Raw genomic sequence first — 115,343 nt, 5'->3', positions numbered from 1 at the left:
AACCTGTGGTCGTACTATGCTGGACCGGAGATCACGTATGGCTTCAAAACAGGTACAACAAAATGGACCGATGAGAAGATGGTTACGGCCATCGCGAAACATCAGGAATGGGTACAAAAGGGTTACTACAAGAAAGGCGAGCTGGGTTTCGAATACGCAGATATGAGAAACCAAGTCATTACGGGCGAAGCGATCATGATGATGGACGGCTCCTGGGCCAACTCCGTGTTCCGTGATCCGGCTCAAGCCGGCGATATGGTCGGAAAAATCGGGTTCTTCAATATGCCGCCGGTGAACGCAGGCGATCCGGTAGTTGTCATGCAGGACGCCAATAACGGTTATGGCTTCTCCAGCGCCGTTGCAGAGGATCCGCGGAAGCTTGCGGCTGTCAAGGAATTCATCAAAAACATGTGGACGGACGAAATGCAGCTGCGCGGCTTGAAAGAAGACGGTGTACTGCCGGCGATGAAAATGGATCTGGAACAAATGAAAACGGCGTCCGACGACCCGTTGATGCAGGATATATTCAAAGCGGTCAGCGAAATCGGCACCTCGTTCCCGGCATTTGACGCCCTCGTGCAAGCGGAAGTCAACACGGCGCTTAGCATGGGCATCCAACAAATCATCGGCGGTGAAATCGAACCGGCGAAGATGCTGGAAAATGTACAGGCGGCGCAAGAAGCGGCCAATGCCGCAGCAGAGTAATCATCTAATATGATCATCGAGCAAGGGCGTCAACCGCCGGCAGCGGTCCGGGGGGACGCCCTTGCTTCCAACTACGGAGGGATTGGCATGAACAAAGCGCTCAGAAGTCCTCTGATCTATGGTTTGTTTGTTCTCCCGGCATTGATCTTGTTCTTTGCCTTTTTCATTTATCCGATCTTCACGGCCATCAACAACAGCTTTACTAGTTGGAACGGCATTTCCAAACACATGACTTACATTGGATTGGATAATTACACGATGGCGTTCGAGGATCAAGCGTTCTGGAAATCGGTGCGGAACAATGTGTACTTTATTTTGTTCTCCTGCTTGGTCCAGGTGCCGCTGATCGTGTTCTTCTCCTTGCTGATTGCAAATGTAAAGAAGCTGAAGGGATTGTACAAGACGGCTGTTTTTATGCCATCGATCATGTCGACGGCCGTCATCGGGATATTGTGGGGGTTCATTTATAATCCCGATTTTGGATTGATGAATCAATTGCTAGGCGTGTTTGGGATTTCCCCGGTGTATTGGTTATCCGACAAGAATTGGGCGATGATTTCTATCCTCATTACGAATGCCTGGCAGTGGACGGGGTTCTATATCGTCATGGTGTTGGCGGCGATCCTGGCGATTCCTCGCGAGCTAGACGAAGCGGCGGCGATCGACGGGGCGAACGGCATTCAACGAGCCGTCAAAATTACGATTCCGTTAATTATGCCGATTATTAGCGTCGTCATCATGCTGTCGGTAGCCGGAGCCATGAAAGCGGCCGATATCGTCTTGGTCATGACCAAAGGCGGCCCGGCCGGTTCGACGGACGTCATGGCAACCTATATGATCCGCTACGCGATCACCAGCTTCCGCCATGGATTTGGCAATGCCATCGCGGTGCTCATTTTTGCGTTTACGATCATCATTACCGCCGTGTACCAAATCCTCGTGGTCAGACGCACAGAAAGGATTGAATACTGATGAGAATGCTAAAAAAGTCGATCCCGCATCTGTTTCTCATGGCGTATCTACTCATCATTTTGTATCCGTTTCTGTTCGTGTTGTTCTCCTCGGTCAAAACCGATAACCAGGCGATTGCGTCGAATCCGTTTGGTTTGCCGTCGTCGATCATATTCGATAATTACGTGAATGCATGGGTTAACGCCAAGATCAGCACGTTTTTCTTTAACAGCTTATACATCGGCGTATTGTCAGCTTGCTTGTCCATCTTCTTTGCAGCGATGCTGGCGTTTGCAGTGACGCGCATGCGGTACAACCGAATCAGCGCGATCGTGTTCCAGCTCATCCTGCTGGGGATGCTGATCCCGAACAATTCGCTGCTGCTGCCGATCTATGGCATGATGCGGAACTTGAATGTGCTCGACACGCATATGGCGTTGATATTGCCTTATGTGGCCAACGCGATTCCTTTTTCGGTCATCATTTTGGCAGCATTCATGCGCTCCATCCCCGGAGAAATTGAAGAGGCTGCCGTCATGGACGGCCTATCTTCGTTAGGGATGTTCTTCAAAGTCATGCTCCCTCTGACGGTGCCGGCGATCGTGACCGTGTTCATCATCAATTTTCTCGGCAATTGGAACGAGTTTTTGCTGGCCAATTATTTTCTGTCCAGTGAAGAACTGCGTACGCTCCCGGTTGGTATGGTGGGTTTCCGAGACGCATACAACACGAATTATGCACAAATGTCGGCAGGGATCGTGTTCAGCGTGCTGCCGGTCATGATCATCTATGCGGTGCTCCAGGAAAAAATAATTGAAGGCGTTACGGCCGGCAGCGTTAAAGGATAGACGGGGGCATGTTAAAATAAGGGGAGTCTTACCAATTGGGAGCTGCCGCCGATGAATTTACGGATCAAACTATTTACCGCCTTTTTAGGATTAGTGATCATTCCCTTATTTGTGCTTGGCATTATCACGTTCTTCGTCACGTTCAACTCGATCGAGAAGAAATACAGCCAGCAGGCGGAATATTCGCTGAAGGCAATCGGCTACAGCATCAAGAACGTCTTCCAGGAGATGGACAATGTCACCGATAACGGCATTGCCAAAGGGGTGTTTCAGGCGGCATTGTCAGCCAAAGACCCGGATACCCAGGATTTGACGGCCACGACGCAGCTGGAGCTGAACGCCAATCAGCGAAATTTCCGATCCTTGCTGTATAGCCATCCGGCCATCGATTACGCGTTTCTGTATAACATTCACGGGGGCCGGGAATCCAATGTTATCGCTATTTTCAATAAGGAAAATTTTGAGACGCTGCCCTACGAGAAATTCAAGGAGCATCCTTTATATACGGAAGTGATGGCTCTAAACGGCCAACCCAAATGGATCGCTCCGCACGAATATCCGGAACTCACCGGGTCGGACAACGTGTTTACGCAAATTCGCCTGATTAAGGAGCTTAGCAATCTGGAGCGGGTTGGCGTGTTGGTGGTGCAGATCAAGAACTGGGAGTTCGAGAAGATTTTTCAGAACCTGAAGCTCGGCAGCCAGATGCGGGATACCCGGTTTATGTTGGTCAATGATAAGGGCCTGATTCTGTACGATTATCAATCAGAGCTGGACGGTCAGCAAATCGGAGCTTATCTGCTGAAGGACTGGGAGTTGGGCGAGGGGTATCGGAGTTTTAAAGGGAAATTTAACGGGAAAGAGAGCGTCGTCTCGATTTACAAATTGCAGGATTACCCGTGGAGCCTCGTCTCGGTGACTTCATGGAGTTATTTGTCGCAGGAGGTGACGACCTTTGCAAAATGGTTTGTCGCCATTATCTGTGTATGCGTATTGACGGCGATGTTGTTTAACTTCATCTTTATCAATCGGATTACCGGAACGATCGGCGTGATCGTACGGTTCATGCGCAAGGTCGAGAGCGGCGATCTGAACGCCCGCGTGGATGAGAAAGGCGATGACGAGCTGCTTCTGCTGCAAAAAGGCTTTAACAATCAAATGGATAAAATCAATGAGCTGTTTGATCAGGTCAAACGGGAACAACTGCAGAAGGCGAACGCCGAGCTGCGCGTCCTCCAGGCCCAGATTAAGCCGCATTTCCTCTTTAATACGCTGGAATCGATCAACGTGCTCGCGGTTCAGAATGAAGGGCGTAAGGTCAGCGAGATGGTGCTCCGTCTTGCCAGCATTTTGCGAATCAGCATTCAGGATAAGGAAGAGATCAAGCTGAGCTTGGAAGTCGAGCATTTACGCAGCTATCTAGAAATACAAAAATTCCGGTTTGATGAACTGTTTGAGTATGTTATCGATATACCGGACGAGATGAAGAACTGCCTGCTGTTAAAATTGACCCTGCAGCCCCTCGTGGAGAACAGCATTCAGCACGGGTTTGAGGGGATCGACTATAAAGGCAGGATCACGGTCACGGGGAGAATGGAACAGGACCGCATCCTGCTGAGAATCGAAGACAACGGAATTGGGATGACGAACGAGCAGCTGGCGAACATTCAATACGCGGATATGGACGATCCGGCATACCGTTCCTTGGCGCCTTATCCAAGTCATGAACGCCGGGGGCTGGGACTCCGCAGCGTGTATGACCGGCTGAGGTATCAGTATGGGAGCAGGTATGGATTATTTATTTGTTCGCTGCCCGGATATGGAACAACGATTCAATGTGTGATACCAAGATATGGGGCGGGTGATTTCGATGAGATTAAAAGCGTTGCTGGTTGACGATGAAATTCATATTCTCACGAACTTGTCGAAGGTATTGCCTTGGGAAGATATGGGGTTCGATAGCGTCTTACTGGCCAAGAACGGAAAGGAAGCGTTGGAGCTGGCCTCCATTCATCGTCCCGACTTGATCTTAAGTGATATCCGCATGCCGGTCATGGATGGGATTCAATTGCTGCAAGAGCTCCGGGAGCGCGAAATTCCTTGCGAAATCTTGCTGTTGACCGGGTATCAGGAATTTGAGTATGCTCGAACTGCGATCCGTTATGGCGTCAAGGATTACATTTGCAAGCCGATCAATTACTTTGAGCTGGAGGAAACGGTTCGGGGAGTTGCCAAGCAGATTCGTGAGAAACGCAAAACCCAAAATAAGGAACAGCGGCTGAATCAGGTGGTTGATCTGGCCAACGAGAACTTCCTGCTGCATTCCCTGCTTGGGCAGGAGACGGATGGGGAGGGGCTGCTGTGGGACGACGAAGACGTTGGAGTAGAACAACGCCGTTACGCCATGCTTCTCTTGGATCTGGAGGGATATTCGCATCGTTCGATCGTTTGGACACTCCATGAGCGCAAAGCTTGGAATTTGCATATCAAGCATGCGCTAAAGGACATCTTTGGCGTGGTGCTATCCGACTTGGTCGTGCTCCAGATCCGTGAAGGAGAATGGTGTCTGGTATTCCCGGCCACCGAATCGGATCGGTCGTATGGGGAGGACACGCTGATGCCAGGATTTGAACGTATACGGCAGCTGATCCATAGCAAGGAGGAACTGCCGGTTCGAATCTGTATGACCGCACAGCCGCATCGGTTGCAGGAACTATCGGTGTTGTACCATCAATTGCAGCATCGGTTGATTTTGGGATCGGCGCAGGAAGGGTTCGTGAGAGCCGACACAGCGCCTGCGGACGAGGACCGTTCAAGGAAAGACGCGATGGAATTGCAATGGGGCTGGATCGAACAGCTGGGGACCGGATTGCGTAATGGAAGCCAAGAGGTCTTGGACCGCATCGCCGGAGAACTAAAATCGTATTTCGGCCGTCTGGATGAACAGAGGGCGGGTGCGGCCGAGAAGTTGATGCACTACCTGCTTATTCATTTGCTGCGCGAAATGCGTGAGCTGCAGATGCTGCCGCGAGAACAGGAAGAAGCGTTATGGCAGCGGCTACGGGAACCGATGAGCTTGAAGGAGCTGCTATCGCTGATCGTCTCGCTCCTTGAGCAGTCACGCAGCTGTTTGTCGGCGAAGAAGTCCACGGAGCTGCTAATGATGTCCGCGCAGAATTATATTCAGAATCATCTTGGCCGCGACTTCGGGATCGAGGATATCGCCGATTATCTCGGCATCAGCAGCAGTTATTTCTGCTTGCTCTTCAAGAACCATTTCGGCGAAACGTTTGTGGAGTACCTAACGAAACAGCGGATGGAGATGGCGAAATGCCTGCTGCGCAGCAGCGAGCGTTCGATCGCGCAGATCGGGACCTCCATCGGTTACCAGGAACGGCGTTATTTCACCAAGGTTTTTCAGAAGTATACCGGCATGACGCCGTCGGACTTTCGGCAGAAGGAATCGAACGTATCTTAAGGGGGATAACTCGTGGATGGGAAGGCATGGACGTTAGAGGAGAAGATCGGGCAGCTGTTTATTTGCGGATTTCATAGCCTGGTGCCGGACGAACACATTCAAACGCTGGTGCAGCGTTACCATGTAGGCGGCGTGGTCTATTTCCGGCGGAATATCGCCTCGGTGGAGCAGCTCGCTGAGCTTTCGCGAAGCTTACAAGCGCTGCCCCGCAGCAGGCCGGAGCTTCCGCTGTTCGTTTCGATTGATCAGGAGGGCGGCATGGTATCCCGGTTGGATCATGAGGGGATGAGCCGCATTCCCGGTAATATGGCGCTAGGGGCAGCCGATGATCCGTCGTTGACGGAGGATGTGGCGCGGCTGGCGGCGAAGGAGATGCTGCAGCTCGGCATCAACTTCAACTTTGCGCCTTGCGTCGACGTCAACAACAACCCGGCGAATCCGGTGATCGGCGTACGTTCGTTCGGAGAGCGTCCGGATCGAGTGGCCGTTCAGGGAGCTGCGGCGGTACGCGGCTATCAGACCCAAGGCGTGATCGCGACGGCCAAGCATTTTCCGGGCCACGGGGATACGGCAGTGGACTCCCACCGCGGCTTGGCCAGCGTCCCGCACGGGAAGGAGCGGCTGCACCAAGTCGAGCTGGCGCCGTTCCGCGAAGCGATTGCGGCAGGCGTCGATGCGATTATGACGGCGCATGTGATCTTCCCGGCGTTCGAGCCGGACGGGATCCCAGCGACGTTATCACGTCGCGTGCTGACTGGCTTGCTACGCGAAGAGTTGGGCTTTGGCGGGCTGATCGTCACCGACTGCCTGGAGATGAAGGCTATTGCGGAGCATTACGGCATCGCCGAAGGGGCGGTGCAGGCGATCGAAGCCGGCGCGGACCTCGTGCTCGTGAGCCATACGCTGGCGGACCAGCGCGCGGCGATTGAACGGGTGGCCGAAGCGGTGCGGAGCGGCCGGATCAGCGAAGCGCGGATCGACCGCTCGTTAGAGCGCATTCTGGCGCTCAAGGCGAAGCGGATCGGCAGCGCGGAACAGGCGTTAACTGCCGCGACCGCGGGGGAAGGGCCGCTGACGCCGGAGGCGGAGAGCGGTGCGCTATTGCGGAGAGCGGCAGAGCGCAGCATGACCCTTGTGAAGGGTGCGGGCAGCCTGCCGCTTGAGAGCGATCGGCCGGTGCTGGTCGTCTGGCCGGAGCTGCGGCACCGCACCGAAGTCGATGAGCCGGCGGTGCATCCCTATACGCTAGCGGATGCTCTACGGCCGCTTCATGGCCAGGTATCTGCGACGGTGATCGGCACACAGCCCAGCGACGAGGAGATAACCACGGTGATGGAACGAAGCAAAGAGTTCGACCAGATCGTTGTGGCAACCTATACGGCGGAAGGGGGGATCCCCGAAGGCCAGCAATCCTTGGTGCGGCGGCTTCTGCAGCTTCCAGATAAACGCCTGATCATCGTGTCTACGCGGAATCCTTACGATTTGCTCGCGTTTCCGGAGATCGAGACGTATCTCTGTTTATACGAGAACCGCCCTTATTCACTGGATGCAGCCGCTAAGGTCTTGGTTGGCCAAGCGCAGCCACAAGGAGTATTACCGGTCAGCTTGATCCAAGGTTAATGAAAGGTTTTGCGGCAACGCCCGGGAGTGTTTTCCGGGCGTTTTTTGTGGTGATTTGTCAAAAAATAAAGGAAAATGCGGCAACGAACGACTTCTTTTGCCAATTTATTGTCGTTCGTGTCAGCAACTTTTCGTTTTTACTTGCGTTTAATACATTGTGAGATAAAGGGTGCTTTATAAAATGGGAGAGTAAGGGAGTTTAGGCATGAATTTAAAGAGATTGTTGATCACCACGATGTTGGTAGCATCGCAAATTTCCATGGTGCTTCCGGCTAGCGCGGAGGAAATGGGGCAAGGGAACGGCGTGGATCCGTCGACTGTGACGCAGCAGCCTGCGAATAACGGGACATCGACCCAACCAACCGATGTTGTCCAACCCGGCGATACGCCTTTGGATCAAGGAACGAATGATGGAACGACGGGGGAAACGATTCCCGGAGATAGCCAGGACGGGACGGAGAACGGTGACGAATCTTTGCCTCCAACCAGCCCGGTAACCCCGCCAGCAGATCAAGGCACGCAAAACCAGAGTAACTCGGGCCAATTGATTTTGATGGTGAACAGCAACAAGATGTACCAGAACGGGAAGGAGTACCTTGCCGGCTATCCAATGGAAGTAAAGGACGGCGTATCCTACATTTCGATCCGGGCGATCGTGGAACGGGCGGGATTCCAGCTGTCTTTTGACAATAAAACCAAGGAAACGATCATCAAGCGAGGCAGCGACGAGCTTCGGTTCAAATTGAATACGACCTCTTACAAGGTCAATGGCGTAACGCAGACGATGCGTGGGAAATCTTATTCAGCCAAGAATAACTTCATGGTGCCGTTGACGGCGATTACGAAGGCCTTAAATATCACGTATTCTTACGATTCGGTAGGCAAACGAGTGATCGTTAATTTGAATACTCTGCCGTATGCATCGTTTACGATTGGCAACAATGAAGTGGTCGCCGGTGAAACGCAGGTTCAGTATGTAACGAATGCTTCCTCGCCGATTGGACTTCCGATCGTAAACGAGGAGTGGATCGGGCGCCAGGATATGTTCATGACGCCGGGGGATTACACCGTTACATACCGGGTTCAGGATTCCAGCGGTCAATGGAGTAATCCGTATACGCTGACGATTCATGTCAGCAAGCCGCATACGCCGCCGGTAGCGAATTTTACGACGGATAAAGACACCTATAAAATGGGTGAAATGATCACTTACACTGACCTCAGTACGGATGAAGTGGCCATCACCGAACGCGTGTGGGAAAATAAACAACTGGCGTTCTTTACGCCAGGGCAGATGACGATCCGCCTGAAGGTCGTCAACAAATTTGGTTTGTATTCGACCGTAGAGAAGACGATTACGATTACGAACGAAACGCTCTATACGCGGGACGAATTCAACAAGCTGTTTATGCCTGTAGGGGAAAAATATACGTTTGACGGTACACAGGTGCCAAGCTGGGAACGGCTCAAATACGCGTTCACTTCCGAAGCGGTAACGTTGATCCGCAGCAATAGCCCGGAAACGGTCTATTCCAAAGGGATTCTGTATAAGGAAGCCGCCATCGGAAATACGCGCTTCATGATCCACCACGCCAATGCGACCGGGAAATCGGTCAAAATGTACGTCATCGCGACGAACAATAATGGTGAAACGACGCGACTAACGCAGAGCAACCTGGGTTTTGGCGGTCCGAGCAATTACGCTACAGCGGCGGGGAAAGCTTCGGTACAGCGTTATTATGAGTCGATGCAAACCGGCAACAAATACAAGGATACCTGGTTTGCTCCAGGGGAAAGCAAGATCATCCTGAACGAGCTGAGCGCTACCTCAATGAAGCAGGGAGATGTCATCTCGCTGTTTGCGGACTTGTACAGCGATCACACCTTGAATTACACGGTCATTATGGTGGATCAGGATCAAGACCCGTTCAAGACTTTGCCTTATCTGAGTGCATTAGCACCTGATATTCATAATCGCGGTACCTATATGGAGGCCAACCGCAATATCGAAGTGACCGATCTGATCGGCAATACGCCATCCCGGTTGTTGATTGGCGATAACTCCAGTGACCCATTCCTGATCGGATACGACGGTCCAACCGGGGAATATCGCATGAACGCCGGTAACTTCGGCGTCTTGTACCGGATCAAGCTGTACCGCGTCGCCCCAAACACACTGATCTCGTTTAATCCACGTGGGGGTGCTTATATGGGAGCGGTTATGGTCAACGGGGACATCGTGGGATTGGCGAACGTTGGCGGACTCAGCGCCCCTAACGATAACGGCGTGCTGTTCCGCACCGGGGAACGCGAGCAAACCGTGGATCTGATTTTCACGGCGGCTCCGGGCAGCAATTTGTCCGTCAACCTGCTGTTCCAGCAGATGCCGGAGAAGAAGAGCGAGTAAGAACGAATGAGCCTAAAGGCACGGCGCCCCAGCGTCGTGCTTTTTTGGTTAAGGTTAGAAGCGGATAAGCTGCACGCAATGCATATCCGATCTCATTGACGGAGCATTTGATTTGGGGCATTATTAGAGAAGACGCATGGATTAAGGGGTAGACGGGAGGAATGTCACATGCTGTCGACCGAAGAAATTATTAAAGTGATGTCCAGCCGGGGGCTGCGGATTACCGACCAACGCAAAAGCTTGGCCAAGCTGTTCGCCGAGCGGGACGGTTATTTGACCCCAAAGGATGTCTATGAATATATGGGCAAGGAGTACAGCGGTCTCAGCTTCGATACCGTATACCGCAATCTCCGGGTTATGGAGGAGCTAGGCGTGCTGGAGCAGGTCGTATTTGAAGACGGCCTCAAGTTCAGAGCCAGCTGCAGCAGCGAGGGGCATCATCACCATCATATGATCTGCCTCCAGTGCGAGAAGACGTATCCGATCCATTTCTGCCCGATGCCGCTGACGGACGCGCCGGAGCAGTTCCAGGTCGTGAAGCATAAATTCGAGGTTTTCGGGTATTGCAAAAACTGTCGTCCGGACGGCAAACCGCAGGATGCCGCGCCGGAGCCCAACGAGGTATCCTGAGATGGGCGTGGTCCGCAAAACGTTTCAGGCCCCGATCCATGTCTACCGCAAGTTTATTTCGCCGCTGAAACCGCCAACCTGTCGTTTTTATCCGACCTGCTCGGCGTATGCTTTGGAGGCGATCGAGGTGCATGGCCCGCTGAAAGGCTCCTGGCTGGCGGCGAAACGGATCGTCAAATGTCAGCCGTTCCATCCGGGCGGATATGACCCGGTTCCCCCTAAGGCGGAGAAGAAGCCCGGGGGCGAGCAAGGCACGCCGCCGCTGAATGGCGGACAAGCCTGATCGCTTCGGGGAAGAGGCCGGCTCCGAGGCGGCTTGACACGGTTTGGAAATTTTTTTAATATAAAACGTAAGTTCAAATTAAAATGTAAGTTCAAAAAAATCAAGATTCGACGCCGAGTTTTCTTCTTGAACTGCTTCGTGATCGAAAGCTGACTTTTTGAACAACTTCTATTGTGTCCAGTGAACGGATGAGTACAGGGATAAGATCCAGCTACAGAGAGCCGGGGAAGCTGCAAACCGGTCTGGAACATCTTTGGAATATGGTCCGGGAGGAACCGTTTTCGAGCCGAGTGGGATGCGTTCTGCGCAGCGCACGGGTAAGGGAATGGCGTACGGTCCGGCGTTAACGGACGGTCGGTTTCGACCAATGGAGCCCGTTGCCTGCGAAGGTACGGGGAATTTGGGTGGTAACGCGTGAGAACTCTCTCGCCCCATGATGGGGCGGGAGTTTTTTGTTTTAATTGGAATGAAATGAAAGTTCAAAAAGTCAGGTTTCCAGCACCGAGAAGGTTGGATGAAGCTAGGGACTGAGTAGCGGAGCGTAGCTGGAAGCTACGAGAGCAACGGAAGGCCCGGTTGAATTCAAGATTCGACGTCGATTTCGCTTCATGAATGGCTTCGTGATGGAAAGCTGACTTTTAGAACAACCTCTAAAGGAGATGACGGTACAATGTCCACCAACAAACCAACATTCTACATTACAACACCGATCTATTATCCCAGCGATAAGTTGCACATCGGCCATGCCTACACGACGGTAGCCGGGGACGCCATGGCGCGGTATAAACGGTTGCGCGGCTTTGATGTCCGCTATTTGACGGGGACGGATGAGCACGGGCAGAAGATTGAGCAGAAAGCGAAGGAAAAAGGCCAAACCCCGCAGCAGTTTGTGGATGGGATCGTGGCGGGGATTAAACAGCTTTGGGATAAACTGGACATTTCTTATGACGACTTTATCCGCACGACGGAACCCCGGCATAAGGTGGTCGTGGAGGAGATTTTTGACCGACTGCTGAAGCAGGGGGATATTTACAAAGGGGAATACGAGGGCTGGTACAGCATTCCTGATGAGACCTATTATACGGAATCGCAGCTGGTTGACGTCGTTCGTAACGACAAAGGCAAAGTGATCGGCGGGAAAAGCCCGGAAAGCGGCCACGCCGTGGAGTTGTTGAAGGAAGAGTGTTACTTCTTACGGATGAGCAATTATGTCGACCGATTGCTGAAGTATTATGAGGAAAATCCGGATTTCATTCAGCCGGAGTCACGAAAGAACGAGATGATCAACAACTTCATCAAGCCGGGATTGGAAGATTTGGCCGTGTCGCGGACAACATTCGACTGGGGCGTGAAGGTCAAAGGCGATCCGAAACATGTTGTGTACGTGTGGATCGATGCTTTGTCCAACTACATCACAGCACTGGGTTACGGCTCGGACCATCCGGAGCTGTATGAGCGGTTTTGGCCGGCAGATGTACACCTCGTTGGCAAGGAGATCGTCCGATTCCATACGATTTATTGGCCGATCATGCTGATGGCGTTGGGACTGCCATTGCCGAAGAAGGTGTTTGGTCATGGCTGGCTGCTGATGAAGGGCGGTAAAATGTCCAAATCGAAGGGCAACGTCATGGACCCGAATGCACTGATCGACCGCTATGGGCTTGACGCGACCCGTTACTATTTGCTGCGTGAGGTGCCATTCGGCTCGGACGGTTCGTTTACGCCAGAAAGCTTTGTGCAGCGGGTCAATTCCGATCTCGCCAATGACCTTGGTAACCTGTTGAACCGGACGGTGGCGATGGTTGAGAAGTATTTTGGCGGTGAAGTACCGGCTTATCAGCCTAATGCAACGGCGTTTGACGCCGAGTTGGAACAAGTGGCGGTGGATACGGTTCGCAAGGTGGAAGAGGTGATGGAGAAAATGGAATTCTCCGTGGCGCTGACCTATATCGGGGCGTTTATCAGCCGCACGAACAAATACATCGACGAGACGCAGCCATGGGTGCTGGCTAAAGACGAAGCGAAGCAAGGCGAACTTGCTTCGGTGATGGCGCATCTGGCCGAGTCGCTGCGGATCGCTTCGATTCTGCTGCAGCCGTTCCTGACGCAAGCGCCGAAGAAGATCTGGGCGCAGCTCGGGATCGCTCCCGGGGAGCTCACGACCTGGGAGAGCGCCAAGACGTTTGGCCGACTCCCGGCTGGAACGAAGCTTGTCAAAGGTGAGCCGATCTTCCCGCGGCTTGACGCGGAGCAGGAAATCGAGTTCATTTCGAGCTCGATGAGCGGAGGCACGCCGGCGGCAGAGGCCGCAGCTCCGGCAGACGCTGCGGCGTCGACTCCAGCTCCGGCGGTGGAACAGCCAGAGCCGAAGGAGGAAATCGGCATCGACGATTTCGCCAAGGTGGAGCTGCGCGTAGCGCAGGTACTGGCTTGCGAGCCGGTACCGAAGGCCGACAAGCTGCTGAAGCTGCAGTTGGACTTGGGCTACGAACAACGTCAGGTCGTGTCCGGCATTGCTAAGTTTTACAAGCCGGAAGAACTCGTTGGACGCAAAGTGATTTGCGTGACCAACCTGAAGCCGGTGAAGCTGCGCGGCGAGTTGTCGCAGGGGATGATTCTGGCCGCTTCGCAAGGCGACCAACTGACGTTGGCGACGGTGCCGGATTCGATGCCGAACGGCGCTATTGTCAAGTAAGCAAGGTTTGCAGACGTGATCAACGCGTCAAAATATCGGTGTCATGCGACCGCCAGGGGAACTCCCTCTGGCGGTTTTGTTTGTGGCGTCTTCATTAAAGGAAGAATAATAGAGGTTGACAATCGTAGGAGAATGGCCCTATAATCCTTGTTGGTAATCATTACGATTAAGAGAGGGAGTTATTTATGCTTATACATAGATCCAAGCGGGCGCTGATCCTCGCGGTGGCGCTGCTTACCATCACGCTGACTTTGTCGGGCTGCGGAAAGAGTTCGGACAGCGGAACCATCGTGGAGGGGAAGGTTAACGTCATCACTAGCTTTTATCCCATTTACGAATTTGCCAAAGCGATCGGGGGAGAGGAAGCCAACGTTATCAACCTGCTGCCCACGGGGGTCGAGCCGCATGATTGGACGCCGCGCAGCCAGGATATTTTGAATGCGTCCAAAGCGCAATTGTTCTTGTATAACGGAGCAGGGCTGGAGGGCTGGGTCCCGAACTTCCTGAAAGGCTTGGGCGGTGACAAAGAGGTGCAAACCGTGGAGGTCAGCCAAGGCATTGATTTGATCGAAGCGGATGGGGACGATGGTCATGGACATGGCGAGGAATCGGAGTCGAACTCGGGGCATGAGGGAGAGGAAGCCGACCATCACGTCGATCCGCATACTTGGGTTAGCCCCAAATCCGCAATCGTGATGGCGGAGAATATCAAGAACAACTACATTGAGGTAGATCCGGCTCATGAGGCAACCTATGAAGCCCGCTATCAGGAGTTGATTGGACAATTGCAGGCGCTGGATGCCAAGTTTACCGAGCAATTATCCGCGCTGCCAAACAAGGAGATTGTCGTTTCCCACCAGGCCTTCGGCTATTTGTGCCGGGATTACGGCTTAACCCAACATGCGATCATGGGGCTCTCGCCCGAAGCCGAGCCGCGGGCTCAGGACCTGGTAGCCCTGTCGAAGATGGTGAAGGAAGAGGGCATCCGCTATATTTTCTTCGAGGAGCTTGTATCGGATAAGTTAGCCAAAACGCTGGCTTCCGAAGCTGGCGTGGAGACCTTGGTCTTGAATCCGGTGGAAGGGTTGACGAAAAACCAAGCACAAGCGGGGGACAATTATTTTACGTTGATGGAGAAAAATTTGCAAAATCTGATCCAAGCTCTACAATAAGAAGAAAACTACATGTACCGGAAGGACGCTATATAAATGATATCCGACGCAAATACGGCACAGGAAGCCGTTTGTCATGATAGTGTAATCGAGCTCGACCACGTCTCCTTTGCTTACCAAGAGCAAAAGGTCATCAACGATTTCAGCTTTCGAGTTCGTGAGCGGGATTTTGTTGGCGTGATCGGTTCCAACGGCGCGGGGAAAACGACGCTGCTGCGAATGATGGTAGGCTTGCTGCAGCCGACGGAAGGGCAAATCCGCTTGTTTGGCGAACCAATTCGGCGCTTCCGCGATTGGGAGCGAATCGGTTATGTGCCGCAGAAGAACGCCTTTAACCCGCTATTTCCGGCGACGGTCCGCGAAGTCGTGATGTCCGGCCTATACAACAATAAGAAGCTGTTTCGCCGCATCGGCCGCGAGGAGCAACGTAAATGCGATGATGCGCTGGAAGTAATGCGAATCGGCGAGATCCAGGATAAACGGATCGGTCAGCTTTCGGGCGGCCAACAGCAACGTGTATTTTTGGCGCGGGCGCTCGTCAACAAACCGGATCTGCTCGTTTTAGACGAACCTACAGTCGGTATCGACGCACAGACGCAAGCCGACTTTTTTGAATTAATCTTTCATATGCACGCCCATCATCATATGACGTTTTTGATGGTCTCCCATGATATCAGCATGATCGAAGGTCAGCTGGGCCATGAACCCCGTGAGCATTGCGGGGCGATTAAATTTTACGTGCGTCATTCGCACGAGCAGGACTGCGCGATCCCGGACCTACAGCATTCGTTGGTTTAGCCTACGCTTTCGAGGCCGTTTTGCTTCGAAAAACTTTTAGGAGTTGTTGATTTTGGAAATATTATCCGCTGATTTTTTTCAAAGAGCGCTGGCTGGAGGTCTGCTTATTGGGCTGACGGCACCGCTGATCGGGATCTTTCTGGTATTGCGCCGCCTATCGATGATCGGGGATACATTGGCCCATGTGACGATTGCCGGGGTGGCCTTAGGTTTCTTAGTTGGTGTATACCCCGTAGGGGTTGGTTTAGCTTTTGCGGTGATCGCCTCGTTTGCGATCGAGAAGCTGCGCAAAGCTTATAAAGGCTACGCCGAGCTGTCGATAGCCATCATCATGTCCGGGGGCGTTGCGCTAGCTTCCCTGTTCTTCACACTAGGGATGGGTTACAATACAGATGTGGTCAGTTATCTGTTCGGCAGTATCTATACGCTGGATACGACGGACTTGTACGTGGCATTTGGCGTCACCTTGGTAGTGGTCATCGTCGTCGCGGCGTTTTTTAAGGAGTTCTTCTTGCTCACCTTTGAGGAGGATGCCGCTTCGGTGAGCGGCCTTCCGGTAAAGCTGCTGAATTTGCTGCTGACGGTCATGACGGCGTTGGTAATCAGCACCGCGATTAAGATCGTTGGCGCTTTATTAGTCTCGGCCTTGTTGACGATTCCAGCCGCCTGCAGTCTGTTGATCGCCCGAAGCTTTAAGACGTCCGTTCTATTCTCCGTCATCATAGCCGAAATTGCGGTCGTGGCGGGATTGATTGTGGCGGGCATCTGGAATCTGGCACCGGGTGCCACGATCGTGCTGCTGCTGATCTGTATGTTGATACTTACTTTGCTGGGCAAACGGGGATTTTCCGCCTAGCCCGCAAGGGTACATAGGGGGTTCATATGGCCGACATCCATCTCGGGCTTGCTTTTGGCGCGGGAGTAGCTTCCTTTATTTCGCCTTGCTGCTTGCCCTTATATCCGTCTTATTTGTCCTATATCACCGGGATGTCCGTGCAGCAGTTGAAGACGGAGCAAAGCAAACGAGACGTCCGGTTCCGGACGATGACGCATACGCTGGCGTTTATCCTCGGTTTCTCCGTCGTCTTTTACACATTAGGGTTCGGCGCCGGTTTGTTTGGAGAATTCTTTAATCAATACCGCGGGTTGATCCGGCAATTATCCGCTATTCTGATCATTTGCATGGGTTTGTTTCTTATGGGGATCTTCCAACCGCGGTTTTTGCTGAAGGAACGAAAAATGGACCTGAAGTTCAAACCTGCCGGTTATGTTGGATCATTTATTTTCGGGATCGGTTTTTCGGCGGGTTGGTCGCCTTGCGTTGGACCGATCCTGGCGGCGATTATCGCGCTGGCTGTGACGGAGCCGGGAACCTGGATAGGACTCATTACCGCGTATACGCTAGGATTTGCCTTACCATTTTTTGCGCTGGCCTTCTTTATCGGTTCGACGAAATGGATCCTCCGTTATTCCGCGATCATGATGAAAATCGGGGGCGCTTTGATGCTGCTGATGGGGGTGCTGCTCTTCACGAACCGCATGGCCCAAATCACCATTTGGCTGCAGCTAATCACGCCCGAATGGTTGAAGTTCTAGGGTTGGATATAGGAAAGTGTACCGATGCGCACTTGCCAACGGACAATCAGAACATGTATCATTAACAGAGTAATGTTAACCTGCGTGTACATGTTTGTCCGCGTCAACTCATGGAAAAGAGGGAATCGATAGATGCCAACGCCCAGTATGGAGGACTATTTGGAGCGTATTTACAAACTGATCGACGAGAAGGGATACGCGCGCGTGTCCGATATCGCGGAAGGTTTGGAGGTTCATCCTTCCTCCGTCACGAAGATGATTCAAAAATTGGACAAGGATGAATATTTGATTTACGAGAAGTACCGGGGCCTTGTCTTGACCAACAAAGGAAAAAAAATCGGCAAACGGCTCGTGGACCGACATCAACTGCTCGAGGAGTTCCTTGGCATGATTGGCGTTGAACACGAGAACATTTATAAAGACGTCGAAGGCATTGAGCATCATTTAAGCTGGGATTCCATCACACGTATTGCAACGCTAGTGGAGTATTTCAAGCGCGACACCTCTCGCATCCGCGACCTGGAGACGGTCCATCAGGAACTGATTAGCGAATCATAGAAGAAGCATCTGTCTTTGAAGATAAGGCAGATGCTTTTTTCTTTTTTGCCCCCAGGAGCGCAACTCTTGACCTCTGCCAGACGTTAAAGAGAGTAACGCGGTTTGTCCGTACATAAAGAATGATGTGGAGGATTCTGATGAAATTTCGTAAATGGTTTATTCCTTTTCTTGTGTTGCTCTTCTTATGGCCTTATTCCGGAAATACGCCGGCAGCTGCCTCATCCGACATTCGGATTATTCTCGATGGTGTCGAGTTGTCCTCCGATACTTCGCCATACATTAAGCCCGGAGCGAACGTCACCATGGTCCCCCTTCGGGTGATTAGCGAAAACCTGGGAGCCCAGGTGGCCTGGTCCCAAACCGATAAAAAAGCGACGATTCAAAAAGACGGCAGCACGATTGTGCTTACAGTGGGGGATTCCACGGTTCAAGTGGACAGTAGCGCTATTCGCCTTGAAGCGTCCGTAGAGATCAGTTCGGGACGAACGATGGTCCCGCTTCGCTTTGTCAGTGAGCAGCTTGGAATTGCCGTTGATTGGAATGGACAAACTCGCACGATTTCGCTGACGAGTGGATCTGCGGAAGAGCCATCGGTTCCCGGCACAGGCGGGGGAGTTCCGCAAGGCGAGGTTCCTCAGCCTCCGGCTTCGGGCGATACCGCTAATGGGCTGCGAGGCGTTTGGGTATCCACCGTTTCAAACCTGGACTGGCCAAGCAAAAGCTCATACGGTAAGGTGGAAGCTCAGAAAGCCGAATACGTTCAACTGCTGGACGAAGTGCAGGCGATGGGCATGAACGCGGTATTCGTTCAAGTGCGCCCGTCGGCGGACGCGATCTACCCGTCCTCGTTGGTGCCATGGACCTCCTATTTGACAGGAACAGCTGGAAAGGATCCGGGATATGATCCGTTGCAGTTCCTGATTGAGGAGACGCACCGTCGCGGCATGGAATTCCATGCTTGGTTTAATCCGTTCCGTGCCAGCACAGGCGGCGACGCCAGCAAGCTTCCGGCCAATCATGTGGCGAACCTGCATCCGGAATGGATCGTAAAGTTCGACGGCAAGCTTTACATCAATCCGGGGATTCCGGAAGCCCGGGATCAAGTCATTCACGCGATCATGGAAGTCGTGAACGGATACGATATCGACGGAGTTCATTTGGACGATTATTTCTATCCAACCGGGGAAACGACCTCAAAGATATTTGCGGATGATGCGGCGTTTAAAGCCTATAACGTCAAGAAAATCGCAAATAAGGGCGACTGGCGCCGGGACAACATCAATCAGTTCGTACAGAAGCTGGGACAAAGCGTTGCCCAAGCCAAACCAAGCGCGTCTTACGGTATCAGTCCGTACGGGGTTTGGCGAAACAAGTCGAACGATTTAACGGGTTCTGATACGAAAGCCAGCGTTACGGCCTACGACAGCACATATGCCGATGTTCGTACCTGGATCAAACACGAGTGGATCGATTATGTGGCTCCGCAGATCTATTGGAGTATGACGCGCAAAGAGGTTCGGTATGACCTGCTGGCGGACTGGTGGGCCAGCGAGGTTAGAGGTACAAACGTGAAGCTCTATATCGGCCACGCGCCATATAAGCTGGGGACACCGGAGATTGGATGGTCCAGCGCGCAGGAAATCATCGACCAATTGAATTACAACCGCCAAGTTCCCGAAATCAGCGGCAGCATCTTCTTTAGCGCCAAGGATCTGCGGAAGAACCCGCTGGGCTTGATCCCGCTGCTGCAGTCTTATTATGGGATGTAGGCAGCTATAGGCATACGTACAGCCCCTCCCAACATACATAAGCAATAGACTGATGTAGGTTGGGGGGAAGGCACCTGATGCTAATGAACGGAGTGTTTGAAGGCGGCGGGGTCAAAGGGATTTCGTTGGCCGGTGCGGTCAGGGCGGCGGAGAAATACGGCGCGCGGTTTCATCGTGTGGCCGGAACTTCGTCCGGCTCGATTATCGCTTCCATGATTGCTGCAGGCTATACGGCTGATGAAATGAAAGAACTTATCTTGACCACGTCGTTTTCAAAATTTCTGAAGCGTGCGCCGATCTTTAATCTGGCGTTGATCGGTCCGGCCCTCCGTGTGCTCCTCAAGAAAGGATTATATGCCGGAGAGGCACTGGAGGATTGGGTGCGCCAGATCCTGCTGGCCAAAGGCATTCGCACATTTGGTGATCTCCCCCCGGGGAAGCTGACGATTATCGCCTCGGATATCACAAGCGGGAAAATCATGGTACTGCCGGACGACCTGCATAACATCGGTCTCAATCCGGCGACATTCGAAGTGGCCCGAGCGGTTCGCATGAGCTGCAGCATTCCCTATTTCTTTGATCCGGTGCTGTTGCGGCTGCCGCCGAAGCTTGCGAAAGGCAAACCGTTCGCCGAGCAGTTTCTACACATCGTTGACGGCGGACTGCTCAGCAATTTTCCATTATGGTTGTTTGATCGCGATGAGCCACGGCACGGGGAGAGGCGTATTCCGACCGTCGGCTTTCAAATGGTCGGCAAAAATACGAATAAGCCGCATGGCATTACCGGTCCGTTTACGATGCTGCAGGCGATCGTAGAGACGATGCTGTCCGCTCATGACGAGCGGTACATCGAGCAGCCCAATCGTTATCGGACGATTAAGATTCCAACGCTTGGCATAGGCACGACACAATTCGATATCAGCGACGAGGAAAGCTTGCTGTTATTCGAATCGGGATTTCTGGCCGGAGACCGATTCTTCGGCAGTTGGAACATGCAGTTGTACGAGGATCAGTTCAAGAAGTATCAGCAAGCGTTCGCCGCGCTAAAATAAACCAAAAGGACGGTACCGCAATTTTAGCGGCACCGTCCTTTTACATTTTAATGATATTTAGGCAAATCGTCATCGCTCTTGCCTTTTTGCCCTTCAATAACTTGAAACGGATACGCTTTGCGTTTATCGCTTCGGGCAGGCTTGCGTTCCGCGGCCACTTTGGCCATTGTACGCGCCGAAGGTTTGATTTTCGGCTGTGCTTTCCGGTATTTCCGCGGCGGGAATTTGTACAGTAGAAAGACGATGCCGATGACGGCGACCGGAACGATAATGCTACTCCAAGGGATCCGATGGCTCACAAAGAGACTGTCGATAATGCCGACGCCGACCAAGAGGACGATGATCCAAAACATGATGCCTTGTTTTTTCATGTTACCTCATCCTTTCAAGGGATCCAAAGCCGAACCAACTGGCGTCTCGAGGACGCCGACTTGTTCCAATTGAGCATCTAACTCACGCATCCGATTAAACGAAGCGATGGATACTTCGACTTGATCGTCGGACGGTTCCTTTGTCGTTAAGAGTTGCAACCATAGACCCGGATACCCGAGGAAACGCAGAATCGGAATGTCCCGAACCGCATTGGTGAATCGCAGCATTTCGAACGAAAGACCAATGACGAGCGGGAGCAACAGCACGCGGATATATACGCGTTCCCAAAGCGAGTCCCAACTGAATATAGGCAAGGAATAAATGATAACGCCAACAATGACTGTCAAAATAATAAAGCTGCTGCCGCAGCGGTAATGCAGACGGCTGTATTTTTGCACATTGGCCGGGGTTAAATCTTCCCCTGCTTCATACGCGGAGATGACTTTATGTTCTGCCCCGTGGTATTGGAATAACCGTTTAATGACGGGCGTCTGCGACATCAGCCACAGATAACCAAGCAACAGGACGATTTTGATCGCGCCTTCGATGAGGGAGTGCAGTGTTTGACTCGCAAAAGCGTGCTGGAACAAGTATTGTTCCAAGAGTGCCGGTACCAAAGTGAAAATCAGCTTGCCCACGATAAAGGACAAGACGCCGACCACGGCAACCCCAAGCAGCATCGTGAGGGAGAAGCCGGACTCCTCTTTTTCCTTCTGTTTGGCGCGTTCTTCCGGGTCCATTTCGTCATCGGCCATCGCCTCTGCCGAATAGTTGAGGTGCTTAGAACCTTTGGCACTGGAGTCGACAATGCTGACGATTCCGCGAATCAGCGGGATTTTGCGCAGCCGTTTGACCCAATCCTTGTCTTCTTTAGGGACCTCCAAAAAGCTGATTTCCCCGGTCTTCCGGCGAACGGCGGTTACGTTGACATATTTTCCACCGAACATGACGCCTTCTATAACGGCTTGGCCGCCGTAAATCGTCGGTGCAGATTGTTCAGGCAAAACTTTCACCTTCCTACAATATATGAGTTTTGTGTGGCGTAAGCGGCGTGACATCAAGATTTGTAATGATTCCATTGTAACGGACTTTGCGGGCAAATTCTAGTTTGTTTAGTCTTTTTGGAAATGCACATACTAACCTTCAAAAAAACGAATGTAAATATTTCTATGGAAAGGAAGGATGCGAATGAAAGCGAACAAGGAAAAATCACATGCGAGGGTTCAGCCATGGCGGCAGCAGCGGCGTAAAAACACCAACATTTGGATGTTTGCGTTGGAGATCGGATTGTTTGCCGGATTGATCTGGGGGGGTGCCAAAGGCTTATTTTTCTATATGAGCTTTACTTCGGTATTGCCCGGCTATCTGGTGGAGCCATTCTTCAAAAATTCGTTCCTGAACAGTCAGGCTGGATATTACATTGGATGGCTGTCGTTTATCGTGTTGTCCATTCTGGCGACGATCCTCTATGTGGTAGCGTTCCGTAAACTGAAAGGCCCGGGCCCGGGGATCTTATACGGCATCGCTTGGTGGGGAATTTTGTTCGGGGTGCTCGGCCCGTTGCTGGATCTGATTCCTCCGCTGCGCGATCTGTCACGGACCACAATCATCAGCGAGTTTTGCCTGTATTTACTGTGGGGGTTGTTTATCGGCTATACCACGGCGGAGGAATATACGGACGAACGGTCGCGTGAACCGAACAAAGCCCGCGAGCAGCATGCGCTTCAATAAGAGAGCGTCCGAAAAGTTATAGCTTCTCAAGCGACTCCCTCCTATGTTAAAATTATTTTTGGTTATTTTTCGGAAAGGGGGAGCCGCCTTGTATCGCATCTTCGTCATGAACGGACCGAACTTAAACATGCTTGGCGTACGCGAGCCCGGCGTTTACGGATCCGAGACACTCGGTGATATCGAAGATAAGCTGAAGGAACTGGCTGTGCCAAACGGGCTGGAGCTTTCCTTCTTTCAGTCCAACCATGAGGGCGAGCTGATTGATCGAATTCACGCCGCCTACGGAAACTCGGACGGAATTCTGCTGAATCCAGGTGCGTTGACGCATTACAGCTATGCGCTTCGGGACGCCCTGACTTCGGTGAAAATTCCTGTGGTCGAAGTTCATTTGTCTAATATCCATGCCCGCGAGGCGTTCCGTCATACCTCGGTCATTGCGCCGATCGCTGTCGGTCAAATCTCCGGATTTGGATCCTATGGCTATGAAATGGGACTGCTGGCGTTGAAACGGCATTTGGAACGGGGATAGCCGGAGGTTTCTAAACCAAGTGACCTTGAATTGACCTTGGATTCGACCGGTTGGCTTGAGACGAATAACTGCAAAAGTGCAGGAATTTCGGGCGATATTGGAGCTTAAGTCGAAAAAAGATGCAAAAATGCAGGGATTTTGGGTTGAATGAGCGTTATAGTCACTTTTTGCGAAATAAAACTGTATTTTTGCAGGTATTCACGTGATGTCTATAAAGCCCCCTAATCACTTTGGACACTTTCAGGCTAAACAATATACAATAAATATTAGCCGGAGGTAGTCCGTATGAGAGTTCAGCATAGCAAGTTCGACGAGTTAAGAATACAGGTCGTCGAGGAGGCACTGGACAGGGGGAATGTGGCTTTAACAGCTCGCAAACATGGAATCTCCCCCTATTCCTTGTACAAGTGGGTGAAACAATATAGGGATGAGGTGGAGATAAACATGGGTAAGAAAAAGGACATAAAGCATCTTAATGATCCACAGACGGCTCAAGAGTGGGAGCAGAAATATGAACAGGCAGCGAAACTCCTTGGCGAGAAAGAACTGGAGATCGCGATACTTCGAGATCTTGTAAAAAAAAAGTATCCCCACATCCAATTCAAGTGGCCCGAAAATGGATCCTAAAGGGCTACAAGGTAGCTCCTGTGCTTAAAATCTGTGGTGTTCCGCGTTCATCGTACTACTATTCGCTCAAGCATACGAATCCTAAACAAGCCCCTCAAGGTGGGCGTCCCGTACCCGGATACTCCTATACCTTTGAAGGGAGGAAGGTGGCCGATCCGCGGATTAAACACCTGATTATGAAGCTGCTGGAAAGTGAGGAATCCGCCTATGGATACCGGAAACTCACGATTGCCTTACGCCGGCAGCATCATCTTAAGATTAACAAGAAGAAGGTGTACAGGCTCTGCAAGGAGCTCGATATCCTAGGCAAGCCGGTAAAACCTAAACAGTCTTATCCGCGCCGTCTCGCAAACAATATGGAGGTTACAGGACCCAACCAGCTGTGGCAGATGGATATTAAATATGGTTATATCGCCGGTCTGGAACGTTACTTTTATACCGCAAGTATTATCGATGTCTACGACCGTAATGTGGTTGGACAATACCGCGGCAAGGAGTCCAAGACGAAGGATCTGCTTACCACACTACACAAATCCCTCTTAAAAAGAGGCGTGTACACCCAAGAAACGCCGCTAGTTGTTCGTACCGACAATGGCCCGCAGTTCAAGAGCCACAAGTTTAGAGAGTTTTTCGAGAACAACAAAGAGTTACTGATCCATGAAAGAACACCGAACCGAACTCCAAACAAAAATGCGTACATTGAGTCATTTCACAGTATCTTGGAGCGTGAGTGTTTCAAGCGGCACATCTTTATGAGTTTTGAAGAAGCATTCGATGTTCTTGACCAATTCATGGACTTTTACAATAACCGCCGAATTCACATGAGTTTATATGGCTACTCTCCCGCTGAATTTGCAGTGAAACTGGAGAGAAACGAAGTAAACGCGTTTAAAGTCGCCGTATAGTTGAGCTGAACTAAGGTTTGATCCTAAAGTGTCCAATATTCAGGGGCCTGGCCGATGTTGCCCTTTTTCAAGAGAATAACTGTATTTTTGCAGGAATTCCTTGGATTCATGTGGCAGATTCGATGCCGACCTCGCAACGCAGCCAATGCTTCGTGATCCAAAGATGGCATTTTGAACTACCGATTCAAATGAAGGTTCAAAAGGGCAGGTTTGGAGCACCGAGAAGGTTGGATGAAGTTAGGGAGTGAGTAGCGGAGCGTAGCTGCAAGCTACGTGAGCAACTGAAATGTTTCCGAAGGAAACATGCTTCGGAAGCATCGGCTTGGACCGGCTGAATTCAAGATTCGACGCCGACCTCGCATCCCAGCCAATGCTTCGTGATCCAAAGATGGCATTTTGAACTACCTTATAATAAGGGAGAGTTAGTTATGGCGAGTACACGTGTAACCCGGCTCCGCGAAGCGATGACATCGCAGCAGATCGAAGCCGTACTGATTACCGGAGAAGTGAACCGCCGCTATTTGACGGGATTTACGGGAAGTTCCGGCTATGTGCTGATTACGCATCAACAAGCCTGGCTGTTAACGGACTTCCGTTATTTGACACAGGCGGCCGAACAAGCGCCCGGGTTTGAAATTGTGGACCATGGTGCATCGGTCACTGGAACCATCCAAAGCCTGCTGCAACAAGAGAACATCGATCGGCTTGGATTTGAAGAAGAGCAAATGGTGTTTGCCACCTTCCGTTCTTACGAGCGCGAACTGCAGCCGGTGACGCTTGTTCCGCTGAGCGGTATGGTAGAAGAGCTGCGCATCTTCAAGGACGCTGAGGAATTGGCGATCATGAAAGAAGCAGCCGAACTGGCTGACCGGACTTTCCTGCATATGTTGGACGTCCTGAAGCCGGGAATGAGCGAATGGGATGCCGCGCTGGAGCTGGAAACGTTCATGAAGAAGAACGGGGCGACGGGTCCTTCCTTCGATACGATTATGGCCTCCGGGGAACGTTCCGCTCTGCCCCATGGCAGAGCAAGCGAACGCATCATGCAAACGAACGAGCTGGTAACCATGGATTTCGGCGCCTTGTATAAGGGGTATTGCTCTGATATTACACGGACGGTTGCTTTGGGAACACCAACCGCCAAGCTGCGCGAAATATACGATATCGTCTTGGAAGCCCAACTGCATACGTTGGAATTCCTGCGTCCGGGGATGACTGGGCGGGAAGCCGATGCCTTGGCGCGTGACGTCATTACCCGTTACGGCTACGGCGATCAGTTCGGCCATAGCACCGGGCATGGCCTCGGGATGGAAGTGCATGAGGCCCCTCGCGTATCCAAAGCGAGCGACACGGTCTTGAAGCCGGGGATGGTCGTCACCGTGGAACCGGGGATCTACTTGCCGGGGATCGGCGGCGTTCGCATCGAGGACGATGTCGTGATCACGGAGACCGGAATCCGCCGGTTGACAGAGTCGACGAAGGATTTCATCGCGCTCGGCTAAAATAAGGGTGACGACGGTTTGATGTAGCCGGCACCCGGCTGTACGTGGTTTCGCAGGGACTCCAAGGTTGGGGGAAACAGCAGCTTACGTTGGCCGCTTGAATTTTGGGTATTTTTCAATTTTAATAGAGATGTTAACCCACTTGAGGAGGTACTTTTGTGATTTCAGTAAACGATTTTAAAACAGGCTTGACCGTCGAGGTGGACGGCGACATTTATACGGTGTTGGAGTTCCAACACGTAAAACCGGGGAAAGGCGCGGCGTTCGTCCGCTCCAAGCTGAAAAACCTGCGTAACGGCAACACGGTGGAAAAAACATTCCGCGCCGGTGAAACGATTGGCCGGGCGATGATTGAAAACCGCGACGTGCAATACTTGTATGCCAGCGGCCAAGAGCATACGTTCATGGATAACGAAACTTATGATCAGTTCTCGTTGACTTCGGATCAACTGGAGTGGGAGCTGAACTTCCTGAGAGAAAACATGAACGTCAAGATCGTCAGCTACCAAGGCGAAATTCTCGGGATCAACCTGCCGAACAGCGTCGAGCTGAAGGTAATTGAAACCGAACCGGGGATCAAAGGGAACACGGCTACCGGCGCAACCAAAAACGCGAAAGTCGAAACCGGCTTGAATGTTCAAGTTCCGCTCTTCATTAACGAAGATGATGTGCTCCTCATCGATACACGCGAAGGCAAATACATCTCGCGGGCATAGAATTCCCTGCGGTTGTTTGGTACAAGGCTCCGCTTCAGGCGGGGTCTTGTCCATCAAGCGGTATCCTCCACCTGACCTGGGTGGGGGAATTTTTGTTAATATCCGCAAAACCATTGACGAACTTCGGGGCTTTCGTATTATACTGGTTTAAAGCGTTACTGGATTTAATGGGCTGAACGCTCCAATTCGGAGCACCATTAGGGAGGGTCTGACTTGGCTTTATACGTGATGAAATTTGGAGGTAGCTCTGTAGGCGATACGGAGCGTATGCAGCGCGTCGCCCGGCGCGTTGTGGAAAAACAGCAAGAAGGGCATCAGGTCATGGTAGTGGTCTCTGCGATGGGCGATACAACGGACGATTTGATTGATCAGGCGAAGCTGTTGAATCCGAATCCGCCTCTGCGGGAAATGGATATGCTGATGACAACCGGCGAGCAAATCTCCATCGCGCTGCTGGCGATGGCCATCGACGCGCTTGGTGCTAAAGCCGTTTCTTATACGGGCTGGCAGGCCGGTTTCCGCACGGAAGCAGAGCATGGTAGAGCCCGAATCAACGATATTAAGCCGGATCGAGTGCTGAAATCGCTGGAAGAAGGGAATATCGTCATCGTCGCCGGCTTTCAAGGGATGACCGAGGGCGGGGAGATCACCACGTTTGGTCGCGGCGGTTCCGATACGACGGCGGTAGCTTTGGCGGCAGCGACAGGTGCAGATTATTGCGAGATCTATACGGACGTGGACGGCATTTATTCCACCGACCCGCGGATTGTGAAGAATGCCCGTAAACTGAATGAAATTTCTTACGACGAAATGCTTGAGCTCGCGAACTTAGGCGCTGCGGTCCTGCACCCCCGTGCGGTGGAATATGCGAAGCACAACAAGGTCCGGCTCGTGGTCCGCTCCAGCTTTAACTATCATGAAGGTACGGTTGTAAAGGAGGAAGTCAATATGGAACAAGGTGTGGTAGTCAGCGGAATCGCTTATGATAAGAATGTGGCCCGCATCAGCATTCTGGGCGTGTCGCATGTCCCTGGCGTGCTGGCGAAGGTATTCGGCTCTCTGGCCAATGCGAAAATCGATGTGGACATCATCGTTCAAAGCGGTGTAACGGACGGTAAAGCAGACTTCTCCTTTACGGTGGCCTTGTCCGATTGCGACAAAGCGGTGAAAGTACTGGAAAGCATCCGTGGCGACCTGCCGTATGAGAATGTCACGTCTGAGGAAGGACTCGTGAAGGTGTCGATCGTTGGCGCCGGCATGGTTAGCCATCCGGGCGTCGCAGCGCAAATGTTCGACGTAATCTCGAAGCAAGGCGTAAATATCGTCATGGTCAGTACCTCGGAAATCAAGGTGTCCTGCGTCATCGACGGAAGCAAGCTGAACGAAGTCGTGACCGCGCTGCATACGGCCTACGGTTTAGATGCGGAGAGCACTGCTTTCGTTGGCGGGCCGCAAGATCGCCGGTAACTTACGGTACCCTGGAAAATATCAAAACGAAATCCCCTGGAGCTATGGCTTCGGGGGATTTTTTTTAATAAATAGAAATTGTCGGGCATATCGTTAAGAGAACGGATGGGACAAGAAGGAGGTACATATGCTTGATAAATTCGTGACAAGTATGGCGGCCTTACGCATCTTCTCGGGAACAGTCGAGATCCTGGCTGCGCTGCTGATGCTTAAGTTGGGAAGGGTAGACAAAGCGCTCGCCGTCAATTCGGCGCTAGCATTCGTTGGGCCAACCATTCTGCTCATCACTACGTCCATCGGCCTTGCCGGCATCGCCGACAAACTTTCCTGGGGCAAGATGGTATGGATTGGCTGCGGCGTGGCGTGTCTCTTAATCGGTATTTTAAAGAAATGATAGAGTTCCCTAGCATAATGGCAAAGTACAAGCATACACATGTCATATAGCAAAAAACAAACCAATTAAGAGATGCATGAAAGTAAGAGTTTTGGGGGTACGTCTATGAACCCAAGTTGGTTAACCGTATTTCCCGACAATCTCCGGGCTTTGCTGCTCAAGCTTCCGCCTTCTATCTTTCCGGGTTTGGAAGAGATCCGCATTCGCGAGGGACGACCGCTAGAGATTAACGCAGGCGGCCGCTACTACTTTCTAACGCCCGACGGAGAGATGACGAGGAATCCGGACGCTGCGTACAAGCCGGGCAAGCAAGACGGCAATCGTCTGCTCGATCTGATCACAAACCATTCGCTCTACACGATGGAAGAAGAGCTTCGCAAAGGGTTTATTACGATCGCGGGCGGACATCGGATTGGACTGGCTGGCAGAACCCTGCTGAGCGGAGGAAGGGTCGAGCATCTGCGCGACATCAGTGGGTTTAACGTGCGGATTGCCCGGGAGATTCGAGGCATCGCCGATCCCATCCTGCCGAAGCTGCTGGATTTCAGGCACAAAACGGTGAATCACACTTTGATCCTGTCGCCGCCGCAGCAAGGGAAAACGACGCTGATCCGAGATTTGGCCCGCCAGATCAGCAGCGGAACCTGGGGGCATCCCGAAGCGTCCTGGCCTGGATTGAAGGTCGGGGTGATCGACGAACGCTCGGAGATCGCCGGCAGCAAGCGGGGGGTGCCCGGCTTTGACGTCGGTCCGCGTACCGATGTGATGGACGGTTGCCCGAAGGCCGAGGGGATTATGATGATGATCCGCTCCATGTCGCCAGATGTCCTTATCGTTGATGAGATCGGCCGACCGGAGGATGCCGAGGCTTTAGCTGAGGCGCTTCACGCCGGTGTGCGGGTGATCGCCACGGCGCATGGATCGAGCGTGGACGATTTGGCGGCCCGCCCTGCGTTGTCCAAGCTCACGGAAAGCTCCTTCTTCCAAATGTACGCGGTACTGGCGCGGACGGACAAGGGTCTGGCATTCAAGCTGTGGGACGGCAAACGCCGCGGCATTCCGGCGGCCGCACCCGGTTGGAAAGGCAGGGAAGAGTATGTTTAAAATGTTTGGCGCCGTACTCGTTCTGCTGACCGCCACCTTGGCAGGTTTCATGCAGGCCAGACAATTTGCCGCCCGGCCCAGCCAAATCCGGCGGCTCATCCTTGCTTTAAAACGGCTTGAAACGGAAATCATGTACGGCTTCACCCCGCTGCCGGACGCCCTTCGGAGAATCGGGGAGCAAAGCGGGGAGCCGATCCGGGCGATCTTCGTTAATGCGGCGGACAACATGAGTTCGGCCCACCCTTGGACCGCCCAAGAAAGTCTGGAGCAAGCCGTTATGAAGCTGTGGAAATATACCGCCATGAAGGCGCCTGAGCAAGAGGTCATCCGGCAGCTCAGCTTGACACTCGGGACAAGCGACCGGAAAGACCAGCTGGGCCACTTGGCCACGGCGGTGCGGCAGCTGGAAAGCGAGGAATCGACGGCACGGGAAGAACAAGCCCGCTATGAGAAAATGTATCGAAGCTTGGGTCTATTGTGCGGAGCGTTCATCGTCATTTTGTTCTACTGAATACCATTTCCCTCCACGGCTGATTGTCGCCTGTGAAATTGTTAGTGAGGTGCCAAATCAATGAACATAGAAGTGAACGCCATTTTTCAGATTGCGGGCATCGGCATCATTATCGCCATGATCCATACGGTGCTGAAGCAGATGGGAAAAGAGGACATGGCGCATTGGGTGACGCTGATCGGGTTCGTTGTCGTCCTGTTTATGGTCATCCGGCTGCTTGACAGTCTGTTTCAGGAAATCAAATCGATCTTCTTATTCCAGTAGGTGAGCGCACCGTGGAAATCATCCAAATTGTAGGGCTTGGGCTCATCGCAACCGTGCTGGTCCTGGTCGTCAAGGAACAAAAGCCGATGTTCGCATTCCTGATCGCCGCAAGCACGGGCGTTCTGATCTTTCTGTATCTGATCGGTAAAATCGGCGGGATCATTGAGGTATTGGAGGATCTGGCCGATAAGTCCGGAGTCCAGATGATCTATCTGAAGACGATTCTGAAAATTATCGGAATCGCTTATATCGCCGAATTCGGTGCGCAAATCGTACGAGATGCCGGACAAGAGAGCATCGCCAGCAAAATCGAGATGGCGGGAAAAGTGCTCATCATGGTGCTCGCCATTCCGATCATCAGCATTATTATCGAGACGGTCATCAAGCTGCTGCCGGCATAGAAGGTTGCATCAGATTGGGGAGAAGGACTTATGCTCGCTACGAATGAACGATGGCGCGGCACGACGCTGCTCTTGATTTTGCTAGGAGTGCTGCTGTTTTGGTACATGCCCGTCATCGCCTCTGCCGAAGGGGAAGGAGATAACTGGATCCAGCGCCAGGCCGAGGAGCTTCCAACCGATCAGGTCGAAAGGTATTGGCAGCAGCTGATGAAGGATTACGGGGGATTTTTCCCGGATCAGAAGGTTCCGTCTTTTATGGATATGCTCCTGCAACAGGATCAAAGCTTCAGTCTAAAATCGGGACTAGGCGGTCTGATGCGATATATGTGGCATGAAGTCCTTTACAACGGGCACATTTTGGTCACTATCGTGCTACTTTCCATCTTCAGCATGATCCTTGAAACTTTGCAAACCGCGTTCGAACGCAAGCAGGTGAGCAAAGTGGCCTACTCCATCTGCTACATGGTGATTCTAGTTCTGGCGATCAACAGTTTTCATGTGGCGATCACGTATGCCACGAATGCGATCAGCGGGATGATCGACTTCATGATGGCGATGGTACCGCTGCTATTCACGCTTCTGGCCTCCCTTGGAAATGCGGTGACAGTGACGGTGACCCATCCATTGGTCGTGTTTATGGTCCACGCAGTAGGAACGACCGTGCATACGATCGTCTTCCCGCTGTTGTTCTTCTCGGCGGTGCTGCACATCGTCAGCTCGTTGTCCGACAAATATAAGCTCACCCAGCTCGCCAATTTACTGCGAACGGTCAGCATGGCTTTATTAGGGGTACTGCTCACCATTTTTCTCGGCGTGATTTCCGTCAAAGGCATCGCCGGGTCAGTGGCGGACGGGGTCACGCTGCGGACGGCCAAATACTTAACAGGCAATTTCGTACCGGTCGTCGGCAAGGTATTTGCCGATGCTACGGACACGGTCATCTCGGCTTCCCTGCTTGTCAAAAATTCGATCGGCTTGGTCGGGGTCATCATCCTGCTGTTCCTCTGCGCTTTTCCGGCGATCAAAATTATCACGCTGGCGTTGATCTTCAACCTGGCTGCGGCGGTCATGCAACCGCTTGGAGATTCGCCGGTCATCACTTGCCTGGAAACGATCGGAAAGAGCATGCTGTACGTTTTTGCGGCGCTGGCCGCGGTGGGCATGATGTTCTTCCTGGCGATCACGATCATGCTGACCGCCGGGAACATCACCGTCATGATGAGGTGAGACGCCTTACGGACAAGAACGACTTTACAAGGGGTGGTGATCATGCATGGATTGGCTGGCGGAGTGGCTGAGAGAAATTATCTTCATCGTACTGATTGCGGTGTTTATCGATTTGCTGCTGCCCAACCGCGCGATGGAGCGCTACGTCAAATTCGTGGTCAGCCTGCTGATCCTGCTGACGCTGCTATCCCCGGTGATGCGCTTCTTCTCGGCGGATGCCAAAGACCAGCTGGAGGCCGCGTTTGCGACCAGTTGGGACGGACTGGGGGGCGATTCACCGGGCCCAAGCACGGAGGTGATCCTGCAGCAGGGGGAGAGGTTAAGACAAAAGCAGGAATCCGAAGCGCTCGCATGGGCAGGGGAGGAGGCGGCGAGACAAATGAAGCAACAAATTGAACGTTCGACCGGGCAGCAAGTCGACCGGGTCACGGTGAAGCTAAAAACAGAGCCCGCAAAAGTTCAAGCCGGCACTACCGGAACAACTCCGCCTGCTGCGGAGCCGGTGATCTCTGAGGTCGAGGTCGTCATGGCGCAGGTCAAGCCGGAAGAGGAGGGCGCTGATCCCGGGGCAGCCGGACGGGGGCCGGAGGTATCGATCGCACCGGTAGATAAGATCCAGATCAGCGTGAATACGAAAGAGAATTCCGGTGAACCCAGGGGCGCGCTAGGCCAGGCCGAATCACAGACAAGTACGGCGATGGCCGGATCCGGTGAAGACGAAATAGCAGGGGAACTTGCCGAATCCAGAGACAACTCCAAAGACGATGGCGGGTCGGCTGCAACCCCGTTGGTCTCGCAAATCGAAGAATTGCTCCGGCAGAACTGGGGCGTAGATAAAGAGGCAGTCACGGTCCTTGGGGCCGCAAATCTAACCGAAGATAACGCCGGGAGGTGATGAAAGTGCCGGGATGGCTGAAGAAACTGGAGCAATGGCTTGGCCGGGGAGCGGAAGGCAAAAAAACCGCAAGTACGTTTCGTTGGCTGCTGATCCTCGGGCTGGTCGGGATCGCCATTATGCTGTTCAATTCCTTCGTAAACGTCAAACAGCTGGAACCCAACGGCGAAGGGAGCCGTGAACCGCCTATGATGCAGGAAATCGCCGGATCGTCAGGAACCACGGGCGGAACGGGGGAGGATGATTTCAGCAGCATCGAAATGACGCTCGAAGGCAAGACCAAGGAAATCCTGGAAAAAATCGTGGGAGTCGGTGCGGTGGATGTGCTTGTCACCATTGATTCGACAGAGGAGATCGTAGTTCAGCGAAACATCAAGGATTCGCAGGAGTTAACGGAAGAAAGCGATGCGGATGGAGGCAAACGGCACATCACCCAATATACCCGGGACGGTCAGATCGTCACCTATGAGGCTTCAGGCAGCGAGCAGCCGATCGTGACCAAGAAGATCAAACCCAAGGTTCGCGGCGTCCTGATTGTAGCACGGGGAGCGGAGAACAAAACGGTGAAAAGCCTGATCGTCGATGCCGTCGAAAAGGGGCTGAACGTGCCGGCTTATCGGATCTCCGTCGTACCGCGCAAGCAATCTCAATAATTAATAATCAGGAAGCAAACGTTTATTTTTAATAATTTTGAGGAGGAATTCCATTATGAAATCCAAAAGACAAACGATTTGGCTGGTATCCATGCTGAGCTTGATGGTCATTTTATCTGCCTACTACCTGTTTACGGAGGATAGTCCGAAGACTTCGACGCCAACCGACGGACAGCAAGTTAGTACGACAAATAACGGGATGAACGGAAATGCGGCGGGGGATGACGTGATCTTGTCGGAAGTGACGACGGACGGAAGTGAGAACGGCAGCATCGTTACGGACGACACCGCGGCTGCAGATCAAACCGAAGCAACTGCCGGCAACGATGGAACGGAACAGGCGGACGTAGCGAAAACCGATGACGTTGCGACTTCCGATAATACGCAAACGACGGATGCCGGTAAAGCGGCGGAAGGCACCCCGGCTACTACGAATGACGAGCAGAAGCCAGCGGCAACGGATGAAGATGTGCTGAGTCAGTTGGAAGCCCAAGGCGTATCCTCCACGGACACGCTGAACGCGTACCAATTCGCCCGGACCCAAGACAACATGAAGAAGCAGGAAGAGCTGATGCAAGCGATTGGCGACGAGAACAAAACGTTGGACGAAGCCGCAATGGCTCAACAAGAATTAAGCGCTTTGGAAGAGAAGGAAGCAAAAATCTATGATATCGAGGAAAGACTCAAACAGCAGTACGCCAATGCCGTCGTAACGGAAGCGGACGACAAGTACAAAGTGGTCGTTGTCAGCGAGAAGATGGAAGCGAAAGAAGCCGTAAGCATCATGGACCTGGTGATCAAGGAACTAGGCGTATCCCAGGATAAAGTCAGCGTACAATACGTGACGCAATAAGGATAACAGCTCTTAAAACTAGGGACCGATAGGTTCCGATCTCTGGAAGGGTCCGAGGTAACTTGGACTCTTTCCATTTTGATCGATTATGATATAATACATAAAGTTATGAGCCGAGAAGGCTTATGGTTTAAGGCCAAGGCTTTTCCTACAAAGCTGAAGGAGAGAGTGAGAATATGTTTAAGCTGAGTGAAATCAAAGAATTGATCGAACTGCTGGACCAGACGTCCGTGCATGAATTAGAAATTGAAAATGAAGGCGCTCGCTTGTGCATTCGCAAGAACGCAGTGAGCGAAGTCGTTCACGTGCAGCCACAGATGGTTACCGCAGTTCCGCAAAATATTCAGGCTGCCGTATCGGTACCGGCCCCACAAGAGAACGTATTGGCACCCCAAGCGACGGAAGCAGCCCATTCCGCTGCACATGCAGCTAACTTACATACCATAGCTTCGCCGATGGTCGGAACATTTTATCGTTCCTCGTCGCCGGAAGCCCAGCCTTACGTGAACATCGGCGACAAGGTCGGCGAGAAGACGACGGTCTGCATTATCGAAGCGATGAAGCTGATGAATGAACTGGAGGCGGAAGTCAAAGGTGAGATCATCGACATCCTTGTGGAGAATGGACAGATGGTCGAATACGGGCAGCCTCTCTTTTTGGTGAAGCCGGAGTAAAAGAAGGAGCTTTCCAAAGGAGGATACGAGAATCTCATGAAATTCCATAAAATATTGATTGCTAACCGCGGCGAGATCGCCGTGCGGATCATTCGGGCTTGCCGCGAGCTGGGGATTTCCACCGTGGCGGTTTATTCCGAAGCGGACAAGGATTCGCTGCATGTGCGCTTGGCCGACGAAGCTTATTGCATTGGACCCACGCTGTCCAAGGACAGTTATTTGAACCTGACGAACCTGATGAGCGTAGCGACTTTGACAGAGTGTGATGCGATTCATCCCGGTTATGGGTTCCTGGCTGAAAATGCCGACTTCGCAGAAATCTGCGGTTCCTGCAACATTACATTCATTGGGCCTTCTCCGGAAGCGATCACCCGCATGGGGGATAAAGCGATGGCGAAGCAAACGATGAAAGAAGCGAACGTGCCCGTCATTCCCGGCTCGGACGGTTTGATTGAGGATCTGGATGAAGCCGTCATGGTGGCGCGCGACATCGGATATCCGGTTATCATCAAAGCGACGGCCGGCGGCGGGGGCAAAGGGATCCGTATCGCCGAAGACGAGGAATCGTTGATCAAGCAAATTACGACGGCCCAACAGGAAGCGCAGAAAGCTTTCGGTAACGCCGGCGTGTATCTTGAGAAGTATTTGACCGGCATGAAACACGTGGAAATTCAGATCATTGGCGACAAGCATGGCAACGCCGTATACTTAGGCGAACGCGACTGTTCCGTACAGCGCCGTCGGCAGAAGCTGGTCGAAGAGGCACCTTGCCCGGTGCTTTCGCCGGAGAAACGGCGGGAAATGGGCGAGGCTGCGGTTCGAGCCGCGCAAGCCGTCAACTATTCCGGTGCGGGAACGCTGGAATTCTTGCTTGGGCTGGACGGACAATTTTATTTCATGGAAATGAATACGCGGATTCAGGTGGAGCATCCGGTCACCGAAATGGTTACCGGCGTCGATTTGATCCAAGAGATGATTTCCGTGGCCGAGGGGAATCCGCTTTCCTTCACTCAGGAGGACATTCAGCTGAATGGTTGGTCGATCGAGTGCCGGATCAACGCCGAGGATCCTACCCGCAACTTTATGCCATCTCCGGGCAAAATCGGCTTTTACTTGCCGCCGGGTGGTCCGGGCGTTCGCGTCGATAGCGGGGCTTATCCAGGGTATACGATTTCGCCGCATTACGATTCGATGATCGCCAAACTGATCGTTTGGGGACCTACACGGGAGGTAGCGATCGCCAAAATGAAGCGGGCGCTGTCCGAATTCGCCATCGAAGGCATTCATACGACGATCCCCTTTCACCAGAAGCTGTTGGAGCATCCGACATTTATTAAGGGTGACTTCGATATCAAATTTCTGGAAGAAAACGAGATATAGAAAGCCGCTGCGAGTTTGTCATAATGAACCCAAAATGATATAGTATGTATAATAAGTGCGCGGTATCTATCGTTAGAGCAGCGTCATACTTATTGAGAGGTGGATGAATAGAATGAGCACTTTGCCAACGGAATTCGAACGTACGGATATTGGTGAAATTCAGATTGCTCCGGAAGTGATTGAAGTGATCGCCGGACTGGCTACCGTCGAAGTGAAGGGCGTTGCCGGAATGAGCGGCGGATTCGCCGGCGGCATTGCCGAATTGCTGGGAAGAAAGAATCTATCCAAAGGCGTCAAAGTGGAAGTTGGCCAACGTGAAGCTGCGGTGGACGTATCCGTGATCGTTGAATACGGCAATCGTCTCCCGGAAGTCGCCTCGGAAATTCAGCGCAACGTCAAGCGTTCCATTGAAACCATGACGGGGCTGAACGTCGTCGAAGTGAATGTACATATTCACGACGTGATTTTCAAGGCTGCTGAACGTGTGGAAGAAATCGAAGCGACCCATCGCGTGAAATAACGATTGTAACGAACCCCCGACTGCTTCTCAGGTCAGGGGTTTACTGTAATTTTCAGCTGGACAAGCTGAAGCAAACCTCTATTAAGGAGGCAATACCTGTCGTGGCCAAAATTTTAGACCGAATTCTGATGTTTATTTACAGCTTGTGCATCGCGATCCTATCTGTTTTCACCATTCTATTACTTACGGGCACTGTTCCCCTGAATCTGGAGATTCTGGAGCGGCAACCGTTCTATGTCGGTACCTGGGTAGTAGCCATCGTATTGCTGCTCATCAGCATCCGTGTTTTTTACATATCGGTCAGCAGGGACCGCAGCTCGGCGACCTCGATTGACCAGCGTAACGAATACGGGGATATCCAGATCTCGGTGGACACGATCGAGAACCTGTCCTACAAAGCCGCTTCTCGTGTGCGTGGCATCAAGGAAGTCAAGACGCGGATTCGAATCACGGAATCCGGACTTGAAATCGTGGTTCGCGCACTCGTTGATGGAGAAACATCGATCCCGGTGCTGACGGAAGAAGTGCAGAAACAAGTTCATGACCATGTTGAGGAAATTACGGGAATTCCCGTATCCTACGTGTCGGTTTATATTGCGAATCTGGTCCATTCCCCGGTCCTCAAAAGCCGGGTTGAATAGGGGTGAGCAGCGGGGTGTTCTGGAAACAATTATGGGAGAGTCACAAAGGACGCCTGCTTGGGATAGCGGCGGCCGTGTTTTTATGCCCGATCTATCTGTTTTTCGGATTCTGGAATATGTTGTTCTGCGCCTTGCTGCTGTTTATCGGGTATACGATCGGCAAGCAGAAGGACTTGGAGGGAGGCCCGCTGTTCCCTTGGGGCATGATTTGGGAATGGCTGTCTACGCGTTGGCGTCCCTTTAAATGAGATTTCAAATTCCTCATTACCGTTTCCTGTGATATGCTTACTCCGGAAAAGAGCTAGGAACGTTCTCTTGCCCCTTTTGTGGAGTAAGCCAATTACGGGTCTTTTTTTGTGCAAAGAGAAGTGCAAGTTGGCGAAGCCGGTGATGATTGAGGCGGTTTTGGTCCATGCTGAAGGATATGTAAGGTTAATGCATGAAGCGTTAGAAACTATTAGGAGGAAGCAGATGAAACGGCGTTTGGCGAGAGAAATTGCAGTGCAAAGTATGTACCAGATGGAAATGAACGAAGTTGATGCGAATGAAGCAGTGACGATGCTGCTTACGGAAGCCATGGAAGAGAACGAAAGCGAGGTGGAGTTGTCCGATATAGACGCAACCCGGGCCTTCGTATTGGAGCTGATCAACGGCACATGGAGCCGTAAGGATGCGATCGACGCCTTGTTGGAGGATTACTTGAAAGGCTGGCAAATCAGCCGCTTGTCCAAGGTGGACCGTCAGGTCCTGCGACTGGCGACGTACGAAATGATCTTTCGCGACGACGTACCGGGCAGAGTTGCGGTCAATGAAGCGATCGAGTTAGCCAAACATTTCGGAACCGCGGAATCCGGGAAGTTCGTGAACGGGGTCCTTGGGAAGATGATTCAAGACGTTGACCAGTTGAAAAGCAATCGATAATTCAATTTAGGGTAGAGGAGAGGACGAGCATGACGGCACCAATCATTAACGGAAAACAAATTTCGGAAGAGATCCGCAAGGATTTGCGCGAAGAGGTAGAACAGCTGGCGAAGCAGGGCTTTAAGCCGGGACTGGCGGTCGTGCTCGTCGGGGAGGATCCGGCTTCGCAAGTGTATGTGCGGAACAAGGAGAAAGCATGTCATGAACTAGGCTACTATTCGGAGGTTCACCGCCTGTCGGCGGAGACGTCTCAGGAGGAACTGCTAGCCTTGGTGGACAAGCTGAATCGTCAGAGCAATATTCATGGGATATTGGTACAGCTGCCGCTGCCGAAGCATATCGACGAGAAAGCGGTTATCGATGCCATCTCCGCGGAGAAGGACGTTGACGGATTCCATCCGGTCAATGTCGGGAATCTGATGATCGGCGACGATAGCTTGCTGCCCTGTACGCCGGCGGGAGTCATCGAACTCATCAAACGCGCGGGCGTGGACATCGCCGGCAAGCACGCGGTCGTTATCGGGCGGAGCAATATCGTTGGCAAACCGGTCTCCTTGCTTCTGCAGCGGGAGAACGCAACCGTAACGATGTGTCATTCGCGGACGGCCAACATGAAGGAATTAACCCAGCTTGCAGACATTCTGGTCGTAGCGATCGGGCGTGCCAACTTCGTTGACGCGTCTTACGTGAAGCCCGGTGCGGTGGTCATTGACGTCGGCATGAACCGACTTGAGAACGGCAAGCTGGCCGGGGATGTCGATTTTGAGAGCGTGAAGGAGGTTTCCGGCCCCATCACACCGGTACCCGGCGGCGTAGGACCGATGACGATCACGATGTTGATGCAGAATACGTTGATCGCGGCCAAGCGGTTGCAAGGGCTGTCGTAATCCGAGCATTCGAACAATAGCTGCAAGTTCAGTGAGATTTGAATAAAAGGAGGCGGCCCCCTTGGATCAGCAGCGGATTTTGACGGTCAAGGATTTGAACCGCTACATCCGGATGAAGCTGGAATCAGATCAGGTGCTCACCGATGTCTGGATTCGCGGCGAAATTTCGAATTTCACTCATCATTCCAGCGGACATATGTATTTTACGCTAAAGGACGCGGACAGCCGAATTAAATGTATTATGTTCGCCTCCCATAACCAGCGGCTGCCGTTCCGTCCCAAAGAAGGAACGCGCGTCATTGCTCGTGGCAACGTCTCCGTTTACGAACGGGATGGCCAATATCAATTCTACGCGACGCATATGCAGCCTGACGGTGTGGGTAGCCTGTATCTGGCATTCGAGCAGTTGAAGCAGAAGCTCGATGCGGAAGGCTTGTTCGCGTCGGGACGGAAGCGGCCATTGCCGCAGTTCCCCAAGACGATTGGCGTTGTAACATCGCCGACCGGAGCGGCAGTTCGCGATATCTTGACGACGCTCGGGCGGAGGTATCCGCAAGCGAAAGTAATCCTGTACCCCGTGCTCGTCCAGGGCAAAGGGGCGGCGCCGTCGATCGTGAAGGCGATCCAGACGCTAAGCGCCATGGGCGAGGCCGACGTGCTCATCGTCGGGCGCGGCGGCGGCTCGCTCGAGGAGCTGTGGGCGTTCAACGAGGAGCAGGTCGCGCGTGCGATCTACGAATCGGCGATCCCCGTCATCTCGGCCGTTGGCCACGAGACGGATTTCACCATCGCCGATTTCGTCGCCGACCTGCGTGCCGCCACGCCCACTGCGGCCGCCGAGCTGGCCGTGCCGCACATGGCCGAGCTGCGCGCGCTTCTGCGCCAGCGAGAACAGGTGCTGCAGCAAGGCTTGCAGCACCGCCTCAAGCAGGCGCGCGAACGGCTGCGCCGGCTGACGAGCTCGCCGGCGTTAACGCAGCCGCGGCGCAGCCTGCTCCAGCACGCGGAGCGGCTGGACCGGCTGTCTTCGCGGCTGACCGGCCGCATGGAGACGCGCCTGCAGCTCGCCGGCGCGGCGCAGGACCGCCTGCACCAGCGGCTGCTGCGCTTCCATCCGAAGGAAGCGCTGGTGTTCGCGGGACGCCGGCGGCGGGAAGCGGATCGCTTGCTGCGGCAGGCCATGCAAGGCATCCTGCGAGAGAAATCCGGACAGCTGGCCTCAGGCATCCGCCATTTGGATGCTTTGAGCCCGCTTAAGGTTATGGCGCGGGGGTACAGTCTTGTATACGATGAACGAGGGGAACGGCTCATTAAGTCGTTGTCGGAGGTTGACCCCGGCGACCGAATCACCGTGAAAGTCACGGATGGAGAACTGGATTGTCAAGTTTGGGGCATGAGACCGGAAGGAGCTGGAGAAGAAGATGAAGGAAAAGGAAGCCAAGCTTAACGCGGAAGCGCAGCAACCGGAACTGAATTTGAATTTCGAAGAAGCGATGAACCAGCTGGAAGACATCGTGTCTCAACTGGAGCACGGGGATGTACCTCTGGAGAAAGCAATCGACCTGTTTCAGCAGGGCATGCGGCTCTCGCAAATATGCGGCCAGAAGCTAGCCCAAGTGGAACAGAAGATCGAAATGATCGTTGAAGAAGACGGGGCGGTAGCGAAGCAGCCGTTTCAGCCGCCGCTGAGCGATAATGCGGATTTCTGAGGAGAGCGGTGATCTTGTTGCGGCAGCATCTAACGATTGAGGAGTACATGAAGGAAATTGGCGAAGCCGTTTCTGCCCGATTGTCTGCAAGCCTTCCGGCCTCATGGGAAGTGCCGGATACGCTGCGCCAGGCGATGGATTACTCGCTGATGGCGGGAGGGAAACGGCTGCGGCCATTGCTCGTCGTGGCTGCGGCGGAGGCGCTCGGCGGTAACCGAGAAGCGGCATTGTCCGTCGCCTGCGCCGTGGAAATGATACATACCTATTCGCTGATCCATGACGATTTGCCCGCCCTGGATAACGATGACTTTCGGCGCGGCAAACCCACGAATCATAAAGTGTTTGGGGAAGCGATGGCCATATTGGCGGGAGACGGTCTGTTGACGCATGCCTTTTATCGCGTAGTTCAAGCGAGCCGTGAGCATGGAATACCTGCGGCGGCGGCCCTCTCGATTGTGGAAGAGCTGTCGCGGTATGCCGGACCCGGCGGTATGGTTGGCGGCCAAGTGGCCGACATGCAAGGCGAGCAGGGAGTGACCGACCTGAAGCAGCTGCGCTATATCCATGAGCACAAAACCGGTGATCTGATCGTTTTCTCGGCAAAAGCAGGTGGACATATCGCTGCCGGTTCGACAGAGCAACTCGAAGCTTTGGAGCGTTACGGACGCGCGTTGGGCCATGCTTTTCAAATCCAAGACGATATCCTGGATCTAATCGGGGACGAAAGCAAACTAGGCAAAAAAACGCAAAGCGACGTGAAGCAGCAGAAGGTGACCTACCCTTACTTTATCGGCATTGACGCTTCCCGCTCCGAAGTCGACCGGCTGACGCGCGAAGCGAAGGAAGCCGTGCAGGACGGGAAGGTTCCGCACCCGCAGCGGTTGTTGGAAATCGCCGATATGCTGCTTCGCCGCGATCATTAAAATACAGAATCAAATCATCGAAATCAGGGAAAAGTGACTCATTCATCCCTTGCAAGTGATTTCGACATCATCGTGACATATGGTATAATGAAGGCTATTATCATCTAGTGCAAAAGAAGCCGGTATTTGAAGGCCGACTTTTTGAACTATACATTAAGGAAAGCGGGGAATGGCTGTGCTGCTTTCGCAAATACATGAGCCTGCAGATCTGAAAAACTTGTCCCTGGAGCAATTGACGCCGCTCGCCGAGGAAATTCGCCAGTTCTTGATCGAGAAGCTGTCGGTTACCGGCGGGCATTTGGCATCGAATTTGGGCGTGGTGGAATTGACGATCGCCCTGCACTATTGCTATAACAGTCCGCAGGATAAATTCATCTTCGACGTAGGCCACCAGGCTTATGTACATAAAATTTTAACCGGGCGGATGGACCAGTTCGACACGCTTCGTAAACATCAAGGGTTATGCGGGTTTGTCAAACGAAGCGAGAGCGAGCATGACGTGTGGGAGGCAGGGCACAGCAGTACCTCGCTTTCGGCGGCCATGGGGATGGCGCTGGCCCGGGATTTGAAAGGCGAATCGAACCGGGTGATCGCGATCATCGGGGACGGCGCGTTAACCGGGGGAATGGCGTTTGAAGCGTTGAATCATATCGGACATGAGAAGAAGGACCTCATGGTTATCCTGAACGACAATGAAATGTCGATCGCGCCAAACGTCGGAGCCATGCACAACTACTTGACCAAAATCCGTTCCGACCGCAATTACCTGCGGGCCAAGGATGAAGTCGAGCAGCTGCTTAAAAAGATCCCGGCTATTGGCGGGAAAGTAGCTAAAACCGTAGAACGGGTCAAGGACAGCCTCAAGTATTTGATGGTCTCCGGCGTCCTTTTCGAGGAGCTCGGTTTCAAATACCTGGGACCGGTTGATGGCCATGATTTACCGGGGTTGATCGATTCCTTCAAACAGGCGAATAACGTGAGCGGCCCTGTGTTGGTGCATGTTCTAACCACCAAAGGCAAGGGATATACGCCGGCGGAGCAGGATTCTCATAAATGGCACGGCATCACGCCGTACAAAATCGAATCCGGCCAACTGCTGAAGGCGGTAGGCAATCCGATGTATACGGAGGTGTTCGGACAGACGCTGATCGAGCTGGCCGAACAGGACGAACGTATCGTGGCCGTAACTCCGGCGATGCCGGGAGGCTCCGGCTTGGTCAAATTTGGGGAACGTTTCCCCGGCCGAATGATTGACGTGGGCATCGCTGAACAGCATGCCGCCACGATGTGCGCCGCGATGGCGATGGAAGGCTTAAAGCCGGTTTACGCCGTGTATTCCACGTTCATGCAGCGGGCTTATGACCAGATCGTGCATGATATTTGCCGCCATAATGCCAACGTGATGTTCGCCATCGACCGGGCTGGATTTGTTGGCGCCGACGGGGAGACTCACCAAGGAGTATACGATATCGCCTTTATGCGGCATATTCCGAATATCGTATTAATGATGCCGAAGGATGAGAACGAATTGCGCCACATGATGAAGACGGCGCTTGAATATAATGACGGGCCGATCGCTTATCGCTATCCGCGGATCAACGTGCCCGGGGTCCCGCTGGACAATGAGCTGGTACCGATCCCGATCGGTACGTGGGAACAACTGCGCGAAGGCGACAGCCTAACGCTTGTCGCGGTTGGACCGATGGTGCAGGTTGCGGAGGAAGCCGCGGAGCAACTGAAGCGTGAGGGGGTTTCGGCTGCCGTGGTGAATGCGAGATTTTTGAAGCCTCTTGATGGGGAGATGTTGGGTCGCCTTGCGCAGGGCAGCGGAAAGATTGTCGTGCTCGAAGAGGCATCGCAGGCCGGAAGCCTGGGCAGCGCTATCCTGGAGTTCTACGCGGAGCAGGGGATTATTGGTCTGGACATTCATCTGATGGGCGTCCCGGATCGGTTTATCGAGCATGGTAGCATTAAGGAGCAATTGGAAGAAGTGGGCTTGACGGCCGATCATGTTGTACGCGAGGTGCAGAAATTGCGAGGCGGTCAGCATTTGACATTAGGCAAAAAAGTAAATTATTGACGGGAGATTGGCATGTCGGTTTCCAAGGAACGCATAGACGTCCTGCTCGTGGAGCAGGGATATTTCGATAGCAGGGAAAAGGCGAAAGCCGCGATCATGGCCGGGCTGGTGTTCGGCGGACAGGAACGGATCGAGAAGGCCGGAATGAAGATACCGCGCGATACCGCGTTGTCTGTCAAGGGGGCGATCCATCCCTATGTCAGCCGGGGCGGGCTGAAGCTGGAGAAAGCGATCAAGCGGTTCAACCTTGATCTGACGGGACGAACGATGTTGGATATCGGCTCTTCCACAGGAGGGTTTACCGACTGCGCTCTGCAGCATGGCGCCGATTATGTCTATGCCATTGACGTCGGTTATAATCAACTGGATTGGTCGCTGCGCAATGATCCGCGCGTGAACGTCAAGGAGCGCACCAACTTTAGATATATGACACCGGAGGATTTGGAGGGGCCCAAGCCCGACTTTGCCAGTATCGACGTTTCATTTATATCGCTCAAAATCATTTTGCCGCCGCTTCTTGCGCTGTTGGAACGGCCGGCGGATATCGCCGCTTTAATTAAGCCGCAATTCGAGGCTGGCCGTGAGAAGGTTGGAAAATCAGGGGTCGTTCGGGATCCCAAGGTTCATCAGGAAGTGCTGGAGACTGTGCTGAGCTTTGCATTGGACCAGGGCTACGGGGTAGCCGGATTGACGTTCTCCCCGATTACCGGCGGAGAGGGCAATATCGAATTCCTAGCTCATCTAAGGCTGGAGGAAACCGCAAGCCAGGCAGGGGAACTAGGGGACGATCGTTTCGCTCCGATCCGCGAATTGGCGACGAGCGTTGTCCAAGAAGCATCAAACACTTTTTCGGGTGGCCCATCCAAGTGATGGGTCTTTTTTTTGCGTGTGTACGCTTGCAAATCGAACGCCTGTTCCCTATAATGAAATCAAAACTGTGCTTTTGTCCTCATTCCTCTCAACTTTTTGTTATGTACCTGACAGGAGCTGATCGCGGTTGCGTCGAAATAAGGGTTGAGGTGATAATCGGTGGGAGCTTACTCGGACGGTATTCTGATGGTCGTGATCGCGGGAATCGGCGCTTATTTGCTTTACCGAGGTTTTCATTCCTGGGTCCGCAAACCGTTTTCATTAAGATCGGGAATCGGATTTGAAATGAATGAGGAGATTCTAGAGCATCCTGCCGTGGACATGCTGGAGCAAGCGGGTTACGAGGTCATCAGTGATAAATTGAAGGTGCCGCTCACCTTTCGCGTAGACGGCGAACTCCTGCACAGCCGTCTGTTTATCGACTATATTGCGGTCAAGAACGGGGAATTCTATCTGGTAAGAACCGCGAGGGAACGTCTCCCGATGGAATGGACGGGCAGCGGCTTACGCAGAGATCTGCTCCCGTTCCTGCTGCTTTATCCGGAATGCGCCGGCGTGTTGTACGTAGATCCAGATCAAGGGGAGCTCAAGGAAATCTCCTTAACGACGGAAGAAGACGAAGAAGATGAATCCGCCTGAATCGAAATTTTCGATCATCAGGCGAATGGAGGGCAGAATGAAAGGGCATAGACATATCAAAATTCGGGAAATCATTACGGCAAGAGAAATCGAAACCCAAGATGAGTTGGTGGAAGCGCTGCGTGAGGCAGGATACCAGGTCACCCAAGCCACGGTCTCCCGTGATATCAAGGAACTGATGTTGATTAAAGTACCGACCGACGACGGCAAGTATAAGTACTCCATGCCGACTGCTCAGCGTTATAACCCGGTGCAGAAGCTGCAGCGGGCGCTGGTCGACAGTTTCGTTCATATTGATCACACCGGCAATCTAGTCGTCATGAAATGCCTTCCGGGTACGGCAAATTCGGTAGCCGTACTGCTGGATAATATGGAATGGCCGGATTTGCTTGGCACGATCTGCGGAGATGACACGATTTTGCTGATCTGCCGGAATGAGGACTACAGCCGATTTCTGATCGAACAGATCATGGGATACATATCTTAATTGAGCTTGGAGTAGGGGGAGGAGGGCCTCGCATGTTGGTTCATTTATCCATACGTAATTTGGCGGTTGTTGAAGCGGTGGATGTATCGTTTGGTTCCGGCTTTCATGTCCTGACGGGGGAGACCGGTGCAGGTAAATCGATTATTATCGATGCGCTGGGCTTGATTGCCGGCGGCCGGGGTTCGGCGGACTTGATTCGTTATGGCTGTGACAAGGCTGAAATGGAGGCCTCCTTCGATCTGCCGACGGAACATCCGGTTTGGACCACCTTGGACGGACTTGGGATTGCCGGGGATCCCGGCGAGCTTCTAATTATACGTCGGGAAATCAGCGTCCAAGGCAAGAGCTCGGCCCGCATCAACGGTCAACTGGTCAATTTGTCGATGCTGCGCGAGGTTGGGGACGAGTTGATCAACCTGCATGGACAACATGAGCACCAAACCCTGCTTCGGCCGGAACGCCATTTGGAGCTGCTGGACGCTTACGGGGCCGAATCGATTGATCCGGTGAAGGCGGCTTACCAGGCGACTTACGCCGAATTCGTTCGCATTGATAAAGAATATAACGAACTGCGCAATACGAGCCAACAGGCCTTGCAAATGCTTGATTTATACCGTTTTCAGCTTGGCGAAATTTCGGCAGCCGAGTTAAAACCGGGTGAAGATGAATTACTCGCGGAGGAAAAGGTCAAGCTATCCCATAGCGAGAAAATGATGGAGTCCATCTCGAAAGCGTATGACTCGTTGTATGGTCCCCAAGGACTTGATGCGATCGCCAAAGCGGTATCCAAACTAAGTGAAGTGGCCGCTTATGACAGCAAAGGGATTTCTCCTCTCCTGGAGCAACTGCAGTCGGCTTATTATCAACTGGAGGATGCGTCTTTCAGTTTGCGGGATTACCGTGAACGGATTGAGTTTAATCCGGAGCGGCTGGAGGAGGTAGATGAACGCCTAGACCTGATCTCTTCCCTGCGTCGTAAATACGGGGACGACATCCAAGGGATCCTCACTTATTATGAGAAGATCCGTTTGGAAGCCGACGCTTTGGAGAACAAGGACGAGCGATTGGAGCAGCTTCAGGCACAGCGGGAGAAACTAACCACAAGCTTGATGACTCAAGCCTTAGAGCTGAGTGCTGTGCGGCATCGGATGGCTGAAGAACTCGCGGGTCAGATCGAGATCGAGCTTAAAGACCTGCAGATGGGGAGAACCTCCCTGCAAGTGAAATTGTCCGTGATGGAGGACGCCCATGGGTTGGAATGGGAAGGCAAGAAAATCCGTCCCGGTAAGCAGGGCATCGATAATGCCGAGTTCCTGATCTCGCCGAACCCGGGGGAGCCGCTCCGGCCGCTGAGCAAAATTGCATCCGGTGGCGAGCTGTCGCGGATGATGCTGGCGCTCAAGAGTATTTTTGCCCGGCATGAGCAAGTTCCGGTATTGATCTTCGACGAAGTCGATACCGGCGTCAGCGGACGGGCAGCCCAGTCGATCGCCGATAAATTATCACGTTTGTCCGCGATGTGCCAAGTATTCGCCATTACCCATCTTCCGCAGGTGGCTTGCATGGCCGATCGTCAGTATCTTATTGAGAAGGTTGTAGAGGACGGCCGCACGATGACCCGCGTTGAATCTTTAGATGAAGCGGGACGGGTCAATGAATTAGCTCGCATGCTCGGCGGGGTGGAAATCACGGAGAAGACGCAGCATCATGCCCAGGAAATGTTGAAGCTGGCACAGGCACAAAAGGATGGTTTATTAAGTGCGGCACAATGATTGACAGTAATAAAACACCTGACCCGGGGTATCTTATAGGTACGCAATTGGCGACCACCTTTTCGTCAAGCGAAAGAAGCTAAGGGAGCGTGACAGCCATTGAACCCGAACCTCAGGAATAGAATGCTCGGTCTTTTTCTTGCCTTCTTCTTTTGTTTTCTCGGCACGTCCGCCGCTGAAGGGCGGCTTCCTGTTTTGCCGGACGAGTTACGCCTGTTTCAAGGTCAGGGAACGCAAATTTCATTAGCTTTGCCCGTACAGGCCGAAGTCAGTGTAGATCGGCCCGATGTTGTGATGTTGAACGGGCAGGCGAATCCATCCATGAAAGTATCATTGGGAAATCCGCTCAAGCTCTCGTCGCTTCGCAGTGGAGAAGCAACCCTCCGCATGAAATTATTCGGTCAAATTCCTCTGAAGACCGTCAAGGTCAATGTGATTCCGGACCTCAAAGTCATTCCCGGCGGACAAACCATCGGAGTAAAGGTCAAATCCGCCGGGATCTTAGTGGTCGGCCATCACCAGGTCGTCACTGATACCGGCAAGGTATCTCCCGGCGAAGCTGCGGGAATTCAGGCCGGGGATCTGATCACCCACATTAACGGTACGAAACTGCAGGATGTCCGCGAGGTGGCCGATATAGCGGCTGATGCTGGCAAACACCAAAGACCGCTCAAGATTACCTATCAGCGGAACGACAAGGAATTTAACACCTCTCTGAGCCCGGCTTACGATCAACAGGATCGAGCCTGGAGGCTGGGACTTTATATCCGGGATTCCGCCGCAGGGGTGGGTACGTTAACCTTCTATTCCCCGAATCATGGAGTATATGGGGCGTTAGGCCACATTATCACTGACATGAATACGCAGACACCGATCGTGGTGGGTAGCGGACAGATCCTGCAGTCCAGCGTAACGTCCATCTCTAAAAGTGAAAGCGGAGAACCGGGGGAGAAGCGGGCACATTTTCTGAAGGAAGGTAAAACTCTGGGCAATATCGAACGGAATACGCACTTCGGGATCTTCGGGAAAATGTCACAAAACCCGGAACATAGCGTATATGAGAAACCGATTCCTGTTGCATTTGCGGAGGAAGTTAAGGAAGGACCGGCGGAAATTTTGACCGTGGTGGAAGGTCAACACGTGGAGCGATTTAAGGTTGAAATCGTCCATGTTTCCAAGCAGAGCGCTCCGGAAACCAAAGGTCTGGTGATTCGAATTACGGATCCTCGCCTTGTGGAGAAAACGGGTGGCATCGTACAAGGCATGAGCGGCAGCCCGATTATTCAGAACGGGAAGCTGATTGGAGCAGTCACCCATGTTTTCGTTAACGACCCGAAATCGGGATACGGTTGCTTTATCGAATGGATGCTACAGGACGCCGGTATTCTTCAAAGAGGCAAAGAAACACAGCAAAATCTTAAGGCGAGCTAACGCTGCCTTAAGATTTTTTTATCCTGAGGGTTACGCCGCTCGACAAACCCCCTACTGATTCCTGTATGCATTTGTCGAATGAATCCGAACGAAATCGCTTTGTGTAAATAAATATTTTATTATATCTCAAGCCTGCAAAAAAATAAATAAAAATAATTTTCGACAGAAGGAATTTACTTTTGCGTGTCGAATCCTTATTCTGGGAAGAGGAGAAAAATATTAGAACCCATCCATTTACCTGAAGGAGGACGTAGGCAGTGCAGAAAATCGAAGTGTTGTTGGCGGATGATAATCGAGAATTTACGAATTTGCTCGCGGAATACATTTCGGAGCAAGACGATATGGTCGTCTCGGGAATCGCCTATAATGGGGAAGAAGTGCTGGAGATGATCGATAATGCAGCAAGAGTTCCGGACGTGTTGATCCTGGACATCATTATGCCTCATCTAGACGGACTCGGCGTACTTGAGCGCATTCGCGATCTCAACTTGACACCGCAACCTAAAATCATCATGCTGACCGCTTTTGGTCAAGAGAACATCACGCAACGTGCTGTTCAGCTTGGCGCTTCTTACTACATCTTGAAACCTTTTGACATGGAAGTCCTAGCGAATCGTATCCGTCAGCTTGTCGGCGTTCAAACCTTAACGACGAATACACCATCGACTTCTTACACCAAATCGAATGTGGTACCTTTAGGCAAGGGCAAAAACCTCGATGCGAACATCACTTCGATCATACATGAAATCGGAGTTCCTGCGCATATTAAAGGGTACCAATATCTACGTGAAGCCATTACGATGGTATACAATAACATCGAGATCTTAGGCGCAATCACAAAGACGCTGTATCCGGCAATCGCAGAAAAATTCAAAACGACGCCTTCTCGTGTGGAGCGCGCAATTCGCCATGCGATCGAGGTTGCCTGGACGCGCGGCAACATCGATTCGATCAGCCATCTATTTGGGTATACGATCAATATCTCCAAATCCAAGCCGACTAACAGCGAATTTATTGCCATGGTGGCGGATAAGCTTCGGATCGAGCATAAAGTGTCGTGAAAGTCTAAGAAAACGAATGAACGTGATAACGACTGGTGAATTTATAACGTTGGTCGTTCACTTGCGTAGTTATACAGATACGAATGAAAGGCGGTCCCTCTCGGTGTATACCGGGATGCGGCCGTTTTTTATTTTGGGAGGATAATTTGTTATTTGCCAATTGACAAAACCTACCTTGAGGATTATTCTGTATATGAACATATGCTCATGTACTTGATTCTGAGGAGGAACTACCGATGGAGAGAGATGTCCACACCTATCTAAACCCGGATACGCTGGAGAAGGTGTCTACAATTTTCAAGGCATTATCCGACCCCACTCGGATCAAAATTCTTTATTTGCTGTCGGAAGAAGAATGTTCCGTGACCCATATCTCGGACGTGCTAAATTTGTCACAATCGGCGGTATCCCATCAGCTGAGTTTACTGCGTAATTTGCGGCTCGTGAAGTTCCGGCGGGAGGCGAATACGATGTATTACAGCTGCGACGACGACCATGTTATCTCGCTCTTGACCCAGGCAATCCAACATGCGAAATGCGATTAGGGAGGGAGTTTCAATGGAACATCATCATGATTCTCACGCGCATCACCATCACGACCATGCCGGACACCATCACGATCACCATGCCGTGCGGTCAGGGAATAAAAAAGGACTGCTCATCGCTTTGTTGATTACGGCTTCGATTGCTGTTCTCGAATTTTGCGGCGGGTTGTTTACGGGAAGCTTAGCTTTGTTATCCGACTCGGGACATATGCTTAGCGACGCTAGTTCGTTGGTGCTCAGCTTATTCGCGATTTGGTTTGCCGCCCGCCCCGCTTCGAAGCGGAACACGTACGGGTTCCACCGGCTGGAAATATTGGCGGCGCTGCTTAACGGGGTTACCCTGTTCGTGATTGCCGGAATTATCATATGGGAGGCCTACGGGCGCCTGCTTGATCCGCCGACCGTTTCCAGCAATACCATGATCGTCATCGCGGTCATCGGCTTGCTTGCCAACTTAGCCAGCGCTGCCGCCTTGCTCAAGAAAGGCGATGTGAAGGGGAATGTGAATCTGAAAAGTGCCTACCTACACGTTTTGGGAGATGCTTTGGGTTCCGTCGGAGCGATCTTGGCAGGAATCGTGATGTCGTTATTTGGTTGGTACATTTTTGACCCCATCATCAGTGTTGTCGTAGCGTTGTTAATTCTTCGCGGTGCTTGGGGCGTGTTAGTCCAATCGGTGCATATTCTCATGGAGGGTTCGCCCGCATCGATCGATCAAAGCGAGGTTAAACAGTGTCTGGAAGGCATACCTGGCGTTGTTGAGGTACATGATTTGCATATTTGGACGATCACATCGGGTATGGATGCGCTAAGCTGCCATCTGACGATTGAGGACGAAAGCCAGAGTCAAACCGTGCTTCAAGAAGCTATTTCCGTGTTAGAGACAACGTTCCAGATCGGTCATTCCACCATTCAGGTCGAAACGACGCACATCCGACATCGGGAGCTTATGGTATAATGCGATCTGAGAAAGGATGAGCAAACATGTCCCAGAAATTTGATTCGGCGGCTTATCGGAGTTTGCTGGAGGAGGTCCATCTGGAGGAGGAGAAGCGGCAGGTTTTGTTGGAGCTTATCGATCAAATCGAACAAGTAACCGCTGAAAATGCCAGATTACGCAAAGCATTGCTTCGGACTTCTTCCCACAACGCTTCGCGGATGTCGACCAAGCTGAAAGAAGCCTTATACGAATAAGTTGAAAACCTCTCCCGCCCATCTGTTAATAAGGCGAAAGAGGTTTATTTTTTGCCATCTAAGGTTAATCGTGCGGGATCCCGGCCGGCTTCGGTTCTTTGACGGCAGAGGCCTCTTTTTTGCGAAATCTAGGTCCGACGTAGTTCCGTTTGCGGTCCCTGAAGAAGATCCAGCCGCCCAGAAATCCGGCGCCGGCTGCGAATAGAACAACACCCAGCCCAAAGTTTAGCCAGTCGAATGTTATGCGGGATAACGCATCGTCACCGTGAGCGGACATATAATCAAATAGGGAGTCTTTGATTTTCAGGAAGCCGATCATCGCCGTAATGCCGGGAATAACCAGCAATATAATGGCGACAAACCGGGATAACATCAACTTCATGAGGGAGATCGTCCTTTCATCTCATAATGGCTATGTATTGTTAAAAATATCATACCTTTTTCCTGATGTGATGTCTATTTGCAGCTCTGGTTTGTATTCACGGAAAAACAAGGTAAAATAGGGGAAAGCGACTGAATTGATAGAATGGGTGGAGATCTGATATGGCAATAACTTGTGATGTAGCGGTACTGGGCGGAGGTACGGGAGGATATATCGCGGCCATTCGCGCGGCCCAATTGGGGAAAGATGTCGTCATCATCGAACGGGACAAGCTAGGTGGAACTTGTCTGCATCGGGGCTGCATCCCAAGCAAAGCGCTGCTTCGAAGCGCCGAGCTCTTCGCGCAAATGAAGGATAGCACAAGCTACGGCATCGAAACAAACGGGGTCACCCTGGTGTTTCCGAAAGTACAAGAAAGAAAGCAAAGCATCGTGGATCAGCTGCATAAAGGGGTCCAATATTTGATGCGTAAACATAAAATCCGCGTGATTGAAGGAAATGGACGAGTGATTGGGCCATCGATTTTCTCGCCGAAAAGTGGAGCGGTTGCCGTAGAGCTCCCGGATGGGGAGATGGAGACCATCGTGCCGACAAATCTGATCATCGCAACAGGCTCACGGCCGCGCACGCTGCCGGGTCTTGAACCGGACGGCAATCATATTCTCAGCAGTGATGAAGCATTGCAGCTAGCGGATCTCCCTGGCTCGATGCTGATCGTAGGGGGCGGTGTCATTGGCGTGGAGTGGGCATCGCTGCTGAATGACTTTGGCGTGCAGGTAACTGTGGTGGAAGCGGCGAATCAACTGCTGCCGGCCGAGGACGAGGATGTGGCCCGAGAATTGCAGAAACAGCTGCAGCGCCGAGGGATTGAAGTCATTACGGGGGGTTCCGTAGATCCAAGTTCCTTCGAAATGGGTGATAACCGGGTACATATTTCGGCGAAGCGAGGGGACGAATCGATTCGGCTAGAGGCGGACAAGCTGTTAGTCTCGATTGGTCGGCAGGCTAATGTGGAGAATATTGGGCTGGAAAATACCGACATCGGGTTAGACCGCGGCTTCATCCGGGTAAATGAACATATGCAGACAACCGAGCCTCACATTTATGCCATCGGTGATTGCATCGGCGGACTTCAGCTGGCGCATGCTGCTAGTCATGAGGGGTTAACGGCCGTTCATCATTTGTCCGGGGAAGCTTCGCATGGTTATCAGGACAGCCAAGTGCCGCGTTGCGTGTATACACGTCCGGAGGTGGCTTCGGTCGGAATCACTGCCAAAGAGGCGAAAGCGAAAGGGCTGGACGTCAAAATCGGGAAGGTTCCGTTTTCGGCGATCGGCAAGGCGATGGTACACGGCGAAACGGAAGGCTTCGTCAAAATGGTAGCCGATGCCCGCACGAATGACATTCTCGGCGTTCAGATGATCGGGCCTCATGTGACGGAGCTGATCAGCCAAGCGGCACTGGCACAGGTGCTGGACGCGACGCCTTGGGAAGTCGGACAGGCGATTTTCGCGCACCCGACGCTGGCGGAAATTATCGGAGAAGCGGCGTTAGCCGTGGACGGGAACTCCTTAAACGCCTGAAGAAACGGACGGGAAGACGGCTATTTTCTTTTTCGCTGCAAAAAGATTATAATAAACTTATTCCAAGTCTTAGTACCTGGTGTTAAGATTAAGCTATGTAATGCCCCAATCGAAGGAGGTAACTCCCATGAATGCGAAAAGTATTGTTCAAACTGAATCCAAACATAAGCAGCTCGGATTAACGGATGCTGAAGTCGTTGAGATGTACAGATATATGGTGATTGCGCGCAAATTCGACGAGCGAAACCTGCTGCTGCAGCGGGCAGGAAAAATCAATTTCCACGTGTCCGGGGTCGGTCAGGAGACAGCGCAGGTTGCCGCGGCTTTCGCGTTAGACCGTCAGCGCGATTACTTCCTGCCGTACTACCGCGACTACGGATTTGTGCTGGCGGCCGGTATGTCGCTGACGGAACTGATGCTCTCTGCGTTCGCTAAAGCGGACGACCCCAACAGCGGCGGCCGGCAAATGCCGGGGCATTTCGGCAGCAAACGGCTGCGTATTGTGACCGGCTCTAGTCCGGTAACCACCCAGGTACCCCATGCGGTGGGCGTGGCTTTGGCCGCGAAAATGCAAAAGAAGGACATCGTTTCCTTCGTTACATTTGGCGAAGGCTCCAGCAACCAGGGCGATTTTCATGAAGGCTTGAACTTCGCCGGGGTTCAGAAACTGCCGGTGATTTTCATGTGCGAAAATAACCAATACGCCATTTCCGTTCCTGTGAAGAAGCAATTGGGCGGGCGCGTTTGCGACCGGGCTCAAGGCTACGGTTTTCCGGGGATTCGCGTAGATGGCAACGATGCGCTCGAAGTGTATCGGGTCGTGAAGGAAGCGCGGGAACGTGCCGTCCGCGGCGAAGGTCCTACGCTGGTCGAAGCGATGATGTACCGGTTGTCTCCACACTCTACTTCGGACAATGACTTGGCGTATCGGACAAAGGAAGAAGTCGATGAGAATTGGAAAAAAGACGGAATTCCGAAAATGAAATCTTATCTGATCGAAACCGGTCTGTGGAGCGAAGAGCAGGATGAAAGGCTGTCGAAGGAGATCCATGGGCAACTGAAAGAAGCCGTGGAAGCGGCAGATAACGCGCCTTTCCCGAAACCGGAGGACACACTGCTGCACGTGTATGCCAGCGAAGGGGAGGGTCAATAATTATGCCGGTGATGGAATATATCGACGCGATTCGTCTTGCGATGAAGGAAGAAATGGAGCGGGACGAGAGCGTATTTGTGCTGGGGGAAGACGTCGGTGTCAAAGGCGGCGTCTTCACGACGACAAAAGGTCTGCAGGAGCAATTTGGGGAAATGCGCGTCATCGACACCCCGCTCGCCGAATCGGCAATCGCCGGGGTTGCGATTGGGGCAGCGATGTATGGGCTGAAACCGATCGCGGAAATGCAGTATTCGGACTTTATGTTACCTGCTACCAACCAGATCATTAGCGAAGCGGCCAAAATCCGCTACCGCTCCAACAACGATTGGAATTGCCCTGTCGTCGTTCGCGCCCCAATTGGCGGCGGGATCTTTGGCGGATTGTACCATTCCCAGTGTCCGGAATCGATCTTCTTCGGCACGCCAGGGCTTAAGATCGTTGCCCCCTATTCGGCTTATGATGCCAAAGGCTTGTTGAAGGCGGCGATCCGCGACCCTGATCCGGTGTTATTCTTTGAGAACAAAAAATGCTACAAGCTGATCAAAGAGGATGTGCCGGAGGACGATTACGTGGTACCGATCGGCAAGGCAAACCTGCTTCGCGAAGGCAGCGATATTACGGTTATCAGTTACAGCTTGCCGCTGCATTTTGCGATGCAAGCCGCGGAAGAACTAGCTGCGGAGCAGGGGATCAGCTCTCATATTCTCGATTTGCGTACGCTGCAGCCCCTGGACCGCGAAGCGATCGTGGAAGCAGCCCGGAAGACGGGGAAGGTGTTGATCGTTCATGAAGATAATAAGACCGGTGGGATTGGCGCTGAGGTCTCGGCGATTATCTCCGAGGAGTGCCTGTTTGAAATGGATGCGCCGATCGCGCGGTTATGCGGCCCGGACGTTCCGGCAATGCCGATCAGTCCGCCGATGGAGAAATTTTTTATGCTTAGCAAAGATAAGGTCAAAGAAGCGATGCTTCAATTGGCGCTTTATTAATTGGGAGTGAGTATACCGATGCCATCCAATAAAACATTGATTGACGTACATTTGCCCCAGCTCGCCGAATCGCTCGTGTCGGCAACCATCGGGAAGTGGTTAAAGAAGCCGGGTGATCCGGTTGAGCAATACGAACCTATTCTCGAAGTCATCACAGATAAAGTGAATGCGGAAATTCCTTCGACCTTGGACGGCGTGATGGGCGAGCTGCTGGCCGAGGAAGGGGAGGAGGTTCAGGTCGGTGCCGTAATCTGCCGGATCGAGACGGCGAACGCGGATGAGATAACGGCTAACGGTCAAGACGCACCCGCGGCTGTCAGCCCTGAGGCGGGGATGATAGGCACGGCTGAGCAGCTTGACGAGTCGCAGCGCAGCCGGTACTCGCCGGCGGTACAGACGCTTGCCGCCCAGCATGGCCTGGATCTGCGGCAAATCGTCGGCACCGGGCTTGGCGGGCGGATCACGCGCAAGGACGTCTTGGCCTATATCGAGCAGGGCGGTCGTGGTGCTGTTGCTGCGCCAGCTGCTCCAGCAGCCACGTCAACAGCCGCCGCGAAGCCCGTACAGCCACAGGCAGCGCCTATCGCTACAGCGGCGCCGCAGAACGCCATCTCAGGCGGGCTGAACGCAGCTGCCGGGCCGGTACGCCATTCTGGCTTGCACCTGACGGAAAACCCTCCGATCCCGACCATTGAAGTGGAGGGGGGCGACCGTTCTGAGTATTTTATCGACGTGACCCCGATTCGTAACACGATTGCGACCCGGATGCGCCAAAGCGTGTCGGAGATTCCACACGGTTGGATGATGATCGAAGTCGATGTCACCAACCTGGTGCAACTGCGCAACAAGATCAAGCAGGAATTTATGCAGAAGGAAGGCGTCAATCTGACGTATCTGGCTTTCCTGTTGAAGGCGGTTGTGGGAGCCATCAAGGATTATCCGATCATGAACTCGGTGTGGGCGGTAGACAAAATCATCGTCAAGCGCGATATCAACATTTCCCTGGCTGTCGGGACCGAGGACTCGGTGCTGACGCCGGTCATCAAAAAGGCCGACCAGAAAAATATCGCCGGCTTGGCGCGGGAAATCGAGGAGCTGGCATCGAAGGTTCGTTCCGGCAAGCTGAAGCTGGATGACATGCAAGGCGGGACGTTTACGGTTAACAATACCGGTTCCTTTGGCTCGATCTTGACGCAACCGATTATCAATTATCCGCAAGCCGCCATCTTAACGTTTGAATCTATCGTCAAAAGACCGGTTGTCATTAACGACATGATTGCCGTCCGTTCGATGGCCAATCTCTGCTTGTCATTAGATCACCGGATCCTGGACGGGGTCATTTGCGGTCGCTTTATGCAGCGGGTGAAGGAAAAAATGGAAAGCTACAATTCGGAAACGCAGGTTTATTGAGCGTAAAGAGAGGATCGAGGCGAGATTGCGATGAACGAGGGCTTGACAGTACGCTATTATCCGATGATGGAATATGGGGAAGCCTGGGATTTGCAGAAACGGCTCATCAAAGAAATGGATGCGCAGCAGCAGGGAGAACACCTGCTGCTGTTGCAGCATCCGCCGACCTATACCATCGGCTCCCAGCGTCATCCCGAGCATCTGTTACTCAGCGCAGAGCAACTGAAGGATCGGGGCATTGCGGTGTTTGAAATCGACCGCGGCGGAGATATTACATACCATGGCCCCGGCCAGCTTGTCGGTTATCCCCTGCTTCGGCTGGGGGCCGGACGTGAACTGGATTTGCACGGTTACCTGCGCCAACTGGAGCAGGTCATTATCGATTATATTGCCGGTTTCGGTATAGAAGGGTCGCGTAAACCAGAGTATACCGGGGTATGGGTCAATGATGTGAAAATTTGTGCCATCGGTGTGAAATTTAACAAAAGCAGGCACCAAAAAGGCTTCATTACGAGCCATGGGTTTGCATTTAACGTCAAGTCCGGTATTCAAGAGGAAGGCTTCGGCGGAATCATTCCTTGCGGAATTCAAGAATACGGGGTCACCTCACTGGAGGATGTAACGGGTCGCTCGTTTACGGTAGAACAAGTCGCGAGGGACATCGTTCCGAAATTTAACGCAGTATTTGAGCGTTCGGGGGCTTGGACTACGGCGTAAAGAGGTAGTTCAAAAGTCATCTATTCATGACGAAGCAGCCATGCCCCCATGGCAGGGCTAGCGAATGAAGAAAGGCTCCAGAAAAGCGATCAGCGTCGAAGCTAGCATGGCAAACAACATCAATAAAACGACGATTCTCATTCGATTTTTACGCATAACGGTAACTCCTTTTGCTTAAACGTAGATTATGATCATCTCTATTATCGTATCGAAGAAAGTGAGGAAAGTCCAATGATTCACGAGGAACGCATCATCGGACAATTTTTGGAACTGGTGCAGATCGACAGCGAAACGAAACATGAGCGCCAGATTGCCGATGTACTAAAACGCAAATTCAGCGAGTTGGGATTGGATGTCGTTGAGGACGATTCGCAGGCGGAGACGGGGCATGGCGCCGGGAACCTGATTGCCACTTTGAAAGCCAGTGAGGGGGTATCCGCTGAACCTTTCTTGTTCACCTGTCATATGGATACGGTCACCCCGGGCAAGGGGATCAGACCGGTGGTCGGCGAGGACGGATGGATTCGCAGCGACGGCACGACCATCCTAGGGGCTGATGACAAAGCGGGGGTTGCGGTGTTGTTGGAACTTATTCAGGTTCTTCAGGAGAAACAAATCCCGCACGGCCAGATCCAGTTCGTGATTTCAGTCGGTGAGGAATCAAGCTTGCGCGGTGCGCGGGCATTGGAATCGCGCTACCTGGACGCCAAGTTCGGGTTTGCAATCGATACGAACGGTGAAGTAGGAACGATCTGTATTGGCGCGCCTACGCAGGCTCGTGTGGAAATCGAAATTTATGGCAAAGCTGCCCATGCTGGGGTGAATCCCGAGGATGGCATCAGCGCGATCCAGGTGGCGGGCAAAGCGTTGGCTCGGATGAAATTGGGACGGATCGACCAAGAAACGACCGCCAATATTGGAAAATTCGAAGGCGGCGGCGCTACCAACATCGTACCTGACCATGTCACTTTATACGGTGAAGCGCGCAGCATGTCCCAGGAGAAAGTCGACAAGCAACTGGAAGAAATGAAGGAAGCGGTGGAATCGGCATGCCGCGACTTCGGGGCCAAAGGAGAATTCCGCAGCGAGGTGCTATATCATGCGTTCCGAATTCCCGAGGAGGCTCCCGTGCTGCGAATCGCTAAGCAAGCGGCCTCTGCGCTTGGACTGTCGGGCACGACGTTTACGACTGGCGGCGGCAGCGACGCGAATGTATTTAATCGCCTAGGGGTTCCAACCTTGAATTTGGCTATTGGCTATGAGGACATCCACACGACGAACGAAAGAATCAAGAAGGACGATATCGTCAAGACGGCGCAGTTTGCGCTGGAAATCGTCCGTCAATCCGTATCCTCCTAAGCGGTATCGAGGATAGATAAAATGCCCGGTGCGGGAGGTGCACCGGGCATTTTATTTTGTTAATGCAATAAGCTGGCCGATCTCGCCGGGTATTGACGAATCTGCCCCTGGTTCCATTCAGTATGCCAGCCTGAGGTCTGTATGAGACGCAAGGCCTGGTGAAAGTCATCTAGATATTTACAGATTTTCTCCTGCTCCAATTTGGTCGGATGATACAGCTGGATTCTTCGCTCTAAATTGACGATGGCCTGCTGTATGTAACAGGAGGCCGCACCAAAACGGGCCGCAGCGAAATCGGGATGCCGCTCGGCAATCGCTTCAAAGATAGGGGCTGCTTCGTCATACCGCCTCTCATCGTAGCAGATTTCCGCCCAAATCAAGCTAAGCTCTAAAAATGGGGGGGAGGGTTCGCGAAGGATGCGAGGTTCTATCTTTAACAGCCTTTCTTTGGCTAAAGTGACATACCCCTCTTTATATAAAGATTGTACCAGTTCGCTAAGTAAATAAAGATCGGTTTGCCCTGCCAGCTGTTCGGCGACATCAAGGCGTCCGGTCGTTACGGCGTTTTGAATCATTTCTACGAGTTTACCCATATTTTGAGGTTGTCCGGTAGGACTACGCATAATTCACCCCCTCCTTATATTAACCGGAATAACCGTGACTGAATAACTAGTTTTATAGGATTGGATGAGATCTGAGATTTTGGCGTCGGGACCTGCTTCTTTCATCCATTGGGACAACAGGATGCGGATTTGCCAGCCTTTTCCTTGGGCGCGTATGCGATCCATCGCAAAATAGCTTTTCATAAGGGGGCTCCTTTCCGAACAGGTTTGGTATAATAACACCATATGTCCGGCATGGACAAGTTATGAATGGATGAGGAGATCTTTTGCATAATGAAGGAGGAATCAGGATGGCAGCAAACGATAAGTTAATCGAAACTACGGTTTCTACGGAGCCGGTGTTTAGCGGAAAAGTGATTTCCCTGCAGATCGATACGGTAAAGCTTCCGGATGGAGTGATGGCGCAACGCGAAATCGTTAGGCATCCGGGCGCGGTTGCCGTGCTGGCGGTACGTGAGGGGCGCCTGCTGCTGGTCGACCAATTCCGTCAGGCGATGGGCCGCTGTGAATTGGAGATTCCGGCCGGCAAGTTGGAGAAGGGGGAAGACCCTGCGGAAGCGGCAGTTCGCGAGCTTCAGGAAGAGACCGGCTATCGTTGCGATAAACTGACGCATTTGCATTCGTTCTATACCTCACCGGGGTTCGCGGATGAAGTCATTCATCTTTATCTTGCCGAGCAGTTGAGTGCCGGGGAAATGTCACTGGATGAGGACGAATTCATCGAAGTCCAGGAGGCGACGTTGGAAGAGGCGCTCGACCTGATTGCCGAAGGGCGAATTGCCGACGCCAAAACGATCCTGGCAGTGTATATTTGGCAGCTCTGGAGCATCCGGGGTTCGGTGGGAGTAGAGGTATGAGCCAACAATCCGATGTAGCCTCGGATCGGCTGACAACCGTCTTTGCGGATTTGCACATCCACATTGGTCGAACCGGACGGGGGGACCCGGTCAAGATCAGCGGCAGCCGTAACCTGACCTTTGCCGGGATCGCGAAGGAGGCGGCGCTGCGTAAGGGAATCGGTCTTGTAGGCATCATTGACTGCCATGCACCCGGGGTGCAGGAGGACATCGAGTTGTGTCTGAAGCGGGGCGAAATGCAAGAACTAAAAGACGGGGGAATTGCCTATCAGGGGACGACGATTCTGCTTGGCAGCGAGCTGGAAATTCGTGAGCCAGGTATGGGTCCGGCGCATCTATTAGCCTTCTTCCCCCATTTGGAGCTGATCCGTGGCTTCACCGACTGGCTTAAGCCCAGAATGAAGAACGTCGGTCTTAGCTCGCAGCGGGTATACGCACCGGCCCGAACCCTGCAGGAGGAGGTTTACGCACGGGGAGGCATGATCATTCCTGCCCATATTTTCACGCCGCATCGCAGCATTTATGGCAGTTGTGCACCACGCATGTCCGATGTGCTGGATCTTTCCCTAATCAGCGCGGTGGAACTTGGACTCAGCGCCGATACCGATATGGCTGGGTTGATCAGCGAGTTGGACCCTTATACAATTTTAACGAATTCGGATGCGCATTCCCTGGGCAAAATCGGCCGGGAATATAACGAGTTGCGGCTTAAGGAAGCAAGTTATCTCGAGTTCACGAAGGCATTGCGACGTGAGGAGGGGCGGTTGGTGGCCGGCAATTACGGGCTGAATCCGCGCCTTGGCAAATATCATCGAACGTATTGCAGCAACTGTAACTACATCATCGATGAGGCGGAAGTTGCCGTGGAACGCTGTCCTTATTGCGGCAGCCCGAAGTTGGTTCGGGGGGTGCTGGACCGCATCCGCTCGATTGCGGATCGAATGGAGCCAAAGGTACCGTCTCATCGCCCGCCGTATCATTACCAGGTTCCGCTGGAGTTCATCCCAGGTCTAGGTCCCGCGAAATTGGAGTTGCTTCTCGATAAGTTCGGCACGGAGATGAACATTTTGCATCACGTGCCGGTAGCTCAGTTAGCGGAAGTGGCAGGGGCAGAGTTGGCCGAACGGATTGTTTTGGCACGAAGCGGCAGACTGGAGTTAAGTGCGGGAGGCGGCGGGATTTACGGCAAAGTGAAGAAATCCGAATCTGTCGAAAACCCTCTAGGAAAGAAGCAGTCATAGGCGGGCAGGCTTGTTCATAGTTTAGGATAAGACCCTAAAGAACAAGCTAGGAGGCAAAATTCGATGCTGCATCCCATTCGCCATGCGCTCAAAGATCAAACGCCGCTTTATGTTTTTGTTTCCGTGCTGTTTTTGATGGGCGTCGTATTCGGTGCCTTGATGGTAAATGCACTCACTTTGGAACAACAACAGGATATCTCCCGTTATTTGGGTGACTTTTTTCTGTCGATAAACGAGGGCGGTGTGGAGTTTCAGACGCAGGCCTTTTGGGACGTGGCCGCCTTGCATTTGAAATGGCTTGGTTTGATCTGGCTGCTCGGCTTGTCCGTCATCGGGTTACCGGGCATCCTGATCCTTGATTTCCTAAAAGGGGTGCTGATCGGCTTCACGGTCGGCTGCTTGGTCGGCCAATATACTTGGAAGGGACTGCTGTTTGCCCTGGTCTCAGTTGCCCCGCATAATCTGATCGTGATTCCAGCGTTGCTGATTGCCAGTGTGGCGGCTGTCGGCTTCTCATTAAATATTATTCGCTCGCGTGTTCTCATGAGCCGCACAGGTCAGGCCACTCGTCCGTTCCTCTCCTACACGGGGCTGACGCTGGCCATGGCCGCGGTGCTGCTCGCCGTTTCCTCATTCGAAACCTGGGTGACCCCGGTTATGATGGGCTGGGTTACGCCTTTGATTGCGTGAAATGGGGCTTGTATATTGAAATTCCCGCTTTCCCGGTTGTTGCTAAAGGCGTAAAATTACAAAAAAATCACATTTACGGCAAATTGACATCGTTCAGGATGTTTCCAAAGTGGATTTTCACTTTCTCGGAGGCATCCTTTTTCATTTTCTTCGTAATGTGACCGTTGAGGGAACAAAATGTTCGTGAGCGCTTGAACGTATACAACGGGCTTAAACTCATGGGGGGTGTTGAACAGGACAACGCGGAGTGTTAAAAAGAGCAGCAATCTACTGTCTTTGGCCGCTCTTTTTTATTCGATAGCATATTGAAACATGCCATTCCCATAAACTCTGTTAGTAGGTCAATTTGAACGATAAATTTTTTAAGAATTTTGGATGGAGGGATATTGTTGTCAGATCCTTTTGTTGTACGATCATTGGACGAGGTGCGTTTTTGGTCACGCATTATGAAAGAACATTCTTTGTTCCTTAAACTGGGTTTTAGATGCGAAGACACCCAACTAATTAATGAGGCAAATCAATTTTATACGATCTTCGAGGATATAGAAAGAAGAGCCCATTCTTTTCAAGCAGATACTGACCCCCAAACCATCAGACAGTTCAATTCGGAAGTTTACCATGCTGCTACTCACATCTGGGCATTCAAGAGGAAGGTACTCGGGCTAATATTGCGGTGCAAACTTCCGGGCGGAAACAATTTCCCTCTGCTTGTCGATCATGTCAGCCGGGAAGCAAGGTATTTCAGCAACAGATTGGAGGAACTCAATAACGGGAGGCTTGAACCATTAGCTGATGCGATTATCGATGAAAATATCTTTTTTCTTAAAATCATGGCAGATCACGCAAAGTTTATAGGCCATCTGCTTGACCCATCTGAACGAAAATTGGTGGAACAGGCAAGGGAGTTTAGCCATGAATTCGATACGCTGATGTATCAGGCTATTGATTTAAGTTCTATGCGCCCCGAGTCGCAGACTCATCCACTTTTAAGTCAATTTGTTGATGAAAACCGCGTTTCAGTTACATCTCTGCGCGATTTTAAAAAAACTGCGCGTGACCTAATTGAAGAGTGCCGAATCAAAAGTATCATTCACCCTTTGCTAGCGGATCACGTTTTTCGGGAGGCAGAGCGATTCCTATTTATTCTTGACATGTTTGATCGGTCGCTGTCCGGCATGAAGGTAAATAAGAAAGAAATTGTATTTTGAAATTGATCAAAAAGTGAATATGAACTGAACGAAAATCCACGAAGAAGTTCTTGATTTTTTATCTTTTGATTGCGTAAATGTGCGGGCCTCTGTTTGGTCTTGCAGAACGAAAGCGACTCTACCAAAATGTTTGACTTTGTTGAATAACTCCCCCTATAATGAAAGAAGTGGTTATAGAACTTTTTTTGGATGTGCGGCAAGGGCTGGGGGAGGGATAACATGGAAGCAAAGATCGAAAAAATCAAACAGCAGTTACAATCCCACGGTTACAAATTGACGCCCCAGCGGGAAGCCACGGTACGCGTATTGCTCGAAAATGAAGACGATCATCTCAGTGCGGAAGATGTTTTCATGCTCGTGAAGGACAAGGCGCCGGAAATCGGCCTGGCCACGGTCTATCGAACGTTGGAACTGCTCAGCGAGCTTCATGTCGTGGAGAAGATCAACTTCGGTGACGGAGTAGCCCGGTACGACCTGCGTACCGATACGACAAAACATCATCACCACCATTTGATCTGCGTTCAATGCGGGGCAATGGATGAAATCCGCGAGGATTGGCTTGGACCGCTCGAGGAACGCTTGGAGAAGGAATTCAACTTTACGGTGCTCGACCACCGGTTGGATTTTCAGGGCATTTGTTACCGATGCAAGGACAAGAACAACGACTCTCCGGGAAATGGCAATAAGAAATAGGATGATTAAGCCGAGCTCTTTACGGCCCTGCCGTAGGGAGCTTTTTACGTTGCCTGCGCGAATGCGAAGGCCGTATGGGCCGATTGAGGCAATCCCGCATACTCCCCTGTCCCTCTTTATATACTGAATACATAGGGTGTCCAAGCAAGGCTCGGACGCTGGAGGAACGATTGAGAGGATGGGGACTGTCTATGGTGATTTCACTTCGAAAATGGCTGAGATCGGGGAAATATTTGATCCTTTTCGTCGTACTTGCGTATACTTTGTATAGAGCGCTGGGGCTGCTGGATGATTACGTGTTTCGCGAGGACAAGTACCGCGTCCCCGAGGGCTCCGCGGTTAAGGTGTTTCGTGAAGGGGTACCGGGAAGCGCGGAGATGGAGATGATGACGGAGCGGCTGAAGCTATTTTTCTGGTATGGAGAGTAGTTGATCGGCAGGAGCAGCAGGGAATGAACGGCTTGATGTGGAATTAGTATCAAGGCGAATGGTTGAAAATATGGCTTGTGGACAACTGAGAAAGGAGGCGCAACGCATGGAACGGGATGCGGCCTCTTTTATTTCATTTTTGGCCGAGCAGCGAGGGTTAAGCGAGGCGACTCAGGCATCCTATTCACGGGATCTGAAGCAGTACATAACTTATTTACAGGACAAGCAGATCGACGAATATCGCCAAGTCACCCGCGCGGGAATTCTGCTCTATTTTGCTTATCTGAAAGAACAAGGTAAAGCTCCGGCGACGATTCAGCGGGTGTCCGTGACCCTTCGAGCCTTTTTTTTGTATTTATTGCGGGAACGACGGATTGACCAGAATCCCTTCGTGATGCTGGAGGTGCCGAAAGCGGAGAAGAAACTCCCGCAAACGCTGACGGTGGAGGAGACGGAACGGCTGCTTGAGACGCCCCGGCCGGATACCCAACTGGGACTTCGGGACAAGGCGATGTTGGAGCTGCTTTATGCAACCGGCATCCGTGTTTCGGAGCTGATCTCGTTGAATACGGCAGACGTAAATCTGGAACTCCAGTTTCTCCGCTGCTCAGGCGAACGGGGCAAGGAGCGAATCATTCCGTTTGGCGGGGTCACGTCGGAATGGTTGGATCGGTATTTGAGGGAAGGACGAACCCATTTGATCCCGAACGAGCAGGACAACCCTGCCTTGTTCCCCAATCGCCGGGGCGGGCGGATCAGTCGCCAGGGCTTTTGGAAGTTGATCAAGAGATACGGCCAGGAGGCCGGGATCTCGGCGGACATCACGCCCCATACCCTACGTCATTCCTTCGCCGTTCACCTGCTGGAACGGGGGGCGGACGTAGGGTCGGTGCAGGAGCTGTTAGGGCATGCCGACGCCTCGACGATTCAAATGTACGTAAGCCGTTCCAAGACCAATTTGAAAACGGTCTACGACGCCTTTCATCCTCGGGCCAAACGCGAGCCGGAGGCGCCGGAGACCACAGATGATGGTTCACCAAAGGACAGGCAGAATGTTTTCCCTTCAGGCAAGGGATAACTATAGCTGCATAGATTAAAGGAGTGATAGAAGATGCAAAACGGGAATCGTTTTAGAAAAATGACCGTCATCGTCCTCGACAGCGTGGGGATCGGCGAGCTGCCGGACGCGAAACAATTTGGCGATGAGGGTGCTCATACGCTTGGGCATATTCTGCAAACTGTGCCCGGTACTAAGCTGCCAAACCTGCAAAAATTAGGATTAGGTAATATTGCGGAGCTGCCGAATTTGAGCCCGGTGGCTGAACCGACGGCTTATTTCGGTAAGATGGCCGAGATTTCCTCGGGAAAGGATACAATGACCGGTCACTGGGAGCTGATGGGACTGAAGACCGAAACGCCGTTCCAAACGTACCCCAATGGCTTTCCGCGCGATTTGATCGCTCGCTTCGAGCAAGAAACGGGCCGCAAAATCATCGGGAACAAGCCGGCTTCGGGCACGGAAATTTTGGTAGAGCTTGGGGAAGAGCATATGAAGACCGGCAACTGGATCGTATACACCTCGGCCGATAGCGTATTCCAAATCGCCGCCCATGAAGAAGTCATTCCTCTGCCGGAGCTGTACCGGGCCTGTGAAATCGCCCGTCGGTTGACGCTTGAGCCGGAGCATTTCGTCGGGCGCGTCATCGCCCGTCCGTTTGTCGGTCAGCCGGGCAACTTCCAGCGTACGCCAAACCGCCATGATTACGCGGTGAAACCGCCGGAACCCACCGTACTGAACGCGCTGAAAAACGCCGGCAAGGAAGTTGTTTCTGTCGGGAAGATCAACGATATTTTCTCCGGAGAAGGCATTACCGCTTCGTATCCGACGAAGAGCAATCAGCACGGGATTGAGGAGACCTTGAACCGGATCGGCCAGGATTTCTCTGGGATGCTGTTCACGAATCTTGTTGATTTCGATTCCTTATACGGTCATCGTCGCGACCCTCAAGGTTACGCGCGCGCCCTGGAGGAATTTGACGCTGCGTTGCCGGATTTGCTGAAGAATGTGGGCGAGAACGACCTGTTGGTTATTACAGCCGATCATGGCAATGATCCGATTCATGCCGGAACGGACCATACGCGTGAATACGTGCCGTTGCTCGTTTATGGGCCAAGCCTGAACCAACCGGGCAGCCTAGGCGTCAGAGCTACTTATGCGGATTTGGCAGCGACGATCGCTGACAATTTCGGGGTACACGCGACCGAGCACGGCAAGAGCTTTTTACACGAACTTATCTAAGAGAGGTAGTTCCAAAAAGCGAGCTTTTATTTTGGACTTGGAGGATTTTTGAGATGACGACTACATTGACCATTGGTATGATCCGGGAGGCGGCGGAATATATCCGTTCCCGGTCGGCGCTTACGCCGAAGGTAGGATTAATTCTGGGTTCCGGATTAGGCGTTTTGGCCGACCACATCGAGCAGCCGGTTAGCATCGACTACCGCGATATCCCGTTTTTTCCGCAGTCGACGGTGGAAGGCCATGCCGGCGAACTGTTGATCGGCACGGTGCAAGGCACGGCCGTTGTGCTTATGAAAGGACGTTTCCACATGTACGAAGGATATGGTCCTGAAATGACCGCATTCCCGGTACGGGTCATGAAAGAGCTTGGTGTTTCTACGCTGCTCGTCACGAACGCTGCAGGCGGGGTGAACACGTCTTATCACCCGGGGGATTTGATGTTGATTTCCGACCATCTGAATCTGACCGGGAGAAATCCTTTGGTTGGACCAAATGACGAGGAACTCGGAGCCCGCTTCCCGGACATGTCTCAGGCGTATAGCCGCCGATTGCGTGACATCGCTCGGAAGATAGCCGCAGACAAAGGGGTGCCGTTGCAAGAGGGCGTTTATGCCGGTTTACTAGGCCCAACTTATGAAACGCCGGCGGAAATCCGGATGCTTCGGACTCTTGGCGCGGACGCTGTGGGGATGTCCACCGTCTCCGAGACGATCGTGGCCCGGCATGCGGGCATTGAAGTGTTGGGCATCTCCTGCATCAGTAACATGGCTTCCGGCATTTTGGACCAGCCGTTATCCCACCAGGAGGTTATGGAAACAACCGAGCGCGTTAGAGAGAAGTTTCTGAGCCTCGTGTTGTCCATTATCCCACAAATCGGAGAAGCTTAAGGAACGGAGGTAAGGAGCGATGAGAGCGGTAGATCTGATCCGTAAAAAAAGAGACGGCCAAGAGTTGACGAGCGAAGAGATCGTCTTCTTGGTGAAAGGGTACAGCGAAGGGCAGATTCCCGACTACCAAATGTCTGCTTGGGCGATGGCCGTTTTTTATCAAGGGATGACTGCCCGGGAAACAGCCGACCTGACGTTAGCCATGGCCGGTTCCGGAGATACGATTGACCTCGGCTCCATTCATGGCATCAAGGTCGATAAGCACTCAACTGGCGGGGTCGGCGACAAAACGACCGTGGTACTCGGACCTCTTGTGGCGGCTGCCGGCGTGCCGGTGGCGAAGATGTCAGGCCGGGGCCTGGGCCATACCGGCGGGACGATTGACAAGCTGGAAGCGATCTCCGGATTCTCCGTGGAGCTTGGGAAGGAACAGTTCTTCCGTCAGGTTAACGAAATCGGCCTGGCGGTCGTCGGCCAAAGCGGCAATATGACGCCAGCCGATAAGAAGCTGTATGCGCTGCGGGATGTGACTGCAACGGTAGATTCCATTCCGCTGATTGCCAGCAGTGTCATGAGCAAGAAGATCGCAGCCGGCGCAGATGCGATCGTGCTTGACGTGAAGACCGGCAGCGGCGCGTTCATGAAGACGCTGGAGGACTCGATCCGCCTGGCTAAGGCGATGGTCGATATCGGTACGCAGGTCGGTCGCCGTACGGTCGCAGTGATCAGTGACATGGACCAACCGTTAGGCCACGCGATCGGCAATGCGCTGGAGATCCAGGAAGCCGTCGCGACGCTGCGAGGGGAAGGGCCGGCGGATCTGGAGGAAGTTTGCCTGATCTTGGCCTCGCATATGCTGATACTCGGCGGCAAAGCTTCCGATGAAGAAGAAGCACATGCCATGCTGACTGCGCAGATCGATAGCGGCGAAGCCCTGGAGAAGCTGAAGCAGATGGTCGCCGCGCAAGGCGGGAACACGGAGCAGATCGACCATCCGGAGCTGCTGCCGACGGCAGAGCTGAAGGTGGACGTGAAGGCGAGCGCGAGCGGGTTCGTGGAATCGATCCAGGCGGAAGAGATCGGCATCGCCGCCATGATGCTGGGCGCTGGCCGGGAAACGAAGGATTCTGTCATCGATCTGGCGGCCGGGGTGGAGCTGCGCAAAAAGATCGGCGATCCGGTTGAAGTCGGCGAAACGCTGGCCGTGCTCCATTTCAACCCTAGCCATGAAACGGGCCGCGCGGAAGCGGAACGGCGCATCTTAAATGCTTACGGCATCTCCGGAACGAAGGTGCCGAGACGGCCGCTGGTTTTCGCGCTGGTGACGCCGGATGGGGTCAAGCGGTTCTAAGCTAGTGCGGTTAAGTCGCCGCGGTCCAGAGGTAAGAATCATGGGATCGTGTGAAATAGCGGTAATATTAGGCCTTAAAGGCCACTTATGTCCCTTATTCTCAATATGCCACAAAATCAAACGCCGAAAGGCGTTTTTTCTTTTTTGCGCAGGAATATTATCCCACTTTCATGCCGATACTAGGTTAGCAGAATCCAGACTTATGTCTAAAGGAGGACGAATCTTGAAAAGACGGGTGTTGATCTGGTTTGCCGCGTTCGTTTTGGCCGTTTCGGTATGGCCGACTTACACCAGCGCGGAACATGGTGGACCGCATGTGGGGGATGATGAAATCGCGTTGGCGGAAAATGCACTGTCCGCCGTATTAATCGATGCCGATACGGGTACGATCATTTACGAGAAAAAGAGCCACGAGAAGCTGCCCCCGGCCAGCATTACTAAAATCATGACGATGCTGCTGACGATGGAAGCGATCGATAACGGCACGCTGAAGTTGAACGACAAGGTCACCGCCAGCGAGTATGCGGCGTCTATGGGCGGGTCGCAGATCTTTCTGGAGCCGGGGGAAGCGATGACGGTCGATGAGCTGCTGAAGGGCGTTGCCATGGCTTCTGGGAACGACGCATCCGTAGCACTGGCAGAGAAGCTTGCCGGTTCCGAGAAAGCGTTCGTGAAAATGATGAATGAGCGGGCACAGTCGCTCGGGCTGAAGGACACGCATTTTGCCAACTGCAACGGCTTGCCGGTGGCCGATCACTATAGCTCGGCCCACGATATTGCCGTCATGAGCCGGGAGCTGCTGAAGCATGAGGGAATCACGAAATATACCGGCGCTTACCAGGATTACTTGCGGCAGGGGTCGGAGAAACCGTTCTGGCTCGTTAACACGAACAAGCTAGTTCGTTTCTACAGCGGAGCCGACGGTCTGAAAACCGGCTATACGTCGGAAGCGAAGTTCTGCCTGGCCGCCACCGCAAAACGCGACGGGCTGCGTTTGATCGCCGTGGTACTTGGGGAGCCAAACACAAAAACGCGGAACAGCGAAGTATCGGCCATGTTCGATTATGCCTTCTCGCAATACGCGCTGCTGCCGATTTATCAAGCGGGTGAAACGATCGGCAAGGTGAAGGTACAGAAAGGGATGAGCGCCCAGTTGGAACTGGCCGCTTCGAAGCCGTTTAACGTTCTGGTTAAAAAAGGCGTGAAGCAGGACAGCATCACCCATAAGCTCATCGCACCGGAAAAACTCGCAGCTCCGATCAAATCGGGTCAATCCGTCGGCAAATTGGTGGTGTATCAGGATGGCCGCGTGCTGACCGAATTCGAACTAACCGCACCTAACGATATCGATAAAGCCGGCTGGTGGACGTTATTTAAACGGACGGCGGCACACTTGTTTTTTGTAGATTCATAGGGCTTTTCTTCTAGTTTTGTCAGTCGGCAGGAATCCGGACCGGAAATCTAGAATTGTTGTGTTCATGTCAGGGAGGAGAGTGAACAGACGTGAATTTGCAAGTGGAAATGGAAAAACACCGCGAAACGTTAATCGTGCGCTTGAGCGGGGAACTAGACCATCACACGGCGGACGACGTCCGCATGCGGATGGATGAAGAAATCGCCCGTGGAAACTGCCGCAATCTCGTATTAAGCCTGAAGTCGCTGCAGTTTATGGATAGCTCCGGTATCGGAGTGATCCTCGGAAGATATAAGCTGATCAAGCAAAAGGGCGGGAAGATGGTCGTATGCGACGTCAACCCGCCGGTATATCGGCTTCTGGAAATGTCGGGATTGTTTAAGATCATGTCCATCTTCGAAAACGAGGATACGGCGCTGACGGATCTGGAGGTGGCCCTGTGAGTACCCAAGCGAATCAAGCCGGAAATTTTATGTCTCTCAAGTTTGCCGCAAAGTCCGAAAATGAATCGTTTGCCCGAGTGACCGTCGCCGCGTTCGTCTCCCAGCTGGATCCAACGATGGATGAGATCACCGACTTGAAGACGGTGGTGTCAGAGGCGGTCACGAATTCCATTATCCACGGATATGATGGGAACCCCGAAGGGGTCGTCTCCATTTCCGCTGAAATTGAAGGAGACACGGTAACTTTGATCATTGAGGATCAAGGCCGTGGCATTGAGGATGTGGAGTTGGCGAAACAGCCGCTTTATACGTCGAAGCCTGAACTGGAACGTTCCGGCATGGGCTTTACGATCATGGAGAATTTCATGGACGAATTCGACGTGATCAGCGAGATGGGCGGGGGCACGCGCATTCGGATGAAGAAAAGGATTGTATCCAAGAAAGCTTTATACAATTAGGGGTTGGATCTATGGATGCCGAAGTGAAGCAAATCTCGAGAGAGTTTTTGGACGACACGGAAGTGAAACGGTTGATCGCCCTGAGTCAATCCGGGGACAACGCTGCCAGAGACCGTCTGGTAAACTGCAACATTCGGCTTGTCTGGTCCGTCGTGCAGCGGTTTATGAATCGGGGATACGAACCCGAGGATTTGTTTCAAATCGGCTGTATCGGCCTGCTTAAGTCGGTGGACAAGTTTGATCTCAGCTATGATGTGAAGTTTTCTACGTATGCGGTGCCGATGATCATCGGGGAAATTCAGCGTTTCCTGCGCGACGACGGGACGCTGAAGGTCAGCCGTTCACTGAAGGAAATGGCGAACAAGGTTCGCAAGAAGAAGGATGAATTGTCCAAGCTGCTGGGTCGGCTTCCGACCGTCAAGGAAGTTGCCGAGGAGCTGGGGGTTACGCCCGAGGACGTTGTGTTTGCCCAGGAGGCGAATAAGCCGCCGGCGTCCATTCATGAAACGGTGTTTGAAAATGACGGCGACCCGATCACGCTGATGGATCAAATCGCCGATGAATCCCAGGAGCGCTGGTTCGACAAGCTGGCGCTGCACGAAGCGATCGATGGCTTGACCGATCGAGAGCGCCTGATCGTCTATCTTAGGTACTACCGCGACCAGACCCAGTCGGAAGTGGCGAGCCGGCTGGGCATCTCTCAAGTCCAAGTATCCAGGCTGGAGAAGAAAATATTACAGAGCATTCGCGACCAGATCGCGCAATGATCTGACATGCATTCACCCCTTCGGGCAGAGGCGGCATTCAGGAAGCCGCTGGAACCGAAGGGTTTTTTTACGCCATCAGATCTCTTTGCATCGTTTGCATCCATATACGTTGGTTGTCGCATCCTATATAATAAGAGAGTAGCAGCCATACCAAAAATGTTAGCAAGGGAGATACCAGAACATGAGTGTACATATCGCAGCTAAACCGGGAGATATTGCCGAAACGATCCTGCTGCCGGGGGATCCGCTCCGAGCTAAATTTATTGCGGAAACGTATTTGAGCGATGTCATTTGCTATAACGAGGTGCGCGGGATGCTTGGATTCACCGGTACCTATCAAGGAAAACGGATTTCCGTACAGGGGACCGGCATGGGCGTTCCGTCGATTTCGATCTACGTGAATGAATTGATGAAAGAATACGGCGTCAAAAACCTGATTCGCGTCGGAACTTGCGGAGGCATGCAGCAGCATGTTCGCGTACGGGACGTTATTTTGGCTCAAGCCTCCTGTACCGATTCAAGCATGAATCGCCATGTCTTCAGCGGGTACGATTTTGCGCCGATTGCCAGCTTCGAGCTGTTGAAGGCGGCCTATGAGCGTGGCGTGGAAAAAGGGCTCAAGCTGCATGTGGGTAACATTTTCAGCTCGGACATGTTCTACCGTGACGATACGAGCGTAACCCAATTGCTGATGAAATACGGGGTGCTTGGGGTCGAGATGGAGACGACAGCGCTCTACACGTTGGCCGCCAAATACGGTGCGAGAGCGTTGACGATTCTGACCGTCAGCGATCATTTGCTGACCGGCGAGGAGACGTCGGCCGAGGAACGGCAAACCACGTTTAAGCAAATGATGGAAGTGGCGCTGGACACAGCCGTATCGCTGTAATTCCGGAGCAACCAGAACGGGAAAAGCATGGGGGTATCTCCCCATGCTTTTTTTGTTGCCGCAAATTTATCATCAAGAGTAAAGCCCCTCCTCGCTTGGCATACTATGGGCAATACGCTAGTGGAAGGGTGGTTAGCATGGATAAGGATTCCGCTTCCATCGTCTATTTGCGTCTGCGCAAGCAGGTCGGGCTTCCCGCCGGGGTACCGATCCGGCTGCGAGACGTAGCCCGCGTCCTGGCGGAGCCGGAGCTGGAAGCCAAGCTGCTTCAGCTGGAGCTGGTCCGGCCGGAGCATCGCGACGGTAATTTGATCGTCATTGATATGCTGCAAGTCATCTCGGCCATTCAAGCCGAATTCCCGGGGCAACGTGTCGAATTGCTTGGTGAACCGCATGTTCTCGTTGAAATGATCAAACCCGAGAAGAAACCGTCTCCGCTGTTGTTCGCCTTGGTCTGGCTGCTGCTCTTCTTCGGGGCGGCCCTGACCATCATGAATTTCCACGCCGACGTCAGCATGCCGGAGGTACAGGTGCGAATCGTCGAGATGATCACCGGCGAGAAGGACGAGCACCCCTATCTGTTTCAAGGTGCCTATTCCGTGGGCATCGGCTTTGGGATGATCGTATTTTTTAACCATTTGTTCAGAAAAAAATGGAATGAGGAGCCGACCCCTTTAGAAGTTGAGATGTTCCTCTACCAGGAGAACCTTAATCAATACGTTGTCGCTGAAGAGTACAAAAAGATGAACCATGCCGAATCGCCGGCGGAGCGGTCCTGATGTCTCCCATCGCCGCGGGGTTGGCAGTATTCCTCGGCCTGGCTGGCGGCATTGCCGTGGGTGGCGGCGTGATCGCTTTGTTCATCGTGCTGGACATGATTCCGCGCCTGGCCCAGGTGACGAATTCTTACGACAAGGTGCACTGGTATGAAGGGGCGATGATTGCGGGGGCCGTGGTGGGTACAGTGGCGGACTTCTGGAATTGGCGGGTGACTGGGCCGTGGCTGGCGACCGGCATTGTCGGCTTGTTTAACGGCGTATTCGTCGGTATGCTGGCAGCTGCTTTGACCGAAGTGCTGAACGTGCTGCCGATTTTGGCCAAAAGGTTGCATATGCAGCGGTATCTGTTTGGCTTTTTGCTCGCAATGGTATTTGGCAAAATGGCGGGCTCCTTGTACGAATGGTTTATTTATAGACCGTGAACTCGAAGAAACGGAGGTTGATGTTGGATGGACCAGGATACGCAAGAGTCAACGCAGGAAGGGAAGGATCGGCCGCAGGCGATTCCGGACTTCGTACCCGAGGATGAGGAGAATTTTCTGCAGGAGAACTATCCGGAAGACGAGGCGATCAAACGGAAACGCGAAGCGGAGAGATCCGATAATGTGGAGGAGTCGGTGATCTATTGGCAGCAAAGCGATGCGATCAGCCGCAGCTTGACGACTACGAAACATACGTTGAAGGAAGTCGTCGGACTGGGGGAAAGTTTTGACGTCGTGTTTCGCGACATGACCTTTGGCGGTAAACGTACCTGCCTCGTCTTCATCAACGGGTTTGCCCGAACCGACGCCATGCAGGAAATCCTCAAGCGACTGACCTATCTGACGCCTGAAGATCTGACAACCGGGGCGCTTCGATCCTTTTTCGAACTTTATATCCCTCATATTCAGGTGGAAAAAACGGAGAAGCTGAGCGATGCCATCAACAAAACGTTAACCGGCATGAGCGCTCTGTTCATCGAAGGCGAGCAAACGGCGCTGATGATGGATACCCGGCAGTACCCGGTCCGCAGCCCGGAGGAGCCGTCTTTGGAGCGCGTCGTAAGGGGCGCACGGGACGGATTCACGGAGACGCTGGTTACCAATATTACCTTGGTCCGCCGCCGGTTGCGCGATCCAGGGCTTAAATTAGAGATGGTTAGTGTAGGCCGTCGAACCCGTACCGACGTGTGTATCGCCTACATCGATGATATCGTGGATAAAACGCAGGTCGATTCCATCCGCGAAAAGATCAAAGCGGTCAACATTGACGGCATTCCCCTGGCGGATAAGCAACTGGAGGAGGCGATCATTCACAGGGGCTGGAACCCGTACCCGCTGGTGCGTTACTCGGAGCGTCCGGACGTCGTTGCATCGCATCTGCTGGAAGGCCGGGTTGTTGTGTTCGTGGATACGTCGCCCAGCGTGATGATATTGCCGACGACTTTCTTTGATCTGTGTCAGCATGCAGAGGAGAACCGGCAAACCCCGTTTATGGGGACTTATCTGCGTTGGGTGCGCTTCTTTGGCATATTCGCCTCGCTCTTCCTGCTTCCAATCTGGCTTCTGGTCGTCGTCCATCCGGAGTTCAAGCCGGCGGGACTCGCCTTCATCGGACCCCAGGAGCAGGGAAAAATCCCGCTAATCGCTCAGTTCCTGTTGGTGGAGTTCGGCGTCGATCTCATGCGGATGGCGGCCGTGCATACGCCGACGCCTCTTGCGTCAGCGATGGGCTTGATTGCCGCCATCTTGATCGGGGATATCGCCGTCCAGACAGGGCTTTTCGTTAACGAGGTAGTCTTGTATATGGCAGTGGCCGCGATCGGGATGTTTGCGACGCCAAGCTATGAGCTGGGTCTCGCCAATCGTGTGGTGCGGCTCGCATTGCTGGTGGCGGTGGCGATCTTTGGCGCCCCTGGATTTGTCATTGGGATAACTTCGTTTATCGTGCTGCTGACTTTGCGCCGTTCGAATAACTCGTCTTACATGTGGCCATTTATACCTTTTAATGCAAAGGCGATGGCCGGGGTGTTATTCCGTGTTCCGGTGATGACATCCAAGCAAAGACCGTCCTCCAACAAGCCGCGGGACAATACGCGGATGCCGGGCAAACGGTGACGTTTAGGCTTGTTCAACAAATAACACAAATGATATTCCGAAAAATCCATTTTTCAGGTTGCCGGTTGTTTGCTATACTGGTGTAAAATTTGAAAGTGGAGGACTGCATAGATGTATTTACACGGTACCAGCAAAATTAATGCAAAAGGCCATCTCGAAATCGGCGGCTGCGATACGGTCGAGCTAAAGCAATCCTACGGAACGCCGTTGTATGTCGTAGATGAAGCTCTTGTGCGGCAAAGATGCCGTGAATATATGAACGCCTTCCGAGCATCGGGCCTGGCTTTCCAGGTTGCTTATGCCAGCAAAGCGTTCTGCGTCATGGCGATGTGCCGGCTGGCCGAGGAGGAGGGCTTGTCCCTGGACGTTGTCTCCGAGGGCGAATTGTTTACGGCCCTTCAAGCGGGATTCCCTGCGCAGCGAATCCATTTTCATGGCAACAACAAGACGCCGGATGAATTGGAAATGGCGATATCCGCCGGCATCGGCTGTTTCGTGGCTGACAATTTTACGGAGCTGCATATGCTTCAAGCGCTTGCCGCTGAGAAAGGCGTCACCGTGAATATTCTGCTGCGCGTAACGCCGGGGGTGGAAGCCCACACGCATGAATATATTTCAACCGGCCAAACCGATTCCAAGTTTGGGTTTGATATCGGCAACGGCTCGGCTATGGAAGCTGTTGAGTTGGCCAACCGAAGCTTGAATCTGCATTTGCTCGGCGTACATTCGCATATCGGCTCGCAAATTTTCGAAGTGGAAGGTTTCCAGATGGCGGTTGAGCGGGTTGCAGCGTTCGCTTTGCAGGTCAAGGAGAAGCTGGGCGTCACCTTCAAGGTCGTCAATTTAGGAGGCGGCTTTGGCATCCGTTATACGGAAGGCGATACGCCGCTGAAGGTTTCCGATTATGTCGGTGCGATTACGGATGCGGTCAAACGGGAATTTGCTGGTTATCCGCAGCTTCCGGAAATCTGGGTAGAACCAGGCCGGAGCATCGTAGGCGATGCGGGGACGACACTTTATACGGCGGGCACGAGTAAGGATATCCCTGGTGTGCGTAAATACGTCGCCGTGGATGGCGGGATGACGGACAACCCGCGTCCGGCCCTTTACGGTTCTAAATACGAGGCGATGCTCGCCAACCGTGGTAACGATGCGAACGAAGAGACCGTATCGATCGCCGGCAAATGTTGTGAGAGCGGCGACATGCTGATCTGGGACGTGGATTTGCCGAAGGTGAACAGCGGCGATTTGCTCGCCGTGGCTTGCACCGGCGCCTACAACTACGCGATGGCCAGCAATTATAACCGGTTACGCCGTCCAGCGGTCGTCTTCGTTCAAGACGGCCAAAGCGATCTGGTCGTAAAACGAGAGTCCCTGCAGGACCTAATCGCCTGTGACGTAATTCCGGAACGGATCGCCAAACAGCCTTCGTTGAAGTAAGCGACGAGGAGAAGCAGGAGTAAAGCCGAGGGGATCGGATTGTCCGATTCCCTCGGCTTTTTTGCTTGAAAGGCTTTTTTTTAGTAAACTGGAAGAGGTTTGTCCAATGACGCTAAGAAGAAGGGTGTGCACGGATATGAAAAAAGGTAAAATCGTATTGGAAAAAGGCGGCGAGGTCGAAATTCAATTCCTGCCCGAAGAAGCTCCGGGTACGGTCGCGAACTTCGAAAAACTGGCCAATTCCGGATTCTATAACGGACTCACGTTCCATCGCGTAATCCCGGGTTTTGTGGCTCAAGGCGGATGTCCGATCGGTAACGGAACCGGAGGCCCAGGTTACACCATCAAATGCGAGACGGATACGAATGTAACCAAACATGAGCGCGGGGTGCTGTCGATGGCCCATGCAGGCAAAGATACCGGCGGCAGTCAGTTCTTCATCGTATACGAAGCGCAGCCGCATTTGAACGGGGTACATACCGTGTTCGGCAAAGTGACTTCGGGAATGGAACTTGTGGACAATGTCCGTCCTGGCGATAAAATGAAGGAAGTTTCCGTTTGGGACGAAGCGTAAGCAGGTTCGAAGTGAAAGGGGTGCCCCGCAAGGCCAAGCAGGCTTGGCAGCGGAGCACCCCTTGATTCATTTTTTACGATTTTCTTTGATGAGCGGCTTCGTCCTTCACTTCTTCCCGGAAGCCTTCAATGGCGTGCAGCCGTTTTTCGTTCTTCTCCTGAACCTGTTTCTTCTCCTTGACGGAGATTTCATCGGCATGCTCACTGAGGTAATCTTGTCCCTCACGGAAATTCTCGATGGTGTTTTGAATGCTTCTTTGCAGCTTATCAACGTTGTCGGAGCGATTGTCCGGTTTAGCCACGTTCATTCCTCCTGAGTATGGGATTTGTCAATACGATATCGACTTTAAGGTTGGCTATTTCGGGAGGTTTTTATGCACCTTGGTTCCCGGGAGATAGGGGGATGAAGATTCCTTGCACGAATGGAATTGAGGCAGGGTGTAGTGACGAGTAGGCTTGATTTTTGACAGGAATAGTGCTAACATTCGTCTTGCAGTTATGCAAACCTAATATTAAGCAATCCTTCGGGGCAGGGTGAAATTCCCTACCGACGGTGATGGCTCATTGGACGCTAGTCCGATGTAGCACAAGTCCGTGACCCGCAGTGCTTTCGTAAGCATGCGGCTGAGCCGGTGAGATTCCGGGACCGACAGTATAGTCTGGATGGGAGAAGGAAAACGCGGGAGCACGTACGTTATTTTATTTGCGAAGGTGTTCGGATTTCGAGAGTTCAATCGACCAAGTTCTATTTTTCACATTTGATTTTGTGAAGGAGCTTTGGCGATGCTAGCTTTTCGCCATAAATTTATCGTCCTTGTTTATCAATGGATAAGCGGCGGCGTGATTTTAGGCGGAGGCGCTCTTTGATTTAGCGTAGAACTACTCTCATGATCAACCCTGCCGGATTGCGGCAGGGTTGTTTTTGTTACTGAGCGACAGGCAAGGACGGAAGGAGGATGGAGGATGAAGGCGATCGACGACGATTATTACATGACTTTAGCGTTAGACATGGCGGAGCGGGCGCTGGGACAAACCGAGACGAATCCGGTCGTCGGCGCCGTTGTCGTTAAGGAAGGGACGTTGGTTGGACTTGGTACCCACTTGCAGCGGGGGACTCCGCACGCGGAGGTGCATGCCTTGAACATGGCCGGTTCCCAGGCCGAAGGCAGCACGGTATACGTCACATTGGAGCCTTGCAGTCATCACGGTTTGACACCCCCTTGCGCGGAGCGGTTGGTGCTCGAGAAGGTGGCACGTGTCGTGATTGCCTGTGAGGATCCGAATCCCCTGGTTGCCGGGAAAGGAATCGAGTTGCTGCGTACCGCCGGGATTGAAGTTAAAGTTGGCGTGCTGCGCGACCGGGCCTTGAAGCTGAATCGCCGGTTCATCAAGTTTATCACCAGCGGCTTGCCGTATGTGACAATCAAATCTGCCAGCACGCTGGACGGAAAACTTGCAAGTCGATCCGGGGACAGCAAATGGATCTCGAACGAGAAAGCGCGGGAAATCGTGCACACGATGCGGCATCGCCATCAGGCGATTATGGTTGGCGTGTCGACGATCGTAGCCGATAATCCGCAGTTGTCAACCCGTTTAACTGTCCCGGGGTTATCGCCCGTACGGGTCATTGCGGATTCCACGCTTCGCATTCCCGAGACGGCGCAGATCCTTCACGATGGGATAGCCCCAACTTGGATCGTGACAACAGAGCAGGCTGACCCGGACAAAGCTGAGCGGCTGACCGAGCTTGGCGTCGAGATTCTTCGTTGCGGAAGCGGCCCACAGGTCGATCTCAATGAGGCGTTAGTTCAGCTCGGACAACGGGGCATATCCTCCGTACTCGTTGAAGGGGGCGGTCGATTGAATGGCTCGTTGCTGGAACGTCAATTGGTGGATGAAATCGTGATCTTCTTCGCCCCCAAGATCGTCGGCGGGAGCGAAGCGCCCGGAAGTTTTAGCTTCGCCGGGTTTGATCTTATGCGGGACGCGGTCTCGTTACGCGACATGGAAGTCGAACAAATCGGGGATAATGTGTGCATCCGAGGAATTCCGGTCTGGGCACAGGCTGAAGTGAGGGAGGAGGATCACTGATGTTTACAGGACTAGTGGAGGAGATCGGCACGATGAAGTCGATCAGCCGCAAGGGCGAAGCGATGCTACTGAGCATTTCGGCGAAAGTCGTTACGGAAGGCATCAAGCTGGGCGACAGCATTTCTGTTAACGGTGTATGCTTAACGGCAACCTCGTTCGACGCTTCCTCCTTTACGGTAGATGTCATGCCGCAGACGTACCGCAACACGAATCTGAAGGATCTAAAACCAGGCAGTCGCGTGAATCTCGAACGAGCCATGGCGGCCAATGGACGATTCGGCGGGCATATCGTACAGGGGCATGTTGACGGAATCGGTACGATTGTCGGGACCAGTCAGGATCAAAATGCGGTCGTGTTTCAAATCCGACCCGGGAAATCATCCTTATTGAAATTCATTATTCCAAAAGTATCGATTGCCGTGGACGGGATCAGCTTGACGGTGGTCGAAGCGGAAGGCGGGATGTTTACGATTTCCATTATCCCTCATACGCTAGCCGAAACCGTACTGGCCTTTAAGCGGGCCGGGGACACCGTCAACCTGGAATGCGACGTACTCGGCAAATACGTGGATCATCTGCTGAAGTATGGCAGAGGTAGCGGCGATCCGGGGGAAGAGACCGGAGACGAGTCGGGAATCAACCTCCCGTTTCTGGCAGCGAACGGGTTCGTTTAAAAAAGTCGGGGGTTAAATGACGACATTTTGAACTACAACTTCAATAAAGGTTCAAGAGGTTGGATTTGGAGCACCAAGAAGGTTGAATGAAGCTAGGGACTGAGCAGCACAGCGTAGCTGGAAGCTACGTGAGCAGCGGAAGGCCCGGGTGAATGCAAGATTCGCCGCCGAATCAACCTTCTCGAGCTGCTTCGTGATCCAAAGACGACATTTTGAACTACATATAAAACAAGGAGGGGAAAGCTATGGGTGATATCGTATTAGACCGAGTCGAAGAAGCAATCTACGAATTGATGCGGGGCAAGGTCATTATCGTCGTTGACGATGAAGACCGGGAGAATGAAGGGGACTTTGTGGCCCTGGCTGAAAAAGCGACGCCGGAAGTGATCAACTTCATGATCACTCAAGGGCGCGGACTGGTCTGCCTGCCGATTACGGCGGAGCGAGCAGAGGAACTGGATTTGCAGCCGATGGTGGCGCAAAATACCGATAACCACGGGACGGCCTTTACCGTCTCCATCGACCATAAGGATACGATGACAGGAATCTCGGCCTATGAGCGTTCCTTGACGGTTAAGGCCATCATGGATCCGAACGCCAAGGCTGCGGACTTCCGCCGGCCGGGCCATATGTTCCCGCTGATTGCCAAAAAGGGGGGCGTGCTGCGGCGCGCCGGTCATACGGAAGCGGCGGTCGACTTGGCCCGGATGTGCGGCGCCTATCCGGCCGGCGTGATCTGTGAGGTCATCAAGGAAGACGGAACCATGGCTAGGTTGCCGGATTTGGTGGAAATCGCCAAAACCTATGACCTTAAATTGATCAGCGTCAAGGACCTGATCCATTACCGCAATGAAAAGGAGAAGCTGGTCACGCGCGAGGTCGAGGTGCGCATGCCAACCGATTACGGTGAATTCCGCGCCGTCGCCTACACGAATGATGTCGATAACAAAGAACATGTCGCGCTGGTCAAAGGCGAGATCGACGGCGATGAGCCGGTGCTGGTGCGGGTGCATTCCGAGTGCTTGACCGGAGACGTGTTCCACTCCCACCGGTGTGACTGCGGACCGCAGTTCGAAGCGGCACTGCGGCAGATTGAGGAAGCCGGCAGAGGGGTGCTGCTCTATATGCGCCAGGAAGGCCGGGGGATCGGCTTAATCAACAAGCTGAAGGCGTATAAGCTGCAGGAACAAGGCTTTGACACGGTTGACGCCAACCTGAAGCTCGGATTTCCCGCTGATCTGCGCGATTATGGAATCGGAGCGCAAATTCTCAAAGACCTGGGTGTCCGCCAAATCCGTCTGATGACGAATAATCCGCGGAAGATCAAAGGTTTAGAAGGATACGGTCTGGAGGTAGTTGAACGCGTGCCGATTCAAATGAAAGAAAACGCGGATAACACCAAGTATCTGCATACCAAACAAGCCAAGTTGGGGCATTTGCTCAAATTTGATGATTTGGAACAGGATGAATCCTCCCGCGTCTAAGGGCGTATCCGCAAAAACGAAATTATCCACTATCCCACTTATAGAAAGGTTTGATGATTCATGGCAAACGTATTTGAAGGACATTTAGTATCGGAAGGGTTAAAATATGCGATCGTGGTCGGGCGTTTTAACGAGTTCATTACAAGCAAGCTGCTCTCCGGAGCTTTGGATGCCTTGAAACGCCACGGGGCCAAAGAGGAAGAAATAAACGTGGCTTGGGTGCCCGGCGCTTTTGAAATCCCGTTCGCCGCGCAAAAGCTGGCCGAAAGCGGCAAATATGACGCGGTCATCACGCTTGGCACGGTCATCCGCGGTTCAACCACGCATTATGATTATGTCTGCAACGAAGTCGCCAAAGGAGTGGCGGCCGTTGGCCTCAAAACCGGCGTGCCGACGATCTTCGGCGTCGTGACGACCGAGAATATCGAACAAGCGATCGAACGCGCTGGGACCAAAGCCGGAAACAAAGGCTGGGATGCAGCGATGGCGGCAATCGAGATGGCGAACTTGACGAAACAGTTGAAATAGTGCTTATCTTAATGTAGTACCTCTGATTCGTTGGGGTACTACATTTTTCTTTTGCAACAAACTTTTTTAAGGTAAACTAATCTACATATATGTTTGGTTACGGGTGGAGGATGTTCATTGACGACAGTAACGTACAAGCTGGAATCCTTCGAGGGTCCGCTGGATTTGCTATTGCACTTAATCGATAAAGCGGAGATCGATATTCATCAGGTCTCGATTAGCGAGATCACCGATCAGTACCTCGAATATCTACAGGACATGCAGGAGCTGGAGCTGGAGGTGACCAGTGAGTTTCTGGTCATGGCGGCTACGCTGCTGTCGATCAAAAGCAAACAACTGCTGCCCAAACCACTTGTCATCGAATTGGATGATGAATTCGATTATTTGCTGGAGGATGAGGAGGACCCGAGGGACGAGTTGATTCGAAAGCTGATCGAATATCGGAAATATAAAGGAATCGCTGAACATTTGCATGAACGCGAATGGGAGCGCAGCTTGATTTTCTCCAAAGAACCGGAGGATTTAACGCCTTTTATGCCGGAAGTGCAGGAGAATCCGGTAAAGGGTCTGCACGCCGCCGACTTGATCGCCGTCTTTCAGAAGGCGATTCGTAGGGCTGCCAAGCGAAATACCGTAGCCCGAATTCACCGTGACGAGATTTCCGTCAAGGATCGGATCAAAGAAGTGGTTGGCGCGCTCCAACAGGCTGGTAAGGGGGGACGGTTGCTATTTTCTAAGCTGCTGCATCCCGAAATGTATCGACATGAAATTGTGGTCACGTTTCTTGCGGTGCTGGAACTGATGAAGATGAAGCAGATCGTCTGCTATCAAAACAAGCTGTTCGATGACATCGTTATGGAGTGGAGAGGGGAAGGAAAGATCGATGAATTTTCAGGAATTGAAGTCGATTATTGAGGGGCTGTTGTTTTTGGCCGGCGAAGAGGGCTTGAGCCTGAAGCAACTGGCCGAAGTAACGGAACAGCGGCAGGAGGTGATTTCGGATGCCTTGCTCGATATGAAAACGTCATTCGAGCGAGCCGGCCGAGGGCTGCAAATCGTGCAGATTGCCGGCAGCTACCAGCTGGCGACGCTTCCGGAGCACGCCCCTTATTTCGAACGTCTGGCTTATTCGCCCTCGCGTTCAACCTTATCCCAAGCTGCACTCGAGACGTTATCGATCATTGCGTACCGACAGCCCATTACCCGGGTTGAAATCGAGGAGATCCGAGGGGTCAAGTCTGAGCGAGCTATCCATTCGTTGGTGAACAAGGATTTGATCGAGGAAGTTGGCCGCGCCGAAGCGATTGGGCGTCCCATTCTATATGGCACCACAAAGGCGTTCCTTGATTATTTTGGGCTAGCCAATTTGAAGGATCTGCCGGATATGGCCGATTTCGAGAGCACGGAACAGCTGGAGGAAGAAACACAGCTTCTATTTCAACGGTTGGAAGAACAACAGTTGACCTTCGACGATGTCAACAGCGACGAAGCAGGAGCGCAGCCGGAAAAGCGCCAGGATCCGGAAAACGAGAACTAAACGTGAATCTATGTAATCCAAACCGCCGGAGGAAGCTTCGGTGGTTTTTTGCGCTTAGTTTCTGCCTCATGCCGCATGCCAACGAATTTTTTCCTTTTGGGCAAGCCATACTACGAGGGAGAATTTTTATCTGATAGGTATGGAGGGCTTTCCCGTGTGGATTTGGCTCGGAGGCATCCTGATCCTGCTGCTGCTTATAGCCGCCTTGATTTTGCTGTCTACAATCACGCTCCATTTGACCCTGCGTAAGAAGAATCGGGACGATACAATCCTGCTGGATGTCACGATGCTCTATGGCTTTGTTCGCATGCATTACCAAGTGCCTTCCGTAAGGTTGAAGAACTGGCGTGAAGGCCTGCAGATCGAGAAGGATCGGCCCGAAAACGTATTGCAAAAGGAGTCTTCCAGTGTTGACCAAAAAGTAAACAAGGACATAATCCATCAATGGATGGAGGAGTTCGACCGGATGCTCAAGGCGACCAGCGGGTTTCGGGTTTGGCTTCGGGCCACGCTCCGCCGCGTTTCGTTCCGCCAGTTGGAATGGTCGACGAATGTCGGTTTACAGGATGCTGCCCATACCGCAACATTGACCGGGGCCTTATGGGGGGTCAAAGGCACAATCGTGGGTTGGCTTAGCCATCGCATTCGATTAACGCAAAGACCCAAGCTATTCGTCGTCCCCGTATTTGGGGGAACGCCGTTATTTTCCACGGAATTTCGCTGCATAGCGCAAATTCGCTGCGGTTATGCTATATATGCTGGACTGGTTCTTATAGTTCGCGTGCTAAAAGTGAAAGGAGGAGTGAAAAAATGGCTGACCATCCTATTCAAGGATTAATGCAAACCGCCATGGAAAACATCAAGGATATGGTTGATGTTAACACGATTGTGGGCGAGCCGGTCGAAACGCCGGACGGTAGCGTGATTCTGCCGATCAGCCGCGTCGGGTTCGGTTTTGCCGCAGGGGGTAGTGATTTTAATATCGAGGACGGCCAAGATAAATCGGCCTCAGGTTCGACCGAGCACGGCAAAGCCCGTCCGTTCGGTGGCGGTAGCGGCGGCGGGGTTTCGATCAATCCAATCGCTTTCCTTGTCGTTGGAAAACCTGGGGTGCACATTGTACCCTTGGATAACCAGACGCATCTGGTCGAGAAGATCATCGATTCGGTCCCTGGTGTCATCGACAAAATCCAGTCCATGTTCCCGAATCAATCTGGAACTGCAGATCCCTCGATGGCAACGGCGCATGTAGCTCAGAATGCGATGCAGGAATCGGCTGCAAGAACCGGCATCAACCCGTTCACCTAACCACCTTTCGACCGTTGATCCTTTCCGGACTTCCGGGAGGGGTCTTTTTCTTGATCCCAGATGGGACATACTCTCTTGGATCATCGCATATAAGTTAAACAAGTACTCGCAACAGTACCTGTTACCGGAGGAATCAGCTTATGAGGAAAACCACACCTGGCCGCAGCTATCGTACCTTTTACAGTTTCTTGGCCGCCATCCTGTTGATGGGTTGGCTAAACCCGCAGGCGGTACAAGCCACTCCTGCCGCGCCAACGATTCATGCCCAAGCCGCCGCGGTCATTGACGTAACTTCGGGCCGCCTGCTTTACAATTTGCGCGGGGATGAGACGCTACCGATCGCCAGCCTGACCAAAATCATGACCGCTATTGTCGCGATCGAGCATGGCAAGCTATCGGATACGGTTACGGTCGGAAGAAACGCTTTTGCTAAGGAAGGTTCGTCTATTTATCTCCATATGGGGGAAGAAATGAGCCTGGAAAATATGCTGTACGGCCTCATGCTTCGTTCGGGCAATGATGCGGCCACGGCGATTGCCGAGCACGTCGGCGGCTCCGAAGAGGGCTTCGTCTACTTGATGAACGAGAAAGCCAAGATGCTTGGTCTGATGCATACCCACTTCCAGAATCCACATGGTTTGGATGCCAAAGGCCATTACTCAACGGCCAACGATTTGGCCAAGCTGACAAGCTATGCACTGAAAAACCAGCAGTTTAAAGAGATCGTCCGAACCCCCAGCAAAACCGCACCGAATCCCAATGATCCTTGGGATTATAAATGGTTGAATAAGAACAAGATGTTGCGTTTCTACGACGGGGCCGACGGCGTCAAAACCGGATATACCAAAATCGCCAAACGATGCCTGGTGAGCTCCGCGACCCGTGGCGGACAGCAAATCGCGGTCGTCACGTTAAATGACGGGGATGATTGGAATGACCACCGGAAGTTGCTGGATTATGGTTTTGCCAACTATCCGTTGACAACCCTGATCGGCGAGGGGCAGGAAATTGAGCAAGGCCTGATCACTGGGGCAGAATTTAAGTATGCGTTGGCGACGGAAGAAGCCAGCCACATCGAAAGAAGGCTGAAGCTAACTACGGCGCGCACGGGTTCATTTGGATACCGCGGGAAAATTAGCGTTCTCTTGAATGGGGAAGAAATCGGCACGGTACCGGTCTACGATAAAATCAGTTATCGTCCATCCGGATCAGGAGAAGGAAGTGAGCCGAGAGCAGGTGGGGCCTTTGGTTCCGCTTCAGATCGTAAGCTCATCCGGCTACCTTCCGATTGGTCGGATGCATTTAAAAAGGTGCTGCAATCCCTACTGTTTGACGTTCAATAGTAGAGGGAGCAGGACAGGGTTATGGAGGGGAAAAGATGGTCAACAAAATATGGCTTGCGCTCATTTTGATCGGTTTTTTGTTCGCTGCGATCAAAGGGGATATCGGCACTGTGACACAAGCAGCGTTTGATGGGGCGGCGACCGGCGTGACCGTATGCTTTGGTTTAATCAGCGTTCTAGTATTCTGGCTTGGCATCATGCGTCTAGCGGAGGATTCCGGCCTCGTCAAGGCCATCTCCAAGCTGCTCGGGCCGGTCGTCGCTTATCTGTTCCCCGACGTGCCGAAGAATCATCCGGCCATGGGATATATTTTATCGAACATGAGCGCGAATTTGCTGGGACTGGGAAATGCAGCAACGCCTATGGGAATCCGCGCGATGCAGGAGCTTCAAGAATTGAATCCAGATAAACAAACGGCATCCCCGGCAATGTGTACACTACTTGCCCTGAACACGGCCAGCATTACGCTCATCCCAACGACGCTCATTGCCATCCGCATCAACTTTCAATCGGCGAATCCGGCGGAAATCGTGGGTTCTACCCTGCTCGCGACCGCAATCGCCACGATGGCGGCCATTGTAGCCGACCGATGGTATCGCAGGCATAGCACCCATCGCACCCCGCCACAAGCCACAGCGCCGCCCAATATCTCATTGAAAGGGTGAGGCACTTTGCTGGACTGGATTAACCTTGTCTCTGCATGGGCGGTACCGGTCATGATCGCATTTATTCCGCTTTATGCTTATTTCAAAAAAGTGCCGGTCTACGAATCGTTCGTGGACGGGGCTAAGGATGGCTTCTCAACCGCCATTGGCATTATCCCGCATTTGGTGGGCATGATGGTGGCGATCAGCGTGTTCCGCGCTTCGGGGGCGCTGGATTTCTTCGTCGGGTGGATGGCTCCCATGCTGTCTTGGCTGAAGGTTCCACCGGAAGTGCTGCCGCTCGGTTTCCTCCGGCCTTTGACGGGGACGGGCTCGCTTGCGTTTACAACTGACCTGATCAAAACTTACGGACCGGATTCGATGATCGGCCGCATTGCATCTACGATTCAAGGCAGTACCGATACGACATTATACGTATTGACGGTTTATTTCGGCGCCGTAGGTATTCGGAACGGCCGTTACGCTTTAAAGGTTGGATTATTCTCGGATATTGTCGGCTTTGTCGCGGCGATCGCCGTTTGTCTGCTCTTATTCGGATAACTTATACATATTGACGGGTTAGTGTAAACCGCCCTGCAGCTGTCTAGCTGTCGCGGCGGTTTTTGCTGTTTCTCCTGCGGCTATTGTGATTTTGTCTTTCGGTGGGTATCATGTGTATGAGGTGACTTAGCGAAAATGGAGAGATTACAGAAAATATTAGCCGCCGCAGGTGTGGCATCCCGTCGCAAATGTGAGGAATTGATTCTGAGCGGCAAAGTTCAGGTGAACGGAGAAACCGTCACGACATTAGGCACGAAGGCCGATCCGGCCGTGGACGTCATTACCGTCGAGGGCAAGACCATCGGTACAGAGAAGAAGCTGTACCTTATGTTCAACAAACCGAAAGGCGTCATCACGAGCGCTTCCGATCCCCAAGGCCGTAAAATCGTCACCGACTATTTAAAAGGAATCACAGAGCGGGTTTATCCAGTAGGCCGGCTTGATTATGATACTGAAGGACTGCTGCTACTAACGAATGACGGTGAGTTTGCTCACCTTCTGACGCATCCAAAGCACCATGTATCGAAGACTTATCACGCAACGGTTAAAGGAGTGCCGCATGGCTCGGCACTGGACAAGCTGAAGCAAGGCGTGATGCTGGAGGACGGGATAACGGCCCCGGCAGAGGTGGAATACCAGGACATCGATCCGGAAGGGAAGTTCTCGACCATCTCCATCACGATTCATGAAGGCAGAAACCGCCAAGTGCGCCGGATGTTTGAGGCGATCTCGCACCCTGTGACGAAGCTGAAGCGCATTTCCTTCGGCGATTTGTACCTCGGTAACCTGAAGCGCGGCATGTACCGTCACTTGACGAAAGAAGAGGTTGAAAGCCTCTATAAACAAGCCCGCACTACCACACTCCCCACACCAAAGCGCTAGAAAACGCGGTGAAAGGGAGGCGAGAGGCAACGGGTGGGACGATTCTGAAAAAGCGAAGCGCCAAGGCCCGGTAAATTGAACGGAAGCACGGAAAGTGGCAAAAGGGGAAAATGATTCTGAAGAAGCGAAGCGTTCGCCTTTGTGAGCGGAATTCAACCTTGAAATCATATGATATAGAATTCCGCGAGCAACAGCGATCGTAAGAACATTTTACCCGGCTGCCCCAGTCGTAGCCAAACCATTCGTTCAAATCATTCTAGGCCCATAAGCGATAGCATGTTCGCAGGAATCGTTCACCTTACTGCCATTCCCCCACATTTTCTCCTCATTTCAAGCGCGTCACATAATATTCATATTTCCCCGGGCTGAAACTGCGACGAATTTCGTTATAATGTTCATAGAGTGTTCACGATTTGTTCAACACTTATGATTATTGTCATAGAAAGGAAGTTAACTATGGGGAAAGCGAGACGGCCGATCCAAATCGTCATCTTGCTGCTGATCGTCGTGCTGGGCGGCTATGCCATCGGGACCGCAGTGTCCGGCGGCGAAGCGGATAAACCCAAGCAGGGGGGTAAACCGCCGGCTTTTAAGCTGCTCGGTTTGGATGGACAGGTACATACGTTGGATGATTACAAAGGCCAAGCGGTCGTCCTGAACTTCTGGGCTACCTGGTGCACCTATTGCGTGAAAGAGATGCCAGCATTGCAAGCTCAGGCGGAAAAATGGCGCGATCAAGGCGTCGTCGTATTGGGGATCAATACGGGCGAGGATGAGATGACCGTGCAAAATTTCATTAAGCAGACGGGCGTGGATTTTCCCATTTTATTTGATTCCGATAATACCACGACGCGCGATTATGGGATTGTACCGATGCCAACAACGTTCTTTATCGGAAAGAACGGCAAAATCTCCTCCATTCATCAAGGCGAGCTGAACTTGGACACGTTGGATGACCAAATCAAGCAACTGCTGGATCTTTGACGACGAGAGGAGGGCATAATCGGTGATCCAAAATACAAAATGCGAATGCGGCCACCAAAATCGGGTGGGAACCGTGTTATGCGAAGCTTGCGGCAAACCGCTGTTTGAGGATGAGCAGCCGGGCGGGCTGCTGGAGATGCGATATGACGGGGTCGCCCGACGTTCGCAGCGAGCCAACCCCAATATGATCGATCGGGTTTGGAATTTCTTCTCCTCCGTGAAAGTTGCCATTTACCTGATCATCATTACGCTGATCGGTGCTATGTTCGGCACGATCTTCGAACAAGAGAGCAACTTTATTAATTTCGATCCGTCCACTTTTTACAAAAACAAATACGGCACGATCGGCGAAATTTATTATCGACTGGGTTTATCCCATACGTATGAATCCTGGTGGTTTACGCTGCTTCTGGTGATGATCGGCGCTTCGCTGGTGATCTGCAGCCTGGATCGCGTGCTTCCGTTGTACAAAGCGCTTTCAAAGCAAAAAGTACGCAAGCACCGGGAATTCCTCACCCGTCAGAAAATCGTTTACCAAGGGGAGATCGGCGAAGAAGGTGCCGACTGGGTCCAGCGTGCCGTTCAGCCTCTACGTAAGAAGCACTATCGTGTTCATACGGAGGGCAGTGCCCTGCTGGCAGAGAAACAGCGATTCAGCCGCTGGGGCCCTTATATCATTCATATCGGGCTGATCGTTTTTCTACTGGCCGTCCTATTTCGCGGGTTGCCGGGTCTTCATATGGACAAACATTACTGGTTCCCTGAGGGAGAAATTACGCGGATACCGGAAACGAACCTGTTTATAAAAAACGAGAAGTTTACGGTGGAGTATTATAGTGAGGACGAAATGTCCGAAGATTTCAAAGATAGGGGCAAAGTCGTCCCCAAGTTGTTTGAGACGCAGGCAGTCCTCTATGAATGCACGGCCGATTGCGATGATCCTTCCAAAGAGCCGCAGCTCCGGGAAGTGGAACGTCACGCGATCCGGGTGAACGATCCGCTCAGTTACAAAGGACTCCAAGCTTATCAGTTCGACTTCGATCTGACGCCGAAGCTGAGATCCGTGCAGCCGGCTTTAGTGAATGCCAAAACCGGTGAATCGTATGGCAAATTCAAATTAGATATGAGAAATCCCCAACGCGAGGTTGAGGTGGGGCCATATCGGCTTACGCTGCTAAACAAATATATGGATTTTTCCCTGAACGACCAGGGGCAGCCGGTCTCCATCTCCGGTGAGCCCAACGCGCCTGCCTTTTTGTTCTTGATCGAAGGACCGGATCTTCCTGAACAAGGCGCGCAGTATATTTACTTTCCCAAGCAGATCGACAAGGAGCGGTTTCAGCAGGATGCCATCAACCAACAACTCGGCGGTGTGCAAACGAAGCTGCAGCTCGATGTCCTTGGCATGGAGGACGTGGATTTTGTCGGAGCGTCCAGTTACCTGAACATCCGGATCGACCGGGCAATGCCTTTCGTTTGGTTGGGGCTCGGAATCGTGATGCTTGGGCTGATCTTAGGGTTTTACTGGCAGCATCGCCGAATTTGGCTACGGGTGGACGGCCGACAGCTGACGCTGGGCGGACACACGACGAAGAACTGGTTCGGTATGCGCCGTGAAGTTTCCGGGTTCCTTCATACGATGGGCTTGGAAGCAGATGAGAAGTCTTTGGAAAACGGGGGGAAACGTCCATGAACTTTCTGGAAATCAGTAGAGTCGCATTTATGTCGGCCTTTTTGCTTTATTGCGCAGCTTTCATTTGTTATGTAGTGGCCGTAACGGGAAAAACTTGGCGCAATCGCGACCCGGAGCGCCATGAGGCGAAATGGGGGCGTATTTCGTTTAGCATCTCTTCGCTTGGCTTGCTGTCGCATCTGGTTTATTGCGGTACTCGCTGGGCTTACAGCGGACATGTGCCGGTCAGCAATATGTACGAATTCATGTCGTTTTTGTCGATGATGATTATGGTGGCCTTCACCGTCGTCTTTGTCATTTACCGCAAGATTCTACTTGGAGTGTTCGCGCTCCCGCTGGCTATTCTTATTATGGCTTATGCTGCCGTATTCCCGCAGGATGTGCAGCCGTTGATTCCGTCGTTGCGCTCGATTTGGCTCTATATCCACGTAACGCTGGCGGCCACGGGAGAATCGTTTTTCGCCGTCGGCTTTATCGCCGGATTGATGTACCTTTTGCGCGCGGTGGATTTCACTGCCACTGATCGGCCAGGCCGGCGGCAAAAATGGTGGGTTGAATTTACGCTTTTTTCTATTATTATAGTATTGGGCTTTATTGTTTCCGTATTCGCCTTTCGGGCAGCCGGATATGAAGCCGTATTCGTACAAAATCAGACAACGATTGACAGCCAAGTAGAGCAAGATAGTACAATAGAAGATAAAGTAATCTATAATCTGCCGCCGATTGTGGGTCCGCACCAAAGCGAACCGGAGCAAATCCAGCCGTTCCTCGGCATGAACAAACCGTTATTCGATGCGCCTGCCTGGATGCGGGGGGATACGGCCGGCCGTAAACTGAACACGGTAATTTGGGCTATACTAACAGGTACCGTACTTTATTTGCTGCTCCGGTTGATCCTTCGTAAATCGCTGGGTTCGGCACTGTCGCCGGCGCTTCGGGCGATTGATCCGGATGATCTGGATGAGATCAGCTACCGGGCAATCGCGATCGGGTTTCCGATCTTTACTTTAGGCGCGCTCATATTTGCCATGATTTGGGCGCAGCAAGCCTGGGGCAGATTCTGGGGATGGGATCCGAAAGAGGTATGGGCGCTGATTACCTGGTTGTTTTACAGCGCTTATCTGCATTTGCGCTTATCGCGCGGGTTCCAGGGGCGTAAGGCCTCGTGGCTGGCCGTCTTAGGATTTCTGGTCGTGATGTTTACGCTCGTAGGGGTGAATCTGATCATAGCGGGTCTACACTCCTATGCGGGTACCGATTAAACAAGCAAGAAGACCATATGGACTGCTCAACTGATTGGGTAAGATGATGAAGGGGTTGTTGTTAATGTCAGATCAAGCAAACCGCATTCTGGTAGTCGATGACGAGGAGCGGATTCGCAGGCTGCTGAAGATGTACTTGGAAAAAGAAGGCTACGAAATCGATGAAGCCGAGGACGGGGAGACCGCCCTGAAAATGGCGACCGCCGGCGACTATGGTTTGATTCTGCTCGACGTCATGCTGCCGGGCATTGACGGCGTCGAGGTCTGTAACCGTTTGAGACAAGTCAAGGCAACGCCGGTGCTGATGCTGACGGCCAAGGGCGAGGAAATCAACCGCGTGCAGGGCTTTGAGGTCGGAGCGGACGATTACGTCGTGAAGCCGTTCAGCCCTCGTGAGGTCATCTACCGGGTCAAAGCGATTATGCGTCGCGCTTCGGCAACGGCGTATTTGACCAAAGAAAGCGGGACTAGCAACAATATCGTGTTCCCTCATCTTGTCATTGAGCATGACGCTCATCGGGTGACGGCTAGCGGCCAAGAGGTCAGCTTGACCCCGAAAGAATATGAGCTGCTTCATTATCTGGCGGTTTCACCGGATAAAGTATTTTCTCGGGAGGAACTGTTGAAGGACGTTTGGAATTACGAATTTTTCGGTGATTTGCGTACGGTCGATACTCATGTCAAACGGCTGCGCGAGAAGCTGAATAAGGTGTCACCGGAATCCGCCGCAATGATCACCACGGTGTGGGGCGTCGGTTACAAGCTGGAGGTTTCGAAGTAAGTGAACTTCTGGAGAACGCTCGTCGGTAAACTGTGGATTACGATCATTTGTTTGGTGGCCTGTGTCCTGATGCTGATGGGGCTCTTCCTGCTGCCCTATATCGATACGAATTTTACAAACTCCGGAGCGGTCAAACGATTATTTGTGATCGTTTCGATGATCGGATTTTCGCTCACAACGTTTTTTGCGCTGTTTCTCTTCACCAAGATCACTCAACCCATGCAGCAGTTGATTCAGGCTGCGGATTCGATTCGCAAAGGCAAGTACGAAACCCGCCTTTCTCTTCGCACGAGTGACGAAATCGGCGAACTCGCGATTACGTTTAATCATATGGCGGAGGAACTGGAGAATACGATCCGCAGCTTGAAGCATGAGAAAGAGCATCTATCCAGCGTGCTGCGCAGTATGAACGATGCCGTGATCACTTTGGATCGGGAGGGTTACGTGATTTTGACCAATCCGCCGGGCGATCGCATTCTGCAGATGTGGGGGGATCTGATCGAGGAAGAAGACGAGGGAGAGATTCTGCGGCCTGCACCAACGGGTGAAGGGCAGGTTGTGCCTCAGCCGCTGCTTCCGATGTTCCGCCGGTTGCTGGATCAAGAAAGCGACCAGAAGATGAACGTGCACGTCATGAAAGGCGTATGGTCCGTACATATGGCCCCTCTGTCTTCAGATGGCGAAGTCCGCGGGGCGGTTGCCGTTCTTCGCGATGTAACGGAAGAGGTAAGTCTGGAGAAGATGCGCCGCGATTTCGTAGCGAACGTCTCTCACGAAATTCGGACGCCACTCTCGATGATGCAGGGCTATAGCGAAGCGCTGCTGGATGGGATGGCTTCTTCCCCGGAAGAGAGTGCAGAGCTCGCACAGGTGATCTATGACGAGTCGCTGCGGATGGGGCGGCTAGTCCGCGACCTGTTGGACTTAGCCCGCATGGAGGCAGGACATACGGACATGGTGATGCGCCAGATCGATTTTCGCGAATTGGCTGAACGGGTGTATCGTAAATTTCAAGTGCGAGCCAAGGAGAACGGTGTTGAACTCGCGCTGGAGCTGGAAGAAGGCGAGCTGAAGCTGCAAGCTGATGAAGATCGGCTGGAGCAGGTGCTGACGAACCTGCTGGACAATGCTTTCCGGCATACGCCGGAGGGAGGCAGAGTAACCGTGACGGCGGGGATGAAGCCAAATGGGCAAGGGAAGCAGCTTCACGCGACGATTACGGATACCGGTGTCGGCATTCCTAGCGATGATTTACGCTTTATCTTTGATCGCTTTTATAAAGCGGACAAAGCTCGTGTTCGCGGGGAGAACGGCGGTACGGGATTGGGGCTATCGATTGTCAAAAATATCATCGACGCTCATCATGGCTCGATCTGGGCCGATAGCGAGATTGGCAAAGGGACCGCTTTTCATTTCATGCTTCCTGTCGAATAGAGACAAACCACGTAATCACAAAAAAACATCCTTCGCGAAGAAGGATGTTTTTTTGTTGAATGCCGCAGATAAATCTTGTTCATCGTGGAACATTGATCTCCAATTGAGGGGTTAAGCAAAGATGATATGCTGCGCTTTATTCAGTTCGGGAAGTTTCGTCAATTCGTCTAATACATTTTTGGTAACCTCTTTGTCTACGGTAAGCACCATGATGGCCTCGCCGCCGATCAATTTACGTCCCACCTGCATGGAAGCGATGTTGACGTCGTTCTTCCCAAGCAGTGTGCCGACATGTCCGATGATGCCCGGCTTATCGTTATGGGAGATAAAGATCAGATGACCTTCCGGTGCAACGTCTACCGGGAATTTATCAATCTGTACGATCCGTGCGCCATACCCGTTCAGCAGTGTTCCGGCGACTCGGCGCTCCGCACCGTCCTGCCCTTTAAGCGTAACAGAAATCAAGTTGGTAAAGCCTTTAGTGGCCGAAGCCTGCGATACAACGACGTTGATGTCGCGGACTTTCGCCAGATGCATCGAGTTGACGATATTGACGTCTCCGGCAAAATGACGGGACAACACCCCTTTAATAATGTAACGGGTGAGGGGTTGCGTATCAACTTCTGCCAGATCCCCGGCATAATCGACATGGATTTCCTTCACGGCCTGATTGTTCAACTGGGACAAGAAGATCCCGATTTTCTCGCCAAGACCGAAGTAGGGCTGCAGTTTATTCATGACGCTGGCCGCTACTGGCGGCATATTAACAGCATTTTTGAACGGTTCGTTACGCAGGATGTGAAGAACCTGTTCCGAGACGTCGATTGCCACGTTCTCTTGGGCTTCCACAGTGGAGGCGCCAAGGTGAGGGGTTACGATGATTTTTGGGTTGTTGAGGAACGGGTGATCGGCTTCCGGCGGCTCTTTCTCGAACACGTCGAAGGCAGCTCCTGCGACGATGCCTTGATCGATCGCTTCAACCAGCGCCAACTCGTCAATAACGCCGCCACGGGCGCAGTTGACGATGCGCATGCCTTTCTTCATGACCTCAAACTGCGGACGGGCGATCATGTGCTTCGTTTCAGGTGTCAATGGCGTATGGACGGTGATGAAGTCGGCATTACGGATAATATCGTCCACGGTGGCCAGCTTCACGCCTAGCTTCTCGGCCCGATCTTCGGTAAGGAACGGATCATACCCGAGAATATCCATTCCAAATGCTTTGGCCCGTTTCGCAACCTCGCTGCCGATGCGGCCCATACCTAACACGCCCAACGTTTTGTTGCGAAGCTCCACGCCGAGGAATTTCCGATCCCATTCGCCGTTTACCGTTTTGGCGTAGGCTTGAGGAATATGGCGGGCTAGCGCCATCATCATCGCAAAGGCATGCTCGCATGTCGTAATCGTATTGCCGTCTGGAGCGTTAATGACGATAATCCCGCGTGTCGTTGCGGCCTCCAGATTGATGTTGTCGACCCCGACACCAGCGCGGCCGATGACTTTCAAGCGGGTCCCGGCTTCCATGATTTTTTCGGTTACTTTCGTTTGGCTACGGACCAGAAGACCGTCATATTGCGGAATGATCTGCACCAATTCGTCTTCGCTGAGACCTGGTTTTTTGTCGACCTCAACGTCGGCTGCATCCATCAGTTGTTGGATTCCCAAATCGCTGATTGGATCCGATACTAACACTTTAAACATGATTATTGACCCTCCTAAAAGTTTTATATAGCAAGGCCTCCTCGAAAGTGATCTTGCATCGCTTTCTTCGGAAGCATAAGCTGACGGGATTCAAAAACGAGTTCCTTCGTTGACGCTGTGTCTTATCACCGCGCAAAAGAGCGGAGGTACCCGATAACGCAAATTCGCCTCCATGCCACGTTAAACTTACTTGATACATCAAAAAAACTCCCAATCCGCACACTACTTCCGTAGTAAGGGACGAGAGTTGTTCGTGGTACCACCCTAATTCGCTGCGCCTTTGCAGGTAAGCAGCCTCAGTTGTCATTGCTGACAGAACGGTAACGGGTTCACCGGCTGCGCCTACTCAGGATTCAACGCAGCGACTCGGGAGCGCTAAAGCATTCGTTCCGCTACCGGTTTGCAGCACCACCGGCTCTCTGGAAGCTTTCCGAATCCTTTTTTCCTTCAACGTGTTTCATGAAATGTAATTTTTCATAATGTAACACGGTCCCCGGTAAGGTGTCAACACTAACCTGAACATTTTTACAAAGTTAGGCGTTTGTCGTTCGGATTTTGACCAAACTTGAATCCGTCTAAAATTTTGGTTATGATTTTACTAATGTCGAAAAGCGTCTGATTCCGACGACCCGGCCAGCGGTTTAATCCTCCGTAAAGAACGGCAGCTCCGGCAGAGATTCGGAAGCATAATACGTTGATTTCCATTTCGCGAATTCCTTATTCTTAACGGCATCCGTTTCTGTTAAAACCTTAACGATCGATGCTACGGAGGTCAGTTTAAGAGCGTCGGACTTTCCGCTACTGATCAACTGATCGATTTTGGAGGTAAGATCCTGCGGCAGATAGGATACATAAAGTTGCTCATTCACCATCATATCGGTGATTGCTTTGTTCTTCACAGCGAGCGAATAGCCGGACCATTCCTTAGTGCTGATGTTATTCTTGTAAGTATAATCGGCCGGAATGCCGTTTTTGGTTTTAGCGGTCCATTTCAGGATCGAGGAATAATATTTCTTTTGCGCCTGCAGGCCAAAGCTTTTCGCGCTTACCGTGAATTCGTCCTGGGTGACCGCTTTGGCTAGCTCCGCGCCTTTTTTGCTTCCTGTCTTTGCCTTGACTTGGTCGATGCTGTCCGAGAACAGCTTCAGGCTTTTTAAATAGTCGGTCTGAGCCTCCTTAAGTAATGGCGAGGAATCCGCAATGGATTGGGCGGCAATTTGCTCGTAACCGGCTTTCGCCTTTTCGCGGATTTCCTTCATTGCGTCCGCTGAGACCGACTTCGAGGTACTGCGGGACATTTCATCGACCAGCGTGAGATAATCCTCTTTGAATTGCTGGTATGGTTGGAACACCACGTAGTAGAACGTGACCAAATCCTGTTGCTGATAGGAGTTTTCGTTTTCTTCTCCAGGTGGGGCGGTTTGTAGATAGGCATATTTAGCTTCCGTCTTGTCGATGCCGATATTGAGTCCTAGAAAGAAGGTCCCAAACGCGATAATCAGCGTGGCGAGAAAACCAAGCAAAAACAGCATTTCGAATTTGGCATTATTTTTACGAATCATGAGGATGCTCCTTACCATATTGAATTGAATGCGCTAGAATATTATAAAGGACAGGGTTTGACAAAAACTATGAAAAAGTTCAAATTACGCGACGTAAAAATTCAAAAAGTCGACCCCGGTCAGCTTAACGATCGTTTGCTGCTTATTAATTTGTATCTAACGCAAGGACTTACTTTGTTTATCGGTCTGGTCATACTTATTTTTCAGAAAAGAAACCCGATTCACCTGTTCGATTTTCCGAAAAGTGTCGAATTTTTGTACTGGGGGGCGGGGTTGGCAGCGGTGATGTTTGTTGCGGACATGCTGTTGTCTCGGTTCATCTCCGAGGAAAGCATGGATGATGGAGGCATTAATTCACTGCTCTTTCGCAACCGTCCGATCTGGCATATCGCCGTGATCTCGGCGATCGTAGCGATTTGCGAGGAATTGTTGTTTCGGGGGGCGATTCAGAATGGCATCGGCCCGTACTGGACGAGTATCTTGTTCGCCGCGATTCATGTCCGGTATTTGCGGCACTGGATTCCAACGGCATGGGTGTTCGCAAGCAGCTACGGTCTAGGGTTCATCTATTTGCAAACGGGGACGCTTTGGGCGCCGATCCTATGTCACTTCCTGATCGATTTGGTATCAGGTTTGGTGATCAAATTTCGGAGGGAGTCATGAACGAACATTTAAGCCGAATGGACCGTTACGGTCAGCCAAATCGAGTGAAGCGCAGCTCCTCCACATCATGGAACTTTTCCTCCGGAGTTGCAGCGGCCGAACCTGCACCACCCGAGCCTACACCACCCGAACCTACGGCGACGGTCATCCAGGAGAAGGTTATGCCCGATGCTTTTGCGGAGAAGAAGCCGGCGATTGGCGACGAGACAATGGTCCGTCTATTAATTCCGCGCACGGTAGCGCCTGAGGAACGACGGCGGGGAAAAATGACGCTAGCGGCATCAAAGCCTGATTCGGTGAAGTTGGCTATGGCTGAGAATGGAAAGTTCGAGTCTGCAGCCGTCGCCGCTTTAGCCAAATTAAAGGAACCGATCCCGCAGCATCCGTTCTCTACGTCCTCGGGTTCCGGTTTGTTGGACGAAGCAGAACATCTTGACGAGGGTCAAGAGCATTTGTTTGAAATGACGAGCTTGGAATCGGAACTCGAAATGATGCCGACTCGTAAGGAGCTGTTTCCGTCGCAGCGGTTGAAAATGACTCGTTGGTTTTATAATTCGCTGCTGTACATTTTTGTTATTATTCTCATTTATTTATTATGGTGGGGCGTTAGCGATTCTCCGTGGGGGAAGAATCACGGATTATAAAAACAGGCGAAAAACCGTCAGGAGGGGTCTCCTGACGGTTTATTTTGTTCCTTATTTGGTTCCTCCAGCTTCAGCCTCTACCGGAGCAGGCCCGATACTCCGAGGGTCGACAAATCCGTATCCTTTTTGCTCCAGTTGGGTCAGCAGTTCATCTAGGGCTTCTACGGTCCAGGGGAGCTCGTGCATGAGAATGTTGCTCCCGGCATGAAGCTGCTCTAGAACGTTGGCAATGACCGCATCCGGCTTGTTTTTATTTTTGCTGTCCCAGTCAAGGGAACCGTTGGACCATGTCATGTAAACCAGATCGTTATCGTCTGCGATTTGGTGTGTCGTTTCGTTGCCTGATCCAAATGGCGGCCGGAAAAAACGAGGCGCTTCGCCAGTTGTATCCTTAACGATCTTTTGCACATCCTCGATCTGCTTGCGCATGTTTGCTGCGGATTCCTTCTTTAAGTCGATGTGATCCCAACTGTGGTTCCCGATGATTTGTCCGCGTTCCTTAATCAACTGAAGCAGCTCGGGATGGGCTTTCACGCGGTATCCATTTACGAAGAAAATCGCCTTCGCTTGGTGTTTGTCCAGCGTATCAATCAGTCCGTCAATCATTTCTTTTTCCTTCGGTCCGTCGTCAAACGTAAGCAATACGACCTTCTTCTCAATACTCTCGTCATTTGGAACAACGTTGTAGGCTTTATTAATGTGGTACATCAGTTGGGGTTCGGCCATTTCGGTAGCGGCATTTTCTGCATTTTGATCCGCCCCTGCGGTCTGGCCGCTTGGATCGGACGAATTTCCTGAGTTTGCATTCTGATCGGTCGTTACTGAGCTGTCAAGCGGGTCGCTTACCTGTCCGGATTCGTTACTCCCCCTAGGCGTCGTCGTCTCCACAGTTGGAATGGCATTTTGGTTGGATGTGGCTTGTTCGTTTTGTGCATCAGTCTGGCCGCATGAGCTAAGAATAAGACAAGCGGCGGCGATGGGCAGGAGTTTCTTGTGGAGCAAAGGAGTCATCTCGCTTTCCTGTATTTATGCCGCATGAGTTTAAGGCAAACCGCGAACACTACAGATGATTTTAACATAACCAAGGAGGTTTTTTACGTGAAATCTTCCTCATTTTTAGGCGGCATATTGGTCGGCGTATTCGCCGCGATGTGGGCTTCCAGACGTAAGCAAAGCCTGATGTCGGTGATGAATGGCGCGGGGTCGGCCCTGAAGTTTGCCAGCATGACCTCAAATCGCCACGAAAGCTCTAACGAGGATCTGTCGGCAGCGCTGAAGACGGAAGGTCCGGCGTCCGAAAATGCAACAAAGGCCAAAGGGGCAAACAACGCCCAGGTGTATCCCAGTTCCGGCACGATATCAGCGGCCGGTTCGAATCATTCGAAGGAATACAGTCTGAAGCAGTTGACCGACTTCATTAAAGGCGATGCCGATGTGCGTCGTGAAGTCGAAGCCATTCTCAAAGAGACCCATACGCCCGTTCCAGGATTGTAAGCCAGACACCGCCGTACCTGCTCAAGAATCATTTTCCATCCCTTGCCCGGGAGCGGAAAATGATTCTTTTTTGGTCTATTTTAAAGCGTGCATTTAGGGGAAATAAGTGATAACATACATACAAAGAACCATTTCCAGCACATTTAACAACAGCTTTCATAATCTGTTGTAACACGGCATAGAGAGAGGAGGATCCTGTATGAAGATCGAAAGACTAGGCCAGGATAAGGTACGGATTTTCCTCACGTTTGACGATTTGAGCGAACGCGGAATACAGAAAGAGGACATGTGGCAGGAGATTCCCAAAGTCCATGACCTGTTCACCGAAATGATGGATCAGGCTTATAACGAAGTGGGCTTTGACGCCACTGGGCCTTTGGCTGTGGAAGTATTCGCACTTCCTGCGCAAGGAATGGTCGTCATCGTAACACGCGGCAAATACGATCACCATCAACACGGGATCGGCTCGCCTTATGAGGATGAACTGCCGGATGAAGTATACGAAATGGAAGTCACGCTGGAGCAAAGCGATACGATCCTGTATTCCTTTGACGATTTCGAAAATTTAATCGAAGCTGCGCATGTACTTAAGGCCATGTTACAGAATGCCGGCAGACTGTATAAATATAATGGGAAATGGGTTCTTCAGTTGGAGCCGGAGGAGTTGGAGGAGGGCAAACACCCTGCTCTGATTGCGGTATTAGCTGAGTTTGGCGAAGCAACATCAGTAACTACGGCGATGCTGGAAGAGTACGGGAACTTGATCATGGCCGACCACGCGGTGGACACGATTTGCAGCCACTTCAAACGCCAGGATTAATTCGTACGTATCGCACGAAGGCAGACTCGTGAAACAATATGAGAGAGAGACAAGAAACGGCAAGCGGCCAATAAGGGGGGATAACCGTTGCTCTTTTTCTCGATAGCAAGCGCAGCGGTAGCTCCCGGTATTGCACTGCTAACTTATTTTTATCTCAAGGACAAGTATGATGCAGAACCGCTGCATATGGTCATCAGGGTGTTCCTGCTTGGTTTCCTGATCGTTTTACCGGTCATGATCATACAGCGGGGTTTGACGATGTGGCTGGGCGAAGGGCCTCTGGTCACGGCATTTGGCATTTCGGCTGGCGTGGAAGAAGTCCTGAAATGGTTCGTATTGTTTCATATGATATACAACCATACGGAGTTTGATGAGCCGTATGATGGGATTTTATATGCAGCGGCTATTTCGTTAGGATTCGCGACGGTCGAAAATGTATTGTATGCTTTCGCGAGTCATGCTTCAATAGGCACCTTAATCGTACGGGCGTTGCTTCCGGTGTCCGGTCACGCGATGTTTGGGGTCATGATGGGTTACTACTTGGGTCGAGCCAAATTTTCGACCGGTTGGCAAAGTCGGAAATTCCTTATCTTCTCTCTGTTGTTCCCATTGTTCTGGCATGGGGTATACGATTGGATCTTAAACAATACGACCCAATACTGGATTTGGTACATCGTACCGCTTATGGCTTTCCTGTGGTATGGTGGGCTTGGCAAGATGTACCGGGCCAATAACCGTTCCCCATTCCGGCTGACACCGGGAGCTAAGGGGCAAGATTAATTTAGGAAGAATAGGGCATCCTAATTCTAGCGATTCGTGCGTCTGCGAAGGCGGGCCACGTAGTTGGATAGAATAGGGGGTGCCTTTTTTCGTGCGTGTCAAGGTCAGAATCATATGTAGAGCGTGCGGCGAGCGGTTTGTATTGCGTGGCAAAAAAGAGCGCGGCCAGATCGAAACCGGCTTCAAGCAATGTTTGTGTAATAATCAACATGACTTCGAGATCGAAGAAGAAGCCCAGTAAGGGGGGGCAGAGGAGGTTGGATGAAGCTAGGGATCGAGTAGCGGAGCGTAGCTGGAGGCTACGTGAGCAACGGAGAGACCGGGTGAATACAAGATCCGATGCCGAATCAGCTTCATTGAAATGCTTCGTGATCGGAAGTCGGCTTTTGAACTAAGTTCCAATGATGTTGAAAAAGACGGGTTTTGAGCACCGAGGAGGTTGGATGAAGCTAGGGATCGAGTAGCGGAGCGTAGCTGGAGGCTACGTGAGCAACGGAGAGACCGGGTGAATCCAAGATCCGATGCCGAATGAGCATCATTGAACTGCTTCGTGATCGAAAGTCGGCTTTTGAACTAAGTTCCAATGATGTTGAAAAAGACGGGTTTTGAGCACCGAGGAGGTTGGATGAAGCTAGGGATCGAGTAGCGGAGCGTAGCTGGAGGCTACGTGAGCAACGGAGAGACCGGGTGAATCCAAGATCCGATGCCGAATGGCTTCATTGAACTGCTTCGTGATCGAAAGTCGGCTTTTTCAACTACTTCTATAATGCATAAAGTTCTTTCCTTCTTGTCACACTAATCCCAACCTAGTTGAAGAAGGGAGAGAGCATAAGCCCAATGTACAAACGACTGAGTGCGATCCTGTTTCCGGTGACCGCTGTGCTGTTGATCGGCGCCCTGGTTTGGGGGTATCAAGAGAACCAGGAGAAAAACTCGATTCTAATTAAGGCGGAAAACCAATATCAGCGGGCTTTTCATGATTTGTCCTATCATGTGGACAAGCTGCATATGGAATTGGGCAACACCTTAGCAGTGAATTCAGCATCCACGGGTGCACAGCGCAAAGGTCTGGTTAACGTTTGGCGTATCACCAGTGAGGCGCAAAATGAAATTAACCAGCTACCCCTAACGTTGCTCCCGTTTAACAAAACGGAAGAGTTCCTGTCGCGAATTGCGAAGTTTTCGTACCAAACCGCCATTCGTGATTTGACCAAGCAGCCGCTGAACAAAAACGAAATGAAGAACCTGAAGGAGCTATACAAAAGCTCCGCGCAAATCTCCCAAGATCTGCAAGGGGTACAGAACAAAGTGATCTCCAATCGGCTCCGCTGGATGGACGTTGAGACGGCGCTAGCCAGCGAGAAAGAGCCGCGAGACAATACCATCATCGACGGTTTTAAAACCGTAGACAAAAAGGTCGGCGAATATCCGGAGCTCGATTGGGGACCATCCATTTCCAGCATGTACAATAAACGTTCGGTGAAGAAGCTGGGCGGAAAACCAATTACGGTTGAGGAAATCAAACGCAAAACGGCGGAATTTACGGGCGTTCAAAACGCAGGAGCGATCCAGGTCGTTGAAAACGGGAAGGGTACGGAATGGGCGTCGTATACCGCGAACCTGACGAACGGCAAAGGCGGCGAAACGTGGTCGCTCGATTTCACGCGGAACGGGGGTCACTTGATCTCCTATGTCTACCATCGACAAATCGGCCCCAAAGCCGTGGATATGAGTACGGCAAGAGAACGGGCCAGTGAGTTTCTGCAAAATAAAGGGTATCCCGGGCTGATGGCCGTTTCGTACGACGAATTCGATAACGAAGGAAACTTTACTTTCGTCAGCAAGCAAGGCGACGTGTTGATATATCCGGAAAAAATCACGATCCGCGTGGCGTTGGACAACGGACAAGTTACAGGGATGCAAGCCAGCGACTATGTTTATGAACGAGAAAGTCGCGAAATGGTAGGGAAGCCGAAACTGACGCTGCAACAGGCGCGTAAATATTTGAATCCGGAATACAAGGAGAAATACCACCGCCTGGCACTCATTGAAAACGAGCAGTCGGAGAAGGTGCTGACCTACGAATTCGGCGGTTCCATCAACGGTTCGCAATACCGAATCTATATCAACGCCGAGAATGGGAATGAAGAAATGATCGAAGAGATTCGAAACCGCAACAATAAAGGTGCCACGCCTTCTTAAGGCGATGTGCGGCAAATAAAGGAATGTTCCGGTCGTCCGGAAGATTCCTTTTTGGCTTATCTGCAATAATTTAAGGCCCAGCCAGCGCCTCGCCGTGCTATAATCAGGAGGTAGCAATACTACCATGGTATAGGACGGTGGGGAAACTTGTTTCCTAAAGTGAACGATCTCGTATACATTCAAGTCGCGTCGGCGGACAAGTCCAACGAAGAGAAGGAATGTAAATCGCGGATCGCGGACGTGGAAGAAGAATCTTTTTTGATCGAAGTGCCGATCGAGAGCGGAAGCGGACGCATCAAGAAGCTATACATCGGGGACGAGTTATCCGTTTATTTCTTAACGGAATCCGGAGTGAAAAACTACTTTAATACATATGTGCTGGGCTTTGCCGACGACATTGTCCAGTTGGTGCGGATTCGCAAGCCTGAACCGGAAACCATCACGAAAATTCAACGACGTCATTTTTTGCGGGTGGTCGCAGAATTGGAAATTGCCCTTCAAATGAAGGACGGTGTCCGCTTCGTCACCCATACGGAAGATGTCGGCGGCGGAGGCGTCTCTTTTAGCTGTAGCAGCGTATTCAATCTCGTCCAGGGAGATCAACTGTTCTGTTGGTTGTTAATCCCGTTCAAGAACGGCTCGATTGACCACGCGCCTTTTGAAGCCGAGGTCGTACGCACCAAGAAGCTGGATGCGGGGCGTACGATGGTGATGCTTAAATTCGTCAGCATATCGGACCTGGAACGGCAAAAGCTGATTCGGTATTGCTTCGAACGGCAGTTTGATTTCAAGAATCGCTGATTTCAATCAGAGGGCGATGTATTCCCGATTTCCCTAAATGGATAAGCTAGACATGACGCTGTTTCTGAAGGTGTTGCCATGACAGGGAGGGAATCATGTGAAACGACCCCAAGATGATGAAATTTACACGGAGCTGTTTCTGTCGTTTTCGGAAAAGGCAGAACATTGGCTGAAGCGGGGGTTGCTGGTGCTACTGGCGGCTCTATGTTTGTTTCAGATCCTGCTGCGGATCCCGGAGATTCGCTATATTCTCGCCTCGGCGGAAAAATACGAAGGGGTGCCGATCCACAGGGAGCAGGGCGAATAAGGGGAAAAGAGGGAGCGATTCTTTTGCATCCCTTTTCTATCTGTGGTATAATTTTCACGTCGCAGGCAATGCCTGCTTTTTTCTTGAGGATTTGTTTTGAGGAGGAATACCCCTTTGGCAACCGAGACGTCTACAACCCATGATAAAATCAACATCGCGATCGACGGTCCTGCGGGGGCAGGGAAAAGTACGATAGCCCGAATGGTTGCCGGCAGACTGCATTATGTTTATGTCGATACCGGCGCGATGTATCGGGCAGCCACATGGTATTTTCTGCAACGGGGAATCGGGCCGGACGAAGTGGACAATGTGCTGCGTTATTTGCCTGAACTGGATATCGAATTGTTGCCTGGAGAACATGGACAACAAGTTCGGGTGAACGGTCAGGACGTCACGGAGGAAATCCGCTCGATGGCCGTCAATGCTCAGGTGTCCCGATATGCGCAAATCGAGGGGCTGCGTGAACGGCTTGTCTCTTTACAGCGGCAAATGGCTTTGCGCAAAGGCGTCGTCATGGATGGACGCGATATCGGCACATGTGTTTTACCTGATGCGGAAGTCAAGGTGTTTATGACCGCGAGCGTCGAGGAACGGGCACGCCGCCGATACAAGGAAATGAAAGAACAGAACGAGATTTCCTTTGAAGAGCTCGTTCGTTCGATCGAAGAGCGGGACCGGCTGGACCGGGAGCGGGAGGTTTCCCCTCTGCGTCAGGCGGAAGACGCTCAACTGCTGGATACGACGCAGATGTCCTTGGACGAGGTTGCTGACCATATCGTATCTTTGTGCAGAACTTATGGAAGTGAGAGTTGAGCCAGGATGATCTATCGTTTTTGTCGAAGCGTATTGCGGGTTCTCTACAAGCTGTTTTTTCGCTTGGAAGCGAGCGGCTTGGAGCATATCCCGAATGAGGGTGGAGTGCTCCTTTGCTCCAACCATATCACCTTGTTTGATCCACCTACCATCGGCATCCTGCTGAAACGCAAGGTGCATTTTATGGCCAAACAAGAATTGTTTCAAATCTTTGGCTTCGGTTGGCTCATCAGACAACTAGGTGCGTTTCCCGTAAAACGGGGAGGCGTTAGCAAAGAATCGATCAAAACCGCGCTCACCTTGCTCCGCAGCGGTCATGTGATGGGGATTTTCCCAGAAGGCCGGCGGGTAAAAGGGGCCGAGGAAAGTGTGGTCGGCAAGAAAGGGGCGGCAACCTTCGCGCTCCGCAGTGAAGCAGCAGTGATACCGGTCGCGATTATTGGCACTTATAAACTGTTTCAAAAAATGCGCGTCGTCTACGGACCCCCGGTTGATCTGACGGAGTTCAAGGAGATTGGCGGGCCTGAAGCGGCTGAGCGGGCCACGGATAAGATTATGGCCAGTATCGCTGAACTCAAAAAGCTTTAATTTCTTCAAGTCTTGCCTAGATAGGATGCATGAAGGCTGAAGATATTAGGGAAGCTATGCCTTAGAAGTAAGTTTTGAACATCGCTATAAGAGGAAGTTCAAAAAGTCGGGAGATTCGACCTCGTATCTGCTTCTTGAGTCGCTTCGTGACCCAAGATGGCTTTTTGAATAACCTTTAGGGCGGGTTTAAATAAATGGGTTTTTGAATTGAGGAGGTTATTGACATGTCGGAAGAAACAAAAAATGTTCAAGAAGCTGCGGAAATCGCAAGCCAGGATGAGATGGAGCAAATCGTCTCTTTGAAAAAAGGGGACACCGTCAAGGGAACGATCGTCAAAATCGAAGATAACCAAGCTTATGTAAGCATTGGATATAAATACGACGGTGTTATTCCTATCCGCGAGCTGTCCTCCGTACACCTGGACAACGCTGCAGATGCTGTTGCAGTCGGCCAGGAAGTAGAAACGAAAGTGGTCAGCATCGACGACGAGAAGGAACGCCTGGTGCTTTCCAAACGCGCGATCGACAGCGAAAATGCTTGGGAAGAACTGGAGAAGAAGTTCGAAAGCGGCGAAACGTTCGAAGTGACGGTGGCTGACGTCGTTAAAGGCGGGATTGTGGCTGACGTAGGTGTTCGCGGCTTCATTCCGGCATCGATGGTGGAACGTCATTTCGTTGAGGATTTCAGCGACTATAAAGGCCGCACATTGCGTGTGAAAGTTAAAGAAATTGACCGCGAGAACAACAAAGTGATCCTTTCCCAAAAAGATGTTCTTGATGAAGAGTTTGAAGCAAATAAGCTGAAAATCATGGGCGATTTGAAGGAAGGTCAAGTACTGGAAGGTACGGTTCAACGCTTGACTCAATTCGGTGCTTTTGTAGACGTAGGTGGCGTAGACGGACTGGTTCACGTATCCGAAATCGCTTGGAATCACGTTGACAAACCGGCTGACGTTTTGTCCGAAGGGGACAACGTGAAGGTTAAGGTACTCAAAGTTGATCCAGAGAAAGGCAAAATAAGCCTCTCCATTAAAGCAGCACAACCTGGTCCTTGGGATACTGCAGCTGAGCAGTTCCACACCGGCGACATCGTCAGCGGCGAAGTGAAACGTTTGGTTAACTTCGGGGCTTTCGTGGAAATCGCGCCAGGGGTAGAAGGACTTGTTCATATCTCTCAAATTTCGCATAAACATATCGGTACTCCGCATGAAGTACTGAAAGAAGGTCAAACAGTTCAAGTGAAGGTGCTTGACGTGAACCCTAGCGAAAAACGGGTTAGTCTTAGCATCAAGGAAACAGAAGAAGCTCCTGCTCCTGCACCGAAGAGCGAAAGACCTTCCAAAGGCAGTAGCGTGAGAAAAGAAGACTTGGGCGACAACCCTAACGTATCGCTGAGCAACCAAGGCTTAAGCATCACATTGGGCGAGCGCTTCGGCGACAAGCTCAGCAAACTGAAATAATCAGGTTTTTGTGGCTTGAACATCGGCGGACCCTGAAGGATCGGGTTCGCCGTTTTTGTTGTGGTTCCGGTTAGCCAAGTAAACGTTTTTTTGCTATGATGATTAACGTGTATTCGTATATAAACGAGTGAAACCTATATAGAAGAATCAGAACTTGAAATTAATAACGAATTAGGAGGGATGTCTATGGCAAGACCCGTTGTGGCTATAGTCGGGAGGCCAAACGTGGGGAAATCCACGATATTTAACCGGATTATTGGAGACCGCCTGGCGATTGTGGAAGACAAGCCGGGGATTACCCGTGACCGAATTTATGGTGCCTCGGAATGGAACGGGAAATCGTTCAGCATCATTGATACCGGGGGGATCGAGCTCGATGATGAAGAGCCGATTTTAAAATCGATCCGGATGCAGGCCGAGTTGGCCATTGAAGAGGCCGACGTAATCGTATTTATGTGTGATGCCAAAGCCGGAGTAACTTCTTCGGACGAAGAGGTCGCCAATATGCTGTATCGGTCCGGCAAGCCGGTGATCGTTGCTGTCAATAAGGTCGATAATATCGGCCGGATCGACAATATTTATGAATTTTACAATTTGGGCTTTGGGGATCCGATCGGGGTATCGGGAAGCCACGGTACCGGCATTGGCGATTTACTTGATGCAATAGCCGACAATCTGCCGGAGCTTGCGGAAGACGAGTACGATGAAGACGTGATCCGTGTCGCTCTGATTGGTCGGCCAAACGTCGGCAAATCCTCGTTGGTCAATGCGATTCTCGGTGAAGAGCGGGTCATTGTCAGCGATATCGCCGGGACCACTCGCGATGCGATCGATACGCCGTTTGAGAAGGACGGTCAGCGTTATGTCCTGATCGATACCGCGGGGATGCGTAAACGCGGGAAGGTATACGAAACAACGGAGAAATACAGCGTTATGCGTGCGATGAAGGCGATTGAGCGGGCGGATGTTGTGCTGGTGCTGATTAACGGCGAAGAAGGGATTATCGAGCAGGATAAGCATATCGCCGGATATGCCTATGAAGCCGGCAAAGCTTCTATTTTCGTCGTCAATAAGTGGGACGTGGTCGAGAAGGACGATAAAACCATGCACCAATTTGAGCAAAAGATTCGCGATCACTTCCTGTTCATGACTTACGCACCTGTCGTATTCTTGTCGGCCAAAACGAAGCAGCGTCTTCACAAGTTGCTGCCGGTCGTTCAGCATGTGGCGGATCAGCATACCAAACGTGTGCAAACCCACCTTCTAAACGATGTGGTGTCCGATGCGATTGCCATCAATCCTCCGCCTACGGACAAAGGTCGGCGTATGCGGATTAATTACGTGACGCAAGTCGCGGTCAAACCGCCAACGATAGTGGTGTTCGTCAACGATCCGGAGCTGATGCATTTCTCCTACGAAAGGTATCTGGAGAATAAAATTCGGGCTGCGTTCGATTTTGAAGGGACGCCCATTCGGCTGTTTACACGGCGTAAGTCTGATGAAGGTTAGGGGAGAATAAGGTGATTTTACCCGTAATTGCTGTAGTCCTTTGTTATTTGATTGGTTCGATCAGCTTTAGCGTGGTGCTGGCGAAGGCTTTGAAAGGAATCGATATTCGTCAACACGGAAGTGGAAATGCAGGAGCGACCAACACCCTTCGCGTACTCGGAAAAGGCCCGGCGATTCTCGTTCTTGCGCTTGACGTGCTTAAGGGCATCGCCGCCGTGTGGATCGGAAGATGGCTGGGCGGTGGTGCGGAATGGACAGCGGCGCTAAGCGGGATCGCGGCCATCATTGGCCATAACTGGCCATTGTATTTCCGCTTTCGCGGCGGAAAAGGGATTGCCACCACAATTGGCGTCATGGCTACCCTGTTCTTCTTCCCCGCGTTGTACGCGGGGATTATCGCGATATTATCGATTGTTATTACACGGTACGTCTCGCTAGGTTCGTTAATCTTCGTCTTTTTGACGCCAATTTTTCTGGCGGTCTTCGGCGAATTTGGTCCTTATTTCTGGACGAGTCTCATTATCTGTGTATTCGCCTTCTGGAGACATCGCACGAATATCGTGAAAATCGTGCACGGCAAAGAAAATAAGCTGGGTTCCAAAGGAGGAGATCGCGTTGTCTAATAAAGCCGCCGTGCTAGTGGCGGGCAGTTGGGGGACAGCACTTGCCAGCGTGCTCGCCGACAAAGACATGGAAGTTGCCTTGTGGACACGTAATGAAACGCAAAAGGAAGAAATCAATACGAAGCACCGGAATGAGCGGTTTCTGCCCGGAGTCGACCTGTCGCCTCGGCTAGCCGCAACCACGGATTTGGAGGCCGCGGTTCGCGGTGCCAAAGCGGTCGTGATGGTTGCGCCTTCCTCGGCCGTACGTGAGGTGGCCCGAGCGTTAAAGCCCTTCTGGCATGAAGATATGCTAGTGATGCATGCGACTAAAGGTTTTGAAATCGAGAGTATGAAACGGATATCGACCGTGATTGCCGAGGAGCTCGGCTGCGAAGAGGGACGAATTGTCGTATTGTCCGGACCAAGCCATGCGGAGGAAGTGGTTAAACGCTGTCCAACCACAGTGGTGGTCGCTTCACAAGTCGCGGCCCAGGCCGAGTTAGCGCAAGACCTATTCATGAACCCGTATTTCCGCGTATACACGAATCTCGATATGGTCGGGGTAGAGCTTGCTGGGGCGCTGAAGAACATCATTGCGCTGGGCGCAGGGATGTCCGACGGCTTGGGATACGGCGACAATGCTAAGGCGGCATTGCTTACCCGCGGGCTTGCAGAAATTACGCGAGTCGGCGTTGAAATGGGGGCCAATCCGCTGACGTTTGCCGGATTGGCCGGGATTGGGGATCTTGTCGTGACCGCGACCAGCCAACACAGCCGTAACTGGCGGGCCGGGTTTATGCTCGGCGAAGGCAAGCCGCTAGAAACCGTTTTAAATCAGATGGGCATGGTCGTGGAAGGCATCCGTACAACAAAGGCGGCTCACGCCATCTCCGAGAAATATCAGGTGCAAATGCCGATTGCCGCACAGTTGTATCATGTCTTGTTCGAGAATCTGGATCCACGCACCGCCGTGGAAGCCCTGATGGGACGCGACCGAAAGACGGAGATGGAAGTGATGTCCCTAGAAACCTGGGAACAATGGCACACTTGATGTAATAAATTAAAATCATGCTCAAAAAGTCGGCTTTTCAGCACCGAGAAGGTTGGATGAAGCTGGGACTGAGTAGCGGAGCGTAGGCAGACCTACGTGAGCAACGGAAGGCCCTGCTGAATTCAAGATTCGATGCCGAATCCGCTACTTTGAGCCTACTTCGTGATCAAAAGTCGTGTTTTTGAACTTCCACTATAGAGCCCGTTTTGCTGGGGTGACAGCACCTTTGCATCCGCCTCCTCATACATTGGTTGAAGAGGACAGCGGAGGAGGCGAAAGCGTGAGCAAAATATCCAAAGAGGCCCTGAATGCCATCAATAAAAAGGCGGGTAAAGCCATCTCGGAGGGCTCGGTCAAAAAGCTGGCCAGCACCGTGAAGCCGTCAACGATGCAGAATGAAGCCGAATTGCGGAAGCTGATCAAGCAGGTATCTACGATGGCGAAGATCCCCGTGTCGGAAAGCACGATTCAGGAGATAGTGAACGCCGTAAAAAAGAGCGGCATGAATCCATCCAATATGGAAGCCTTGATGAAATTAATGATCAAAAAATAATTGAACGGTTTCCTTGTTGCCCCTAAGCTCTGCGGTCATATGCCGCGGGGCTTTATTTAGTTTCGGACATCTCTGCAAATCCTGGGGCGAACATAGCCTGAAAGACAGCATAATGCTATAATATGGATCATATTAAAGCAAAAAAATAGTAGGAGATTCGAACACATGGATGCAATGACGAAGATGTGGTTGTCGATCGCGGCTGTTTTGATCATGGGGATTTCCGTATTTTTGATCACGTTTGCCCGAACGAAGACGAAAGGGATTGTCCGGGGGATTTTATCGCTGCTCGCCTTTTTTATGATGTTGGCGGGTTTCTTGACCGGGATTGTGTCGATTACTTGAGAGGAACCCTCGCACCACGGAACCCAAGAGAAGAGGAAGATACATGCAACAACAAGAAAACAAGGCTTATGCCGAATTAACGGAGGCCTTATGCAAGCTCGCCGCCAGCCTTGAGAAGGCGGATGGCATCTGGCTGCTGGGCGGCAGCTGCGGATTGTGGCTGCAGGGAGTTGCGCTCGCGACGGCACCACGGGACATCGACATCTATGCCGATCTCGACACCGCAAGCCGACTCCATGAGCGGCTCCAGCGGTTTGCTACGGATCAGCCACGACATGACCGGAGTGGGTTATACACCTCACAATTGAGCCACTACCGTATCGAGGAATCGACGGTGGAACTGGTGGGCGGGTTTGAGGTTCATACTGCCGGGGCGTATTACCGGACTGAGGTTGATGCGTTACTGGCGCCGGCAGCGCAGCGTGTGACGCTTCGAGATACCTCTTTTTCGGTTATGCCGTTAGCCCATGAACTGGTGTTTAATCTGTTGCGGCAGCGCCCTGACCGCTATTTGCCGATTGCGGGATTGATCCGCAAGGCCCCGGAACAGCACCTGCCGCTGCTAGACGAGTTGCTACAACGAAATGAGTGGTCATCCGATTGGGTCGGACGACTAGCTGAGTTACTGGACCGTCCGCTGCTCTCCCGGCCCTGGCGGGAATATCGCGGCGAGGAAACATAGGCGCGTCATGGTAGGGCGAATTACGTTTCTGCCGTTAGGGAAAACCGTTCAAGTCCGGCCGGGCACTAGCGTGCTTCGAGCCGCCCGCGAAGCGAAGATCCATATCGCAACCCGATGCGGGGGAAACGCCGGTTGTCTGATGTGTAAGATTCAGGTTGATCCGGAGCAGGCTGCCTCGTTATCGCCGCCCAGCGATGCGGAGCGCCGCAAGCTTGGCCCTCTGCTGGAACAGGGGGTTCGATTGGCGTGTCAGGCGGGAGTTCGTGGTGAGGTGGCCGTGCGGTTGCCGGAGGACCCGCTTAAGGCGGCGATACGCAAGCAACTGGAACGGCAGAGGGAAGATGAGGAGTTATGGTAAGTACGAAGGGGATAAAGTGA

General features: G+C 52.2%; 124 protein-coding genes, 1 riboswitch and 1 other annotated feature (1 of these 126 only partly in view). Of the genes, 114 read left to right on the top strand and 10 right to left on the bottom strand.

Annotated elements, in window-relative coordinates; genetic code table 11:
- The 17 genes from IM700_RS08195 to IM700_RS08115 all read left to right on the top strand — a co-directional run.
- Window positions 1–705 carry the 3' portion of an ABC transporter substrate-binding protein gene (locus tag IM700_RS08195; RefSeq protein ID WP_193415900.1) on the top strand. The gene continues 687 nt to the left of window position 1, outside the view, so the window shows 705 of its 1,392 coding nt (coding positions 688–1,392); its start codon lies beyond the left edge, outside the window; it ends in the stop codon at window positions 703–705.
- Window positions 706–792: 87 nt separating this feature from the next.
- Complete coding sequence (locus IM700_RS08190; RefSeq protein ID WP_155605489.1) at window positions 793–1,677, top strand: carbohydrate ABC transporter permease; 885 nt, start codon at window positions 793–795, stop codon at window positions 1,675–1,677.
- Window positions 1,677–2,504, top strand: a complete 828-nt coding sequence (locus tag IM700_RS08185) for a carbohydrate ABC transporter permease (RefSeq protein ID WP_155605488.1) — start codon at window positions 1,677–1,679, stop codon at window positions 2,502–2,504. Before IM700_RS08190 ends, IM700_RS08185 begins: the two co-directional genes overlap by 1 nt.
- A gap of 51 nt (window positions 2,505–2,555) precedes the next feature.
- Window positions 2,556–4,400, top strand: coding sequence for a cache domain-containing sensor histidine kinase (locus IM700_RS08180; protein ID WP_193415901.1), 1,845 nt, complete (start codon window positions 2,556–2,558; stop codon window positions 4,398–4,400).
- Complete coding sequence (locus tag IM700_RS23365; RefSeq protein WP_193415902.1) at window positions 4,375–5,982, top strand: response regulator; 1,608 nt, start codon at window positions 4,375–4,377, stop codon at window positions 5,980–5,982. The genes IM700_RS08180 and IM700_RS23365 overlap by 26 nt, the downstream gene beginning before the upstream one ends.
- A 12-nt stretch (window positions 5,983–5,994) precedes the next feature.
- Window positions 5,995–7,602, top strand: a complete 1,608-nt coding sequence (gene nagZ / locus IM700_RS08170) for a beta-N-acetylhexosaminidase (protein ID WP_193415903.1) — start codon at window positions 5,995–5,997, stop codon at window positions 7,600–7,602.
- Window positions 7,603–7,807: 205 nt separating this feature from the next.
- The gene (locus IM700_RS08165) at window positions 7,808–10,009 is read left to right on the top strand and encodes a stalk domain-containing protein (protein WP_193415904.1); all 2,202 of its coding nucleotides are present in this window, start codon (window positions 7,808–7,810) and stop codon (window positions 10,007–10,009) included.
- Between the two features lie 168 nt (window positions 10,010–10,177).
- Window positions 10,178–10,639, top strand: coding sequence for a Fur family transcriptional regulator (locus tag IM700_RS08160; RefSeq protein ID WP_059043638.1), 462 nt, complete (start codon window positions 10,178–10,180; stop codon window positions 10,637–10,639).
- 1 nt (window position 10,640) lies between these two features.
- The gene (gene yidD, locus IM700_RS08155) at window positions 10,641–10,922 is read left to right on the top strand and encodes a membrane protein insertion efficiency factor YidD (protein ID WP_155605483.1); all 282 of its coding nucleotides are present in this window, start codon (window positions 10,641–10,643) and stop codon (window positions 10,920–10,922) included.
- A gap of 670 nt (window positions 10,923–11,592) precedes the next feature.
- Window positions 11,593–13,617: a methionine--tRNA ligase gene (metG, locus tag IM700_RS08150; RefSeq protein ID WP_193415905.1), complete on the top strand. Its 2,025-nt coding sequence runs from the start codon at window positions 11,593–11,595 to the stop codon at window positions 13,615–13,617.
- A 185-nt stretch (window positions 13,618–13,802) separates the two neighbouring features.
- Window positions 13,803–14,789: a metal ABC transporter substrate-binding protein gene (locus IM700_RS08145; protein ID WP_193415906.1), complete on the top strand. Its 987-nt coding sequence runs from the start codon at window positions 13,803–13,805 to the stop codon at window positions 14,787–14,789.
- A gap of 36 nt (window positions 14,790–14,825) precedes the next feature.
- Window positions 14,826–15,587 (top strand): metal ABC transporter ATP-binding protein, encoded by a 762-nt coding sequence (locus IM700_RS08140; RefSeq protein ID WP_193415907.1) that lies wholly within the window; start codon window positions 14,826–14,828, stop codon window positions 15,585–15,587.
- Window positions 15,588–15,639: 52 nt separating this feature from the next.
- Entirely contained in the window at window positions 15,640–16,443 is an 804-nt protein-coding gene (locus IM700_RS08135; RefSeq protein WP_193415908.1) for a metal ABC transporter permease, read from the top strand.
- Between the two features lie 26 nt (window positions 16,444–16,469).
- On the top strand, window positions 16,470–17,183 hold the full coding sequence (locus IM700_RS08130; RefSeq protein WP_193415909.1) for a cytochrome c biogenesis CcdA family protein: 714 nt from the start codon (window positions 16,470–16,472) through the stop codon (window positions 17,181–17,183).
- Between the two features lie 132 nt (window positions 17,184–17,315).
- Complete coding sequence (mntR, locus tag IM700_RS08125; protein ID WP_193415910.1) at window positions 17,316–17,741, top strand: transcriptional regulator MntR; 426 nt, start codon at window positions 17,316–17,318, stop codon at window positions 17,739–17,741.
- 137 nt (window positions 17,742–17,878) lie between these two features.
- Complete coding sequence (locus IM700_RS08120; RefSeq protein ID WP_193415911.1) at window positions 17,879–19,510, top strand: family 10 glycosylhydrolase; 1,632 nt, start codon at window positions 17,879–17,881, stop codon at window positions 19,508–19,510.
- Window positions 19,511–19,587: 77 nt separating this feature from the next.
- The gene (locus IM700_RS08115; RefSeq protein WP_193415912.1) at window positions 19,588–20,562 is read left to right on the top strand and encodes a patatin-like phospholipase family protein; all 975 of its coding nucleotides are present in this window, start codon (window positions 19,588–19,590) and stop codon (window positions 20,560–20,562) included.
- A gap of 47 nt (window positions 20,563–20,609) precedes the next feature.
- On the opposite strand, the gene IM700_RS08110 is transcribed toward IM700_RS08115, so the two are convergent.
- Both IM700_RS08110 and IM700_RS08105 read right to left on the bottom strand, forming a co-directional pair.
- A complete protein-coding gene (locus tag IM700_RS08110; protein ID WP_155605473.1) occupies window positions 20,610–20,933 on the bottom strand; it encodes a hypothetical protein in 324 nt (107 codons plus the stop codon).
- A gap of 6 nt (window positions 20,934–20,939) precedes the next feature.
- The gene (locus IM700_RS08105; protein WP_239483695.1) at window positions 20,940–21,938 is read right to left on the bottom strand and encodes a DUF1385 domain-containing protein; all 999 of its coding nucleotides are present in this window, start codon (window positions 21,936–21,938) and stop codon (window positions 20,940–20,942) included.
- Window positions 21,939–22,122: 184 nt separating this feature from the next.
- Between IM700_RS08105 and IM700_RS08100 the strand changes: the two genes are divergently transcribed.
- The 36 genes from IM700_RS08100 (at window position 22,123) to IM700_RS07925 (ending at window position 52,447) form a co-directional block, all read left to right on the top strand.
- Window positions 22,123–22,665 carry a YqhR family membrane protein gene (locus tag IM700_RS08100; RefSeq protein ID WP_193415913.1) on the top strand — a complete coding sequence of 181 codons (543 nt, stop codon included), beginning with the start codon at window positions 22,123–22,125 and terminating at the stop codon, window positions 22,663–22,665.
- 88 nt (window positions 22,666–22,753) lie between these two features.
- The gene (gene aroQ, locus IM700_RS08095; protein WP_193415914.1) at window positions 22,754–23,194 is read left to right on the top strand and encodes a type II 3-dehydroquinate dehydratase; all 441 of its coding nucleotides are present in this window, start codon (window positions 22,754–22,756) and stop codon (window positions 23,192–23,194) included.
- Between the two features lie 285 nt (window positions 23,195–23,479).
- Window positions 23,480–23,821 carry a helix-turn-helix domain-containing protein gene (locus IM700_RS08090; RefSeq protein WP_155608892.1) on the top strand — a complete coding sequence of 114 codons (342 nt, stop codon included), beginning with the start codon at window positions 23,480–23,482 and terminating at the stop codon, window positions 23,819–23,821.
- Entirely contained in the window at window positions 23,800–24,726 is a 927-nt protein-coding gene (locus IM700_RS08085) for an IS3 family transposase (RefSeq protein ID WP_336244886.1), read from the top strand. The genes IM700_RS08090 and IM700_RS08085 overlap by 22 nt, the downstream gene beginning before the upstream one ends.
- A gap of 428 nt (window positions 24,727–25,154) precedes the next feature.
- On the top strand, window positions 25,155–26,228 hold the full coding sequence (locus IM700_RS08080) for a M24 family metallopeptidase (protein ID WP_193415916.1): 1,074 nt from the start codon (window positions 25,155–25,157) through the stop codon (window positions 26,226–26,228).
- 158 nt (window positions 26,229–26,386) lie between these two features.
- Complete coding sequence (gene efp, locus IM700_RS08075; RefSeq protein ID WP_193415917.1) at window positions 26,387–26,944, top strand: elongation factor P; 558 nt, start codon at window positions 26,387–26,389, stop codon at window positions 26,942–26,944.
- A gap of 213 nt (window positions 26,945–27,157) precedes the next feature.
- A complete protein-coding gene (locus IM700_RS08070; RefSeq protein ID WP_193415918.1) occupies window positions 27,158–28,411 on the top strand; it encodes an aspartate kinase in 1,254 nt (417 codons plus the stop codon).
- A gap of 127 nt (window positions 28,412–28,538) precedes the next feature.
- Window positions 28,539–28,805, top strand: coding sequence for a YqhV family protein (locus IM700_RS08065; RefSeq protein WP_193415919.1), 267 nt, complete (start codon window positions 28,539–28,541; stop codon window positions 28,803–28,805).
- A 105-nt stretch (window positions 28,806–28,910) separates the two neighbouring features.
- Window positions 28,911–29,909: a stage III sporulation protein AA gene (spoIIIAA, locus tag IM700_RS08060; protein ID WP_193415920.1), complete on the top strand. Its 999-nt coding sequence runs from the start codon at window positions 28,911–28,913 to the stop codon at window positions 29,907–29,909.
- A complete protein-coding gene (gene spoIIIAB / locus IM700_RS08055; protein WP_193415921.1) occupies window positions 29,902–30,420 on the top strand; it encodes a stage III sporulation protein SpoIIIAB in 519 nt (172 codons plus the stop codon). Before spoIIIAA ends, spoIIIAB begins: the two co-directional genes overlap by 8 nt.
- Before the next feature lie 60 nt (window positions 30,421–30,480).
- The gene (gene spoIIIAC, locus IM700_RS08050) at window positions 30,481–30,684 is read left to right on the top strand and encodes a stage III sporulation protein AC (protein ID WP_009225775.1); all 204 of its coding nucleotides are present in this window, start codon (window positions 30,481–30,483) and stop codon (window positions 30,682–30,684) included.
- An 11-nt stretch (window positions 30,685–30,695) separates the two neighbouring features.
- Window positions 30,696–31,085: a stage III sporulation protein AD gene (gene spoIIIAD, locus IM700_RS08045; protein WP_068785165.1), complete on the top strand. Its 390-nt coding sequence runs from the start codon at window positions 30,696–30,698 to the stop codon at window positions 31,083–31,085.
- Between the two features lie 30 nt (window positions 31,086–31,115).
- A complete protein-coding gene (gene spoIIIAE / locus IM700_RS08040; RefSeq protein ID WP_193415922.1) occupies window positions 31,116–32,312 on the top strand; it encodes a stage III sporulation protein AE in 1,197 nt (398 codons plus the stop codon).
- A gap of 46 nt (window positions 32,313–32,358) precedes the next feature.
- Window positions 32,359–33,207, top strand: a complete 849-nt coding sequence (spoIIIAF, locus tag IM700_RS08035; RefSeq protein ID WP_193415923.1) for a stage III sporulation protein AF — start codon at window positions 32,359–32,361, stop codon at window positions 33,205–33,207.
- Between the two features lie 5 nt (window positions 33,208–33,212).
- Window positions 33,213–33,860 (top strand): stage III sporulation protein AG, encoded by a 648-nt coding sequence (gene spoIIIAG / locus IM700_RS08030; RefSeq protein WP_193415924.1) that lies wholly within the window; start codon window positions 33,213–33,215, stop codon window positions 33,858–33,860.
- Window positions 33,861–33,915: 55 nt separating this feature from the next.
- Window positions 33,916–34,713 carry a SpoIIIAH-like family protein gene (locus tag IM700_RS08025; RefSeq protein ID WP_193415925.1) on the top strand — a complete coding sequence of 266 codons (798 nt, stop codon included), beginning with the start codon at window positions 33,916–33,918 and terminating at the stop codon, window positions 34,711–34,713.
- 176 nt (window positions 34,714–34,889) lie between these two features.
- A complete protein-coding gene (gene accB / locus IM700_RS08020; protein WP_193415926.1) occupies window positions 34,890–35,387 on the top strand; it encodes an acetyl-CoA carboxylase biotin carboxyl carrier protein in 498 nt (165 codons plus the stop codon).
- 36 nt (window positions 35,388–35,423) lie between these two features.
- A complete protein-coding gene (accC, locus tag IM700_RS08015) occupies window positions 35,424–36,767 on the top strand; it encodes an acetyl-CoA carboxylase biotin carboxylase subunit (protein ID WP_193415927.1) in 1,344 nt (447 codons plus the stop codon).
- 112 nt (window positions 36,768–36,879) lie between these two features.
- On the top strand, window positions 36,880–37,287 hold the full coding sequence (locus tag IM700_RS08010; RefSeq protein WP_193415928.1) for an Asp23/Gls24 family envelope stress response protein: 408 nt from the start codon (window positions 36,880–36,882) through the stop codon (window positions 37,285–37,287).
- A 101-nt stretch (window positions 37,288–37,388) separates the two neighbouring features.
- Window positions 37,389–37,928 carry an alkaline shock response membrane anchor protein AmaP gene (gene amaP / locus IM700_RS08005; protein ID WP_193415929.1) on the top strand — a complete coding sequence of 180 codons (540 nt, stop codon included), beginning with the start codon at window positions 37,389–37,391 and terminating at the stop codon, window positions 37,926–37,928.
- A gap of 14 nt (window positions 37,929–37,942) precedes the next feature.
- On the top strand, window positions 37,943–38,176 hold the full coding sequence (locus IM700_RS08000) for a DUF2273 domain-containing protein (protein ID WP_193415930.1): 234 nt from the start codon (window positions 37,943–37,945) through the stop codon (window positions 38,174–38,176).
- Window positions 38,177–38,399: 223 nt separating this feature from the next.
- Complete coding sequence (gene nusB, locus IM700_RS07995) at window positions 38,400–38,849, top strand: transcription antitermination factor NusB (protein ID WP_193415931.1); 450 nt, start codon at window positions 38,400–38,402, stop codon at window positions 38,847–38,849.
- Window positions 38,850–38,878: 29 nt separating this feature from the next.
- The gene (folD, locus tag IM700_RS07990) at window positions 38,879–39,736 is read left to right on the top strand and encodes a bifunctional methylenetetrahydrofolate dehydrogenase/methenyltetrahydrofolate cyclohydrolase FolD (RefSeq protein ID WP_155605463.1); all 858 of its coding nucleotides are present in this window, start codon (window positions 38,879–38,881) and stop codon (window positions 39,734–39,736) included.
- Between the two features lie 61 nt (window positions 39,737–39,797).
- Window positions 39,798–41,183, top strand: a complete 1,386-nt coding sequence (gene xseA / locus IM700_RS07985) for an exodeoxyribonuclease VII large subunit (protein ID WP_193415932.1) — start codon at window positions 39,798–39,800, stop codon at window positions 41,181–41,183.
- Window positions 41,158–41,445, top strand: coding sequence for an exodeoxyribonuclease VII small subunit (gene xseB, locus IM700_RS07980; RefSeq protein WP_155605461.1), 288 nt, complete (start codon window positions 41,158–41,160; stop codon window positions 41,443–41,445). The genes xseA and xseB overlap by 26 nt, the downstream gene beginning before the upstream one ends.
- Window positions 41,446–41,492: 47 nt before the next feature.
- Window positions 41,493–42,368, top strand: a complete 876-nt coding sequence (locus IM700_RS07975) for a polyprenyl synthetase family protein (RefSeq protein WP_193416290.1) — start codon at window positions 41,493–41,495, stop codon at window positions 42,366–42,368.
- 169 nt (window positions 42,369–42,537) lie between these two features.
- Window positions 42,538–44,448 (top strand): 1-deoxy-D-xylulose-5-phosphate synthase, encoded by a 1,911-nt coding sequence (dxs, locus tag IM700_RS07970; RefSeq protein ID WP_155605460.1) that lies wholly within the window; start codon window positions 42,538–42,540, stop codon window positions 44,446–44,448.
- Window positions 44,449–44,460: 12 nt separating this feature from the next.
- Entirely contained in the window at window positions 44,461–45,318 is an 858-nt protein-coding gene (locus tag IM700_RS07965) for a TlyA family RNA methyltransferase (RefSeq protein WP_193415933.1), read from the top strand.
- A gap of 159 nt (window positions 45,319–45,477) precedes the next feature.
- The gene (locus IM700_RS07960; RefSeq protein ID WP_193415934.1) at window positions 45,478–45,957 is read left to right on the top strand and encodes a hypothetical protein; all 480 of its coding nucleotides are present in this window, start codon (window positions 45,478–45,480) and stop codon (window positions 45,955–45,957) included.
- Between the two features lie 37 nt (window positions 45,958–45,994).
- The gene (ahrC, locus tag IM700_RS07955; RefSeq protein WP_155605458.1) at window positions 45,995–46,444 is read left to right on the top strand and encodes a transcriptional regulator AhrC/ArgR; all 450 of its coding nucleotides are present in this window, start codon (window positions 45,995–45,997) and stop codon (window positions 46,442–46,444) included.
- A gap of 32 nt (window positions 46,445–46,476) precedes the next feature.
- Window positions 46,477–48,216, top strand: a complete 1,740-nt coding sequence (gene recN, locus IM700_RS07950) for a DNA repair protein RecN (RefSeq protein ID WP_193415935.1) — start codon at window positions 46,477–46,479, stop codon at window positions 48,214–48,216.
- A gap of 99 nt (window positions 48,217–48,315) precedes the next feature.
- The gene (spoIVB, locus tag IM700_RS07945; RefSeq protein ID WP_193415936.1) at window positions 48,316–49,647 is read left to right on the top strand and encodes a SpoIVB peptidase; all 1,332 of its coding nucleotides are present in this window, start codon (window positions 48,316–48,318) and stop codon (window positions 49,645–49,647) included.
- A 257-nt stretch (window positions 49,648–49,904) separates the two neighbouring features.
- A complete protein-coding gene (gene spo0A / locus IM700_RS07940; RefSeq protein WP_193415937.1) occupies window positions 49,905–50,708 on the top strand; it encodes a sporulation transcription factor Spo0A in 804 nt (267 codons plus the stop codon).
- A gap of 236 nt (window positions 50,709–50,944) precedes the next feature.
- Complete coding sequence (locus IM700_RS07935; RefSeq protein WP_155605434.1) at window positions 50,945–51,253, top strand: ArsR/SmtB family transcription factor; 309 nt, start codon at window positions 50,945–50,947, stop codon at window positions 51,251–51,253.
- A gap of 13 nt (window positions 51,254–51,266) precedes the next feature.
- On the top strand, window positions 51,267–52,211 hold the full coding sequence (locus tag IM700_RS07930) for a cation diffusion facilitator family transporter (protein ID WP_193415938.1): 945 nt from the start codon (window positions 51,267–51,269) through the stop codon (window positions 52,209–52,211).
- A 26-nt stretch (window positions 52,212–52,237) separates the two neighbouring features.
- On the top strand, window positions 52,238–52,447 hold the full coding sequence (locus IM700_RS07925) for a hypothetical protein (RefSeq protein ID WP_193415939.1): 210 nt from the start codon (window positions 52,238–52,240) through the stop codon (window positions 52,445–52,447).
- A gap of 64 nt (window positions 52,448–52,511) precedes the next feature.
- Here the strand turns inward: IM700_RS07925 and IM700_RS07920 are convergent, their stop codons facing one another.
- Window positions 52,512–52,829 (bottom strand): DUF2627 domain-containing protein, encoded by a 318-nt coding sequence (locus IM700_RS07920; RefSeq protein WP_193415940.1) that lies wholly within the window; start codon window positions 52,827–52,829, stop codon window positions 52,512–52,514.
- Window positions 52,830–52,990: 161 nt separating this feature from the next.
- Here IM700_RS07920 and lpdA point away from each other — a divergent pair, with 161 nt between their 5' ends.
- From lpdA to lipB, 5 genes are all read left to right on the top strand, one after another.
- A complete protein-coding gene (gene lpdA, locus IM700_RS07915) occupies window positions 52,991–54,412 on the top strand; it encodes a dihydrolipoyl dehydrogenase (RefSeq protein WP_193415941.1) in 1,422 nt (473 codons plus the stop codon).
- Window positions 54,413–54,539: 127 nt separating this feature from the next.
- The gene (locus tag IM700_RS07910; RefSeq protein ID WP_155605429.1) at window positions 54,540–55,565 is read left to right on the top strand and encodes a thiamine pyrophosphate-dependent dehydrogenase E1 component subunit alpha; all 1,026 of its coding nucleotides are present in this window, start codon (window positions 54,540–54,542) and stop codon (window positions 55,563–55,565) included.
- Between the two features lie 2 nt (window positions 55,566–55,567).
- Window positions 55,568–56,554, top strand: coding sequence for an alpha-ketoacid dehydrogenase subunit beta (locus tag IM700_RS07905; protein WP_193415942.1), 987 nt, complete (start codon window positions 55,568–55,570; stop codon window positions 56,552–56,554).
- 18 nt (window positions 56,555–56,572) lie between these two features.
- Window positions 56,573–57,964 carry a dihydrolipoamide acetyltransferase family protein gene (locus IM700_RS07900; RefSeq protein WP_193415943.1) on the top strand — a complete coding sequence of 464 codons (1,392 nt, stop codon included), beginning with the start codon at window positions 56,573–56,575 and terminating at the stop codon, window positions 57,962–57,964.
- 30 nt (window positions 57,965–57,994) lie between these two features.
- A complete protein-coding gene (gene lipB / locus IM700_RS07895; protein ID WP_193415944.1) occupies window positions 57,995–58,681 on the top strand; it encodes a lipoyl(octanoyl) transferase LipB in 687 nt (228 codons plus the stop codon).
- A 57-nt stretch (window positions 58,682–58,738) separates the two neighbouring features.
- Here lipB and prli42 read toward each other — a convergent pair whose 3' ends face one another.
- Complete coding sequence (gene prli42 / locus IM700_RS07890; RefSeq protein WP_155605425.1) at window positions 58,739–58,837, bottom strand: stressosome-associated protein Prli42; 99 nt, start codon at window positions 58,835–58,837, stop codon at window positions 58,739–58,741.
- A 75-nt stretch (window positions 58,838–58,912) separates the two neighbouring features.
- Between prli42 and IM700_RS07885 the strand changes: the two genes are divergently transcribed.
- On the top strand, window positions 58,913–60,040 hold the full coding sequence (locus tag IM700_RS07885; protein WP_193415945.1) for a M20/M25/M40 family metallo-hydrolase: 1,128 nt from the start codon (window positions 58,913–58,915) through the stop codon (window positions 60,038–60,040).
- Between the two features lie 59 nt (window positions 60,041–60,099).
- Here the strand turns inward: IM700_RS07885 and IM700_RS07880 are convergent, their stop codons facing one another.
- A complete protein-coding gene (locus IM700_RS07880; protein ID WP_155605423.1) occupies window positions 60,100–60,663 on the bottom strand; it encodes a tetratricopeptide repeat protein in 564 nt (187 codons plus the stop codon).
- 3 nt (window positions 60,664–60,666) lie between these two features.
- Window positions 60,667–60,846 (bottom strand): Z-ring formation inhibitor MciZ, encoded by a 180-nt coding sequence (locus IM700_RS07875; RefSeq protein ID WP_155605422.1) that lies wholly within the window; start codon window positions 60,844–60,846, stop codon window positions 60,667–60,669.
- Window positions 60,847–60,953: 107 nt separating this feature from the next.
- Between IM700_RS07875 and IM700_RS07870 the strand changes: the two genes are divergently transcribed.
- From IM700_RS07870 to IM700_RS07775, 20 genes are all read left to right on the top strand, one after another.
- Window positions 60,954–61,520, top strand: coding sequence for an NUDIX hydrolase (locus IM700_RS07870; RefSeq protein WP_155605421.1), 567 nt, complete (start codon window positions 60,954–60,956; stop codon window positions 61,518–61,520).
- A complete protein-coding gene (locus IM700_RS07865; protein WP_193415946.1) occupies window positions 61,517–62,761 on the top strand; it encodes an endonuclease Q family protein in 1,245 nt (414 codons plus the stop codon). Before IM700_RS07870 ends, IM700_RS07865 begins: the two co-directional genes overlap by 4 nt.
- 63 nt (window positions 62,762–62,824) lie before the next feature.
- Window positions 62,825–63,451, top strand: coding sequence for a stage II sporulation protein M (spoIIM, locus tag IM700_RS07860; RefSeq protein WP_155605419.1), 627 nt, complete (start codon window positions 62,825–62,827; stop codon window positions 63,449–63,451).
- 389 nt (window positions 63,452–63,840) lie between these two features.
- A complete protein-coding gene (locus IM700_RS07855) occupies window positions 63,841–64,659 on the top strand; it encodes a DUF2935 domain-containing protein (protein ID WP_193415947.1) in 819 nt (272 codons plus the stop codon).
- Window positions 64,660–64,878: 219 nt separating this feature from the next.
- Window positions 64,879–65,352 (top strand): ferric iron uptake transcriptional regulator, encoded by a 474-nt coding sequence (gene fur, locus IM700_RS07850; protein WP_155605418.1) that lies wholly within the window; start codon window positions 64,879–64,881, stop codon window positions 65,350–65,352.
- Window positions 65,353–65,522: 170 nt separating this feature from the next.
- Window positions 65,523–65,780, top strand: a complete 258-nt coding sequence (locus IM700_RS07845) for a DUF4227 family protein (protein ID WP_239483694.1) — start codon at window positions 65,523–65,525, stop codon at window positions 65,778–65,780.
- A 106-nt stretch (window positions 65,781–65,886) separates the two neighbouring features.
- Window positions 65,887–66,858: a site-specific tyrosine recombinase XerD gene (xerD, locus tag IM700_RS07840; protein WP_193415948.1), complete on the top strand. Its 972-nt coding sequence runs from the start codon at window positions 65,887–65,889 to the stop codon at window positions 66,856–66,858.
- Between the two features lie 33 nt (window positions 66,859–66,891).
- Window positions 66,892–68,079 (top strand): phosphopentomutase, encoded by a 1,188-nt coding sequence (gene deoB / locus IM700_RS07835; protein WP_155605415.1) that lies wholly within the window; start codon window positions 66,892–66,894, stop codon window positions 68,077–68,079.
- Window positions 68,080–68,132: 53 nt separating this feature from the next.
- A complete protein-coding gene (locus tag IM700_RS07830) occupies window positions 68,133–68,969 on the top strand; it encodes a purine-nucleoside phosphorylase (protein ID WP_193415949.1) in 837 nt (278 codons plus the stop codon).
- Window positions 68,970–68,988: 19 nt separating this feature from the next.
- Window positions 68,989–70,320, top strand: coding sequence for a pyrimidine-nucleoside phosphorylase (locus IM700_RS07825; RefSeq protein WP_155605413.1), 1,332 nt, complete (start codon window positions 68,989–68,991; stop codon window positions 70,318–70,320).
- Between the two features lie 223 nt (window positions 70,321–70,543).
- The gene (locus IM700_RS07820; protein WP_155605412.1) at window positions 70,544–71,734 is read left to right on the top strand and encodes a D-alanyl-D-alanine carboxypeptidase family protein; all 1,191 of its coding nucleotides are present in this window, start codon (window positions 70,544–70,546) and stop codon (window positions 71,732–71,734) included.
- Between the two features lie 89 nt (window positions 71,735–71,823).
- Entirely contained in the window at window positions 71,824–72,177 is a 354-nt protein-coding gene (gene spoIIAA, locus IM700_RS07815) for an anti-sigma F factor antagonist (RefSeq protein WP_193415950.1), read from the top strand.
- Between the two features lie 29 nt (window positions 72,178–72,206).
- Window positions 72,207–72,635: an anti-sigma F factor gene (gene spoIIAB / locus IM700_RS07810; RefSeq protein WP_059044801.1), complete on the top strand. Its 429-nt coding sequence runs from the start codon at window positions 72,207–72,209 to the stop codon at window positions 72,633–72,635.
- An 11-nt stretch (window positions 72,636–72,646) separates the two neighbouring features.
- Entirely contained in the window at window positions 72,647–73,402 is a 756-nt protein-coding gene (sigF, locus tag IM700_RS07805) for an RNA polymerase sporulation sigma factor SigF (protein WP_155605411.1), read from the top strand.
- A 181-nt stretch (window positions 73,403–73,583) separates the two neighbouring features.
- Window positions 73,584–74,291 (top strand): purine-nucleoside phosphorylase, encoded by a 708-nt coding sequence (gene deoD / locus IM700_RS07800; RefSeq protein WP_193415951.1) that lies wholly within the window; start codon window positions 73,584–73,586, stop codon window positions 74,289–74,291.
- Window positions 74,292–74,428: 137 nt separating this feature from the next.
- Entirely contained in the window at window positions 74,429–75,070 is a 642-nt protein-coding gene (locus IM700_RS07795; protein WP_155605409.1) for a stage V sporulation protein AA, read from the top strand.
- A complete protein-coding gene (locus IM700_RS07790) occupies window positions 75,070–75,492 on the top strand; it encodes a stage V sporulation protein AB (RefSeq protein ID WP_155605408.1) in 423 nt (140 codons plus the stop codon). The genes IM700_RS07795 and IM700_RS07790 overlap by 1 nt, the downstream gene beginning before the upstream one ends.
- 27 nt (window positions 75,493–75,519) lie before the next feature.
- Complete coding sequence (locus IM700_RS07785; RefSeq protein ID WP_193415952.1) at window positions 75,520–77,166, top strand: spore germination protein; 1,647 nt, start codon at window positions 75,520–75,522, stop codon at window positions 77,164–77,166.
- Window positions 77,167–77,277: 111 nt separating this feature from the next.
- Window positions 77,278–78,606 (top strand): diaminopimelate decarboxylase, encoded by a 1,329-nt coding sequence (lysA, locus tag IM700_RS07780; RefSeq protein ID WP_193415953.1) that lies wholly within the window; start codon window positions 77,278–77,280, stop codon window positions 78,604–78,606.
- A gap of 136 nt (window positions 78,607–78,742) precedes the next feature.
- The gene (locus IM700_RS07775; protein ID WP_155605405.1) at window positions 78,743–79,180 is read left to right on the top strand and encodes a peptidylprolyl isomerase; all 438 of its coding nucleotides are present in this window, start codon (window positions 78,743–78,745) and stop codon (window positions 79,178–79,180) included.
- Between the two features lie 73 nt (window positions 79,181–79,253).
- Here IM700_RS07775 and tlp read toward each other — a convergent pair whose 3' ends face one another.
- Entirely contained in the window at window positions 79,254–79,481 is a 228-nt protein-coding gene (gene tlp, locus IM700_RS07770) for a small acid-soluble spore protein Tlp (RefSeq protein WP_193415954.1), read from the bottom strand.
- Window positions 79,482–79,695: 214 nt separating this feature from the next.
- A riboswitch (FMN riboswitch) is annotated at window positions 79,696–79,858 on the top strand.
- Between the two features lie 284 nt (window positions 79,859–80,142).
- Between tlp and ribD the strand changes: the two genes are divergently transcribed.
- The 17 genes from ribD (at window position 80,143) to IM700_RS07685 (ending at window position 96,385) form a co-directional block, all read left to right on the top strand.
- Window positions 80,143–81,270 carry a bifunctional diaminohydroxyphosphoribosylaminopyrimidine deaminase/5-amino-6-(5-phosphoribosylamino)uracil reductase RibD gene (gene ribD / locus IM700_RS07765; RefSeq protein WP_193415955.1) on the top strand — a complete coding sequence of 376 codons (1,128 nt, stop codon included), beginning with the start codon at window positions 80,143–80,145 and terminating at the stop codon, window positions 81,268–81,270.
- Entirely contained in the window at window positions 81,270–81,944 is a 675-nt protein-coding gene (locus IM700_RS07760; RefSeq protein ID WP_193415956.1) for a riboflavin synthase, read from the top strand. The genes ribD and IM700_RS07760 overlap by 1 nt, the downstream gene beginning before the upstream one ends.
- Window positions 81,945–82,189: 245 nt before the next feature.
- Window positions 82,190–83,428, top strand: a complete 1,239-nt coding sequence (locus tag IM700_RS07755) for a bifunctional 3,4-dihydroxy-2-butanone-4-phosphate synthase/GTP cyclohydrolase II (RefSeq protein WP_193415957.1) — start codon at window positions 82,190–82,192, stop codon at window positions 83,426–83,428.
- A 60-nt stretch (window positions 83,429–83,488) separates the two neighbouring features.
- Window positions 83,489–83,956: a 6,7-dimethyl-8-ribityllumazine synthase gene (ribH, locus tag IM700_RS07750; protein WP_155605400.1), complete on the top strand. Its 468-nt coding sequence runs from the start codon at window positions 83,489–83,491 to the stop codon at window positions 83,954–83,956.
- 117 nt (window positions 83,957–84,073) lie between these two features.
- Window positions 84,074–84,871: a segregation and condensation protein A gene (locus tag IM700_RS07745; protein WP_193415958.1), complete on the top strand. Its 798-nt coding sequence runs from the start codon at window positions 84,074–84,076 to the stop codon at window positions 84,869–84,871.
- A complete protein-coding gene (gene scpB, locus IM700_RS07740) occupies window positions 84,840–85,493 on the top strand; it encodes an SMC-Scp complex subunit ScpB (protein WP_155605398.1) in 654 nt (217 codons plus the stop codon). Before IM700_RS07745 ends, scpB begins: the two co-directional genes overlap by 32 nt.
- Window positions 85,494–85,647: 154 nt before the next feature.
- Window positions 85,648–86,331, top strand: a complete 684-nt coding sequence (locus IM700_RS07735) for a DUF2953 domain-containing protein (protein WP_193415959.1) — start codon at window positions 85,648–85,650, stop codon at window positions 86,329–86,331.
- Window positions 86,304–86,801 (top strand): GerW family sporulation protein, encoded by a 498-nt coding sequence (gene ytfJ, locus IM700_RS07730; protein WP_155605396.1) that lies wholly within the window; start codon window positions 86,304–86,306, stop codon window positions 86,799–86,801. The genes IM700_RS07735 and ytfJ overlap by 28 nt, the downstream gene beginning before the upstream one ends.
- 140 nt (window positions 86,802–86,941) lie before the next feature.
- Window positions 86,942–88,144 carry a D-alanyl-D-alanine carboxypeptidase family protein gene (locus IM700_RS07725; RefSeq protein WP_193415960.1) on the top strand — a complete coding sequence of 401 codons (1,203 nt, stop codon included), beginning with the start codon at window positions 86,942–86,944 and terminating at the stop codon, window positions 88,142–88,144.
- Window positions 88,145–88,179: 35 nt separating this feature from the next.
- The gene (locus IM700_RS07720; protein WP_155605394.1) at window positions 88,180–88,809 is read left to right on the top strand and encodes a nucleoside recognition domain-containing protein; all 630 of its coding nucleotides are present in this window, start codon (window positions 88,180–88,182) and stop codon (window positions 88,807–88,809) included.
- 6 nt (window positions 88,810–88,815) lie between these two features.
- Complete coding sequence (locus tag IM700_RS07715) at window positions 88,816–89,349, top strand: spore maturation protein (RefSeq protein WP_155605393.1); 534 nt, start codon at window positions 88,816–88,818, stop codon at window positions 89,347–89,349.
- A 135-nt stretch (window positions 89,350–89,484) separates the two neighbouring features.
- The gene (locus IM700_RS07710) at window positions 89,485–90,231 is read left to right on the top strand and encodes a pseudouridine synthase (protein WP_193415961.1); all 747 of its coding nucleotides are present in this window, start codon (window positions 89,485–89,487) and stop codon (window positions 90,229–90,231) included.
- Between the two features lie 456 nt (window positions 90,232–90,687).
- Complete coding sequence (locus tag IM700_RS07705; protein ID WP_155605391.1) at window positions 90,688–91,215, top strand: peroxiredoxin family protein; 528 nt, start codon at window positions 90,688–90,690, stop codon at window positions 91,213–91,215.
- 22 nt (window positions 91,216–91,237) lie between these two features.
- The gene (gene resB, locus IM700_RS07700; RefSeq protein WP_193415962.1) at window positions 91,238–92,908 is read left to right on the top strand and encodes a cytochrome c biogenesis ResB family protein; all 1,671 of its coding nucleotides are present in this window, start codon (window positions 91,238–91,240) and stop codon (window positions 92,906–92,908) included.
- Window positions 92,905–94,170, top strand: a complete 1,266-nt coding sequence (gene ccsA, locus IM700_RS07695; RefSeq protein WP_155605390.1) for a cytochrome c biogenesis protein CcsA — start codon at window positions 92,905–92,907, stop codon at window positions 94,168–94,170. The genes resB and ccsA overlap by 4 nt, the downstream gene beginning before the upstream one ends.
- A 64-nt stretch (window positions 94,171–94,234) precedes the next feature.
- Entirely contained in the window at window positions 94,235–94,951 is a 717-nt protein-coding gene (locus tag IM700_RS07690; RefSeq protein ID WP_155605389.1) for a response regulator transcription factor, read from the top strand.
- Window positions 94,952–96,385 (top strand): ATP-binding protein, encoded by a 1,434-nt coding sequence (locus IM700_RS07685; protein ID WP_193415963.1) that lies wholly within the window; start codon window positions 94,952–94,954, stop codon window positions 96,383–96,385.
- Between the two features lie 111 nt (window positions 96,386–96,496).
- On the opposite strand, the gene serA is transcribed toward IM700_RS07685, so the two are convergent.
- Both serA and IM700_RS07675 read right to left on the bottom strand, forming a co-directional pair.
- Complete coding sequence (serA, locus tag IM700_RS07680) at window positions 96,497–98,086, bottom strand: phosphoglycerate dehydrogenase (RefSeq protein WP_193415964.1); 1,590 nt, start codon at window positions 98,084–98,086, stop codon at window positions 96,497–96,499.
- 233 nt (window positions 98,087–98,319) lie between these two features.
- Window positions 98,320–98,546 (bottom strand) — a binding site (T-box leader).
- 181 nt (window positions 98,547–98,727) lie between these two features.
- A complete protein-coding gene (locus tag IM700_RS07675; RefSeq protein ID WP_193415965.1) occupies window positions 98,728–99,648 on the bottom strand; it encodes a hypothetical protein in 921 nt (306 codons plus the stop codon).
- A 69-nt stretch (window positions 99,649–99,717) separates the two neighbouring features.
- Between IM700_RS07675 and IM700_RS07670 the strand changes: the two genes are divergently transcribed.
- Both IM700_RS07670 and IM700_RS07665 read left to right on the top strand, forming a co-directional pair.
- Window positions 99,718–100,311 carry a CPBP family intramembrane glutamic endopeptidase gene (locus tag IM700_RS07670; protein ID WP_155605386.1) on the top strand — a complete coding sequence of 198 codons (594 nt, stop codon included), beginning with the start codon at window positions 99,718–99,720 and terminating at the stop codon, window positions 100,309–100,311.
- Window positions 100,308–100,955, top strand: a complete 648-nt coding sequence (locus IM700_RS07665; RefSeq protein ID WP_193415966.1) for a hypothetical protein — start codon at window positions 100,308–100,310, stop codon at window positions 100,953–100,955. The genes IM700_RS07670 and IM700_RS07665 overlap by 4 nt, the downstream gene beginning before the upstream one ends.
- Before the next feature lie 51 nt (window positions 100,956–101,006).
- On the opposite strand, the gene IM700_RS07660 is transcribed toward IM700_RS07665, so the two are convergent.
- Complete coding sequence (locus tag IM700_RS07660; protein WP_193415967.1) at window positions 101,007–101,966, bottom strand: polysaccharide deacetylase family protein; 960 nt, start codon at window positions 101,964–101,966, stop codon at window positions 101,007–101,009.
- Window positions 101,967–102,053: 87 nt separating this feature from the next.
- Between IM700_RS07660 and IM700_RS07655 the strand changes: the two genes are divergently transcribed.
- The 16 genes from IM700_RS07655 to IM700_RS07580 all read left to right on the top strand — a co-directional run bounded on the left by IM700_RS07655 (window position 102,054) and on the right by IM700_RS07580 (window position 115,323).
- Window positions 102,054–102,449, top strand: coding sequence for a hypothetical protein (locus tag IM700_RS07655; RefSeq protein ID WP_244868445.1), 396 nt, complete (start codon window positions 102,054–102,056; stop codon window positions 102,447–102,449).
- Window positions 102,450–102,648: 199 nt separating this feature from the next.
- On the top strand, window positions 102,649–103,269 hold the full coding sequence (locus tag IM700_RS07650) for a genetic competence negative regulator (protein WP_193415968.1): 621 nt from the start codon (window positions 102,649–102,651) through the stop codon (window positions 103,267–103,269).
- Window positions 103,270–103,356: 87 nt separating this feature from the next.
- Window positions 103,357–104,049, top strand: coding sequence for a glutamic-type intramembrane protease PrsW (prsW, locus tag IM700_RS07645; protein WP_193415969.1), 693 nt, complete (start codon window positions 103,357–103,359; stop codon window positions 104,047–104,049).
- Between the two features lie 837 nt (window positions 104,050–104,886).
- Window positions 104,887–106,251 (top strand): germination protein YpeB, encoded by a 1,365-nt coding sequence (ypeB, locus tag IM700_RS07640; RefSeq protein WP_193415970.1) that lies wholly within the window; start codon window positions 104,887–104,889, stop codon window positions 106,249–106,251.
- Between the two features lie 147 nt (window positions 106,252–106,398).
- Window positions 106,399–107,052, top strand: a complete 654-nt coding sequence (locus IM700_RS07635) for a flagellar brake protein (protein ID WP_193415971.1) — start codon at window positions 106,399–106,401, stop codon at window positions 107,050–107,052.
- Between the two features lie 97 nt (window positions 107,053–107,149).
- Complete coding sequence (locus IM700_RS07630) at window positions 107,150–107,359, top strand: hypothetical protein (protein WP_193415972.1); 210 nt, start codon at window positions 107,150–107,152, stop codon at window positions 107,357–107,359.
- Window positions 107,360–107,473: 114 nt separating this feature from the next.
- Complete coding sequence (gene cmk / locus IM700_RS07625) at window positions 107,474–108,172, top strand: (d)CMP kinase (protein ID WP_193415973.1); 699 nt, start codon at window positions 107,474–107,476, stop codon at window positions 108,170–108,172.
- Between the two features lie 6 nt (window positions 108,173–108,178).
- Window positions 108,179–108,760 (top strand): lysophospholipid acyltransferase family protein, encoded by a 582-nt coding sequence (locus tag IM700_RS07620; RefSeq protein ID WP_193415974.1) that lies wholly within the window; start codon window positions 108,179–108,181, stop codon window positions 108,758–108,760.
- Window positions 108,761–108,984: 224 nt separating this feature from the next.
- On the top strand, window positions 108,985–110,220 hold the full coding sequence (rpsA, locus tag IM700_RS07615) for a 30S ribosomal protein S1 (RefSeq protein WP_155605376.1): 1,236 nt from the start codon (window positions 108,985–108,987) through the stop codon (window positions 110,218–110,220).
- 186 nt (window positions 110,221–110,406) lie between these two features.
- Window positions 110,407–111,729 (top strand): ribosome biogenesis GTPase Der, encoded by a 1,323-nt coding sequence (der, locus tag IM700_RS07610; protein ID WP_155605375.1) that lies wholly within the window; start codon window positions 110,407–110,409, stop codon window positions 111,727–111,729.
- An 11-nt stretch (window positions 111,730–111,740) separates the two neighbouring features.
- A complete protein-coding gene (gene plsY / locus IM700_RS07605) occupies window positions 111,741–112,352 on the top strand; it encodes a glycerol-3-phosphate 1-O-acyltransferase PlsY (protein ID WP_193415975.1) in 612 nt (203 codons plus the stop codon).
- On the top strand, window positions 112,345–113,385 hold the full coding sequence (locus IM700_RS07600; protein WP_193415976.1) for an NAD(P)H-dependent glycerol-3-phosphate dehydrogenase: 1,041 nt from the start codon (window positions 112,345–112,347) through the stop codon (window positions 113,383–113,385). The genes plsY and IM700_RS07600 overlap by 8 nt, the downstream gene beginning before the upstream one ends.
- 280 nt (window positions 113,386–113,665) lie before the next feature.
- Window positions 113,666–113,938 carry a stage VI sporulation protein F gene (locus IM700_RS07595; protein ID WP_193415977.1) on the top strand — a complete coding sequence of 91 codons (273 nt, stop codon included), beginning with the start codon at window positions 113,666–113,668 and terminating at the stop codon, window positions 113,936–113,938.
- A 165-nt stretch (window positions 113,939–114,103) separates the two neighbouring features.
- Entirely contained in the window at window positions 114,104–114,283 is a 180-nt protein-coding gene (locus IM700_RS07590) for a DUF2768 family protein (protein ID WP_193415978.1), read from the top strand.
- 43 nt (window positions 114,284–114,326) lie between these two features.
- Complete coding sequence (locus IM700_RS07585; RefSeq protein WP_193415979.1) at window positions 114,327–114,965, top strand: nucleotidyltransferase family protein; 639 nt, start codon at window positions 114,327–114,329, stop codon at window positions 114,963–114,965.
- Between the two features lie 7 nt (window positions 114,966–114,972).
- Complete coding sequence (locus tag IM700_RS07580; RefSeq protein WP_155605371.1) at window positions 114,973–115,323, top strand: 2Fe-2S iron-sulfur cluster-binding protein; 351 nt, start codon at window positions 114,973–114,975, stop codon at window positions 115,321–115,323.
- Window positions 115,324–115,343: the final 20 nt, after the last annotated feature.

The sequence above is a fragment of the Paenibacillus rhizolycopersici genome (assembly GCF_014947195.2).
In the GTDB taxonomy this organism is placed as follows: Bacteria; Bacillota; Bacilli; order Paenibacillales; family Paenibacillaceae; genus Fontibacillus; species Fontibacillus rhizolycopersici.
Note: the sequence above shows the minus strand (reverse complement) of the source record. Positions and strands in the feature narration are given on the sequence as shown.

Excerpts from the sequence above, each read along its gene's own strand:
- IM700_RS07870 (WP_155605421.1), top strand. The coding sequence starts at position 60,954 with ATGGCAGCAAACGATAAGTTAATCGAAACTACGGTTTCTACGGAGCCG.
- IM700_RS07580 (WP_155605371.1), top strand. The coding sequence starts at position 114,973 with ATGGTAGGGCGAATTACGTTTCTGCCGTTAGGGAAAACCGTTCAAGTC.
- IM700_RS08180 (WP_193415901.1), top strand. The coding sequence starts at position 2,556 with ATGAATTTACGGATCAAACTATTTACCGCCTTTTTAGGATTAGTGATC.
- spoIIM (WP_155605419.1), top strand. The coding sequence starts at position 62,825 with ATGCTGCATCCCATTCGCCATGCGCTCAAAGATCAAACGCCGCTTTAT.
- IM700_RS07935 (WP_155605434.1), top strand. The coding sequence starts at position 50,945 with ATGGAGAGAGATGTCCACACCTATCTAAACCCGGATACGCTGGAGAAG.
- IM700_RS07725 (WP_193415960.1), top strand. The coding sequence starts at position 86,942 with ATGAGGAAAACCACACCTGGCCGCAGCTATCGTACCTTTTACAGTTTC.
- IM700_RS08115 (WP_193415912.1), top strand. The coding sequence starts at position 19,588 with ATGCTAATGAACGGAGTGTTTGAAGGCGGCGGGGTCAAAGGGATTTCG.
- IM700_RS08160 (WP_059043638.1), top strand. The coding sequence starts at position 10,178 with ATGCTGTCGACCGAAGAAATTATTAAAGTGATGTCCAGCCGGGGGCTG.
- lpdA (WP_193415941.1), top strand. The coding sequence starts at position 52,991 with ATGGCAATAACTTGTGATGTAGCGGTACTGGGCGGAGGTACGGGAGGA.
- IM700_RS07690 (WP_155605389.1), top strand. The coding sequence starts at position 94,235 with ATGTCAGATCAAGCAAACCGCATTCTGGTAGTCGATGACGAGGAGCGG.
- IM700_RS07830 (WP_193415949.1), top strand. The coding sequence starts at position 68,133 with ATGACGACTACATTGACCATTGGTATGATCCGGGAGGCGGCGGAATAT.
- yidD (WP_155605483.1), top strand. The coding sequence starts at position 10,641 with ATGGGCGTGGTCCGCAAAACGTTTCAGGCCCCGATCCATGTCTACCGC.
- IM700_RS08090 (WP_155608892.1), top strand. The coding sequence starts at position 23,480 with ATGAGAGTTCAGCATAGCAAGTTCGACGAGTTAAGAATACAGGTCGTC.
- ytfJ (WP_155605396.1), top strand. The coding sequence starts at position 86,304 with ATGGCTGACCATCCTATTCAAGGATTAATGCAAACCGCCATGGAAAAC.
- ribD (WP_193415955.1), top strand. The coding sequence starts at position 80,143 with ATGAAGGCGATCGACGACGATTATTACATGACTTTAGCGTTAGACATG.
- IM700_RS07795 (WP_155605409.1), top strand. The coding sequence starts at position 74,429 with ATGGATAAGGATTCCGCTTCCATCGTCTATTTGCGTCTGCGCAAGCAG.
- IM700_RS23365 (WP_193415902.1), top strand. The coding sequence starts at position 4,375 with ATGAGATTAAAAGCGTTGCTGGTTGACGATGAAATTCATATTCTCACG.
- IM700_RS07880 (WP_155605423.1), bottom strand. The coding sequence starts at position 60,663 with ATGCGTAGTCCTACCGGACAACCTCAAAATATGGGTAAACTCGTAGAA.
- IM700_RS08110 (WP_155605473.1), bottom strand. The coding sequence starts at position 20,933 with ATGAAAAAACAAGGCATCATGTTTTGGATCATCGTCCTCTTGGTCGGC.
- IM700_RS07865 (WP_193415946.1), top strand. The coding sequence starts at position 61,517 with ATGAGCCAACAATCCGATGTAGCCTCGGATCGGCTGACAACCGTCTTT.
- IM700_RS07590 (WP_193415978.1), top strand. The coding sequence starts at position 114,104 with ATGGATGCAATGACGAAGATGTGGTTGTCGATCGCGGCTGTTTTGATC.
- IM700_RS07755 (WP_193415957.1), top strand. The coding sequence starts at position 82,190 with ATGGGTGATATCGTATTAGACCGAGTCGAAGAAGCAATCTACGAATTG.
- spoIIIAC (WP_009225775.1), top strand. The coding sequence starts at position 30,481 with ATGAACATAGAAGTGAACGCCATTTTTCAGATTGCGGGCATCGGCATC.
- IM700_RS07905 (WP_193415942.1), top strand. The coding sequence starts at position 55,568 with ATGCCGGTGATGGAATATATCGACGCGATTCGTCTTGCGATGAAGGAA.
- IM700_RS07910 (WP_155605429.1), top strand. The coding sequence starts at position 54,540 with ATGAATGCGAAAAGTATTGTTCAAACTGAATCCAAACATAAGCAGCTC.
- IM700_RS08190 (WP_155605489.1), top strand. The coding sequence starts at position 793 with ATGAACAAAGCGCTCAGAAGTCCTCTGATCTATGGTTTGTTTGTTCTC.
- IM700_RS07785 (WP_193415952.1), top strand. The coding sequence starts at position 75,520 with ATGGACCAGGATACGCAAGAGTCAACGCAGGAAGGGAAGGATCGGCCG.
- spoIIIAA (WP_193415920.1), top strand. The coding sequence starts at position 28,911 with ATGAACCCAAGTTGGTTAACCGTATTTCCCGACAATCTCCGGGCTTTG.
- nusB (WP_193415931.1), top strand. The coding sequence starts at position 38,400 with ATGAAACGGCGTTTGGCGAGAGAAATTGCAGTGCAAAGTATGTACCAG.
- IM700_RS07675 (WP_193415965.1), bottom strand. The coding sequence starts at position 99,648 with ATGATTCGTAAAAATAATGCCAAATTCGAAATGCTGTTTTTGCTTGGT.
- IM700_RS08025 (WP_193415925.1), top strand. The coding sequence starts at position 33,916 with ATGAAATCCAAAAGACAAACGATTTGGCTGGTATCCATGCTGAGCTTG.
- IM700_RS07925 (WP_193415939.1), top strand. The coding sequence starts at position 52,238 with ATGTCCCAGAAATTTGATTCGGCGGCTTATCGGAGTTTGCTGGAGGAG.
- ribH (WP_155605400.1), top strand. The coding sequence starts at position 83,489 with ATGGCAAACGTATTTGAAGGACATTTAGTATCGGAAGGGTTAAAATAT.
- folD (WP_155605463.1), top strand. The coding sequence starts at position 38,879 with ATGACGGCACCAATCATTAACGGAAAACAAATTTCGGAAGAGATCCGC.
- IM700_RS07665 (WP_193415966.1), top strand. The coding sequence starts at position 100,308 with ATGAACGAACATTTAAGCCGAATGGACCGTTACGGTCAGCCAAATCGA.
- IM700_RS07705 (WP_155605391.1), top strand. The coding sequence starts at position 90,688 with ATGGGGAAAGCGAGACGGCCGATCCAAATCGTCATCTTGCTGCTGATC.
- lipB (WP_193415944.1), top strand. The coding sequence starts at position 57,995 with ATGAACGAGGGCTTGACAGTACGCTATTATCCGATGATGGAATATGGG.
- IM700_RS07825 (WP_155605413.1), top strand. The coding sequence starts at position 68,989 with ATGAGAGCGGTAGATCTGATCCGTAAAAAAAGAGACGGCCAAGAGTTG.
- IM700_RS07775 (WP_155605405.1), top strand. The coding sequence starts at position 78,743 with ATGAAAAAAGGTAAAATCGTATTGGAAAAAGGCGGCGAGGTCGAAATT.
- spoIIIAF (WP_193415923.1), top strand. The coding sequence starts at position 32,359 with ATGGATTGGCTGGCGGAGTGGCTGAGAGAAATTATCTTCATCGTACTG.
- IM700_RS07660 (WP_193415967.1), bottom strand. The coding sequence starts at position 101,966 with ATGACTCCTTTGCTCCACAAGAAACTCCTGCCCATCGCCGCCGCTTGT.
- ahrC (WP_155605458.1), top strand. The coding sequence starts at position 45,995 with ATGAAAGGGCATAGACATATCAAAATTCGGGAAATCATTACGGCAAGA.
- IM700_RS08165 (WP_193415904.1), top strand. The coding sequence starts at position 7,808 with ATGAATTTAAAGAGATTGTTGATCACCACGATGTTGGTAGCATCGCAA.
- fur (WP_155605418.1), top strand. The coding sequence starts at position 64,879 with ATGGAAGCAAAGATCGAAAAAATCAAACAGCAGTTACAATCCCACGGT.
- IM700_RS08140 (WP_193415907.1), top strand. The coding sequence starts at position 14,826 with ATGATATCCGACGCAAATACGGCACAGGAAGCCGTTTGTCATGATAGT.
- IM700_RS07760 (WP_193415956.1), top strand. The coding sequence starts at position 81,270 with ATGTTTACAGGACTAGTGGAGGAGATCGGCACGATGAAGTCGATCAGC.
- xseB (WP_155605461.1), top strand. The coding sequence starts at position 41,158 with ATGAAGGAAAAGGAAGCCAAGCTTAACGCGGAAGCGCAGCAACCGGAA.
- IM700_RS08130 (WP_193415909.1), top strand. The coding sequence starts at position 16,470 with ATGGCCGACATCCATCTCGGGCTTGCTTTTGGCGCGGGAGTAGCTTCC.
- IM700_RS07650 (WP_193415968.1), top strand. The coding sequence starts at position 102,649 with ATGAAGATCGAAAGACTAGGCCAGGATAAGGTACGGATTTTCCTCACG.
- IM700_RS07975 (WP_193416290.1), top strand. The coding sequence starts at position 41,493 with ATGAAGGAAATTGGCGAAGCCGTTTCTGCCCGATTGTCTGCAAGCCTT.
- IM700_RS08100 (WP_193415913.1), top strand. The coding sequence starts at position 22,123 with ATGAAAGCGAACAAGGAAAAATCACATGCGAGGGTTCAGCCATGGCGG.
- IM700_RS08120 (WP_193415911.1), top strand. The coding sequence starts at position 17,879 with ATGAAATTTCGTAAATGGTTTATTCCTTTTCTTGTGTTGCTCTTCTTA.
- IM700_RS08080 (WP_193415916.1), top strand. The coding sequence starts at position 25,155 with ATGGCGAGTACACGTGTAACCCGGCTCCGCGAAGCGATGACATCGCAG.
- IM700_RS07620 (WP_193415974.1), top strand. The coding sequence starts at position 108,179 with ATGATCTATCGTTTTTGTCGAAGCGTATTGCGGGTTCTCTACAAGCTG.
- lysA (WP_193415953.1), top strand. The coding sequence starts at position 77,278 with ATGTATTTACACGGTACCAGCAAAATTAATGCAAAAGGCCATCTCGAA.
- IM700_RS08065 (WP_193415919.1), top strand. The coding sequence starts at position 28,539 with ATGCTTGATAAATTCGTGACAAGTATGGCGGCCTTACGCATCTTCTCG.
- mntR (WP_193415910.1), top strand. The coding sequence starts at position 17,316 with ATGCCAACGCCCAGTATGGAGGACTATTTGGAGCGTATTTACAAACTG.
- ccsA (WP_155605390.1), top strand. The coding sequence starts at position 92,905 with ATGAACTTTCTGGAAATCAGTAGAGTCGCATTTATGTCGGCCTTTTTG.
- deoB (WP_155605415.1), top strand. The coding sequence starts at position 66,892 with ATGCAAAACGGGAATCGTTTTAGAAAAATGACCGTCATCGTCCTCGAC.
- deoD (WP_193415951.1), top strand. The coding sequence starts at position 73,584 with ATGAGTGTACATATCGCAGCTAAACCGGGAGATATTGCCGAAACGATC.
- ypeB (WP_193415970.1), top strand. The coding sequence starts at position 104,887 with ATGTACAAACGACTGAGTGCGATCCTGTTTCCGGTGACCGCTGTGCTG.
- IM700_RS07790 (WP_155605408.1), top strand. The coding sequence starts at position 75,070 with ATGTCTCCCATCGCCGCGGGGTTGGCAGTATTCCTCGGCCTGGCTGGC.
- spoIIIAB (WP_193415921.1), top strand. The coding sequence starts at position 29,902 with ATGTTTAAAATGTTTGGCGCCGTACTCGTTCTGCTGACCGCCACCTTG.
- IM700_RS07720 (WP_155605394.1), top strand. The coding sequence starts at position 88,180 with ATGGTCAACAAAATATGGCTTGCGCTCATTTTGATCGGTTTTTTGTTC.
- IM700_RS07920 (WP_193415940.1), bottom strand. The coding sequence starts at position 52,829 with ATGAAGTTGATGTTATCCCGGTTTGTCGCCATTATATTGCTGGTTATT.
- IM700_RS07875 (WP_155605422.1), bottom strand. The coding sequence starts at position 60,846 with ATGAAAAGCTATTTTGCGATGGATCGCATACGCGCCCAAGGAAAAGGC.
- IM700_RS08145 (WP_193415906.1), top strand. The coding sequence starts at position 13,803 with ATGCTTATACATAGATCCAAGCGGGCGCTGATCCTCGCGGTGGCGCTG.
- IM700_RS07710 (WP_193415961.1), top strand. The coding sequence starts at position 89,485 with ATGGAGAGATTACAGAAAATATTAGCCGCCGCAGGTGTGGCATCCCGT.
- IM700_RS08010 (WP_193415928.1), top strand. The coding sequence starts at position 36,880 with ATGAGCACTTTGCCAACGGAATTCGAACGTACGGATATTGGTGAAATT.
- sigF (WP_155605411.1), top strand. The coding sequence starts at position 72,647 with ATGGATGCCGAAGTGAAGCAAATCTCGAGAGAGTTTTTGGACGACACG.
- IM700_RS08185 (WP_155605488.1), top strand. The coding sequence starts at position 1,677 with ATGAGAATGCTAAAAAAGTCGATCCCGCATCTGTTTCTCATGGCGTAT.
- metG (WP_193415905.1), top strand. The coding sequence starts at position 11,593 with ATGTCCACCAACAAACCAACATTCTACATTACAACACCGATCTATTAT.
- accB (WP_193415926.1), top strand. The coding sequence starts at position 34,890 with ATGTTTAAGCTGAGTGAAATCAAAGAATTGATCGAACTGCTGGACCAG.
- scpB (WP_155605398.1), top strand. The coding sequence starts at position 84,840 with ATGAATTTTCAGGAATTGAAGTCGATTATTGAGGGGCTGTTGTTTTTG.
- IM700_RS07965 (WP_193415933.1), top strand. The coding sequence starts at position 44,461 with ATGTCGGTTTCCAAGGAACGCATAGACGTCCTGCTCGTGGAGCAGGGA.
- prli42 (WP_155605425.1), bottom strand. The coding sequence starts at position 58,837 with ATGCGTAAAAATCGAATGAGAATCGTCGTTTTATTGATGTTGTTTGCC.
- serA (WP_193415964.1), bottom strand. The coding sequence starts at position 98,086 with ATGTTTAAAGTGTTAGTATCGGATCCAATCAGCGATTTGGGAATCCAA.
- recN (WP_193415935.1), top strand. The coding sequence starts at position 46,477 with ATGTTGGTTCATTTATCCATACGTAATTTGGCGGTTGTTGAAGCGGTG.
- IM700_RS07585 (WP_193415979.1), top strand. The coding sequence starts at position 114,327 with ATGCAACAACAAGAAAACAAGGCTTATGCCGAATTAACGGAGGCCTTA.
- IM700_RS07885 (WP_193415945.1), top strand. The coding sequence starts at position 58,913 with ATGATTCACGAGGAACGCATCATCGGACAATTTTTGGAACTGGTGCAG.
- spoIIAB (WP_059044801.1), top strand. The coding sequence starts at position 72,207 with ATGTCTCTCAAGTTTGCCGCAAAGTCCGAAAATGAATCGTTTGCCCGA.
- dxs (WP_155605460.1), top strand. The coding sequence starts at position 42,538 with ATGGCTGTGCTGCTTTCGCAAATACATGAGCCTGCAGATCTGAAAAAC.
- IM700_RS07900 (WP_193415943.1), top strand. The coding sequence starts at position 56,573 with ATGCCATCCAATAAAACATTGATTGACGTACATTTGCCCCAGCTCGCC.
- IM700_RS07930 (WP_193415938.1), top strand. The coding sequence starts at position 51,267 with ATGGAACATCATCATGATTCTCACGCGCATCACCATCACGACCATGCC.
- der (WP_155605375.1), top strand. The coding sequence starts at position 110,407 with ATGGCAAGACCCGTTGTGGCTATAGTCGGGAGGCCAAACGTGGGGAAA.
- xerD (WP_193415948.1), top strand. The coding sequence starts at position 65,887 with ATGGAACGGGATGCGGCCTCTTTTATTTCATTTTTGGCCGAGCAGCGA.
- spoIIIAE (WP_193415922.1), top strand. The coding sequence starts at position 31,116 with ATGCTCGCTACGAATGAACGATGGCGCGGCACGACGCTGCTCTTGATT.
- IM700_RS07670 (WP_155605386.1), top strand. The coding sequence starts at position 99,718 with ATGAAAAAGTTCAAATTACGCGACGTAAAAATTCAAAAAGTCGACCCC.
- rpsA (WP_155605376.1), top strand. The coding sequence starts at position 108,985 with ATGTCGGAAGAAACAAAAAATGTTCAAGAAGCTGCGGAAATCGCAAGC.
- accC (WP_193415927.1), top strand. The coding sequence starts at position 35,424 with ATGAAATTCCATAAAATATTGATTGCTAACCGCGGCGAGATCGCCGTG.